We start from the raw sequence: 115,343 nt of genomic DNA on the forward strand, positions 1-115,343 counted from the left end.
GTGAGCGCGGCGAGCAGCCGGTCCCGCCCGCGGACCCGGGTGGCGGGCCGGGGCGCGTCCAGGCAGACGTCGGCGCGCGGCCCCGACCGCGCGGCGGAGTGGATGTGCACGTCGCCGTGGACGTCGCGGGCCTGCAGCAGCGAGCCGTAGAGGTCGCCGCGGACGGTGTTCCTGGAGGAGGGGGCGTCGGGCATGGGATCACGGTAGTGCCCGCCCGGCCGGGGCGGAGGGCCCGCCCTCCCGGTCCGGCGCCCCTGCCCGGACGGATCCGCCGCGACTCTGCGAATACCCGTCCGCAACCGGAAAGCGGCCTGGACAGTGGTCTCCTCACATGCGATCGAGGAGGCAGTATGTCCATCATGGGCATCGGGGAGACGGAGCCGCGGCCGCTGACCGTCGACGACCTGGAGCGGTTGCCCGAGGACGGCGACCGCTACGAGCTGGTCTGCGGGAGGCTTGACGTGTCTCCGGCCCCCAAGCCCGCGCACGGCCGCGCCGAGCACCGGCTGGCCTGGTGCCTGGAATCCGCCTGCCCGCCGGGGTTCGAGATCTTCCAGGGAACCGGGATCGACCTCAATGCGGACCGGACCCACCACCGCATCCCGGACCTTTCAGTCTTCGGAGATAAGAGCCTTCCGGCCTCCGGCTATTTCGCGGATCCACCGGCCCTGGCCGTCGAAGTGGTCTCCCCGGAGAGCCGGTTCCGCGACCACCACACTAAAAGGAACGAGTACGCCGCTTTCGGCGTCGAGTGGTACTGGATCGTCATGCCGGACCCGCTCGCCCCGAGCGTCATCGAGTTCCGCCTGGACGGCGGGGCCTACCGCGGCGCCTCCGAGTCCGTGGACTTCGACCTCTTCGAGACCGACGCCCCCTTCCCGGTGAAGCTGGTGCCGCACTGGCTCACCGCCGACGATTCCACCTGGAAGAGGCGGATCGGCGGCGGGTGAGCGCCGCCGGCCCCCTCACCGCCCTCCGGACCGCCCTCCGGGCGGGTCAGGCCTCGGAGACGAGGACGGCGGAGGTGCCGGGGTCGAGGGCGCGGAAGACGTGGGGTTCGTCGCCGGGGTAGCAGAGGTAATCGCCGGGGGAGAGTTCGGACGGGGAGTCGGCGGGGCCGACCGAGGCGCGGCCGGAGACCAGGACCACGTGCTCGACGGTGCCCTCGGGGTGCGGGGCGGATTCGCGCTGGTCGCCCGGTTCCGCCTCGATCAGGTAGATGTCGCGGCGGGCGCCGGACGCGCCGGAGGAGAGCAGGGCGGCGGTGTAGTCGGCCCGCCCGGAGGGGACGGCCGGGGCCTCCCCTCGGCGGACCAGCCGGGTGCGCGGCATCGGCGGGTCGACCAGGCGGGAGAACGGGATGCCGAGGGCGGTGCTGAGCGCCCACAGGGTCTCCACGCTCGGGTTCCCGGCGCCGGCCTCCAGCTGGGAGACGGTCGACTTGGACACCTCGGCGCGGCGGGCCAGCTCGGAGATGCTGTACCCGGTTCGGGCGCGCTCGCGTTTGAGGGCCGCCGCGATGAGGCCGCTCAGCGGCCCGGACTCCACCATGCCGTCCAGCATAGCGATCGTTCGTTCTCCTTGACGAACAACCGCGATGCGGCCAACATAATGGACATGCGTTCGCTACAGAGAACACTTTCCGGGGCCGGGCTCGGGGACGCGGCGGCCGTCGCCGGGGCGGTGGCGCTCGTCGGCGCCTCCTACGGGGCGATCGCCCAAGCCGCGGGGTTCCCCCTGTGGCAGGTGGCGGCGCTGGCCGTGGCGGTGCTCGCGGGCTCCGCCGAGCTGGTCCTCGTCGGCCTACTGGCCGCCGGCGCCGCCCCGCTGCTCGCCGCGGGGGCGGCGCTGCTGGTCAACACGCGCAACCTCGCCTACGGGATGGCCGTCGCGCCGTTCCTGCGGCGGGGCCCGTCCCGGGCGCTGGCGGCGCACTTCGTCAACGACGAGACCGTGGCGCTCTCCCTGGCCCGGCCGGACGGGGCCGGGCGGCGGGCCGCGTTCTGGGCCGGGGGCTTCGCCATCGCCGCCGCCTGGCCCGCCGGCGCCCTCGCCGGCTACGCGCTGGGGTCGCTGACCGGCGACCCCGCCGCGCTCGGCCTGGACGCCGTCTTCCCGACCATCCTGCTCGCCATGGTCGTCCCGGCGCTGCGCGACCGGCGGACCGCGGCCGCCGTCACCGCCGGCGCGCTGATCGCCGCGGCCTGCACCCCCTTGCTCCCGGCCGGCGCCGCCCCGCCCGCGGCCCTGCTCGGCCTGGCCGCGATCCCGCTGCTGCGCCCCCTGGAGCGGAGGTCCCGCCGATGAGCACCACGGCCTTCCTGACCGCCCTCGCCGTGCTGGCGGTGGGCACCTACGCCCTGCGCGCCGGAGGGCTGCTCCTCCGCGACCGGCTGCCGCTCTCCCCCGGAACCGACGAGGCGCTGAACCGCGCGGTCGCCGTGCTGCTCGCCGGGGTACTGGTCTCCACCACCCTCTTCGACGGCACCGAGCCGGCCGGAACCGCCCGCCTGGCCGGGGTCGCCGCCGGCGGCCTGTGCACGCTGGCCCGGCTCCCCCTGGCCGCCGCCCTGCTCACCGCGGCGGGCTGCACCGCGGCCCTGCGCCTGCTCGGCATCGGCTGACCGGGGGGCGGCGGAGCCGGCGGCCCGGAGGCGGGCCCCTCGCGGGGATCTTTCCGACTGGTCGGTCTAAACTCGCCGGTATGGCCCGTGTCACACCCCGCGTGAAGCGGTGGATCCTCATCCCCCTGTCCGTTCTCCTCACCCTCGGGCTGGTCGCCGCGGGGCTCGGGTATTGGACCGTTCGGCGCGCGTTTCCCCAGGTGGACGGGGAACTGGTGGTGCCGGTGCTGGACGGTGAGGCCACCGTGCACCGGGACGCGCACGGTGTTCCGCAGATCTACGCCGACACCCCCGGGGACCTGTTCCGGGCGCAGGGGTTCGTGGACGCGCAGGACCGGTTCTGGCAGATGCACTTCAACCGGATGACCACCGCCGGGCGGCTGGCCGAGCTGTTCGGCGAGGACCAGGTGGAGACCGACGTCTACCTGCGGACGCTGGGCTGGCGGCACGTCGCCGAGCAGGAGTACGAGCTGCTGGAGCCGGAGACCCGGGCCTACTTCGACGCCTACGCCGAGGGCGTCAACGCCTACCTGGAGCAGCGCGAGGCCGGGGAGCTCGGCCTGGAGTTCTCCGTGCTGGGCGCGTTGAACGGCGGCGCGGAGATCGAGGAGTGGACCGCGGTGGACAGCCTCGCCTGGCTCAAGGCGATGGCCTGGGACCTGCGCGGGAACATGGAGGACGAGATCGAGCGGGCCGGCCTGCTGGCCGCCGGGATCGACCGGGAGCGGGTGGAGGAGCTCTACCCCGCCTACCCCGAGGAGGAGCACCCGGTCATCGTCGGGGACGGCGAGGTGCGCGGCGGCGCCTTCGAGCCCGGGGAACCGGAGAAGGGCGGCGGGGACGGCGCGGACGAGGCGCAGGCCCCGGCGGTCCCGGAGGAGGCGGCGGCCGCCCTGGAGCGGGTCTCCGGCGGGCTCGGGTCGATCCCCGAGCTGCTCGGGCCGCCCTCCCCCGAGCTGGGCTCGAACTCCTGGGTGGTCTCCGGGGAGTTCACCGAGTCGGGCATGCCGCTGCTCGCCAACGACCCGCACCTGGGGGCGCAGATGCCCAGCGTGTGGCACCAGACCGGGCTGCACTGCACCGAGGTGTCCGCGGAGTGCCCGTTCGACCTGACCGGGTTCGGCTTCCCCGGCCTGCCCGGGATCATGATCGGCCACAACGCCGACATCGCCTGGGGCTTCACCAACCTCGGCCCCGACGTCGCCGACCTCTACCTGGAGCGGATCGAGGGGGACGCCGCGATCGTCGACGGCGAGGAGGAGCCGCTGGAGACCCGGGCCGAGACCGTCGCCGTGGCCGGCGGGGAGGACGTGGAGTTCACCGTGCGCTCCACCCGGCACGGGCCGCTGCTCTCCGACGCCGGGGCCGCCGCCGACCTGCGCGCGTTCGGCGAGAAGGCGCCGGTGGACGCGGACGGCGAACCGGTCGGCGAGGCCGAGGAGGCCTCCTACGGGGTGGCGCTGAGCTGGACCGCGCTGGAGCCCGGCGGCACCGCCGACGCGATCTTCGCCATCGCCGCCGCCGACGACTTCGACTCCTTCCGGGAGGCCGCCCGCGCCTTCGAGGTGCCCGCGCAGAACCTGGTCTACGCCGACACCGAGGGCAACATCGGCTACCAGGCGCCGGGGGTGATCCCGGTGCGCGGCGAGGGCGACGGCCGCTGGCCCGCGCCCGGCTGGGACTCCGACCACGACTGGGAGGGCACGGTCCCCTTCGAGGAGCTGCCCTACGCGGAGAACCCCGGGTCGGGGATGATCGTCACCGCGAACCAGGCCGCGATCGGCTCGGAGTACCCGCGGATGCTCACCGCGGACTGGGACTACGGCTATCGGGCGGCGCGCATCCGCGACCTGCTGCGGGAGGCGTCCGCCGAGGGCGGGCTGACCGTGGAGGACATGTCCGCGATCCAGATGGACGCGGAGAACGGCGCCGCCCGCGAGGTCGTCCCGCACCTGCTGGAGGCCGGCGCCGAGGGGACCGCCGCCGAGGCCCGCGACCTGCTCGCCGACTGGGACTTCCAGCAGGACGCCGGCTCCGCGCCGGCCGCGTTCTACAACGCCACCTGGAACCACCTGCTCGACCTGCTCTTCGACGAGCTCGGCGAGGAGCACCGGATCGACGGGGGCTCCCGCGCCTGGCTGGTGGTCTCCCGGCTGCTGGAGGACCCCGGCTCCGCGTGGTGGGAGGGGGCGGAGGCGAGCGGGCGCGACGCGGTGCTCTCCGCGGCGATGCAGCGGGCCGCCGACGAGCTGTCCGACCGGCTCGGCCCCGACCCCGCCGACTGGCGCTGGGGCGACCTGCACGCCTTCACCCCGGTGCACCCCTCGTTCGGCACCTCCGGCATCGCCCCGGTGGAGTGGCTGTTCAACGGCTCGCCGGTGCCGGCCTCCGGCGGTTCCAGCACGGTCAACGCCACCGGCTGGGACCGCACCGAGGGCTACGCGGTGTCCACCGTCCCGTCCATGCGGATGGCGGTCGACCTGGCCGACTTCGACACCGCCCGGTGGATCGACCTGACCGGCCCCTCCGGGCACGCCTTCCATCCCCAGCGGCAGAACATGACGGACATGTGGGCCGCCGGGGAGACCGTCCCGATGCCGTTCACCCCCGGGGCGGTGGCGGAGGCCGCGGAGGACACCCTGGTGCTGCGCCCCGAGTGACGCCCCGGGCGGCGGGCGGCCCGCCGCGCCCGCCGGCGCCGCGCGGAGGTGTCCCGCCGGCGGGACGCCTCCGCGCCCCGTCAGACCGGGGTGCCGTGCACGACCGAGTACTGGGGGAACTCGGAGAGCGGGACGACCCGGTCCAGCCGGAAGCCCGCGGAGGCCAGCAGGGCCTCGTACTCCTTGGCGCTGCGCTCCTTGCCGCCCGTGGTCACCAGCATCTCGAAGTCGCCGATGACCGCGATCGCGTCGTCGGGGGTCACCCGCTCGGGGATGATCGGGGCGACGATGAGCAGGCGCCCCTCCCGGTCCCCCAGCGCCTCGCGGCACTTGCCCAGGATCGTCGCCGTGTCCTCGTCGTTCCAGTCGTTGAGCAGGTTCTTGAGCAGGATCGCCCCCTCGAACTCCGGGACGGAGTCGAAGAAGCTCCCGGCCCGGACCTCGCAGCGGTCCGCGACGCCGGCGGCCTCCAGCACCGGCCCGGCCTCGGCCACCACGTCGGGGAGGTCGTAGAGCACGCCCCGGATCCCGGGGTCGGCGGCCAGGATCGAGGAGAGCAGCACCCCGCTGCCGCCGCCGACGTCCATGACCGCCCCGTCCCCCGAGAAGTCGCAGTCCTTGACGATGGCCGGCGAGATCAGCTCGCTGTTGCCCGCCATGACGCCGTCGAACGCGCGGCCGACCTCGGGCTCCTCCTCCAAGTGCTCGAAGAGGCCCTTGCCGTTGGCGGCCCGGAAGGCGTCGCGCCCGGTCCGCACCGCCTCCTCGGTCCCCGACCAGGCCCGCCAGATCCCCGGGGCGGCGGCCATCAGCGCGTACGGGCGCACCGACCCCTCGACGTCGGACCGGAACCACCGGCCCACCTCGGTGAGCCGGTACTCCCCGGGGGCCGCCTCCTCGGTCAGGCCGACCACCACCAGGGCGCGGAGCATCCGCCGCAGCGGCCCCTCCTCGCAGCCGAGCTCCTTGGCGACCTCCGGGGCGGGCCGGGTCTCCTCCCCGAGCGCGTCGGGGACGCCGAGGACGACCGAGGCGCTGACGATACGCGAGGTGATATAGCCGAAAACCAGCGAGGGAACAAGGGATTTGATATCGAATTCAGCGTCGGACATGACACGGCTCCCATGGGAATGAAACGGTCGGCACACATCGGGAAACCCGGGTGCTAGCATCGCGACCATCAATTCATCAGACCTGGAGCGGGAAATCAAGACGCGCTCCGCAATTGCAGAGCAGGGGTTCTTTTGAGCGACATCGACCGCACCCCCACCCTGATCATCGGCGCAGGTCCGGTCGGGCTCGTCCTGGCACTTGCCCTGTCCCGCCAAGGAATCCGCAGCACCATCGTGGAGCGCGATCCCGACGCGGTCCGCGAATCCCGCGCATTGAATTTCTGGCCGCGGACCCTGGAGACCTTCCGCAATCTCGGTTTCCTCGGCGACTTGATGGAGAGGGGGACGTTCGTCACCCGGCTGGAGCCCCTCGATCCGCGCAGCGGGCGCCCTCTCCTCCGCCTGGACTTCACCGGCCTGGAGGAGCTCTCGCCGGTTCCCGGAACGCTCATGTGCCCGCAGAACACCGCCGAGGAGGTGCTCCGGGAGCGGGTGGCCGGCGACCCGCTCATCACCGAGGTCACCGGCGAGTGCGTCCGCGTCGAGCAGGACGGCGCGGGGGTGTCGGCCACCGTGGAGCGGGACGGCGGGCGGACGACGCTCTCGGCGGACTACCTGGTGGGGACCGACGGCGCGCGGAGCACCGTGCGGCGCTGCGCGGACGTCCCGATGGAGGGCGAGACCAGCGACGACCGGATGCTCCTCTCCGACGAGCGGATCTCCCCCTCCCCGGAGGGCTGGCTCCGGTTCGCCCTGGACGAGCCCGGCTTCCTGGTCGGCATCCGCTTCGGCCCCGAGCAGTGGCGGATCATGGGGAGCACGCCCCCGGAGGGGGCCGACGAGGAGGCCGCCGCCCGGCACCGGGTCCGGGCGCTCTTCGGGGACGTCTCCTCGACCACGACCTGGGCCAGCACCTTCAACGTGCACCGGAGGGTGGCCGGCCGCTACCGGGTCGGCCGGGTCCTCCTCGCGGGCGACGCCGCCCACCTGATCAGCCCGATCGGCGGGCAGGGGCTCAACGCCGGCATCAACGAGGCGGAGAACCTGGCCTGGAAGCTCGCGGAGGCCTTCGCCGGGGGCGACGCGGACCTGCTCCTGGACAGCTACGAGGAGGAGTGCCGGGGGCTGATGACCAGCAGCATCTCCCGGCAGATCGACGCCGGCACCCGGGCCGAGATGTCCACCCCCCGCTGGGCCAAGAAGCTGATGGTCAAGGGGCTGTCCGTCGCCATGTCCTTCCCCCGGATGAACCTGAGCATGGCCCGCAGCCTCTCCATGCTCAACTCCGCCTACCCCTCGTCCGGGTCCCTGATGGTCGGCGACCACTCCCTGGTCGGGTCCCGGCTGAGCGACCCGAGGATCTCCGGGGAGCGCCGGCTCAGCGACTCGCTGGCCGGCCGCGCGGCGTTCGTGCTCTGCGGGCGGGGACCGGACCTCCCCCCCGCCGGCCTGCCGGTGGTCCGGGTGCCCGACCCGCCCGGGCAGTGGGGGCTGCGGGGCGAGAGCGTGCTGGTGGTGCGCCCGGACCGCCACGTCGGGGCGATCGCCCCCGCCGACATGGGGGCCGAGGAGCTGGACACGCTCTCCAGGATCGTCCTCGGCCACCGGCGGGCCGCCGCCTAGCGGCATGGCCATAATGGGGCATGCTCACCATTGGAGAGGCCGCCCGGCTCCTCGGAACGACACCGCGCACCCTCCGCTTCTACCATGAGCGCGGCGTCGTCCCCGAGCCCGGCCGCGACGAGCTGGGCCACCGCAGGTACGACATCGGCACCGTGCACACCCTCAAGCGCGTCCTCGCCCTCCGCGAGCTGGACCTGCCCCTCGACCGGTGCGCCGAGCTCCTCGACGCCGACGACGAGGACCTCGGCACGGCCCTCCGGGAGTGGGAGGAGGAGATCGCCCGGCAGCAGCGCGAGCTGGAGCAGCGCCGGCTGATGATCGCGCGGCTGCGGGCCGAGCACGACCAGTCCCACCAGGAGAGCGCCGGGCCGGTCTGGGCGGGCTGGGCCCACGTGCTCGCCGAGCACGGGGTCGCCCCGGACCTCATCGACCAGGAGCGGGCCGCGGCCCAGCTCCTGTCGCTGATCGTGGAGGAGGAGTCCTCCCTCCGCCCGCCGTCCCCCTCCCCCGGCGGGGGCGCCGGCCCGGACGGGGAGGGGATCGGCGGGGTCATGGCGCGCTTCGTCGACCTGGCGCACACCGATCCGGGCGGCGCCGAGGCCGACCGGCTCGTCGAGGACCTGGTCGAGCTGGCCAGGCCGCTGATGTCCGCGGTGCCGGCCCCGGAGTCGGCCGAGGCCGCGGGGAAGCTCGCCTCGGGGCTCCTCGACTCCTTCCCCCCGGCGCAGCGCCGCGTCATCCGCGAGGTGATGCTGCGCCTCGGCGGCGAGGGGGAGGAGGGGGCGGGCGAGCGCCCCGCCCCCTGACCGCGGCCGCGCCGCTCACCCCGCCTCCCCGGGATCCGGCAGGGCGGGCGGGTCCAGTCCGGGGGCGAGGTAGGGGCGGTGCGGGTCCACCCCCGCGGCCCGCAGCTCGGCGAGGACGCTCTGGAGCCGGTCGGCCGGGGTGCGGGCCCCTGAGCGCCAGGCGGCCGCCAGCCCCCGGGCGACCAGCGCGGAGCGGCCCCGGCCGAAGCTGGGGGAGCCGGGGCGGGCCCGGTCGACGGCGACCGCCCACCCCGGCCGCATCCGCAGCGCCAGGCAGGGCGGCTCACCGGAGAGCTCGCCCGCGAACCGCTCGCACACCTCGGCGACCGCGCCCCGGGCCCGGTCCCACTCGGCGACCGGGACGTAGGCGACCGCGGCGTCGGTGCGCTCGTAGCCGTCCGGGTGCGAGGCGAGCTTCAGCTGGAAGCGGGCGCCCAGCGCGTTCAGCCGGCCGGTCAGCTCGGCGGTGAGCCCCGCGGCCGCCTCCGCGGCCGGGCGGAGGTAGCAGCGGACCACGTCCTCGGGGCGGGGGCCGCCGGTGCAGGCGTCGCCCACGACGAGGAGGCGGCCGCGCTGGAGGTAGCGGCGGTAGGGCGGGAAGCGGACGGCCGCCTCCCCGCCGGCCCGCGGCCGCCCCCTCCAGCGCAGGTCGGACCGGTGCGCCCGCAGGCGCAGCCCGTGGCCGGCGAGGTCGGCGTGCTCGCCGTCCACCGCGGCCGCGGCGAACCCCTCCACCAGGTACCCCTCGCCGGCGACGGCCGCGATGACCTTCTCCGCGAAGCCGGGGTCCTCCCCCCGCCAGAGCTCCGCCGTGCGGGCGGCCCCGCCGGAGAGCGCCTCGGCGAGCCCGCGCCGGTCCCGGGCGTGGTAGTGGAGGTAGAGGACGGTGGTCAGGAAGGGCTCCAGCCGGTCCGCGGAGCCGCCCTCCCCGGGCCCGCCCGGGACCGGGAGCCGGCCGAGCCGGGTGTGCGCGATCGCGCCGGGGCCGAGGACCCGCGTCTCCTCCGCGATCCGCTCCAGCGCCCGGATGAACGCGCTCACCGGAGCAGGCCGGGGCCGAAGAGCGTGTCCGCCATGGCCTCGGGGTCGCGCAGGATCCGCTGCCCGACGCGGAGCGAGAGCCTTCCGACCTCGCCCAGCGAACCGATCCGCTCCAGCCGGAACAGGGCGCTGAGCAGCTGGATCAGCCCGCAGAACCGGACGGCGCGGACGACCTCCCCGGCCGGCAGGTCCCGGGTGAGCCGGTACCCCTGGACGACCCGGGCGGCGCGGGCGGGCCGGGAGGCCGGGGCGGACATGTCCCGCAGGTGGCCCGAGACCATGTGGCCCAGGACGTGGCCGAGGTCGTAGGCGGGGTCCCCCAGCCCGGCCATCTCCCAGTCGATCAGCGTGACCGGGTGCTCGGCCGCGCCGGCGGCGTCCAGGAGGACGTTGTCCGGGCTGGGGTCGAAGTGGACCACGGCGCAGGCGTTCCAGGTGGACCGCAGCTCCAGCAGCTCCCGCTCGACCGCCTGGAGGGAGGCCGCGTAGTGGTCGAAGTCGAGCCCGCACCCGTGGGCGTACTCGTCCGGGGTGAGGTGGAGGCCGTTCGGGATGGGGACGTGCGGGCGCCACCCGGGGTCGTCCCGGACCTCCCCGGGGACCGGGAGCCCGTGCAGCAGGCCGAGGACGGCGCCGAAGTGCAGCAGGTGGACGCCGTCGACCCCGCCCGCGCGCCGGGACGCCTCCGCCATCGTCTCGGCGCCGGGCACGGCCTCGATGACGGTCAGGCCGTCCGCGTCGCCGCCGCCCAGCAGCCGGGGCAGCGCCCCCCGCAGGGTCGGGTCCTCCGCCGCCGAGTCGAGCATCTCCAGGGTGCGGCGCTCGTTGTCGCTGTTGAGGTCGGCGTCGTAGTGCGGCCACTTCACGATCAGGGGGGCGCCGCCGGCGAACTCGGCGCGCACCACCGGGCGCCGGGCCATGTAGCGGTGGGTGCGCAGGACGGGCCCCCGGTCCACCCCCATGGCGCGCAGCCGCTCGCCCAGCAGGACGGGGTCGATCTCGTCCTCGGCGGAGCCCACCACGGCGTCGGTGCCCGGGAGGATGTCGGCCGGCGGGTAGCGCACCCCCATGATCCAGCACCGCAGGGAGCTCTCGTCCTCGGCCTTCAGCGACGCGGTCACTCTCTCTCGCCTCCACTCGCGGCGTGCGCGGACGCCTTCTCGGGTTCCTCCGGGAGCGCCCCCGGCACGCCGGGGACGATCCAGCTGTCCTTGACCAGCCCCTCCCGCACCAGGGAGTAGGGGATCCGGCCGTAGCCGCGGTCGCCCCAGCCGGCGCCCCAGCTGTTCTGGAAGCGCAGCGCGCCCTCGGCCGCCGCCCCGGCCGGGCGCAGGGCGTCGTCGTAGCCGGACAGCAGGACGGCGTGCCGGGCGACCAGGGGCTCGCCGGGGCCGGGCGGTACGACGTCCCCGGTCCCGAACGACAGCAGGATGCTCGGGTGGAGCGGGATCTCCAGTGAGACCGGCAGGCCCAGCGCGAGCGCGGTCCGTATCGCGTCCAGGTAGGCGGGGCACGGGCCGGGGCAGCGGTCCAGCCGGCCGTAGTGGGGCTGGCGCCAGGCCCGCGCCCGCTCGAAGCACCCGTCCGGGGGGTCGGTGTCCAGCCGGTCCGGGTCGAAGGGCCAGAGCCCCTCCTCGACCAGGCCGTACTCGCTCCACGCCCGCAGGGCGTGCAGCGTGGTCGACCCCCACCGGTCGGGGCTGCCGCTGTACCGGCGCGAGGTCCGGTAGTTGAACAGCAGCGACGGGGTGCGCTCCCGGCCGCGGCGGCGCTCGTCGTACCCGGCGAACCCCGCGACGACGGCGGCCGTGCACAGCGGGCGCTCGGCCTGGTCCGCGACCTCCGGGAACCAGGGGCTCAGGTCCGCGCGGGGCGGCGGGGCGCTCCCCCGCGCCCCGGGCGCTCCGGCCCAGGGCAGGTCCGCGGCCCCGTCCCGGAGGGCCCGCGCCGCCCGCGCCGTGGCGCACGCCGGGGCCGCCGCGCGCCGCGCCCCCGACGCCGCCCGGTGCCGGCGGCGCGCCGCGCCGGCCCCGTCCGCGGTCCTCACACCGGCCCCGGCGCGGCGGCCGACCCCTCCCTGGTGCGCTTCACCCGCAGCCGGGTCGCGGCCATGGCGCGGCGCACCTCGTCCTGGCCGAACCCGGCCCCGGGGGCCTGCTCGGGCTGGAACCGGCCGTGGTCGTCGCCGCTGACCAGCAGCGCGCTGTCCGGGGTCGCGGGCACCACCTTCGGGGAGACGTAGTCCACCGCGAAGTTGAGCCGGTCCTCGCCGCTGGTGTTCTCCCCGGAGCAGTGCGCCACCAGCATGCTGTGCATCGACGCCTGGCCGGCGCGGAGCTCGACGGCGACCTCGCTGTCCGGCTCGATGTCGATGCGCACCTCCTCGCCGCGCATCTTGTCGGCGAGCGTGTCGCCGCCGAAGGCGTGCTCCTGGGGGCCGAGCAGGTGGGAGCCGCGGGAGAAGCGCAGCGTCCCGTTGCCCTCGTCGGCCGGGGTGAGGGCGACCCACACCCGCACGGCGTGCTCCTCGACGCCGGCGAGCCCGTAGTAGACGGAGTCCTGGTGCCAGGCGAGCGAGGAGCCGCCGCCGGCCCGCCGCTGGAACAGCTCGCTCCCCCACACCAGCACGTCCGGGCCGATCAGGCTGCGCACCGCCGCCAGGATGCGCTCGTTCCGGGCGATCTCGTAGGCCCACATGTTGAACAGGTGGATCTTGGGGAAGTAGCGGTACACGGAGAGGAAGCCGCCGACGCGGTCGACGATGCCCAGGTACTCCTCGCAGTCGGCCCGCGCGGCCGCGGCCTCCTCCTCGGTCAGCGGTTCGATCGGGAAGTGGAAGCCGTCGCGCCGCATGGCCGCGACCTCCCCGGGGGTGAGCCCCTCGGCCTCCGCGGTCATGACGGCACCTCCTCGGCGGCCCGCGCGGCGCGGTCGGCCTCGACCGCCGCGTTGAGGGTGAGGATCAGCTCCTCGGCGTCGCGGTGCTTCTGGTCCGGGACGTCGGGGCCGGTGAGGAAGGCGAACAGGCGCTCGTGCTCCTCCTCGCCCAGCCCGCCCCGGGTGGCCAGCCTCAGGTTCGGGTAGCTGCGGTCCGGGAAGTACATCGCCTTGGCGGCGGCCAGGACCTTCTCCGCGGTGGCCGGCGAGGCGTGACCGGCGGCGACGGCCTCCGCGACGGCGACGCGGATGTTGGCCATCGGCTCCGAGATCGGCTTCAGGGTGTCCGACTCGTAGCTGATCGCGACCTCGTCGTCGGCGTGGAGCACGCCGTCCCGGTACATCCGGAAGATCTCGCCGATCCCGACCATGCCGAACGGCGCGCACTCGGTCCCGCGCAGCGCGCCCATGCTGGAGCCGCCGTAGACCGAGATGCCGCGGTAGATGCAGTTGAGCACCTCCTTGGGCGCCACCGAGAGCGCGTGCAGGAACTGGCCGTCGACGATGCCGATGTGCCGCGGCGGCTCCGGGCGGTTCATCAGCTCGGGCAGGTCGCCCCGTTTGATCGGGGGCCGGATCTCGCCGCCGAACAGCGATCGGACCTTCTCCATCGGCATGCTCGGGCCGATGAACAGTACGGCTGTCATTCACACACCCTCTCGGACGGATTCGTCTGCCTGGTCGCACGCGCGCCTGATCTGGCCGAGCGTCCCCTCCCACAGGCCCGCCGCGCGCGGTCCGAGCTTGGTCCGGTCGATGATCCACGACTCGATCCCGGGGACGATCACCCTGACCACGCTCACCGGGATCCCCGGGGGCGAGAGGTCCACCACGACCACCCGGTCCAGCCCCCGCTCGCGCAGGCGCCCCATCATCAGGTCGATGTCGGCGACGATGTCGTCGGAGGGGTGGTGCGGCAGCTCGCCGAACCGGACCAGGCTCTCGGAGGGCTTGAAGGCCCAGGCCTCCTTGTTCACCTGGCCGCTCCGGCGGACGTGGAAGAAGAACTTCTCCACCTCCTCGCCGGGGAGGGTGATGTCCTCGCGCAGCGCGTTGATGTCCACGGCGCGGCTCTGCGCGACCTCGCACAGGGCCCGGCAGACCGCGGTCTCGGCGTCGGGATGGGTCCCCATGCCCATGTGGCTCTGCGAGAAGGTGCTGGCGATGTTCTCCGCCACCAGCGCCAGCACGGTGCACACGCCCGTCTCCGAGCTCAGGTCCTTCAGCGACACCTCCAGCCCGGCGTCCCGGTACATCCGCACGTACCGCTGCGCGCTGGGCGGGAGGGTGTCCAGGTCGACGTTGCGGTGGCGCTCGTGCAGCCAGCGCAGGACGGGCCCGGTGGCGGAGCCGAAGGTGCCCCTGCCGACCAGCCGGCTCATCCGGTTGCCGATGAGGTCGGCCATGGTCCAGTCGTCCCGCTCGATCAGCTCGCACAGCGCGTGGCAGACCGCCTCCTCCACGGAGTTGCCGGAGGCGATGCCGTTGGTGGTGCCGAGGCGGTGGCTGGGCACCTCGTGGTAGCGGGAGTAGTAGCCGGCCAGGTAGAGGGGGACCAGCACCTCCTCGTCCCGGCCCAGGTCGTGCCCCTTCACCCAGGAGATCGGGGTGTCCGGGCCGCAGACGTGGAACGGCTCCAGGTTGACCTCGTCGGGGGCGACGATGGCGCGCCCGGCGGCGCGCAGCTCGGCGACGCTCGCGACCTCCTCGGGCCGCATCGGCAGCGCCGCGGCGAACCGCTCGACCGCCTCCATGATGGCGGAGGTCTTCGCGGCCAGGTCGGTGCCGCCCTTGCCGTTGTAGACCGAGATCATGTCGTGCGAGGAGGGGCAGATGGTGTTCCAGACCGGGATGCCGATCCGGTCCAGCCCGGTGATGTCGGACAGCCGGGTGATCCCGACCCTGCGCATGTGCGGGAGGATCCGCTCGTAGGTGGTCTCGACGGCCACCTCTCGGTGCGCGCCGACCCCGTCGATCTTGGGGATCCGGTTCCGGAGCTTCATCAGGAGGCCTTTCCGGTGTCGGCGGTGCCGGCGCGGGCCAGGTCGACCCGCCCCTCACCGGCGTAGTCGAATCGGACGTCGATCTGGTCCCCGGGGCGGACCCGGACGGCGTCGGGCAGCAGCCACACGCAGCTGTACCAGTGGCTGTCGGGGCCGCCCTCCCACGGGGAGGAGGTGAAGTCGACCGAGGGGGAGAGCGAGGCGCGGAAGTAGACCACCACGCCGTTGGCCCTTCCGGCGCGGGTCGCGGTCAGGGTGCGCCGCTCGGAGAGCCGGCGGGCCGGCTCCGACAGGTCGACCTCGTAGAGCGGGTCGGCTCCGCTCAGCGCGGTCCAGGTGCCGACCTTCTCCGGGCGCTCGTAGAAGGAGGAGGACCGCCCCTGCTGGGCGTCGCGGAACGGCGCGAAGTCGATGCCGTACCGCCGCTGCCACAGGCGCAGCCGGTCCTCGCCGATGCGCTGCGCGGCGACCGCCTCGTCGGGGACGTCGACGAGCGTGGCCAGGCCCTGCAGCCGGCCGGGGAGGAGGCGGGCGTCCGGGGTGAGCAGCCGCCTGCGGGCGTCGTCCACGGTCTCCCAGATGAGCATGTCCATCGCCTCGTTGCCGACGATGTCGGTGGTGAGCAGGGTGGCCTTCTCCGGGAGCCGCAGGGAGTGGGACCACTCCTGGAGGAACTCGATGCGGTCGGCGACCCCGTTGTGCACGGCCAGCTTCTCCGCCAGGTGCACCATGCCGGCGGGTTCGACGGCGTAGACCTTGCGGGCCCCGCTCTGCGCCGCGGCGATGGCGAGGATGCCGCTGCCGGTCCCCAGGTCCAGCACGACGTCGTCGGGGCGGACCAGCTCCCGCACGGCCTGGACGAAGGCGGGCTTGCGGATCGTGTCGTTCAGGATGAACTGGTGGACGTAGGAGGTGTCGTAGCCGTACACCGGCCCCTTGGAGAACCGGGCGTCGGGCTCGGTGCGCACCACGCCGCCCTCCACCAGCTGGGAGGCGGTGGCCAGGAGCAGTTCGGTGCTCCTGGCGCCGGTGAGCCGGGGCGCGCAGAACCGGAGCAGCTCGGTGACGGTGCGGGGCGAGCGCAGCGCGTCCAGGACCGACAGGGTCTCGGGGCCGAGCTTGAGGACGCGCCCCTGGTGGTGGAGGCGGACCGATCCCCCGGAATCCACCCGGAGGTCGAGCTCCCGCTCCCGGTACAGCCTCGTCTCAGGGGTGAGCATGGGCGGTGGTCTCCTTCGCTGGGGTGCCGTCGGTGGAGGGGGCGGAGGTGCGGGCGGCGACCGCCTTGGCCAGGGCGCGGACCACGATCGGGCGGAAGTCGCCCATGGATCCGGTCCCGCGCCCCTGGTCGGCGACGACGAGCCCCGGCTTGGGCTCGACCACGTCCACCCCGTCCGCCCTGAGCTGGGCGATGTTGCGCTGCACGGCGGGTTTGGCGAGCATCGCCCCGTTGGTCGAGGGGACGGCGATGACCGGGGCCTCCGCCGCCAGGACGACCGAGGTGAGCAGGTCGTCGGCGATGCCGTGCGCCGCCTTGCCCAGGAAGTTCGCGGTCGCGGAGAGCACCAGGACGACCTCCGCCCAGCGGGCGAGCTCGACGTGCGGGACCGCGAGGCCGGTGTCGTCCCAGCCGGTGAGGACCGGGTGGGGGGTGAACGGCCGGACCGCGCCCGGGCCGATGATCTCGGCGGCCCTCGGCGTCATCACGACGCGGGGGACCACACCGGTGAAGCCGCTGAGCGGGAGCCAGGCCAGGATGTGCGGGACGGCCACGGCCGACACCGACCCGCAGACCCCGATCAGCAGCCTGACCTCCCCGCCTTCGGCTGGGACCGCCTCGGTCTCGGTCATCAGGATGTACCTCCCTCGGATGGGGTGAGCAGGGCGGCGAACGGGCCGTCGCAGCGGAGCAGCAGCCCCAGCGGCCCCCTGGTTCCGCCGCCGGAGACGGCGTTCAGCGCCATGTGCTCGGTGATGCGGTGGGCGGTGGCGTACCGCAGCTCGGTGCGCTCGGCGGCGGCCGGCGGCCGGCCGGCGCCCCGCTCGTACCCCGCGAGCAGGGCGCGCCCGAGGGCGAGCAGCCGCGGCCGGCGCCCTCCCCCGGCGGCCCCGGCGAGCTCGACGAGTTCGGCGGCCATGAACGCCAGGTCGGCCATGGGGCGGCCCCAGCCCGCCTCCCGCCAGCCGAGCAGCGCCGGCGCGCCGCCCGGGACGACCAGGGCGGTGGAGAAGCGGCCGTGGACCAGGGCGGCCGGGCCCCCGGGCGGCGGGGCCGCCAGGGCGCGGGCCAGCGCGGGTCCGGCCCGGTCGGCCAGGAGGGCGCGGATGCGGTGCACGTCCGCGGCGACCCCGGGGAGGGCCGCGGTCCACGCCGCCCCCCGGGTGCGGTCCGGCAGCCCGGGCGGGACCCGGTCGGCGGGCACCCGGTGCAGTCCGGCCAGGAACCGGCCGAGCCCCTCGAAGGCCTGCTCGGCGCCGGCGGGCGGCCCCTCCGGGGCGGTCAGGGCGTCGAACAGCAGCGCGCGGGTGGGCACGGCGGGCCACACGGCCCGCTCCGGCGCCGCGGGGTCGGGGATCCGCGGCAGCAGGCAGCCGGGCCGGCCGCCCAGGGCGCGCTCCAGCGCCCGCAGCCGGTCCTCCGGGAGGTAGGCGGCGTGGTCGCCGCGGACCGCCTCCTCCCACACGTGCTCCGCGCCGGCCCCGGCGCACCTGCGGGCGGCGAGCGGGCCGTCCAGGACGCGCGGGGACCGCACCCCGGGCGCGGCCCCGGCGCTCACGCCACCTCCCGGCCGCGCGGCCGGGCGGGGCGGTAGGGCTCGCGGACGTCCAGGCCCTCGGCGGCGTAGCGGCGCGCGATCGCCGCGAAGCGCTCCTCCGGCCCGTCGGCGCCCGAGGTGTAGGCCTCGATGAGGGCGTCGGCGATCAGGGTGCTGTGGAACTGGCCGTAGCTGACCGCCCCGGGCCCCGCCGCCGTCACCGGCTCCGGGGCGTCGTGCCACCCCCTGCCCCGCCGCCTGGCCAGCGATGGGCCCTCGTCGCGCAGGTCGGCGGCGAAGTCCCCGTGCACGGCCTCCAGCAGCGGGGCGGCCCGGCGCTCGTGGCGCTCCCCCAGGTAGAAGACGAACGGGTCGAGCCGGTGGTAGCCGCTCGGGGAGTTGAGGAGCTTCAGCTGCCAGGGGAAGGCGAACCCGGGGTCGCCGATGAAGCGGCGGAGCAGGCGCACCGCCGCCTCCGCCCCGTCGGGGGTGAAGTAGTGCCGCCGGAGCGGGCCGTCGTCCCCGCCGGGCGGCCCCGCCTCCGACAGGGCGGTGAACCAGCGGGCCTCGGTGTAGTGCCGGTAGGCGGGGAGCCTCAGCCGCACGCCGTCTCCGTGCGGCTCCGGGGAGACGTCGGCGGGGTCGGCCCTGAGCCGGACGCCGCCGCGCCGGACCTCGACGCGCCCGCCGCTCTCGGCGGTGGCGTGCCAGCCCCGGCTCGGGAAGGTCCGGCCAGCGTTGATCTCCCGCAGGCGCCTGCCCAGTTCCGGGGCCTCCCAGTCGGTGACCGCGGTGACCCGCCGGACGCCCTGCATGAGGATGGCCGCGGCCTCCAGGTCCCCGCAGTAGTAGTGGAGGTAGAGGAACCTCCAGAGGTGCTGGCGCACCGGGAGGTCGCCGCGGAGGTCCATCACGCGGACGGGGGCGTTGGAACCATAGGAGGCCTGCTCGAACAGGTCCGGGGAGACCACCTTCACCTGTTCGGCGATGCTTCTGAAGACTCTCTCGTACCGGTCCACGGAACCCCATCGGTCTGTGCTGGCTGTGCGGGACGTGCTCGCGGGCCGGGCGCCCGGAGGGCCCGGGTGTGCTGCGGGGCGGTGCCGCCCCGCAGCACGGCCCGGGCCTGTTGCGCGGTGGTCACCGCGGGTTCGGGGGCGCGGAGCCGGCACGGCCGGCGCCGCAGGTCATGGTGCCCCGCCGCCCGCGGTGGTCACTCCGGTCCGGTCAGCAGTGCGCGGCCACGGAGGCCGCGGCGGCCATGACGGAGCCCTGGGCGTCCTCGTCCGCGGAGATGCCGCTCTTGGACTCCAGCAGGGTCTGCAGCTCGGCCTCGTCGAGCCCGGTGAGGCTGGACAGGTCGAGCGCCTCGCCCTGGTCGGCGACGACCTCGGCCTCGGCGGCCTTGATCTGCGCGGCGAGGTCTTCGATGTTCTGCGTGACAGCAGGCATTACTACCTCTTTCCTTTGATGGTGCTTTCATCGCCGGCACGCACTTCTCCGACGACTCCAGAACATTAGCCAGGTGGCACGAAGGCCAGTCAAGACGGTTTCCGCCTTTCCGGTCAGCACCCCCGAAAAAAGGCGCACCCGGGCTGGTGCGCACCCCGCGCCACCGCCCTGATCAGCCTGGACCGCGCACCGCCGGCGTCCCGCCGGCGGTACATCCGCTGCGGCGAAGGGCCGGGCCCGGCCGGGGTGAAGCGGGTTCGAAAAACAACGGAAAACACCGTTCAGCGCGTCCGTTCGCATTTTCGCGCCGACCCCCGAGACATTCGCCGCACCCCCTGGTAGCATCCACCGGCCTTCTAGACGTCTGGAGATGCCGCCATGCGCGTGTTGTTCACCAGTTACGCCGAGCCTTCGCATTTTCGGAATATGGTCCCGCTGGCCTGGGCCTTTCTCGCGGCCGGGCACGAGGTGCGGGCGGCGGGCCCGCCGGAGCTGATGGAGACGGCCGCCGGCGCCGGGCTGACCGGGGTTCCGGTGGGCAGGGACAGCGTCATCCGCTCCTTCCTGGGGCGCCGCCCGCACCTGTCCCGGATGACGCGCTCGGACGACCGGCCGCCGTTCGGGAGGGGGGACGCCCCGGAGGAGGAGATCGACTGGGAGTACCTGCACTCGGGGTATGCCGACTCGGTCAACTGGCTCTTCCGGATGGTGAACGACCCGATGATCAACGACCTGGTGGAGTTCGCCCGGGAGTGGCGGGCCGACCTGGTGGTCTGGGAGCCCGGCACCGTCGCGGGGGCCATCGCGGCGAAGGCCGCCGGGGCGGCCCACGCCCGCATCGTCCTCGGCCTCGACTTCTACGGCCGGATGCGCGAGCTCTTCGTCAAGCGCCGCGACGAGGAGGCCGGCCGGCCCGATCCCCTCGCGGAGTGGATCTCCGCCCGGATCGGCAGGTTCGGCGGGGAGTTCTCCGAGGACATGACGACGGGGATGGCGACCATCGAGCAGTCGCCCGAGGCGATGCGGATGCCCACCGGGCGCCCGGTCGTCCCCGTCCGCTACGTCCCCTACAACGGGAGGTCGGTGGTGCCCCGGTGGCTGTGGCGGGCCCCCGAGCGCCCCCGGGTCTGCTTCAGCCTCGGCGGTTCGGTCAAGGACCCGGTCGCCCCTTCCGCGGTGCGCATCCCGGAGATCCTGGAGGCCCTGGCCGACCTGGACGCCGACGTCGTCGCGACCTTCCCCGCCGAGGACGTGGGCACGCTGCCCGGCAACGTCCACCCGGTGGGGTTCGTCCCGCTGAACGCGCTGCTGCCGCACTGCTCGGTCTCGGTCAACCACGGCGGCTTCGGGTCGCTCAACACCGCGCTGATCAACGGGCTCCCGCAGCTCGTGATCCCCGAGTTCTTCGACGCCCCGGCGAAGGGGCGCAGGATCTCCGCGCTGGGGGCGGGGCTCACCCTCACCGCGGAGGAGGCGACGGGGGACGCCGTCCGCAAGGGCCTGGAGGAGCTGCTGAGCGCCCCCGGCTTCCGGGACAGGGCGGCGGAGCTGCGGGACGCGTCCGCGCGGATGCCCTCCCCCGCCGAGGCCGTGCCCCGCCTCCTCGGCCTGGCCGGCGAGCGGATCTGAGAGTAGGGAGGGAAGGGCCATGAGCACGACCAGCGGCGTCCGGGCCAGGGTGCGGACCCTGGCACTGGACGTGAAGGACATGACCGCCGGCCTGGAGCCGGGCGAGCGGGAGGCGCCCGGAGGGGTGGGGCTGGACGCCCTCGACGGGTTCGGCCTCGTCCACCTCGTCCTCTACATCGAGGAGGAGTTCGACCTGGCGGTCCTGGAGAGGGTGGGGTCCGCCGACTGGGCGACCTCCGACGACATCGCCGACTTCCTCGTCCGCGAGTTCCCGGAGCTGGCCGGCGCCCCGGAGGGTCCGGACTTGCCCTGACGCGGCGTGAAGCCCTCACTGTGGGGTCCGACGGACTCCGCTTCGAGACGAGGGACGCATGCTCCGCCACCCCAGGGTCGCCGCCTTCCTGCGCTGGCTGCCGTTCATCATCATCGCCGCCAACCTGTTCCTGGTGTTCGCGGGCGTGGTGAACGTGGCGCAGGCCGCGGTGCTGATCGCGGTCCTGGAGGCGTGCCTCCTCGGGGTGGTCGTCGCCGAGTTCGCCGCCATCCGCATCGCCTTCCGCAAGGCCCGGGCCCGGGGGGCGAACCGCGTCCAGGCCGCCATGGCGAGCCTGGACGCGTGCCTCCCTCCCAGCGTGGCGTTCCTGGTCAAGCAGGAGCTGCTGGTGACCCTGGCCTTCCCCCGGCTGTTCCGGCGGGGCTCCCCGGAGGCCGGGGCCACCGCCGTGCCCTCCTCCGGGCCGACGGGGGCGATCTCCGCGGGCATGCTGGCCGTCACCGTGCCCGGCTGCGTGCTGTCCCTGCTCTTCGTCGGCGGGCCCGACTGGCTCCGCTGGGTGCTGTTCGGGGTCTCGCTCTACTTCGCCTTCTACGCCGTGGGCCTGTGGGCGCTCTATGACTCCAACGGGCACCTGGTCGGCCCGCGGACGCTGCGCGTGCGGCACGGGGCCACCACCGACGTGGCCTTCCCCCTGGACGAGGCGGCCTCCGCCCGCGTCTCCCCCGAGGCGCACCGGGGCGGGCCGGTCTCGGTCGACGGCGGCACCCTCACCGTCACCATGTTCGGCAGGACCAACGTCGACGTCGAGTTCGCCTCCCCCGTTCCGGCCGTCTTCTTCGACCGGGACGAGGCCGCGGTGACCCGGGTCCGGTTCTTCGCCGACTCCCCGGAGAGGGCCGTCGCCGCCATCGAGGAGCGCCTCTCCCGCACTTCCCGGTGACGCGCCGGCGCACCGGAGTCCACCGCCCCGAACCGAGGAGGGAAAGGCGCCTGCGGCGGAGGCGCGGAGGCGGGCCGGCGCCTCCGGCCCCATTCGATTGAAAAAGGCGTTCGGTTCCATCCGAGCGCCGGCATCGACGAGATCCCGAGGGTCGCCCGCGCGCACCGCTCCACCCCGCCGGTCCGCGCCGGACAGCCAATGCGACCCTCGCGGTCCCCTGTGCGCATTTCCCTTTCCGGGTACCCCTGAACCGCTCGAATAGGGGTTCCTCGGAACCGGCGGCCCAGCCGGGATAAGGGCCCCTATATTTCACCCGGCAAGCGTAGGGGAACGCCTCGTCAAAGCCTGCATCACACTCGGTGACGGCCTTTAATTAAGAGTATTTTCGCAGGTCAAGCGGGAAGTTCTGCGTCCACCGAAGGCGATCTTCCACATCGGGGAACCGACCGGAAGCCGTATGGACAACCCACTGCCGACTCGGCCAGACTTACCTCGACCCGGACACGGACGAGCGCCCCCTGGACAGGGCTGCACTTGATTTGTATAGTTCAACAAAAATCCGGGATGTCCAGTTTGAGAAGATTGCCATTGATTGTTGTCGCGAACAGGCAACCCCCGACCCGCAACAAAGGGAATGGTGATGTCATTGTCTCGGTCGAGCTCGAGCGGAGTCCGTGCACCAAACGATGTCGACTCGGGCTTCTCCGATGTTAACGCCAATAACGTTTTCTGGGAACTACCGGAAGGCGATTCCCTGTCCTCATTCCTCGGCAGGCTGGGGGTCGATTCGACCGGCCTTCTCGCCGGCACTTCGCTGATAATTCCGCAGCGGCTCTCCATCGAGGAATGGGAGGAGCTGGGCGACCGGCTCTTCGCCTGCTGGGAGTCGATGAGCTGGTGGATCGGCGACTGGCTGGTCTACGGGCAGGACAACTACCCCGACCGCTACAAGGTGGCCGTCCAGAGGACCGGGCTGAGCTACCAGACCCTGCGGAACTACGCCTGCGTCGCGCGGAAGTTCAGCACGGACCGGCGCCGGCAGAGCCTGAGCTTCCAGCACCACGCCGAGGTCTCCGGCCTGCCCCCGGAGGAGCAGGACCGCTGGCTGGAGCGCGCGCTGAAGTTCGCCTGGTCCCGGAACGAGCTGCGCCGCCGGATCAAGGCCTACCAGCTCAACGGGGCCAAGGGCGAGTCCCGCGACATCAGGTTCCAGGTCCAGGCCAGCCCCGACATGAAGCAGCGCTGGGCGATGGCGGCGAAGGCCCACAACGAGAGCCTGGACGCGTGGATCGTCAAGGTCCTCAACCAGGCCGCGTCCGCCGTCGGCGAGCACGGCCCGTCCCCCGTCCCGGCCGACGGGCCGGCCGCCGGCTGACGCCGGCCGCCCGCGCCGGGCACCGGACCCGCCGGGCGGGGGCGCGGAGGAGCCCGGCCTCCCGGGCCGAGCGGTTCGAACAGGGCGGGGACTCTGACCACGTCCCCGGCCCGCGCCCCAGGGCCGACGTCCTTCCGCAGTGCCGAGAAACGCGGCGACCGAACCGTCGGTACGGCCACCGCGCAGGGAGAGGTCGCATGTTCACCGATCTGAACGAGTTCCACGCCTGGTTCGCCCACCGGAACCGGGAGCAGAGGCACCGGGTCACCAGGATCGACCTGGACCGGATCGAGGGGTGGTCCGCCGACCCCGTGACCGGGAACCTCTCCCACCGCACCGGCCGGTTCTTCAGCGTGGAGGGGCTGGACCTGACCCGCTCCGGGCGCGGGGCGGAGGCATGGCAGCAGCCGATCATGGTCCAGCCGGAGCGGGGCGTCCTCGGGATCCTGGTCAAGGACTTCGGCGGCGTCGCCCACTGCCTGCTCCAGGCGAAGATGGAGCCGGGCAACGTCAACGGCCTCCAGCTCTCACCGACCGTGCAGGCCACGGAGAGCAACATCTCCGGGGTGCACGGCGGCAGGGCGGTGCCCTACCTGGACTACTTCGCCGCCCCCAGGAGCGGCCGGGTGCTCTCCGACGTCCTCCAGTCCGAGCAGGGCTCGTGGTTCCTCACCAAGCGCAACAGGAACATGATCGTCCGGGTCGACGGGGACGTCCCCGTGCTGGACGACTTCTGCTGGCTGAACTTCGCGCAGATCTGCGCCCTCCTCCGCGTGCCCGACCTGGTCAACATGGACGTCCGCACCGTCCTCGCCGGCGCGGCGGCCCTGCGGCTCCGGGAGGGCGACGCGGCCGCGGACACCTTCCGCGGCGCGCTGGCCCGCTCGTGGCGGGCGGAGGACCCCCTGCACTCGATGGTGGAGGTCCTCAGCTGGTTCACCGAGGCGAAGGGGCGCTGCACCCTGGCCCGGCGCCCGGTCCCCCTCGCGAAGGTCGAGGGCTGGCGGCACCGGGACGGCGCCATCGTGCACGAGCGGGGCCTGCACTTCTCGGTCATCGGCGTGTCGGTGGAGGGCAGCGGCCGGGAGGTGGCCGGCTGGCAGCAGCCGATGTTCGAGCCCCGGGGCCAGGGCGTCATCGCCATGCTCGTGCGGCCCATCCGGGGCGTGCTGCACCTCCTGGTCCAAGCCCGGATCGAGACCGGCTCCCTGGACGGCGTGGAGATGGCGCCCACGGTCCAGTGCCGGCCGGAGAACTACGAGGGGCTCCCGGAGGAGCGCCGCCCCCTGTTCCTGGACGAGGTCCTGGGCGCGCCGGCCGAGCGGATCCGCTTCGACAGCGTCCACTCCGAGGAGGGCGGGCGCTTCTACCACGCCCGCAACCGCTACCTCATGGTCGAGGCCGGGGACGGCTTCCCGCTGGACGTCCCCGACGACTACACCTGGATCACCCTGCGGCAGATGACCGAGTTCGTGAAGTACGGCCACCACCTGAACGTCGAGGCCAGGAGCCTGCTGACGTTCTGCGGTTTCTACGAGGAGGAATGACGAGTGACCATCCAGGTCTGGGACTACCTCCCGGAGTACGGGACGGAGCGGGAGGACATCCTCGACGCGGTGCGGAAGGTCTTCGCCAGCGGCCGCCTCGTGCTCGGGGAGAGCGTGCGGGGCTTCGAGGAGGAGTTCGCCGCCTACCACTCCACCGCCCACTGCGTCGGCGTCGACAACGGCACCAACGCCGTGCGGCTGGCCCTGGAGGCGCTCGGGGTCGGGCGCGGGGACGAGGTGATCACCGTCTCCAACACCGCGGCGCCCACCGTGGTCGCCATCGACGGGACCGGGGCCGCGCCCGTCTTCGCCGACGTGCGCGCCGAGGACCACCTGATCGACCCCGGCCTGGTCGAGGCCGCGGTCACCCCGCGCACCAAGGCCATCGTCCCGGTCCACCTGTACGGGCAGTGCGCCGACATGGAGCCCCTGCTGGACACCGCGCGCCGGCACGGGCTGGCGGTGGTGGAGGACTGCGCGCAGGCGCACGGCGCGCGCCGGAACGGGGCGCTCGCCGGGACGCTGGGCGACGCCGCGGCCTTCTCCTTCTACCCGACCAAGGTCCTCGGGGCCTACGGGGACGGCGGCGCCGTGCTGACCGGCGACGCGGAGACCGCGGCGGCCCTCCGCCGGCTGCGCTACTACGGGATGGAGGAGACCTACCACGTCGAGCGCACCCCCGGCCACAACAGCAGGCTCGACGAGGTGCAGGCCGAGATCCTCCGGCGCAAGCTCACCCGGCTGGACCGCTATATCGAGCGCCGCCGGGAGGTCGCCCGCCGCTACCGGGAGGGGCTCGGCGACGTCTGCGGGCCCGGCGGCCTCGAACTGCCGTCGACCGCCCCCGGCGGCGAGCACGTCTACTACGTGTACGTCGTCCGCCACCCGGAGCGCGACGAGATCCTCCGGCGGCTGCGGGAGGAGTACGACATCGCGCTGAACATCAGCTACCCGTGGCCGGTGCACACCATGCGCGGCTTCGCCCACCTCGGGGTCGCGGAGGGGGCCCTCCCGGTGACCGAGTCGCTCGCGCGGCGGATCTTCTCGCTCCCGATGTACCCCTCCCTGCCCGAGGCGGTCCAGGACCGGGTGATCGCCTCCCTGCGCGAGGTCCTGCGGACCCTGTAAGGCCCGGCCGGATCCCGCGCGGGACCGGGGCGGGGCGCCCGCCCCTCGGAACGAGTGAAGGTGAGAGCGTGTACGGAGCGGAATTCACCGAGATCTCCGATCTCGTCTACCAGGGCCGCGGCAAGGACTACCGGGCCGAGGCGGAGTACATCGGAGGGCTGGTCCGCGGCAGGATGCCGGGGGCGGCCTCCCTGCTCGACGTCGGCTGCGGGACCGGCGCCCACCTGGAGGCGTTCGGGGAGTCGTTCGGCGACGTCGCGGGGCTCGACGCGTCCAAGGACATGATCGAGGCCGCGCGGGCGAAGGACCTGCGGGCCGCCCTGTACCAGGGGGACATGTGCGACTTCGACCTCGGCCGGTCGTTCGACGCGGTGACCTGCCTGTTCGGGTCGATCGGCCACCCCGAGTCGTTCGCGCGGCTGACCGACGCGCTGCACTGCTTCGCCCGGCACCTGGTCCCCGGCGGCGTGGCGGCGGTCGACCCCTGGTGGTTCCCGGAGACGTTCCTGGAGGGGTACGTCTCCGGCGACGTCGTCACGGAGGGGGAGCGCACCGTCGCCCGGGTCTCGCACTCCGTGCGCAGCGGTGACAGCTCGCGGATGGAGGTGCACTACACCGTCGCGGACCGGGGGTCGGGCATCCGGCACTTCACCGAGACCTACACGGCGCGGCTGTTCACCAAGGCGCAGTACGAGGCCGCGTTCGCGGACGCGGGATTCGACGCCGAGTACATCGAGGGGGTGCAGCAGGGCCGCGGCCTGTTCCTGGCGGTGCGCCGCCCGGCCCCCGCCTGCGCCTCCCCCGAGCCCATCGAAGACTGAGCGAAAGGCGGAACGACGTGTCCAAGGACCAGCGGCCGCACCGGTCGCCCTCCCCCGCCGCGGTGCAGACCCCGACGATGAGCGCACGGCCACTGGAGGTCGAAGGGGCCTTCGAGTTCACCCCGAAGGCCTTCCCGGACGAGCGCGGCGTCTTCGTCGCCCCGTTCCAGGAGCCGGCCTTCGCCGAGGCCGTGGGCGGCCCCCTGTTCCCCGTGGCCCAGTCGAACCACAGCAGGTCGAAGCGGGGCGTGGTGCGCGGGGTCCACTTCACCGCGACTCCCCCGGGGACCGCCAAGTACGTCCACTGCCCGCGCGGAAGGGCGATCGACGTCGTGGTCGACATCCGGACCGGGTCCCCGACGTTCGGCCGGTGGGACTCGGTCCTGCTCGACCAGGACGGCTTCCGGGCGATGTACCTCCCTGTGGGGGTGGGCCACGCGTTCATCGCGCTGGAGGACGACACGGTGATGTCCTACCTGCTCTCCGGCTCCTATGTGGCCGAGAACGAGCTGGCGGTCTCGCCGCTGGACCCCGAGCTCGCCCTGCCGATCCCCGAGGGCATCACCCCGGTCCTGTCCGCCCGCGACCGGGCCGCGCCCACCCTCGCCGAAGCCGGGTCCCGAGGCCTGCTCCCCTCCTACGCCCGCTGCCGGGAGATCGGGGAGGAGCAGTGGCGGTGACCGACCCCCGACCCCTGGTCGCCGTCCTCGGCGCCTCCGGCTTCATCGGCTCCTGGGTCGCCGACGAGCTCTCCCGGCGGCCGGTCCGGCTCAGGCTCGTGGCCCGGGGGCCGGTGCCCGAACCCGCGGGTGGCGCGGCCCGCGTCGAGGTGCGCAGCGCCGACCTCACCGCCGGCGGCGAACTCGCCCGCGCCGTCGAAGGCGCCGACGCGGTCGTCCACCTGGCGGCCAGGCTCGGCGGCGCGACCGGCTGGCGGGCGGCCGGCGGCGACGGCGGAGCCGAGCGCGTGAACGTCGGCCTGATGCACGACCTGATCGGCGCGGTGCGCGACCGCGGGCCGGCGGGTCCCCCGCCGGCGGTCGTGTTCGCGGGGACGACGACCCAGGTCGGCCTCGCCGACCGGACCCGGCTCGACGGCACCGAGCCGGACCGGCCCCGGAGCACCTACGACCGGCACAAGCTCGCCGCCGAGCAGGCTCTGAAGGAGGCCACCGCCGCGGGCGCGGTCCGCGGCGCCTCCCTGCGGCTGCCGACCGTGTTCGGACAGGCCCGCCACCCGGGGACGCGGGACCGGGGGGTGGTCTCCTCGATGGCCCGCCGCGCCCTGGGGGGCGACGCCCTGACGATGTGGAACGACGGCACCGTCCTCCGCGACCTGGTGCACGTCCGCGACGCCGCGCGCGCCCTCGTGGCCGCACTGGACCACGCCGACGCCCTCGCGGGCGGGCACTGGCTGGTGGGAAGCGGCAGCGGCGCCCGGCTCGGGGACGTCTTCTCCGGCATCGCCCGGCTCGTGTCCGAGCGCGTCGGCCGGCCGCCCGTCCCGGTGCTCTCGGTCGAACCGCCCGGCCAGGCCGAGGAGACCGATTTCCGCAGCGTGGAGATCGACCCGTCGAGGTTCCGGGACGCCACCGGCTGGCGCCCCGAGATCCCGCTGGAGGAGGGCCTGCGCCAGACCGTGGCCGCCCTCGCCGACCAGGCGGAGCGGGAGGAGCAGGAGAAGCGGGCGGAGCGGACAGAGCCGGGCCCCGCGCCCCGCGGCTGACCCCATTCCCCTTTCCCGTCCCCCCTTCCGCCTTCCCCTCCCCGATGATCGCGACGGCGCGGCCCGGCCAGCGAGCGCGGACAGGCCCCCAGCGCCAAGACCATCGGGGAGGGACGGGGGACGGAAGACGCCCGACCCGAGCGCGGCGCACCACGGGGCCGGGGCTCAGCCGGGCGGCGACGGCGGAGGAAGGGGCGGGGCGGAGGCCCTCGCCCGGGCGCGACACCTCGCGGAGCGAGGGTTCAGACCGGCGGCGACGGCAAGGGGAGGGGGACCGGCCGGTCGGTCGGGTGCGGCGCCTCGCGGGGCGAGGGTCCAAGCAAGCGGCGACGACGTAGGAGGGGGCGGGGCCGGGCACCCCGGCCGGGTGCGGCACCCCACGGGGCCGGGGTTCAGGCGGGCGGCGACGGCGGCGGTGGGGACCGGCCGGTCGGTCGGGTGCGGCGCCCCACGGAGCGAAGGCCCAGACCCGCAACGACGGCGCAGGCAGGGACGGGGCCGGGCGCCACACACGGGCGCGGCATCTCGCGGAGCCAGGGTTCAGACCGGCGGCGACGGCAAGGGGAGGGGCGGGTCGGAGGTCCTCGCCCGGGTGCGGCGGCTCGCGGGGCGGGGTTCAAGCGGGCGGCGAGGGCGGGGAGGGGGACCGGCTGGTCGGTCGGGTGCGGCAGAGCGGGCCGGGGCGCTCGGGGCGGCGGGGGCGCCGTGCCCGCGCCGCTTCGGCGGCGGGGCCGGCCGCCTGGAAACCACCACCCCCTATCTGACCTGGGCGAACACGAAGGGTGATGGTGGGGTGGGGGTGCCCTGCGCACCGCGAGAGCACCCCGGTGATTTCTGGGCGCCCATCCCGGGGCCGATCGGCCCTCGGAGGGCCCGAACCGCCTCGGTCGGGCCGGTGATCGCGGGTTCGAGCGGCCCGCAAGAGCACGAACCGGGGGGCCGGAACCCGGGCAGGGCGGGAGCGGGGGCGGGATGCCGCATTCGTCCTGCCGGGAGGCCCCGCTTCGGCCACTCTGCGTGACCGGCGAGGGGGTGGCGGGGCATCGGGGCCTACTACTCGCCGGTAGATGTCGTTGGGCCTGCTGCGGAGGTGCGCAGGGCGCCCCCGGTCGGCCCGATCCCCGCCGCCGCCCCGGCACAGGGGGCATGACCTCTGCCTTGGCGCGGGCGGCCCGCTCCCCATCTTTCCCGGGACGCCGCCTCCCCTGCCGGGCGCACACGCCGGGCCGGTGAGCACGGCGCCCGCCCGCTCCCGCCCCCGCCGCTGGTCTGAGCCTTCGCTCCGTGGGGCGCCGCGCCCGGGCGACCGCCTCCACCCCGCCTCCACCTGCGCCGTCGCCGCCCGCTTGAACCCCCGCCCTGCGAGGCGCCGCACCCGACCGACTGGCCGGTCCCCACCGCCGCCGTCGCCGCCGGTCTGAACCTCCGCTCCGCGAGGCGCCGCGCTCGGGCGACCGCCTTCCCCCGCCCCTACCTCCGCCGTCGCTGCCCGTTTGAACCCCTGCCCCGTGAGGTGCTGTACTCGACCGACTGGCCGGTCTCCCCTCTCCGCCCTCACTGCTGCCCTGAACCCCCGCCCCGTGGGGTGCCGCGCCCGGGCGACCGCCTCCCCCGCCTCCACCTGCGCCGTCGCTGCCCGTTTGGACCCCTGCCCCCGTGAGGTGCTGCACTCGACCGACCGGCCGGTCCCCTTCCTGTCGTCGCCGCCGGTCTGGACCCCGGCTCCGTGGGGTGCCGCGCCCGACCGACCGGTCCCCCCTCTCCGCCCTCGCTGCTGCCCTGAACCCCCGCCCTGCGAGGCGCTGCACCCGACCGACCGGCCTCTCCCCTTGCCGTCGCCGCCGGTCTGAGCCTTCGCTCCGTGGGGCGCCGCGCCCGGGCGACCGCCTCCACCTGCGCCATCGCCGCCCGTTTGAACCCTCGCCCCGTTGGGCGCCACGCCCGACCGACCGGCCGGTCCCCTCCTGCACCGTCGCTGCCCGCTTGAACCCTCGCTCCGGGGGGCGGCGGGGTCAGGGGGCCAGGGTGCCCTCCTGGTGGATCAGGTCGGCGGGGAGGTCGCGCCGGCGGGCCACCTTCAGCTTGCGGTAGACGCGGGTCAAGTGCTGCTCGACCGTGCTGACGGTGATCCACAGCCGGTTGGAGATCTGCCGGTTGGTCAGCCCCCGGGCCGCGAGGGCGGCCACTCGCAGCTCGGCCTCGGACAGCGTCTCGCTGTAGGGGGCGCCCTGGCCCGGACCGGTCCCGGGGGCGGTCTCGGGGGGCGCGCCCTTCCCTGCGTCCCGGGCCTCCGCCCCCGCTTCGACCGGGTCGGCGCCGCCGGGCCGCGCCGCGGCACCCGGCAGGATCTCCTCGCGCAGGACCCGCGCCCCGCAGGCGTCCGCCGCCTCCCAGGCCGCGCGCGCCGTCGTGTGCGCCCGGCGGGTGTCTCCGCTCCCCTGCTGGAGGCGGCTCAGGTCGTGCAGCGCCCGGGCCAGCTCCAGCCGGTCGCCGCCGACCCGCAGCGCCTCGACGGCCTCGGTGAGCAGCCGCTCGCGGTCGCCGGGGTCGGCGCACTCGGCGAGCAACCGGAGGGTGGCGCCGCGGGTGCGGTGCTGGCCGGCCCCGATCCGGCCGGACTGCGCCCCGATGAGGCGCCGCGCCTGCTCCCGGTCGCCCAGCCTCAGGTGCACCTCGGCGGCCGCGGCCCGCCACGGCACCACCGACGGCCGGTCCATGCCCCAGTCGAGCATGTACTCCCCGCACTGCATGAACTCGCCCAGCGCCGCGCGGATCCGGCCGGTCGCCGCCCAGTACCGGCCGCGCGCGTACATGTAGTGCAGGCCGGGGCGGGAGACCAGCATCTCCTCGGCCACCGGCCGCTGCAGCAGCCGCTCGGCCTCGTCGTACTCGCCGACCGCGGTGTGCGCCATGACCATGACCGCCATCGGACCGCCCACCGCCAGGCCGCTGCTCTCCGGCGTGATGTAGGTCAGCGAGAACCGGGCGTTGGCCAGCGCGCAGCGCAGGTCGCCCTGGCGCAGCGCCACCTCCGCGCGGACCGCCGCGAAGATCGCCTCCCAACCGGGCGACCGGCGCTCCGCGGCCTCATCGCGCAGCGAGTCCGACCAGTAGGCGGCCCGGTCCAGGCGGTCGGAGTAGACCATCGCCAGCAGGGCCGCCTCCACCGCGGCGTAGGTCTTCTCCGACAGCCGCGACCGCTCCAGCACCTGTTCGGCGCGGACCAGCACCGACCCGTCGGGGTCCCCGTACAGCACGTCGTGCAGCGCGGAGAAGGCGGTGAACCGGAGCCCGGCCGAGCGCACCCCGCTCCTCTCGGCGCCCAGCTGGGCGCTGACGAACGTCCCGCCGCCGCCCCCGGCGCGCGGCGGCGCGGCCGGCGGCTCCGCCCGGGGGGCGCCGGCGGACCGGGACGGCAGCCTGCGCAGCAGCAGCGGCACCCAGCAGGACAGCCACATCTCGGCGATGCGGAACTCGGGGTCGTCCTGGGCGTCGGCGTCCGCGCCGATCTCGATCAGCGCCTTGCGCGCCTCCGCGATGCGGCCGTACCAGACCAGGCAGACCACCAGCAGCAGCGCCTGCGGGGTGCCCAGCAGGCCGCGCTCCCAGAGCCGGTCCAGCAGGGCGAAGCGGCGCGCGGCCACGGCCGGGGCGCAGCGCCAGGACGCGGCGATGAGCAGGGCGCCCAGGCGGATCAGGGTGTCGTCCTCGGTCGCCGAGTGCACCGCCTGGTCCAGGCAGCTCACCGCCAGGTCGATCCGGTCCTCGGCCATGGCCTGCTCGGCGGCCCGCTCCAGCGCCGCCAGCGCCCACGGCGCGTCGCCCCACTTGGCGGCGACCAGGTGCGTGGCGACCAGCAGCGCGGGCTCGCCCTCCTCGTGCAGGAGCTCGGCGGCGCGCAGGTGCATGTCCTGCCGGTCGTCCTCGGGGATGTCGCCGAGCACGGCGTCGCGTGCGGCGGGGTGGCACAGCTCGTCCCCGTCGAGCAGCCCCATCGCCGTCAGCTCGTGCAGGTGGCGGCTGACGGAGCCGCCCTCGGCGCCTTCGAGCCGCTCGATGAGCGGTGCCCCGACCGGGCCGGCGACCGCCAGCCAGCGGGCGGTGCGCAGCGCGCCGGGCTCGCTGCGGTAGAGGCAGGTGAGGACCGCCTGCGCGTAGGCCTCGCCGGTGACCAGAGCGCCGTCGTGGTAGCCGTCCTCTCCCGGTCCGCGCAGGCCGCGCTCGGCCTCGTGGTCCTGCACCAGCGCGCGCACGAACAGCGGGCTGCCGCCGCTGGCGCCGTGGTAGGCCGGCGCCTGGCGGGCCGCCGCCTCCTCGGGGAAGGAGTCGGCCAGCACCCGGCGGACCCCGTTCAGCGACAGGCGGGGCAGCCACAGCGCGTGGCAGTTGGGCATCCGCATGAGCGCGCTGCGGAACATCTGGTACTCCGGCCACGAGCCCACCCGCTCGCTGAACAGGAACGCGAGCGGGCGGGAGAGCGCGTTCTGGGCGAAGTGCATCAGCACCTGCCGGGAGGCCGGGTCGACGTGGTGGATGTCGTCGGCGACGAGCAGGACCGGGGCCCCGGAGGGCGACCTCAGCAGCCCGGCGACCTCGCGGAGGTGGTGGGCGTGGAGCGGCTCCTCTGCGGAGCAGGGGGCCTCCTCCGCGGCCCTCGCCGCCTCCCCGACCGCCCTGGCCGCCTTCTCCGCCTCCTCGGGCGTCGCGGCCGCGCCGCTGACGAGCTGCTCGATGAAGGCGAGGGGGAGGCGGCGGTCGGCGACGGCCCCCTGGCCCGCGACGACGTGGCCCCCGAGCGACCGCGCGTACCCCCGCACCTCGCGCAGGAGCTCGGTCTTTCCGCTTCCGGCGGCACCGGAGACGAGGGCGATCTGACCGTCACCGGCGAAAGAGGCGTCGATGACAGATCTCAGCGAATCGAGTTCACGCGACCGTTCGACGAGCCTCACCAACACACGTCCTCCGTGTCCATCCGAGGCGTTCTGTGTTCACCTTGCGTGAAATGGGCTGGGCGAAACGACTCTACCCATACGCGTCCGATCGGTGACGGATATGAATTGGCGGGCGAATGCGGAGGCGGTGCCGCACGGAGCGCACCATGAGGGGGAATGCGGATCCGTGGCCGCGCGGTCACTGAGCGTGCGATCATGGCCGCTTTCGGTCGTGTGGCTTCAGTCACATCGAGTGTAAGGTCACACCGAACCCTCACCGCAGAGGCCCCGCCGCGTCAAGTTCCCTCCCCCGCACCGGGTCCCGAGTGACCGATCGGCACCGGCGGCCCCCTTCCCCGGACACCACACCGCCCCGTGTTCCACCCCGACACCCCTCACCCATCCGATCCGCACCACGGAAAAACGCCCCCTATTCCCCGGCCTCGAATAGGGGTGCCTGAGGGGTTGCCACCGAACCCGACAGGTCACACGGGAATCCGCTGGTTAGGGGTTGTCCGACCGCCCGCGACTCCGTAGCGTCCGATGGCGGCGATAACGGAATGGCGCGCCCCCGGCACCGACCCCGGAGACGCCCCTCCGAAGGCGGAGAAACAACCGGAGCGAACAATTCCTTCCGAAATGAATAAGGAATACCCCGGCCCGGAGCCACGGACCGGCCGGCGCGAATTCCGCGAATCGCCGGACTGCGTCCCGAGTGGATCGATGGGGGTCTGGAAAGCGATGGAAGACCGGCAGGAAGACCAGCGTCCCGCGACCGCTCCCGCCGGCTCCCCCGGCGGAGAGGCCGGCGGCATCGCCGTCATCGGCCTGGCCTGCCGCTTCCCCGGCGCCCCCGACCCCGCCGCCCTGTGGGAGCTGCTGCGCGGCGGGGGCGAGGCCGTGCACGACACCCCCGCCGACCGCTGGAGCGCCGAGGACCTCTACTCGCCCGACCCCGACGCCCCCGGCCGGGTGCCCACCCGCCGCGGCGCCTTCCTCGACGCGGTCGACCGGTTCGACGCCGCGTTCTTCGGGATCTCACCGCGCGAGGCCGCCGCCATGGACCCCCAGCAGCGGCTCGTCCTGGAACTGGGCTGGGAGGCCCTGGAGCACGCGGGCGTCCCGCCGGCCTCCCGCCGCGGCACCGGGGTCGGCGTGTTCATCGGCGCGATCTGGGACGACTACGCCTCCCTGCTGCGGCACGAGGGCGCCGAGGAGTTCGACCGGCACACGCTCACCGGCACGCACCGCGGCATGATCGCCAACCGGCTCTCCTACGCCCTCGGGCTGCGCGGCCCCAGCCTCGTCATCGACTCCGGCCAGTCGTCGTCACTGGTCGCGGTGGACGCGGCCTGCCAGAGCCTGATCCGCGGCGAGGCCGGCCTCGCACTCGCCGGCGGCGTGAACCTCAACATCGTCCCCGAGAGCGCCGTGGCCGAGGCCAGGTTCGGCGCCCTGTCGCCCGACGGGCGCTGCTACGCCTTCGACGCCCGCGCCAACGGCTACGTGCGCGGCGAAGGCGGCGGCCTGGTGCTGCTCAAGCCGCTCGCCCGCGCCCGGGAGGACGGCGACCGGATCCTCGCGGTCATCCGCGGCAGCGCGGTGAACAGCGGCGGTGCGGAGAAGGGCATGACCGTGCCCGACACCGACGCCCAGGCGGAGGTGCTGCGCGCCGCCTACGAGCGCGCCGGCGTCGACCCCGCGCACGTGGGCCACGTCGAGCTGCACGGCACCGGCACCCCCGTCGGCGACCCGATCGAGGCGGCCGCTCTCGGCGCGGTCCTCGGCGGGAGCCGCCGCGACGGCGGCCGACCGCTTCCCGTCGGCTCCGTCAAGACCAACATCGGGCACCTGGAGGGCGCGGCGGGCATCGCCGGCCTGATCAAGACGGTGCTGGCGCTGCACCACCGCGAGCTTCCGCCCAGCCTGAACTTCGCCACCCCCAACCCCGACATCCCCCTGGACGAGCTGCGGCTGCGCGTCGTCACCGAGCGGGAGCCGCTCGAAGCCCCGCCCGGCGGCGCGGTGCGGACTGCCGGCGTGAGCTCCTTCGGCATGGGCGGCACCAACTGCCACGTCGTCCTCTCCGAGGAGCCCGGCGGCGCCCCCGCCCGGGCCGGTGCTGCTGAGAGCGGCCCTCGGACCGCGCTCCCGGCCGTCCCCTGGCTCGTGTCCGGCAAGAGCACGGACGCCCGGGACGCCCAGGTGGAGCGGCTCGGGAACTTCCTGGCCGAGCGGCCGGGGCTGGACCCGATGGACGTGGGCTTCTCGCTGGCGACCGGCCGCTCGGTCTTCGAGCACCGCGCCATGTCGGTCCAGGGTGAGGAGTGGGTGCGCGGTTCCGTCGCGGGGACCGGCAAGACCGTGTTCGTCTTCCCCGGGCAGGGATCCCAATGGCTCGGCATGGGCGCCGAACTCCTGGACTCCTCCCCCGCCTTCGCCGAAGCCATCGCTGAATGTGAGGCGGCCTTCTCCGGGCTGATCGACTGGTCGCTGACCGACGTGCTGCGCGGCGCCGAAGGCGCCGCCTCCCTGGACCGGGTCGACGTGGTGCAGCCCGCGCTGTTCGCCACCATGATCGGACTGGCCGAGGTCTGGCGGTCGCTGGGCGTGGAACCGGATGCGGTGCTGGGCCACTCCCAAGGCGAGATCGCCGCCGCCCACGTGGCAGGGGCCTTGTCCTTGAAGGACGCCGCACGCGTCGTCATCCTCCGCTCCCAGGCCCTCAAGGCCCTGGCCGGATCGGGCGGCATGGTCTCCATCGCCGCACCGGCCGACGACGTCGAAGAACTCATCGGATCCCGGACCGGGCTGTCCATCGCGGTGGTCAACGGCCCGAGCGCGACCGTCGTCTCCGGCGACGCACACCTCCTCGACGGCCTCATCGCCGAATGCGAGGAGACAGGCCTGCGCGCCCGCCGCGTCCCGGTGGACTACGCCTCCCACTCCGCTCATGTGGAGCGGATCGAGACCGAACTACACGACGTACTCGCCGGAATCTCTCCCCAGCGGAGCGCGGTCGCGTACTACTCGGCCACCGAGAACGCCTGGATCGAGGACACGACGGTCCTGGGCCCCGACTACTGGTACCGCAACCTGCGCGAACCGGTCCTCTTCGGCCCTTCCGTGGAAACACTGAAGAACGAAGGCCACCTCTTCTTCATCGAGACCAGCCCCCACCCCGTCCTGCTCATGGCGCTCCCCGACGAGGTGATCGGCACCGGAACGCTGCGCAGAGACGAAGGCGGACTCCACCGCCTCCTCCTCTCCGCAGGAGAAGCCTGGACCAACGGCCTGAACCTCGACTGGGCCAACCTGTTCAACGCCACCGGCGCCAAGACCGTCGACCTGCCCACCTACGCCTTCCAGCGCCGCCGCCACTGGTTCACCGACGCCCTCCCCGACACCGCCGACGTTCCCGCCGACGCCGGCGGTTCCCTCCTGGCCGAGCGCCTCGCCGGGCTTTCGGGCGACGAGAAGTCCCGGCGCGTCCTCGACCTCGTCCTCTCCCAGGCCGCGACCGTACTGGGCTACGCGTCCACTGACGAGATCGACACCGACTCCACGTTCCGCGACCTCGGGTGCACCTCGCTGGCCGGAGTCGAGCTGCGCAACCGGATCGCCGCCTCGGCCGGGCTCCGGCTCCCCAGCTCCCTGGTCTTCGACCACCCGACGCCGAACGCGCTCACGGCTCACCTGCTGGAGGAGATCGAAGGCGAGGGCTCCGCCCCCCGCACCCCCCGCGCCCCCCGCGTCAACGCTCTGAAAGGCGCAGCGGCGGCCCCGCTCAGGGACGACGAACCGATCGCGATCACCGGCATGGCCTGCCGCCTGCCCGGCGGTGTGGAGTCCCCCGAGGACCTGTGGCGGCTCGTCGCATCCGGCGGTGACGCGATCGCCGAGTTCCCGGGCGACCGCGGCTGGGCGATCGAGTCCCTGTACGACCCGGACCCCGAGCGGACGGGCACGAGCAGTGTCCGCCACGGCGGCTTCCTCGACGACGCCGCCGGGTTCGACGCCGCGTTCTTCGGGATCTCGCCGCGCGAGGCGCTGGCCATGGACCCCCAGCAACGGCTGATGCTGGAGACCTCCTGGGAGGCGCTCGAACGCGCCGGGATCCCGCCGACCTCCCTGTCCGGGGCGCAGGTCGGCGTCTTCACCGGTGCCATGGCCCAGGACTACGGCCCCCGGCTCCAGGACGCCGTCGACGCGTCTGCGGGACGGCTGCTCACCGGCACCACGACGAGCGTGCTCTCCGGGCGCGTCGCCTACACCCTCGGTTTGGAGGGTCCGGCACTGACCGTGGACACGGCGTGCTCGTCGTCGCTGGTGGCACTGCACCTGGCGGTGCAGGCGCTGCGCCGGGGCGAGTGCGACATGGCACTGGCCGGGGGTGTCGCGGTCATGGCCACGCCCGGCATGTTCATCGAGTTCAGCCGGCAGCGCGGGCTCGCACCGGACGGGCGGTCCAAGGCGTTCGCCGCCGGTGCGGACGGCACGAGCTGGGCCGAGGGCGCCGGCGTCCTCCTCGTCGAGAGGCTGTCGGACGCCCGCCGCAGCGGCCGCCGAGTGCTGGCCGTGGTGCGCGGCAGCGCGATCAACCAGGACGGCGCGTCCAACGGGCTGACCGCGCCGAACGGCCCCTCCCAGCAGCGGGTGATCCGCGCCGCGCTCGCCGACGCCCGGCTGGAGCCGGCCGACGTGGACGCCGTCGAGGCGCACGGCACCGGCACCCGGCTCGGCGACCCGATCGAGGCCCAGGCGCTGCTCGCCACCTACGGGCGGAACCGCGGCGACGCCGCCCCCCTTCGGCTCGGCTCGCTGAAGTCCAACATCGGCCACGCACAGGCCGCGGCCGGGGTCGCCGGGCTCATCAAGATGGTGATGGCGCTGCGCGGCGGCGTGCTGCCGAAGACCCTGCACGTCGATGAACCGACCCCGGAGGTCGACTGGGACGCGGGCGCGGTCGAACTGCTGACGGACGACCTTCCCTGGCCCGAGGAGGCCGGCCGGGCGCGCCGGTTCGGGGTCTCCTCGTTCGGGATCAGCGGCACCAACGCCCACGTCATCGTCGAAGAGGACACCGAGGGCGCTCCGGAGGACCGCCGTCCGCTTCCGAAGGCCCTGCCCGCGGCCCCCTGGATCCTGTCCGCCAAGAGCGACGAGGCGGTCGAGGAGCAGATCGGCCGCCTCACGGACCTGCTCGATGAGCGTGCGGACCTGGACCCGGTGGACGTGGGCTTCTCGCTGGCCACCGGGCGCTCGGTCTTCGAGCACCGCGCCATGTCGGTCCAGGGCCAGGAATGGGTGCGCGGGTCGGTCGCGGGCCGGGGGCGGACGGTGTTCGTCTTCCCCGGGCAGGGCTCCCAGTGGCTCGGCATGGGCGCCGAACTGCTGGACTCCTCTCCGGTCTTCGCCCAGGCCGTCAACGAATGCGAAGCGGCCTTTGCCGGACTGGTGGACTGGTCGCTGACCGCCGTGCTGCGCGGAACGGAAGGCTCCGCCTCCCTGGACCGGGTCGACGTGGTGCAGCCCGCCCTGTTCGCCACCATGATCGGACTGGCCGAGGTCTGGCGGTCGCTGGGCGTGGAACCCGATGCAGTGCTGGGCCACTCCCAAGGCGAGATCGCCGCCGCCTGCGTCGCCGGAGCACTCTCCCTGGAAGACGCCGCACGCGTGGTCATCCTGAGATCGCAGGCGCTCAAGGCCCTGGCCGGCTCCGGCGGCATGGTCTCCATCGCCGCCCCCGAGGAGCGGGTCGCACAGATCATCGAAGGACGGGACGGACTGTCCATCGCCGTGGTCAACGGCCCGGATGCGACCGTCGTCTCCGGCGACGCCGACCTGCTGGACGGCCTCATCGCCGAGTGCGAGGAGACGGGGCTGCGCGCCCGCCGCGTCCCCGTCGACTACGCCTCCCACTCCGCTCATGTGGAGCGGATCGAGACCGAGCTGCGCGACGTCCTCGCCGGAATCCGGCCGCGCCGCGCCGATCTCCCCTTCTTCTCCTCGCTGGAGGGCGCCTGGGTCGAGGACACCTCCGCCCTGAACGCCGACTACTGGTACCGCAACCTGCGCCACCCGGTCCTCTTCGGCCCCTCCGTGGAAACGCTGAAGAACGAAGGCCACCTCTTCTTCATCGAGACCAGCCCCCACCCAGTCCTCCTCATGGCGCTCCCCGACGACACCGTCGGCACCGGCACGCTGCGCAGAGACGAAGGCGGACTCCACCGCCTCCTCCTCTCCGCAGGAGAAGCCTGGACCAACGGCCTCACCATCGACTGGGCAAGCCTGTTCAACGCCACCGGCGCCAAGACCGTCGACCTGCCCACCTACGCCTTCCAGCGCGAACGCTACTGGCTCGCTCCCCCGCCCCGCCCCTCGCTCTCCGGAGGCGGCGATGCGGCGCCGGGCGCCGAGCGGACCTCCGCCGGTTCCCCGCTCGATGACTGGGGGTACCGCGTCACCTGGACGCGCTCCTCCCCGGCCGCGCGCATCCCCCGGACGCGGCTCCAGGGCCGCTGGCTCCTGGTCGTCCCCTCCGCTCTCTCCGGGCCCGGCGGTTCCGCCGGCGGCGGCCCTGCCACCGGCGGCTCTGATGCGGGCGCCCCCGGTGCGCTGCGCGGGGCCGCCGCCGACATCGACCGCGCCGTGCGGGGCGCGGGCGGATCGACGTCCGTCGCCGCCGTCGGCCCCGGAGACGGCAGGACGGCCATCGCCGACGCCGTCCGGGCCGCCGCCCTCGCGGAGGGCCCTGACGGGGCCGGGGCGTTCTCCGGGGTGGTGTCCCTGTTCGGCGCCTCCCCGGACGGCGCCGGCTCCGCCTCCGGGGAGGCCCCTCCGGTGCCGGGCGCCGCGCTCACCTCGACCGTCCTGCTGATCCAGGCGCTCCGCGACGCCGGCGTCGCCGCGCCGCTGTGGTGCGTGACCCGGGGGGCCGTCAGCACCGGCCGGGCGGACGCCCCGCCCTCGCCCGAGCAGGCGATGCTCTGGGGGCTGGGCCGCGTCGCCGCCCTGGAGCACCCGGGGTCCTGGGGCGGCCTGCTCGACCTGCCCGCGGCGGCGGGGCCCGCGGCCGGGTCCGCCGCCTCCGAGGCCGCCGCGCCCGGCTCGGAAGGCGCGCCCGACCGCGCTTCGGAGCGCGCCTCCGACCGCGCCGTCGCCGCCGTGCTGGGCGGTGCCTACGGCGACGAGGACCAGGTCGCCGTGCGCCCCTCGGGCGTCCTCGTGCGCCGCCTGGCCCGCGCCCCCCTGGCCGACCGGTCCCCGGTCCGTTCCTGGTCGCCCGAGGGGACGGTGCTGGTCACCGGCGCGTTCGGGGCGCTCGGCGGCCACCTCGCCCGGTGGGTCGCCTCGCGCGGCGCGCGGCGCATCGTCCTCGCGGGCCGCCGCGGCGCCGAGACGCCCGGCGCCGCCGGCCTCGTCGCCGAGCTGGAGGCGTCGGGCGCGCAGGTCACCGCGGTCGCCTGCGACGTCGGCGACCGCGACCGGGTCGCGGAGCTGATCGGCGGCCTGCGGGACGGCGCGGACGGGACCCGGCTCACCGCCGTCGTGCACGCCGCCGCGCAGCTGGACGACGGCCTCGTGGAGTCCCTCCGCCCCGAGCAGGTCGCCCGCGCCCTGCGGGCCAAGGCGGCCGGGGCCCGCCACCTCGACGAGCTCACCCGCGACCTGGACCTCGACGCCTTCGTCCTGTTCTCCTCGGTCTCCGCGACCCTCGGCCTCCCCGGCCAGGGCAACTACGCGCCCGGCAACGCCTTCCTCGACGCGCTCGCCGAGGAGCGGCGCGCCGCCGGGCGGCACGCGCTGAGCATCGCCTGGGGCCCCTGGGCCGGCGGCGGGATGGCGGCCGAGGGGTCGGTCGGCGAGCGGCTGCGCCGGCACGGCCTGCCGTCGATGGACCCGCGCTCCGCGCTGGAGGTGCTCGACCGCGCCACGGCCTGCGACGAGACCGTGCTCACCGTGGCCGACATCGAGTGGGACCGGTTCTTCTACGCCTACACGGTCGACCGGGCGCGCCCCCTCGTCCAGGACCTGCCGGAGGTGCGCCGGCTGCGGGAGCGCGAGGCGCCCGCGCCGGAGGGGGCCGCGGCGGCGCCCGCCGCGCCGCTCGCCCGCCGCGCCGCCGGGGCCGGCCCGGAGGAGCGCGACCGGGCCCTGCTGGAGGCCGTCCGCGGCGAGGTCGCCGGGGTCCTCGGCTTCTCCGGGCCCAGCGAGGTCCGCCCCGACCGCCCGTTCAAGGAGATCGGGTTCGACTCCATCACCGGGGTCGAGCTGCGCAACCGCCTCAACACCGCCACCGGGCTGCGGCTCCCGGCGACGGCCGTGTTCGACCACCCGACCCCGGCGGAGCTGGCCGCCCGTATCGGCGCCGAGCTGTTCGGCGGCGGGCCGGAGGCCGGCGCCGCGTCCGCGGCGGCCGGGGCCGGAGGCGGGGCCGGCGACGACCCGATCGCCATCGTCGCGATGGCCTGCCGCTACCCGGGCGGCGTCCGCGGCCCGGAGGAGCTGTGGGAGCTGCTCGCGCGGGGCGGGGACGCCACCTCGGGGCTGCCCCGCGACCGCGGCTGGGACCTGGAGTCCCTGGTCGACCCGGACCCCGCGAGCAGCGGCACGACCTACGCCGACCGGGGCGGGTTCCTGCACGACGCGGCGGAGTTCGACCCGGCGTTCTTCGGGATCTCGCCGCGCGAGGCGCTGGCCATGGACCCCCAGCAGCGGCTCCTGCTGGAGGCGTCCTGGGAGGCGTTCGAGCGGGCCGGGATCGTCCCCGAGTCGCTGCGCGGCAGCCGCACCGGCGTCTTCGTCGGCCTCAGCTACCAGGACTACGCCGCCCGCATCCCCCGCGCCCCCGAGGAGGTCGAGGGGTACCTGCTGACCGGCAGCACGCCGAGCGTGGCCTCCGGCCGCATCGCCTACACCTTCGGGCTGGAGGGGCCCGCGGCGACGATCGACACCGCCTGCTCGTCCTCGCTGGTGGCGCTCCACCAGGCGGTGCGGGCGCTGCGCGGCGGCGAGTGCGACATGGCGCTGGCCGGCGGGGTGGCGGTGATGTCCACGCCGGCGATGCTGGTGGACTTCAGCCGCCAGCGCGCGCTGGCGCCCGACGGGCGGTGCAAGGCGTTCGCGGCCGGCGCCGACGGGTTCGGGCCGGGCGAAGGGCTGGGGCTGCTCCTGGTCGAGCGGCTGTCCGACGCCCGCCGCAACGGGCACGAGGTGCTCGCCCTCGTCCGCGGCACCGCCGTCAACCAGGACGGCGCGTCCAACGGGCTGACCGCGCCGAACGGCTCCGCCCAGCAGCGGGTGATCCGCGCCGCGCTGGACGACGCGGGGCTCGCCCCCGGGGACGTCGACGCGGTGGAGGCGCACGGCACCGGGACCGCCCTGGGCGACCCGATCGAGGCCGGGGCGCTCCAGGCCGTCTACGGCCGGGGGCGGCCGGAGGGCCGCGCCCTGGCCGTCGGGTCGGTCAAGTCCAACATCGGGCACGCGCAGGCCGCGGCGGGCGTCGCCGGGGTCATCAAGATGGTCGAGGCGATGCGGCGCGGGCCGCTGCCGCGCACCCTGCACGCCGAGGAGCCCAGCCGGCACATCGACTGGGACTCCGGCGGGCTCGCGCTGCTCTCCGAGCCGGCCCCCTGGCCGGAGACCGGGCGGCCGCGCCGGTCGGCGGTCTCCTCGTTCGGGATCAGCGGGACCAACGCGCACGTCGTCCTGGAGCAGGGCCCGGCCGGGCCCGCCGCCGGGGAGGGCGCCGGGGCGCCGGAGGACGCGGACGCCCGGCCGCTGCCGCTGGTGCTCTCCGCCCGCTCCCCCGAGGCGCTGCGCGGGCAGGCCGCTGCGCTCCGCGACCACCTCGACCGGGCCGCCGCCGGGGAGGCCGCCGGCGAGCGGGGCGGAGGCGCGCCCTCCCCGGCGCCGCGGCTGCTCGACCTCGCCCGCACCCTGGCCGCGGAGCGCACCGCCTTCCCGCACCGCGCGGCCCTGCTGCCCGGCGGCGGCGCCGACGCGCGCGGCCTGCTCGACGTGCTGGCGTCCGGCGGCACCGCCCCCGGCCTGCACCTCGGCACCGCGCAGGAGGGGGCGACCGCGTTCCTCTTCTCCGGCCAGGGCAGCCAGCGCGCCGGGATGGGGCGCGGGCTCCACCGCCGCTTCCCGGTGTTCGCGCGGGCCCTGGACGAGGTGTGCGCCCGCTTCGACGCCCACCTGGACCTCCCGCTGCGCGACGTGATGTTCGCCGAGGAGGGCACCCCGGAGGCCGCCGAGCTGCACCGCACCCGCTACACCCAGTGCGCGCTGTTCGCACTGGAGACGGCCCTGTACCGGCTCGCCGAATCCTGGGGGCTCCGCGCCGACGTGCTGATCGGCCACTCCATCGGCGAGCTGGCCGCCGCGCACGTCTCCGGCGTCCTCGGCCTGGACGACGCGTGCACGCTGGTGGCCGCCCGCGGCCGCCTGATGCAGGGGCTCCCCGAGGGCGGCGCGATGCTCGCCGTCCAGGCCTCCGAGGAGGAGGCGGCGCCCTACCTGGAGGGCCGCGAGGCCGCCCTGGGCATCGCCGCCGTCAACGGCCCCTCCGCGGTGGTGCTCTCCGGCGATGAGGAAGCCGTCGCCGAGGCGGAGCGGTACTGGTCGGGTGAGCGGGGCCGGAAGGCCCGGCGGCTGCGGGTCGGCCGCGCCTTCCACTCGCCGCGCATGGAGCCGGTGCTGGCGGAGTTCCGCGCGGTCGCCGAGCGGCTCGACTACCGGCCCCCGCGGATCCCGGTCGTCTCCAACCTCACCGGCCGCACCGCCTCCGCCGAGGAGCTGGCCGACCCCGGCTACTGGGTGCGCCACATCCGGCACGCGGTCCGGTTCCTCGACGGCGTGCGCGAGCTCGCCGCCCGCGGCGTCACCGCCTACCTGGAGCTGGGCCCCGACGGGGTGCTGACCGCGATGGCGCGGGACTGCCTGGACGGCGCCGCCGAGGGCCCCTCCGGGTCCGGCGGCGGCCCGCTGCTGCTGCCCGCGCTGCGGCGCGGCCGCGACGAGGCGGAGACCGCCTCCGCCCTGCCGGCCGCCGCGCACGTGCACGGCGCCGGGCCCGACTGGGAGGTGTTCTTCTCCGGGAGCGGCGCCCGCCGCGCGGACCTGCCCACCTACGCCTTCCAGCGGCGCCGCCTCTGGCTGGACGCGCCCGACCGGGGCGCCGCCGGGCCCGGCGCCGAAGGGCTCGGCCTGCAGGAGGTGGACCACCCGCTGCTGCGCGCCGCCCTGCCCCTGCCGGACGGGGAGGGGGCGGTGCTCACCGGGCGGCTGTCCCTGCGCGCGCAGCCGTGGCTGGCCGACCACGCCGTCGCGGGCGGCGCGCTGCTGCCCGGCACCGCCTTCGGCGAACTCGCGGTGCGCGCCGCCGAGCAGGCGGGCGGCGGGACGGTCCGCGAGCTCACCCTCGAAGCCCCGCTGCCGCTCGCCGAGGGGGAGGGCACGGCGCTGCACGTGGCGGTCTCCGCGGCCGGCGCCGACGGTTCCCGCTCGGTGAGCGTGCACGCCCGCCCCTCCGACGCCGGTCCCGGCGAGCCGTGGACCCGGCACGCGTCCGGCACGATCGCCGGCGGCCCCGTGCCCGGTTCCGCCTCCCCCGCCCCGGCGGGCCCGGACGGGTCGGCGGCCTGGCCGCCGCCCGGGGCGCGGCCGGTCCCGCTCGACGGGCTGTACGAGGGGTTCGCCGGGACCGGCCTGGAGTTCGGCCCCTCCTTCCAGGGCCTGCGCGCCGTGTGGCGGGGCGACGGCGCGGTGTTCGCCGAGGTCGCCCTGGCCGAGGAGGCGCACGCCGACGCCGCGCGGTGCGCGGTCCACCCCGCGCTGCTGGACTCCGCCCTGCACGCCATCGCGGCGGGCGGGCTCGGCCCCGGCGACGGGGGCGTCCGGCTGCCCTTCGTGTGGAGCGGCCTCACCGTGCACGCCCCCGGGGCCGTGCGCGCCCGCGTCCGGATCGAGCCGCTCGGCGACGACGCCGTGTCGGTCCTGCTCTCCGACGACCGCGGTCGGCCTGTGGCCGAGGTGGAACGGCTCACCCTGCGCCGCGCCGCCCCCGAGTCGCTGGGCCGCCCGGCCCGCGGCGGCCTGCTGTACCGGGTGTCCTGGGAACCGGTCGCCGCCCCGCCCTCCGGGGGTGCCGCTGATGCGCCGGTCACGGTGGTGGCCGGGCCGCCCGAGGACGCGGTGGCGGCGCCGCCGACCGCGGCCGCACCGGAGAGCGGCGGGCGCCCGGAGGAGGAGCGCCGGCCCGCCGAAGCGCCCGCGCAGGACGGCGGAGCGGCCGCAGGCGGCCCGGCCGGCCGGAACGGCGCCACCGGCGCGCCGCCGGAGAGCGGCCTGCGCCCGGAGGCCGGGCCCCGGGCCACCGGGGCGCCCGCGCAGGACGGTGGGGCCGACCGGGCGGGCGCCCCGGCCGGTGGGGCCGGCGTGCGCGGTGCGCTCACGGCCGGTGGCATCGCCGCCGCGCTGGAGGGCCGGCGGCCGGGTGTCCGGCTCCAGGGCGGTGCCGACGGCGGCGCGGCGCCGGAGGGCACGGCCGTCGTTCCGCTGCCCGGCGGGGACGACGTGCACGGCGCGGTGCGCGCCGCCCTCGGGCTCGTCCAGTGGTGGATCGGCGCGGACGGCGGAGGGGCGGGCAGGCTGGTGCTGGTCGCCCAGGGTGCGGTCGCCGCCGAGGGCGACCCCGCGCCCTCTCCCCCGGCCGCGGCGGCCTGGGCGCTGATCCGCTCCGCGCAGACCGAGAACCCGGGGCGGTTCGGCCTGGTCGACGTGGACGGCGACCCCGCCTCGCTCCGCGCCCTCCCCGACGCGGTCGCCTCCGATGAACCGCAGCTGGCCGTCCGCCGCGGCGGCGTCCTCGCCGCCCGGCTCGCACCGGCCGAGGCCGGCGGCGCCGACGGCAGAGCGGACACCGGCGCCGGTCCCGCGAACGACAGCGCCGACCGGCCCGAGCCCTCCGTGTTCCGGCCCGGCGGGACCGTGCTGATCACCGGCGCCGGCGGGACCCTCGCCCGGGTGCTCGCCCTGCACCTGGCCCGCGAGCACGGCGTGCGCCGGCTGCTCCTGCTCGGCCGGCGCGGGCCCGACGCCCCCGGAACCGGCGGGCTCACCGCCGAACTCGCGGCCGAAGGCGCCGAGGTCCGCGTCGCGGCCTGCGACGCCGCCGACCGCGACGCCCTCGCCCGCGCCATCGCAGAGATCCCCGCCGAGCACCCGCTGAGCGCGGTCGTGCACGCCGCGGGCGTGGTCGACGACGGCATCGCCGCCGCCCTCGACCCCGAACGCCTGGCGCCGGTGCTCCGCCCCAAGGCGGACGCCGCCCGGCACCTCGACGAGCTCACCCGCGGCCTCGGCCTCGACGCGTTCGTCCTGTTCTCCTCCGCCGCCGGCGTGTTCGGCACCGCGGGGCAGGCGTCCTACGCCGCCGCGAACGCCGCGATGGACGCCCTGGCCCGGCGGCGGGCCGAGGCGGGGCACCCCGCCCTCTCCCTCGCCTGGGGCATGTGGGCCGAGCGCAGCGCCATGACCGGCGGGCTCGGCGCCGCCGACCTGAAGCGGATGCGCCGGTCCGGCATCGGCGCGCTGGAGACCGGTGAAGGGCTCGCGCTGTTCGACGCCGCGCTGCGCGGCGGCGGGCCGGTCCTGCTGCCGATGCGGATCGACGCCGCCGGCCTCCGGCGCGAGGCCGCGTCCGGCGCCGAGGTGCCCGCTCTGCTGCGGAACCTGGTGCGGGCCGCCCCGCCGCGCCGGAGCCCGGCCCCCGCCGGTTCCGCCGTGGACGGCGACGGCGGCGGCGCCCCGAGCGCCCCCCGGCTCCTCGAACTGCTGCGCGGCGCCGACGACCGCCGGCGCGTGCTCCTGGAGGCGGTGTGCGCCGAGGCCGCCGGGGTGCTCGGCCACCCGTCGAGCGCCGCCATCGACCCGGACGAGGGGTTCGTGGACGCCGGCTTCGACTCGCTGACCGCCGTCGAGCTGCGCAACCGGCTCGGTGCCGCCGCCGGGACGAAGCTCCCCGCGACGCTGGTGTTCGACTACCCGACGCCCGCCGCGCTCGCCGGCTTCCTCGACGAGGAGCTGCCGCACGGCGACGGGGAGCCGGCCGGGGCCGCCCCGGGCTCCGGCGGGCGGCCCGCGACCCCGGGCGAGGCCATCGCCGAACTGGACCGGATGGCCTCGGCTCTCGCGGCCCCGGAGGCACCGGTCGGCCACGAGGACCGCACCGCCCTCGCCAAGCGGCTGCGGAACCTGGTCGCCCTGGTCGAGGACCCGGCGTGGGGCTCCGTCCGGCGGGACGCCGATCCGGGCGGCGGGGCCGCCACCGGGCCGGGCGGCCCGGCGGGCGGGGCCGACGCGGGCGGGACCGACATCAGCACGGCATCGGCCGACGAACTGTTCGACCTCCTCGACGGGGAGCTCAGTGAGCCTTGATCACCTCCAGGACGACAGCACAACCGCCCGTAGGACCACTCAGGGGGACGGCGTGTCAACGGTGAACGAAGAGAAGCTGCTCGAGTACCTGCGGCGGGCGACCGCCGACCTCAAGGAGGCCCGCGGGCAGGTTCGCGAGCTGCAGGACCGCGCCCACGAGCCGGTCGCGGTGGTCGGCATGGCCTGCCGCCTGCCCGGCGGCGTGGAGTCCCCCGAGGACCTGTGGCGGCTCGTCGCCTCCGGCACCGACGCCATCACCGGCTTCCCCGACGACCGGGGCTGGGACCTGGGCGCCCTCTACGACCCCGACCCCGACGCCCCGGGCACCAGCTACGTCCGGGAGGCCGGGTTCCTGCACGGCGCCGCCGACTTCGACCCCGGGGTGTTCGGGATCTCGCCGCGCGAGGCGCTGGCCATGGACCCCCAGCAGCGGCTCCTGCTGGAGGTCTCCTGGGAGGCGTTCGAGCGGGCCGGCATCCCCGTCGCCTCCGCGCGCGGCACCCGCGCGGGCGTGTTCGCCGGCGTCATGTACCACGACTACGCGGCACGGCTGAACGGGGTTCCCGAGGGCGTCGAGGGCTACCTGGGCACCGGGAACTCCGGGAGCGTGGCCTCGGGCCGCATCTCCTACACGCTGGGGCTGGAGGGCCCGGCGGTCACCGTGGACACGGCGTGCTCGTCGTCACTGGTGGCGCTCCACCTGGCGGTGCAGGCGCTGCGGAACGGCGAGTGCGACATGGCGCTGGCCGGCGGCGTCGCGGTCATGGCCACGCCGGACACCTTCATCGAGTTCAGCAGGCAGCGCGGGCTCGCACCGGACGGCCGGTGCAAGTCGTTCGCCGCCGGTGCGGACGGCACGAGCTGGTCCGAGGGCGCGTCGATGCTGCTGGTGGAGCGGCTGTCGGACGCACGCCGCAACGGGCACGAGGTGCTGGCGGTGGTGCGCGGCAGCGCGGTCAACCAGGACGGCGCCAGTAGCGGGCTGACCGCGCCGAACGGCCCCTCCCAGCAGCGGGTGATCCGGGCCGCGCTCGCGGACGCGGGGCTCTCCGCCGGTGACGTGGACGCGGTCGAGGCCCATGGGACGGGCACCCGGCTGGGCGACCCGATCGAGGCCCAGGCGCTGCTCGCCACCTACGGGCGGGAGCGGGAGGGGGCGCCGCTCCGGCTGGGGTCGCTGAAGTCGAACGTCGGCCACACCCAGGCGGCGGCGGGCGTCGCCGGACTCATCAAGATGGTGATGGCGCTGCGCGGCGGCGTGCTGCCGAAGACCCTGCACGTGGACGAGCCCACTCCCGAGGTCGACTGGGACGCGGGCGAGGTCGAGCTGCTGACGGAGGAGGTGCCCTGGCCCGCCGGGGACGACGGAGGCACCGGGCGGCCGCGCCGGTTCGGGGTGTCGTCGTTCGGCGTCAGCGGCACCAACGCCCACGTCATCGTGGAGGAGCCGTCCACCGCTCCGGAGCCCGGACCGGAAGAGCGGGGTACCGTCCCCTCCGCGGTTCCGTGGATCCTCTCCGCCCGCAGCGCGGACGCCCGGGATGCCCAGGTGGAGCGGCTCGGGAACTTCCTGGCCGAGAACCCGGGCCTGGACCCGGTCGACGTGGGCTTCTCCCTGGCCACCGGGCGCTCGGTCTTCGAGCACCGCGCCATGTCGGTCCAAGGCGAAGAGTGGGTGCGCGGCTCGGTCGCGGGCCGGGGGCGGACGGTGTTCGTCTTCCCCGGGCAGGGCTCCCAGTGGCTCGGCATGGGCGCCGAACTGCTCGACTCCTCTCCGGTCTTCGCCGAAGCCATCGCCGAATGTGAGGCGGCCTTCTCAGGGCTGGTCGACTGGTCGCTCACCGCCGTCCTGCGCGGAACCGAAGGCGCCGCCTCCCTCGACCGGGTCGACGTGGTCCAGCCCGCCCTGTTCGCCACCATGATCGGACTGGCCGAGGTCTGGCGCTCCCTGGGCGTGGAACCGGATGCGGTTCTGGGACACTCCCAAGGCGAGATCGCCGCCGCCTGCGTCGCCGGAGCCCTCTCCCTGGAAGACGCCGCACGCATCGTCATCCTGAGATCACAGGCACTGCGCGCGCTCGCCGGATCCGGCGGAATGGTCTCCATCGCCGCACCGGCCGATGACGTCGAAGAACTCATCGGATCCCGGACCGGGCTGTCGATCGCCGTGGTCAACGGCCCCGCCGCCACCGTCGTCTCCGGCGACGCCGACCTGCTGGACGGCCTCACCGCCGAATGCGAGACCGCAGGACTCCGCGCCCGCCGCGTCCCCGTCGACTACGCTTCCCACTCCCCCCACGTCGAACGCATCCAAGACGAGCTGTGCCAGGTGCTCGCGGGGATCCGGCCGCGCCGCGCCAACGTCGCCTTCTTCTCCTCGCTGGAGGGCGCCTGGATCGAGGACACGACGGCTCTGGGCCCCGACTACTGGTACCGCAACCTGCGCGAACCGGTCCTCTTCGGCCCCGCAGTGGAAACACTGAAGAACGAAGGCCACCTCTTCTTCATCGAGGCCAGCCCCCACCCCGTCCTCCTCATGGCGCTCCCCGACGACACCGTGGGAACGGGGTCGCTCCGCCGCGACGAGGGCGGACTCCACCGCCTCCTCCTCTCCGCAGGAGAAGCCTGGACCAACGGCCTGAACGTCGACTGGACCAACCTCTTCGCAAACACCGGCGCCCAGACGATCGACCTGCCCACCTACGCCTTCCAGCGCGAACGCTACTGGCTCGACGCCGGACGGGCCGCGCAGCGGTCCCCCGAGGACGACCAGCGGTACACGATCGAGTGGAAGCGCCCGCCCCGCCCGTCCTCCGGGACGGCCGGGCTCTCCGGTACCTGGCTTCTGGTCCACCCCGCCGCCGGCGACCCCGAGGGCACCGGCATCGACGCCGTCCGCGCCGCCCTCGAAGCGTCCGGCGCGCGGACGGTCCCCGTCGGCGTCCCCGCCGATGCGGATCGGGCCTCCCTCGCCGAGACGCTGGCCTCGGCGGCCGCCGGTTCCGGCGAGGCCGGAGGCGCCCCGGCCGGGGTCGTCTCGCTGCTCGCCCTCACCGGCTCCGATGACGGCGGAGACACGGCGGAGGCCGCCGGCGCCCGCCCCTCCAGCACTGCCGCGGCCCGCACCCTCGCCCTCCTCCAGACGCTCTCCGACGTCTCCGCCCCCGGGCGGCTGTGGTGTGTGACGCGCGGGGCGGTCTCGGCCGTCCGAACCGACCCCGCCCCCGACCCCGCACAGGCAGCGGTGTGGGGCCTGGGCCGCGTCGCCGCCCTGGAACACCCCGACCTCTGGGGCGGCCTCATCGACCTGCCCCGCCGGGCCGGCGGGGAAGAGCAGGGCGACGCCGCCGGCACCGAGGTCCGCGATGTCCTGGCGGCCGTGCTCTGCGGGGCCTACGGCGCCGGCGAGGACCAGGTCGCCGTGCGCCGCTCCGGAGCCCTGGTGCGCAGGCTGTCCCGGGCGCCCCTGTCCGGTCGGCGCCCGGACCGCGACCGGGACCTGGACGGCACCGTCCTGGTCTCCGGCGCCGACGACCCCTCAGGGGCCGACGTCGCCCGGAGCCTGGCCCGCGAGGGGGCGCGGCACCTGCTGCTCCCGGTTCCCCCGGGCGCCGACGTCCCTGACGGACTCACCGCCGAACTGGAGGAGGACGGCGCCCGCGTCACCGTCGTCCACCGCGACCTCGCCGACCCCGATGCGGCGGCCGCCGTCCTCGACTCCGTCCCTGCCGACTCTCCGCTGGTGTCGGTGGTCCACGCGCCGCCGCTCGTCCGCGCCGCCGCCCTCCTGGACACCGGTGCCGACCTGCTCGGCGCGGTCATGGCCGAGAAGGCGGCGGGCGCGGCGAACCTCGCGGCGCTGCTGGTGGAGCGCCGCGACCGCGGCGAGGACTCCGGCCTGCACTCGGTGGTGCTGTTCTCGTCCATCGTCGGACTCTGGGGAGGGGCCGGCCAGGGCGCCTACGCCGCCGGGGCCGCCGCCGTCGACGCGCTCGCCGAGGGGATGCGCGCCGCGGGCCTCCCCGCCGCCTCCATCGCCTGGAGCCCGTGGGAGGGCGGGCCGGCCACCACCGGCGCCGAAGGGGAGCGCCTGCGCAGGCTCGGCATCCGCCCGCTGCGCTCGGACGCCGCCGTCGAGGCGCTGCGCAGGACGGTCGAGCACGGCCTGGCCTTCACCGTCATCGCCGACGTCGACTGGGAGCGGTTCGCGCCCGGTTTCACCTCCGCCCGGCCGAGCCCGCTGCTCGCCGACGTCCCCGAGGCGCGCCGGGCCGTCGACGCCGGCGCGGGGGGCGCGGGCGGTGCCGCAGGGTCCGCCTCCCCGCTCGCGGAGCGGCTGGCCGGCAGGTCGGAGGCGGACCGCCGCCGGGAGGTGCTGGCCCTGGTCCGGGGCCAGCTCGCCGCCGTCCTCGACCACGCCTCGCCCGAGGCCGTGGACACGTCCCGGGCCTTCCGCGAGCTGGGGTTCGACTCGCTGACCGCGGTCGAGCTGCGCAACCGGCTCAAGGCCGCCACGGGTCTGACGCTCCCGGCCACGCTCGTCTTCGACTACCCGACCCCGGTCGTGCTCGCCGACCACCTGCTCACCCTCGTCTCCGGGGACGGTGAGGCCGCCGACGAGGGTGCGCGGCGCCGCTCCGCGGCCGCGGGGGCGGACGACGACCCCGTGGTGATCGTCGGCATGGCGTGCCGGTTCCCCGGCGGCGTCGGCTCTCCGGAGGCGCTGTGGCGGCTGGTGGCCGGGGGCGGGGACGCCATCACCCCGATGCCCGGCGACCGGGGATGGGACCTGGAGGGCATTTACGACCCCGATCCCGACGCGCCCGGCCGCACCTACGTTCGGGCCGGCGGGTTCCTCGACGATGCGGCCGGGTTCGACCCGGCGTTCTTCGGGATCTCGCCGCGCGAGGCGCTGGCCATGGACCCGCAGCACCGCCTGCTGCTGGAGACCTCCTGGGAGGCGCTCGAACGCGCGGGCGTGGTCCCCGAGGAGATGCGCGGCCGCCCGGTCGGCGTCTTCGCGGGCACCAACGGGCAGCACTACGCCCCGCTGCTGCAGGACCCGCCCCGGGAGCTGGAGGGCTATGTCGGCACCGGAAACGGGTCCAGCGTCATGTCCGGCCGGGTCTCCTACACGCTCGGGTTCGAGGGCCCGGCGCTGACCGTGGACACGGCGTGCTCGTCGTCGCTGGTGGCGCTCCACCTGGCGGTGCAGGCGCTGCGGAGCGGCGAGTGCGACATGGCGCTCGCCGGCGGGGTCACCGTCATGTCCACTCCCGACATCTTCATGGAGTTCAGCCGCCAGCGCGGGCTCTCCGAGGACGGGCGCTCCAAGGCGTTCGCCGCCGCGGCCGACGGGTTCGCCCTGGCCGAGGGGGTCGGGATGCTGCTGGTGGAGCGGCTGTCGGACGCACGCCGCAACGGGCACAAGGTGCTGGCGGTGGTACGCGGCAGCGCGACCAACCAGGACGGCGCGTCCAACGGGCTGACCGCGCCGAACGGACCCTCCCAGCAGCGGGTGATCCGCGCCGCGCTGGCCGACGCGGGGCTCGCCCCCGGCGACGTGGACGCGGTCGAGGCGCACGGCACCGGCACCCGGCTCGGCGACCCGATCGAGGCCCAGGCACTGCTCGCCACCTACGGGCGCGGGCGCGGGGACGCCGGTCCGCTCCGGCTGGGGTCGCTGAAGTCGAACATCGGGCACACCCAGGCCGCCGCCGGCGTCGCCGGGGTGATGAAGATGGTGATGGCGCTGCGCAACGGCGTGCTGCCGAAGACCCTGCACGTGGACGAGCCCACTCCCGAGGTCGACTGGGACGCGGGCGCGGTCGAACTGCTGACGGAGGAGATGCCCTGGCCCGCCGGGCAGGACGGAGACGCCGGCCGGGCGCGCCGGTTCGGCGTCTCCTCGTTCGGGATCAGCGGCACCAACGCCCACGTGATCATCGAGGAGGCGCCGCAAGAGGCCGCCGAAGACGGCAGCACCGACGGCGGCGCTGAGGGCGGCGCCCCGGCCTCCGCCTCGGAGGAGACGGAGGATGGAAGCGCCCCCGCCCTCCCGGCCGTTCCGCTCCTGGTGTCGGGGGCGACTTCGGGAGCGTTGGACGCCCAGCTCGCCCGGTTCGAGGGCTTCCTGGAGGAGCGCGCGGACCTGGACCCGGTGGACGTGGGGTTCTCGCTGGCCACCGGGCGCTCGGTCTTCGAGCACCGGGCCTTCGCCCTGGCCGGAGAGAGTGGGCGGCCGAGCAGCGATTGGATCCGCGGCTCGGTCGCGGGCCAGGGGCGGACGGTGTTCGTCTTCCCCGGCCAGGGATCCCAGTGGATCGGCATGGGCGCCGAACTGCTGGACTCCTCCCCGGTCTTCGCCCAGGCCATCGACGAATGCGAGACCGCGTTCTCCGGTCTGGTCGACTGGTCGCTCACCGACGTGCTGCGCGGCACCGAAGGCTCCGCCTCCCTGGACCGGGTCGATGTGGTCCAGCCGGCCCTGTTCGCCATGATGGTCGGACTGGCCGAGGTCTGGCGGTCCCTCGGGGTGAAGCCGGACGCGGTGCTGGGCCACTCCCAGGGCGAGATCGCCGCCGCATGCGTCGCCGGAGCGCTCTCGCCGGAGGACGCCGCCCGTGTGGTCATCCTCCGCTCCCAGGCGCTCAAAGCCCTGGCCGGATCGGGCGGCATGGTCTCCATCGCCGCACCCAAGGACCAGGTCGAGCAGATCATCCAGGACAACAACGGGCTGTCCATCGCGGTGGTCAACGGCCCCGGCGCCACCGTCGTCTCCGGCGACGCCCACCTCCTCGACGACCTCGTCGCCGAATGTGAGAACGCCGACCTCCGCGCCCGACGCGTCCCCGTCGACTACGCCTCCCACTCCGCCCATGTGGAGCGGATCGAGACCGAACTGCGCGAACTGCTCGCCGGGCTCAAGCCGCGCCGCTCCGACATCCCCTTCTTCTCCTCGCTGGAAGGCGACTGGATCGAGGACACCTCCGTCCTCGATGCCGACTACTGGTACCGCAACCTGCGCCACCCCGTCCTCTTCGGGCCCTCCGTGGAGGCGCTGAAGGAGCAGGGCCACCTCTTCTTCGTCGAAGCCAGCCCGCACCCCGTGCTGCTGATGGCGCTCCCCGACGACACCGCCGGCACCGGATCACTGCGCCGCGACGAAGGCGGACTCCACCGCCTCCTCCTCTCCGCCGGAGAAGCCTGGACCAACGGCCTCACCATCGACTGGGCCAACCTCTTCACAAACACCGGCGCCAAAACCGTCGACCTACCCACCTACGCCTTCCAACGCCGCCGCTACTGGCCGGACGGACTGCGCCGCGATGCCGTCGACGTCTCCTCGGCCGGGCTCGGCGCCGACGCCCACCCGCTGCTCGGCGCCGCCGTGGAGGTGGCGGAGACCGGTGCCCTCCTGCTCACCGGGCGCCTCTCCCTGCGGAGCCACCCGTGGCTCGCATCGCACGCGGTCGCCGGGACCGTCCTGCTGCCCGGAACGGCCTTCCTGGAGCTGGCCCTGCACGCCGCCGAGCGCACCGGGTGCGAGGTGGTGGAGGAGCTGACCCTGGGCGCGCCGCTCGTCCTGCCCGAGCAGGGGGCCGTGCGCCTGCAGCTCTCCGTGGAGGCGGCCGGCGAGGACGGGCTGCGCCCCTTCGAGCTGCACTCCCGCCTCCAGGACGCGCCGGAGGGCTCGCCGTGGACCCGGCACGCGAGCGGCGTCCTCGCCGCCGGTTCCGGTGCGGACGCGTCTCCTCCCCCCGCTCTGGCGGCCTGGCCTCCGGCGGACGCCGCGCCCCTCCCGCTGGACGGGGTCTACGAGCGCCTGGCCGAGCGCGGGTACTCCTACGGCCCCGAGTTCCGCGGCGTCCGAGCCGCGTGGCGGCGCGGCGGCGAGGTCTTCGCGGAGGTCGCGCTGCCGGACACCGCAGCGGACGCCGCCGGCGAGTTCGGGCTGCACCCCGCGCTCCTCGACGCGGCGGTACAGGCGGGCGGGCTGGAGGCCGAGGCCGCCCCGGCCGACACGGCCCCGGTCGGCGGCGCGGACGGGCCGGGCGCCGCTCCCCTGCTCGGCGGGGGCGACGGGGCGATCCGGCTGCCTTTCGCGTGGCGCAACGTCGCCCTGCACGCGGTCGGCGCCTCGGTGCTGCGCGTCCGCATCGCGCGGTCCGGCGCCGACGGGGTCTCGATCGAGGCCGCCGACGCCGCCGGGCAGCCGGTGCTCTCGGCGGAGTCCCTGACCGTCCGCCCGGTCGACGCCGCGTCGCTGGGCGGTCCCGGAGGCGGTGGGGCGGACGACGCGCTGTTCCGGGTGGAATGGCGGCCGCAGGCGCCGGCCGAGCCCGGTACCGGCTCCGGGGGCGGCGGGCCGTCCCGGTGGGCCGTGGTCGGCGCCGACGACTACAAGGTCGCCGCATCGCTGGAGGCGGCCGGGCACGACGTCGCCGCCCACGCCGACCTGGCCGCGCTGGCGGCCGCCGCCGGCACTGCGGGCGGGGCCGTCCCTCCGTTCGTCGTCGCGCCGCTCACCGACGCGTGCGGCGCGCCGGGGGCGCGGACCGCGGCGCCCTCGGCGGAGTCCGTGCACGGCGCCGTGCACGCCGCCCTCACCCTGGTGCAGGGCTGGCTGGCCGAGGAGCGGTTCGCCGATTCGCGGCTGGTGATCGCCACCCGCGGCGCCGTCGCCGCCGACGCGGGCGCGGGCGAGAGCGAGGGCGTCGCGGCCCCGGCGCTCGCCGCCGTGTGGGGCCTGGTCCGGTCGGCCCAGGCGGAGAACCCGGACAGGATCCTGCTGGTGGACGTGGACGACGCCGACGCCTCGCACGCGGCCGTCGCCTCCGCCGTCGCCGCGGCTTCGGCCGCCGGCGAGCCGCAGGTCGCGCTGCGCGGCGGGGTGCCGCTCGTCCCGCGTCTGGCCTCCGCCGCCGCCCCGGCGGCGGCCGCCGGGGCGCCGCTGGTCCCGCCGCCGGGGATGCGGTCCTGGCGGCTGCAGCCGGGGGCCTCCGCGAGCGGCGGGACCCTGGAGGGGCTGGCGCTGGCCGCCGACCCCGGGGCCCTCGACGCCCCGCTGCGCCCGGGGGAGGTCCGGATCGCCGTGCGGGCGGTCGGCCTGAACTTCCGCGACGTCCTCATCGCGCTGGGCATGTACCCCGATCCCGCGGTGATGGGCACCGAGGGGGCCGGGATCGTCACCGAGGTGGGGCCCGGTACCGCGGGCCTGGCCCCGGGCGACCGCGTCATGGGCGTGCTGAGCGGGGCCTACGGGCCGTACGTCGTCGCCGACGGCCGCCGGCTGGCCCGCATCCCCGACGGGTGGACGTTCGCGGAGGCCGCCTCGGTCCCGGTCGCCTTCACCACCGCCTACTACGCGCTGCGGGACCTCGCCGGTCTGAAGGCCGGCGAGCGGCTGCTGGTGCACGCGGCGGCGGGCGGCGTCGGGATGGCCGCGGTGCAGCTCGCCCGGCACTGGGGCGCGGAGGTGTTCGGCACGGCGAGCCCCGGCAAGTGGGAGGCGCTGCACGGCCTGGGGCTCGACGCGCGGCACGTGGCGTCCTCGCGGACGCTCGACTTCGCCGGCGCGTTCGGGTCCGCGGACGGCGGGCCCGCCGTGGACGTGGTCCTCAACTCCCTGGCCCGCGAGTTCGTCGACGCGTCCCTGGGGCTGCTGGGGCCCGGCGGCCGGTTCGTCGAGATGGGCAAGACCGACGTGCGGGACGCCGACCGGATCGCGGAGGACGCCCCGGGCGTCGCCTACCGGGCGTTCGACCTCGGCGAGGCGGGCCCCGAGCGGATCGGCGAGATCCTGGCCGAGGTCCTCGGGCTCTTCGAGAGCGGCGCGCTCGCCCTGCCGCCCGTCTCGACGTGGGACGTGCGCCGCGCCCGGGACGCCTTCCGGCACGTGAGCCAGGCCCGCCACGTCGGCAAGGTGGTGCTCACCGTCCCGGCCGGGATCGACCCCGAGGGGACCGTGCTGGTCACCGGGGGCACCGGGACGCTCGGCGGGCTGATCGCCCGGCACCTGGTCCGCGAGCACGGGGCGCGCCGGCTGCTGCTGGCCGGCAGGCGCGGCGAGGACGCTCCCGGCGCCCGGGAGCTCCGCGCGGAGCTGGAGGAGGCGGGGGCGTCGGTCACCGTCGCCGCCTGCGACGTCTCGGACCGGGACGCGGTCGCGGCGCTGCTGGGCTCCGTTCCGGAGCGGCACCCGCTCACGGCGGTCGTGCACGCCGCGGGCGTGCTGGACGACGGGACGGTGGCTTCGGCGACGCCGGAGCAGGCGTCGCGGGTGCTGCGACCCAAGGCCGACGCGGCCCTGCACCTGCACGAGCTGACGGCCGGCGCCGACCTGGCCGCCTTCGTCCTGTTCTCCTCGGCCGCCGCCTCCTTCGGCGGGGCCGGGCAGGGGGTCTACGCGGCGGCCAACGCCTGCCTGGACGCGCTCGCCGTGCACCGGCGGGCCCGCGGGCTGCCCGGCCTCTCCCTGGAGTGGGGGCTGTGGGCCGAGGCCAGCGGGCTGACCGGCGGCCTCGGCGAGGCCGACCGGGCGCGCCTGGCGCGCTCGGGGGCCGCTCCGATGCCCTCCGGCCAGGCGCTGGGGCTGCTCGACGCGGCCCTCGCCAGGGACGAGGCCGTGCTGGTGCCGATCGGGTTGGATCGCGCGGCCCTGCGCGACCAGGCCGCCGCCGGGATGCTCCCGCCTCTGCTCAGCGGGCTCGCGGCGGCGCCTCCGGCGCGGTCCCGCAGGAAGGCCGCCGGGGCGGGCGGCCCGGCGTCGGGCGGGCTGCGGGAGCGGCTCGCCGCGGTGCAGCCCGGTGAGCGCGCCGACGCGGTACTGGCCGCGGTGCGCGGCCACGTCGCGACGGTCCTCAGGCTGCCCCCGTCCGAGCCGCTGGACGGCGACCGGGCCTTCCGGGACCTGGGCTTCGACTCGCTGACCGCCGTTGAGCTGCGGAACCGGCTCAACGCCGAGACGGGGCTGCGGCTGCCGCCGACGCTGGTGTTCGACCACCCGACGCCCGCCGAGCTGGCCGAGCACCTGCTCGCCGAGCTGGCGCCGGAGGGCGGCGCGGAGGACGCGGGCGGCGGGGACGGCGGGCAGGCAGGCGAGCGGGCCGCCGCCGTCCTGGCCGAACTCGACCGCATCGAGGCCGATCTGGCGGCCGCCGCACCGGGCGACGGGGACCGCGCCGCGCTCGCGGCGCGGCTGCGCCGGATCGCCGACGGGTTGGGCGCGGCCGGTCCGGCCTCCGGCGGGGCGCCCGCACCGGCGAACGGGACTCCGAACGGGACCCCGGGCGGGCCGGCGGGCGAGGACGGCGGCGCACCGGAGCAGGACCTCGATTCGGCGTCCGACGACGACCTGTTCGCCCTCATCGACCGGCAGCTCGGCGGGGCGTGAGGCGGTGGCGGACGGCATGGCGGAGAAGGCGGCGGCCCCCGGCGGCGACGGAAGAGGCGGGAACCGAGTGACGGACGGTGCGAGGACCGTGGAGAACCCGAACGGCAACGAGGCGCGGCTGCGCGAATACCTCAAGCGGGTGACGGCCGAGCTGCAGCAGAGCGGCCGGCGCGTGCGGGAGCTGGAGGACCGCGCCCACGAGCCGGTCGCGATCACCGGCATGGCCTGCCGCCTGCCCGGCGGCGTGGAGTCCCCCGAAGACCTGTGGCGGCTCGTCGCCTCCGGCACCGACGCCGTCACCGGATTCCCCGACGACCGGGGCTGGGACGCCGAGTCGCTGTACGACCCCGACCCGGACAGCGCCGGGAGGACCTACTGCCGCAGCGGCGGGTTCCTGGACGGCGCGGCCGACTTCGACCCGGAGTTCTTCGGGATCTCGCCGCGCGAGGCGCTGGCCATGGACCCCCAGCAGCGGCTCTCCCTCACCCTGGCCTGGGAGGCGATCGAACGCGCCGGCATCGTCCCGCGCTCGGTGCGCGGCGGCCGGGTCGGCGTCTTCATGGGCGCCTGGCACACCGGTTACGGGGCCGGCCTGGAGGAACCCCCCGCCGGCCTCGAAGGCCACCTGGTCAGCGGGGCCGCACTCGGGTTCGTCGCCGGCCGGGTCTCCTACGCGCTGGGGTTCGACGGACCCGCGGTGACCGTGGACACCGCCTGCTCGTCGTCGCTGGTGGCACTGCACCAGGCGGTGCGGGCGCTGCGCGGCGGCGAGTGCGACATGGCGCTGGCCGGCGGCGTCACGGTCATGCCCAACCCGGACCTCTTCGTCCAGTTCAGCAGGCAGCGCGGGCTCGCACCGGACGGCCGGTGCAAGGCGTTCGCGGCGGCCGCCGACGGGTTCGGGCCGGCGGAGGGGGCGGCGACGCTGCTGGTGGAGCGGCTGTCGGACGCGCGGCGCAGCGGGCGGCGGGTGCTGGCGGTGGTGCGCGGCAGCGCGGTCAACCAGGACGGCGCGTCCAACGGGCTGACCGCGCCCAGCGGGCGCGCGCAGCGCAAGGTGATCCGCGCCGCGCTGGCCGACGCCCGGTTGGAGCCGGCCGACGTGGACGCGGTGGAGGCGCACGGGACGGGGACGCCGCTGGGCGACCCGATCGAGGTGCAGGCGCTCCAGGAGGCGTACGGGCGCGACCGGGGCGGGCGCGGCGCGCTGCGGATCGGGTCGCTGAAGTCGAACGTCGGCCACACACAGGGGGCCGCGGGCGTCGCCGGGGTGATCAAGATGGTGATGGCGCTGCGCGGCGGCGTGCTGCCGAGAACCCTGCACGTGGACGAGCCTTCACCCCGGATCGACTGGGACGCGGGCGCGGTCGAGGTGCTGGCGGAGGAGGTGCCCTGGCCCGCCGGGGAGGATGGGGACGCCGGGCGGGCACGCCGGTTCGGGGTGTCGTCGTTCGGGATCAGCGGCACCAACGCCCACGTGATCATCGAGGAGCCCCCGGCAGCCGCCGAGGCGCCGGAGGAGACCGGGGAAGCGGCTCCCGCCCCGTTCGGGTCCGCCGTTCCGTGGACGCTCTCCGCGAAGACCGAAGAGTCCGTCGGCGCCCAGGTGGAGCGGCTGGGAAACTTCCTGGCCGAGAACCCGGGGCTGGACCCGATGGACGTGGGCTTCTCGCTGGCGACCGGCCGCTCGGTCTTCGAGCACCGCGCCATGTCGGTCCAAGGCCAGGAGTGGGTGCGCGGCTCGGTCGCGGGGACCGGCAAGACCGTGTTCGTCTTCCCCGGCCAGGGATCCCAGTGGATCGGCATGGGCGCCGAACTCCTCGACTCCTCCCCCGTCTTCGCCCAGGCCATCGACGAATGCGAAGCGGCCTTCTCAGGGCTGGTCGACTGGTCGCTGACCGCCGTCCTGCGCGGAACCGAAGGCTCCGCCTCCCTGGACCGGGTCGACGTGGTCCAGCCTGCGCTGTTCGCGATGATGGTCGGCCTGGCGAAGGTCTGGCGCTCCCTCGGGGTGGAACCGGATGCGGTGCTGGGCCACTCCCAGGGCGAGATCGCCGCCGCCCACGTGGCAGGAGCCTTGTCCTTGGAGGACGCCGCACGCGTCGTCATCCTCAGGTCACAGGCCCTCAAGGTCCTGGCCGGGTCCGGCGGGATGGTCTCCATCGCCGCGCCCAAGGACCAGGTCGAACAGATCATCGCAGGGCGGGAAGGGCTGTCCATCGCGGTGGTCAACGGCCCGAGCGCGACCGTCGTCTCCGGCGACGCCGACCTGCTGGACGGCCTCATCGCCGAATGCGAGGAGACAGGCCTGCGCGCCCGCCGCGTTCCAGTGGACTACGCCTCCCACTCCCCCCACGTCGAACGCATCGAAACCGAACTGCGCGAACTGCTCGCCGGCATCGAACCGCGTTCCTCTTCGGTCCGGTTCTTCTCCTCCCTGGAGGGCGACTGGATCGAGGACACCTCTTCTCTGAACGCCGACTACTGGTACCGCAACCTGCGCGAACCGGTCCTCTTCGGCCCATCAGTGGAAACACTGAAAAACGAAGGCCACCTCTTCTTCATCGAGACCAGCCCCCACCCCGTCCTGCTCATGGCACTCCCCGACGACACCGTGGGCACCGGATCACTGCGCCGCGACGAAGGCGGACTCCACCGCCTCCTCCTCTCCGCCGGAGAAGCCTGGACCAACGGCCTCACCATCGACTGGGCCAACCTGTTCAACGCCACCGGCGCCAAGACCGTCGACCTGCCCACCTACGCCTTCCAGCGCGAACGCCACTGGCTGGACTCGGTCCCCTCCCCCCGGCGTTCCGGGTCGTCCCTGGACGACTGGCGCTACACGGTCTCCTGGACCCCGATCGCGCCCGCCCGCGCGGCCGATCCCGGCGCGGAGGCGGAGCGTCCCGCCCCGTCCGGCCGGTGGCTCGTCATCGCCCCCGGGGCTCGGGACGCCGACGCGGCGGCCGCCGCCGACCTGCTGAAGTCCTACGGCGCCATCCCGGAGGTCCTCCGGTCCGACGCCGCCGGCACCGACCGCGCCGCGCTCGCGCGGCGCCGGGGAGAGGCCGCGGCGTCCGGGCCGGTGAGCGGCGTCCTCCTCCTGGTCCCCGCCGGTGACCAGGAGGAGGGCCCCACCTCCGTCCCATCCGTCCCGGTCGGCGTGCGCACCGCGGTCGCGGCCGTCCAGGCCTCGGTCGACGCCGGGCTCGGCGCCCGGCTGTGGTGTGTGACGCGCGGGGCGGTCTCGGCCGTCCGAACCGACCCCGCCCCCGACCCCGCACAGGCAGCGGTGTGGGGACTGGGCCGCGTCGCCGCCCTGGAACACCCCGACCTCTGGGGCGGCCTCATCGACCTGCCCGTCGACCTGTCCGACGTCCCCGGCGAGGAGGCCGAGCAGGCGTTTGCGGCGGTCCTCGGCGGCGCCTGCGGCGAGGAGGACCAGATCGCGCTCCGCGGCCCGGGCGTGCTCGCCCGGCGCCTGACCCGCGCCCCCTCGGGTGCGGTCCCCGGTTCCGGGCCCCGGCTGTCGGGCGCACCGGGGGCGGCCGGGGCCGTGCTGATCACCGGCGCGTTCGGGGCGCTCGGCGGGCATGTCGCGCGTCGGCTCGCCGCCGAGGGCGTGCACCGCCTGGTGCTCGTCGGCCGGCGCGGCGCCGAGACGCCGGGCGCCGACGGGCTGATCACCGAGCTGCGGGCCGCGGGCGCTGAGGTGACCGCCGCCGCCTGCGACGTCGGCGACCGCGACCAGGTCGCCGCCCTCCTCGACCGGGTCCGGGCCGGTGATGCGCGCCTCTCCGCCGTGGTGCACGCGGCGGGCGTGCCCGGCGGTGATCCGCTGGTGGGGCTCGACGGCGACGCGCTCGACCGGGTCCTGCGCGCGAAGACCGCCGGCGCCCGGCACCTCGACGAACTCACCCGCGGCCTCGGCCTCGACGCGTTCGTGCTGTTCTCGTCCAACGCCGGTGTGTGGGGCAGCGGCGGACAGTCCGGCTATGCGGCCGCCAACGCCTACCTGGACGCGCTGGCCGAGGGGCGGCGCGCCGCAGGCGAGCACGCGCTGAGCGTGGCCTGGGGCCTGTGGGCCGGGGACGGCATGGGCGAGGCGGCCGACGAGGGGTACTGGCACCGCCGCGGGGTGCGCCCCATGCCCCCGGAGGCCGCGGCGGACGCGCTCTGGTCTGCGGTCGCGCGCGACGAGACGTTCGTCGCCGTCGCCGATGTGGACTGGGAGAGGTTCGCCGGCGCCTTCACGGTGGGCCGCCCGAGCAGGCTGATCAGAGGGGTTCCTGAGGCCGCCCGCGCCCTCGACGGCGCCGGGGCGGAGGGGGCGCGGGACGGTTCGGCGCCCTCGTCCTCCCTGGCGGAGCGGCTGGGCGCGCTGGCGGCCGGCGAGCGGGAGTCCTCCCTGGTCGAGCTCGTGCGGGCGGAGGCCGCCGCCGTACTGGGGCACGCGTCGCCGTCGCGGGTGGGCGAGGACCGGGCGTTCAAGGAGATCGGGTTCGATTCGCTCACCGCGGTCGAGCTGCGGAACCGGATGAACGCGGCCACGGGGCGGCGGCTGCCCGCCACGCTCGTCTTCGACCATCCGACGCCGCGCGCACTCGCCGCCCACCTGCACGAGCTGCTGGTGCCCGGCGGCGGGGCGGGCGGGGACTCCCCCGAGGACGCCCGGATCCGGGAGGCCCTGGCCGGCATCCCCGTCGAGCGGCTCCGCGAGGCGGGGCTGCTGGACCGGCTCCTGGAGCTGGCGGAGGGGGCGGAAGGCCCCCCGCCCTCCGCCGCTCCGCCCGGCGGGGAGCAGGGCGCGGCCGACTCCGATGGGCCCGACATCGACGCCTTGGACGCCGACTCCCTGGTGCGGATGGCGCTCGGCGGAACCGGCGGCGGAGCCGACACGTGACCGGGTCCGCGCGCCCCGGCGCGGCCCACGACCGACCCCCGCGACCCGACGATGCACGGAGGCCCCGGTGACGACGTCCCAGGAGCAGCTGGTCGAGGCGTTGCGCGCCTCGCTGAAGGAGAACGAGAAGCTGAAGGGCGAGCGGCGCGCCGAGGAGGAGCGCCGGCGCGAACCGATCGCGATCACCGGCATGAGCTGCCGCTTCGCCGGCGGGATCGACACGCCTGAGGAGCTGTGGCGCGCGCTGGCCGAGGGCCGCGACACCGTCGGGGAGATGCCGGACGACCGGGGCTGGGACGTCGAGTCCCTGTACGACCCGGATCCGGACGCCTCCGGTAAGAGCTACGGCCGCCACGGGGCGTTCCTGGACGACGCCGGCGGGTTCGACGCCGCGTTCTTCGGGATCTCGCCGCGCGAGGCGCTGGCCATGGACCCCCAGCAGCGGATCCTGCTGGAGGCGTCCTGGGAGGCGTTCGAGCGGGCCGGCCTGGACCCGGCCGCCCTGCGCGGCACCAGGACCGGCGTCTACCTGGGCGTCGGCAACCAGGCGTACGGGGCGGACCCGCGCCGGGCGCCCCGGGAGACCGAGGGGTACCTGGTCACGGGGAACGCCTCGGCGGTCGCGTCGGGCCGCATCTCCTACACGCTGGGGCTGGAGGGTCCGGCGCTGACCGTGGACACGGCGTGCTCGTCGTCGCTGGTGGCGCTCCACCTGGCGGTGCGGGCACTGCGGAGCGGCGAGTGCGACATGGCGCTGGTGGGCGGGGTCTCGGTGATGGCCACACCGGGCGCCTTCATCGAGTTCAGCCGGCAGCGGGCGATGGCGGCCGACGGGCGGTGCAAGGCGTTCGCGGCGGCGGCCGACGGGTTCGGGTGGGGCGAGGGCGTGGCCCTGCTCGCGGTGGAGCGGCTGTCCGACGCGCGGCGCAGCGGGCGGCGGGTGCTGGCGGTGGTGCGCGGGAGCGCGGTCAACCAGGACGGCGCGTCCAACGGGCTGACCGCGCCGAACGGCCCCTCCCAGCAGCGGGTGATCCGCGCCGCGCTGGCCGACGCCCAGGTCGCCGCGGCGGGCGTGGACGCGGTCGAGGCGCACGGCACCGGGACCCGGCTGGGCGATCCGATCGAGGCCCAGGCGCTGCTCGCCACCTACGGGCGCGACCGCGGCGGTTCGGATCCGCTGCGGCTGGGGTCGCTGAAGTCGAACGTCGGCCACACCCAGGCGGCGGCGGGCGTCGCCGGGGTGATCAAGATGGTGCTGGCGCTGCGCAACGGCGTGCTGCCGAAGACCCTGCACGTCGATGAACCGACCCCGGAGGTCGACTGGGACGCGGGCGCGGTCGAACTGCTGACGGACCAGGTGCCCTGGCCGCGCGGGGAGCGTCCCCGCCGCGCCGGCGTCTCGGCCTTCGGGGTGAGCGGCAGCAACGCCCACGTCATCGTGGAGGAGGCGGGCGAGGCCGACCCCGCGCACGCCGCCGACCGCGACGCTGCTCCCGGTGGAACCGGTCGCCGCGCCGACCGGGTGGACGGTCCGGTTCCGTGGCCGCTCTCCGCGAAGAGCGAGGGCGCTCTGGACGCCCAGCTCACCCGGTTCGAGGGCTTCCTGGAGGAGCGCCCCGAACTGGACCCGGTGGACGTGGGCTTCTCGCTGGCCACCGGGCGCTCGGTCTTCGAGCACCGCGCCATGTCGGTCCAGGGTGAGGAGTGGGTGCGCGGGTCGGTCGCAGGTCGGGGGCGAACGGTGTTCGTCTTCCCCGGGCAGGGCTCCCAGTGGATCGGCATGGGCGCCGAACTGCTCGACTCCTCTCCGGTCTTCGCCGAAGCCATCGCCGAATGTGAGGCGGCCTTCTCCGGGCTGGTCGACTGGTCGCTGACCGCCGTGCTGCGCGGCACCGAAGGCGCCGCCTCCCTCGACCGGGTCGACGTGGTGCAGCCCGCCCTGTTCGCGATGATGGTCGGCCTGGCCCGCGTCTGGCGCTCCCTGGGCGCGGAACCGGATGCGGTGCTGGGCCACTCCCAAGGCGAGATCGCCGCCGCATGCGTCGCCGGGGCCCTCTCCCTGGAAGACGCCGCACGCATCGTCATCCTCCGCTCCCAGGCGCTCAAGGCCCTGGCCGGATCCGGCGGAATGGTCTCCATCGCCGCACCGGCCGATGACGTCGAAGAACTCATCGGATCCCGGACCGGGCTGTCGATCGCCGTGGTCAACGGCCCCGCCGCCACCGTCGTCTCCGGCGACGCACACCTTCTCGACGGCCTCATCGCCGAATGCGAGGAGACAGGACTGCGCGCCCGCCGCGTCCCGGTGGACTACGCCTCCCACTCCCCCCACGTCGAACGCATCGAAACCGAGCTGCGCGAACTGCTCGCCGGCATCGAACCGCGTTCCTCTTCGATCAGATTCTTCTCCTCCCTCGAAGCCGCCTGGATCGAGGACACCTCTTCTCTGAACGCCGACTACTGGTACCGCAACCTGCGCGAACCGGTCCTCTTCGGCCCCGCAGTGGAAACGCTGAAGGAGCAGGGCCACCTCTTCTTCATCGAGACCAGCCCCCACCCCATCCTGCTCATGGCGCTCCCCGACGACGTGGTCACCACCGGATCACTGCGCAGAGACGAGGGCGGACTCGACCGCCTCCTCCTCTCCGCAGGAGAAGCCTGGACCAACGGCCTGAACCTCGACTGGACCAACCTCTTCACGAACACCGGCGCCAAAACCGTCGACCTGCCCACCTACGCCTTCCGGCACCACCGCTACTGGCTGAGTACGTCCACCGCCGGAGCGCCCGAGGTGCGGATCGAGGCGGCGGGCGAAGCCGCCGCCGACCGGTCCGCCGGCGGCCTGTTCCCCGGGGACCTCGGTGCGCTCCCCGAGTTGGGCGAGGCGGACCGCCGCGCCCTCGTCTCCGACCTCGTCCGGTGGCACGCCGCCGCGGTCCTGCGCCTCGGCGAGCAGGAGCGGCCGTCCGACGGCCAGAACTTCCGGGACATCGGCTACGACTCCCTCACCGCGTCGGAGCTGCGAAAGCGGCTCACCGCGGCGACCGGGATCGCCCTGGCGCCCACCGCGGCCTTCGACCATCCGTCGGTCGCCGAACTCGCCGAGCACCTCTGCGGCGAACTCGCCCGTGTCGGCTGGCAGGCCGCGCACACGCCCGGGGCCGGGGACGAGGGGCCGGATCCCGCCGCGCTCGGAGCGGCCGCCGAGCCCGGCGCCGCCGCCCTGTCCGGCGCGGCCGCCGGCGCCCCCGGTACCGGTCTGCGGCCCCTGTTCCGGGCCGCCCTGGACACCGGCCGCTACGCCGACTTCGTCGGCCTCCTCGCCGACGCGGCGTCCTTCCGCCCGCGCTTCTCCGCCCCCGACGAGTTCCCCCGGCCGCTGGGGCTCACCCCGCTGAGCGGGGGTGACGCCGAGCCCGTGATCATCGGGTGCACGGGGTCGGCGGCGATCGGCGGCCCGCAGGAGTTCGCCCGGTTCGCCAACGCGCTGCCCGGCGCCCACCCGGTGTCGGCCCTGCCGCTGCCCGGCTACCGGGTGGTGGACGGCGCCCCGGAGCCGCTGCCGAGCGCCCTGGAACCGGTCCTGGACCTGCAGGCGCAGGCCCTGCTGCGGGCGGTGGGCGACACGCCCTTCGTCCTGGTCGGCCACTCTGCGGGCGCGATGCTCGCGCACGGGCTGGCGAGCCGGGTCGAGCACGGGCACGGCCGCGCTGCGGCCGGGGTGGTGCTGGTGGACCCCTACCCGCCGGGGCACCAGGAGCCCATCGCCGCCTGGGGGCGCCTGCTGGGCGAGGGGATGTTCGCCGGCGAGCTGGACCCGATGGACGACGTGCGGCTCACCGCGATGGGCGCCTACTCCCGGCTGCTGTCCGACTGGAAGCCGGCGGAGATCGCGGCGCCCGTCCTCGTGCTCCGGGCCTCCGAACCGCTCGGCCCGTGGCCGGCGGGGCGCGGCGACTGGCGGGCGTCGTGGGAGGGGCCGCACGAGGCCGCGGACGTCCCGGGCGACCACTTCACGATGATGCAGCGGCACGCCCCCGACCTGGCTCGGGCGGTGGACGCGTGGCTGCGGTCGCGCTGACCGCGCCGCAGCACCCGCCCCCGGTCCGCCGCCGCGCGCACTCCCCCACCCCGAACGGAGCCCCATGGAAGAACTCGTCAACCGCTGCCTGATGGTGGGCCTGCCCGGCACCTCGCTCCCCGCCCACCTGGAGGAGCTGATCGCGACCGGCCTGGGCGGGCTCATCCTCTTCGGCCGCAACCTGGACGGCGCCGACCAGGTCCGCGCACTGACCGGGGCGGCGCGGGCGGTCCGGGGGGACCTGCTGGTCGGGGTCGACGAGGAGGGGGTCGAGCCCGGCCACTTCGTGGCGCTCGGCGGTCCGCCGCGCGCCGGCAACCACGCCCTGGGCGCGCTGGACGACGTGGACCTGACCCGCAGGGTCGGCGCCGACATCGGGGGCTACCTGTCCGCGCTGGGGATCAACGTCGACTTCGCGCCGTGCGCCGATGTCAACGCCCTCCCGGAGAACCCGGTGATCGGGGTGCGGTCGTTCGGTTCGGACCCGGCGCTCGTCGCCCGGCACACCGACGCGTTCACCGCCGGCGTCCAGGGGGCGGGGGTGGCCGCCTGCGCCAAGCACTTCCCGGGCCACGGGGCGACCCGGATCGACTCCCACGTCGACCTGCCCGAGGCCGAGTTGACGGAGGCCGACCTGACGCCGTTCCTGGCGTGCTCCCCGGACCGCGCCGCCATGGTCCTGGCCGCGCACGTGCGCTACCGCGGGCTCGGCGGGGAGCCGGCGTCGCTGAACCGCCGGATCCTGACCGGGCTGCTCCGCGAGGAGCTGGGCTTCCGGGGGGTCGCGGCCACCGACGCGCTGGAGATGGGGGCGGTGTCGGGCCGGATGGCGCTGGACGAGGCGGCGGTGCGGGCGCTGGCCGCGGGGGCGGACCTGCTGCTGGTGGGCTCGGCCGAGGTGGACGCCCGGAAGGTGCGCGACGCGGTGCTGGCGGCGGTCGCCGACGGGCGGCTTCCCCGGTCGCGGGTGGAGGAGGCGGCCGGGCGGGTGCGGGAGCTGGCGGAGCGGTTCGCCGTTGCGGCGGCGCCCGCTCCCTCGGGGGCGGGAGCGGGCGGCCCGGACGCGGAGGCCGGGGAGCGGCTGGCCGCGCGGCTGGCCCCCGAGCCGCTCGGCGCGGCGCCCTACGTGGTGGAGATGCGCGGCCCGGACTTCGGTTTCCCGGAGCGGTTCGCGGGCCTGCCGGAGATCGCCGCGTCCCTCGATCCGGCCGCGGGCGGCGTGGTGCTGGCCGAGGCGCCGCCGGGCGGCGCCGGGCGGGTGCTGGAGGAGGCCGGGTCCGGTGCGGGGGGCGGGCCCCGCCCGCTGGTGATCGGCGTCCAGGACGCGCACCGCACGCCCTGGATGCGGGGGCTCCTCGCGGAGCTGCTGGAACGCCGCCCCGACGCGGTGGTGATCGGCACCGGCCTGGCCGAGGACGCGGGGCCGGCGGCCGGCGCCGCCGCTTTCCTTCCGGCCTACGGCCGCAGCCCCGCGCTGCTCCGCCCGCTGCTCGCCGCCCTGCTGGGCCGGTCCCGGTGAGGGCCGGTGCGGGGCGGCCCGCCCGCACGCGCCGGGGCCGGCGGGGGGCCGGTCCGCCCGGCGCCGCCCGGAGGCCCGGGGGCCGGTCCGCCGGACCGGTCCCCGCCGGTGCCCGCCGGACCGGCCGCGGCGCTCTGCCGCGCGATGTCCCCGACCGCTCCCGGCCCGAGGGCCGGAGCCCGCTCGGCGGAGGCCCGCAGGCCGGTTCACCGGCCCCTGCCGGCCCCGATCGGAGCGGCCCCGGCAGCCCCCCCGGCACCGCCGCGCGGCCTCCCCGACCACGGCCGGCCCGGAGGCCGGCCGGCCCGGCCGGCCGGGGCATCCCGCCCCGCCGGCGCCGGCCCCGGCTCGCCCCCGGCCCCGCCGCGCGACGCCCCTGACCATGACCGGCCCGAGGGCCGGAGCCCGCTCGGAGGAGCATGATGCACGACGCCACCGGAACCGACCCCGCGCCTCCCGCCGTCCCGCCGCTGCCGCTGGGCGGGGCCGTGGAGGAGGTGCGGGACGACGTACTCGGAAACCACCTGCTCGACGCGCGCGGCCTGCAGTGGCTGCACGGGGTGAACGGCGACCCCTACGCACGGGCGCTGTGCGGGCAGGACGACGACCCGTATCCGCTCTACGAGCGGGTGCGGGCGCTCGGCCCGGTCCACCGCGGCCTCACCGGCAGCCTCGTGGTCGCCGGCCGGGCGGCCGCCGAGCGGGTGCTCGGCGACGGCGCGGTGTTCGCCCGGCCCGGGCGGGACGGGCCGGTCCCGGAGCCGCAGGTGCTGCCGTTCCTCGCCCGCGACCCGCTGGCCGGGCCCGAGGCGGACGCGGCGGAAGGGCCCGACGGGGCGGGGTCCGGCGGGGCCGCCGCCCAAGCGGCCCGCGAGGCGGTGCTGGAGCGGGTCGCGGCGCTCCGCGGGCGCGGCGGGCCGGTCCGGCTCGACGTGATGGCGGATGCGGCGTGGCCCGCCGCGGTGGCGGCGGCGGCCGCCCGGTGCGGCCTCCCCGCCGGGAGCCTCGGCGCCTTCGCCGCGGCCTGCCGCGCCCTGGACGGGCTGCCCGACTACCCGCTGTCGGCGCAGCGGCCGCAGCAGGTCCGCGCGCTGGCCGCCGCGCTGGAGGAGCTGGACGGCATCCCGGGGGCGCGGCCGGCGGAGGCGGCGCGCGCCGCGGTCGCGGCCCACCTGGCGGGCAACACGGTGCTGGCCCTGCTCGGCGGCCCCGGGGCCTGGAAGCGGGTGCACGGCGAGCCGGGGCTCGCCGCGGCCGCGGTGGGCGAGGCGCTGCGCCTGGACCCGCCGGTGCAGATGGCCGCGCGGGTGGCCCGCACCGGGACCGAGGTGGGCGGGGCGGCGGTGCCCGCGGGGTCGCACGTGGTCGTGCTGGTCGGCGCGGCCGGGCGGGACCCGGGCGCGTACCGCGCCCCCGGCGTCTTCGACCCCGGCCGGGCGGACGGCGGCGCCGGCGCGGCCGGGCTGGTGGTCCCCCCGGCGGTGCGGAGCGACGCCGAGGCGGCGGTCGCGGCGCTCGCCGGCGCGCTGCCGGAGCTCGCCCCGGCCGGCCCCGTCCTCTACCGCAGGCGCCGGCCGGTCTCCCGCGGCCCGCTGGCGCTGCCCGCCTCCGCCTGACCCGCCGCCTGAGAAGGATCACGAGCCATGCGCGTCCTGTTCACCTCCCTCGCCCACAACACGCACTACTACACGCTGGTCCCGCTGGCCTGGGCGCTGCGCGCCGCGGGGCACGAGGTGCGGGTGGCGTCCCAGCCCGCCCTCGCCGACACCATCACCGCCTCCGGGCTGACGGCCGTCCCGGTCGGCACCGACCACCTGATCCACCAGACCCGGCTCCGGATGAACGGGGAGCCGCGCCCGGACCACCCCGCCATCGACTTCGACGAGGTGCGCGGGGTGGAACCGGACTGGGAGCACGTGCTGGGCCGGGAGACGCTGCTGACCCCGTACTTCTATGCGCTGGCGAACAACGGCGAGATGGTCGACGCGCTCGTCGCGCACGCCCGGGAGTGGCGGCCGGACCTGGTGGTCTGGGAGCCGGTGACCTTCGCGGGGGCGGTGGCCGCGCGCGCCTCCGGCGCCGCGCACGCGCGCCTGATGTGGGGGTCGGACGTGCTGGGGAGCGCGCGCCGCACCTTCGTGCGGCTGCGCGACGCCCAGCCGCCCGAGCACCGCGAGGACCCGCTGCGCGACTGGCTGACCTGGACGCTGGAGCGGCACTCGTGCACCTTCGACGAGGAGGCGGTGACCGGCCAGTGGACGATCGATCCGGCCCCGGCGAGCCTGCGGCTGCCCACCGGCCTGCCGACGGTGGGGATGCGCTACGTCCCCTACAACGGCCCGTCGGTGCTGCCGGACTGGCTGTCCGAGCCGCCGGAGCGGCCGCGGATCTGCCTGACGCTGGGGGTCTCCGCGCGGGAGGTGCTGGGCGGCGACAACGTTTCGCTGGCCGACCTGATCGAGGGCCTGGCCGACCTGGACATCGAGCTGGTGGCCACGCTCGACCCCGGCCAGCGCGAGGCGCTGGGGCGGCTGCCGGACAACACCCGGCTGGTGGACTTCGTGCCCTTGGACGCGCTCCTGCCGTCCTGCGCGGGGATCGTCCACCACGGCGGCGCGGGGACGTTCTCCACCGCGCTCGCCCGCGGCGTCCCGCAGATCGTGCTCGCCGCGCTGTGGGACGCCCCGGTCAAGGCGCGGCGCCTGGCCGAGCTGGGCGCGGGCGCGATGATCGCCCCCGCCGAGCTGACCGGTGAGGCGGTGCGCGCGCAGGTGGAGCGGGTGGTGTCGGACCCGTCGGTGGCGGCGGCCGCCGGGCGGCTGCGCGAGGAGGCGCTGGCCGACCCCTCGCCCGCCGGGCTCGTTCCCGAGCTGGAGCGGCTCACCGCCCTGCACCGGTCCGCGCCCGCCCTCCGGTGACCCCGGCGGCGCGCACCGGGCGCGCCGCCCGCCCCTTTCCCCGCCTTTTCCCGCCGCACTCGGGCGGCGGGGCCCAGAAGTGAGGAGACGCCCGTGTACGAGGAAGAGCTGGCCGCCATCTACGACCTGGTCTACGAGGGCCGGGGCAAGGACTACGCCGCCGAGGCGGAGCAGGTGCTGGACCTGGTCCGGGAGCGCGCGGGGGAACCCGCGTCGCTGCTCGACGTGGCCTGCGGCACCGGCGCGCACCTGCGGCACTTCGCGGCCGCGGTGCCGCACGCCGAGGGCCTGGAGCTGTCGGAGGCCATGCTGGGCGCGGCCCGGGACCGGGTGCCCGGGGTGAAGCTGCACCAGGGCGACATGCGCGATTTCTCCCTGGGGCGGCGGTTCTCCGCCGCGGTGTGCATGTTCAGCTCCATCGGCTACATGGGCGACACCGGCGAGCTCGGTGCGGCGCTGCGCCGCTTCGCCGCCCACCTGGAGCCCGGCGGTGTCTGCGTCATCGAGCCGTGGTGGTTCCCGGAGTCCTTCATCGAGGGCTACATCGGCGCCGACACCGTCCAGGACGGCGGGCGCACCGTCACCCGGATGTCGCACTCGGTCGCGGTGCGCGGCGGCCGCGCGACGCGCCTGGAGGCGCACTTCCTGGTGGCCGACGCCGGGTCGGGGATCCGGCACTTCTCCAACGCCCACGAGATCACGCTCTTCCGGCGTGAGGAGTACGAGGCGGCGTTCACCGGCGCCGGCCTGGCCGTCGAGTACATCGGCGGCGGGCCGTCCGGGCGCGGCCTGTTCGTCGGGGTTCGCGGCTGAGCCCCGATATCTGCAACGACACGAAGAAAGTGGACGACGATGACCACCACGACCCGATCCGGTGACCCCGGCGAGACCGCGGACGCGCTGGTCGCGCGGATGACGCGCGAAGAGAAGCTGTCCTTCGTCGCCTGGGGGTTCGATCCCGTGGAGATGAAGGGCGTCGGCTACCTGCCGGGGGTGCCCCGGCTGGGGATCGCCCCGCTGCGGGTGGCCGACGGCCCGGTCGGGATCCGGCTGATCGGTGAGGCCGCGACGGCGCTGCCCGCCCCCGTCGCGCTGGCCTGCGCCTTCGACGCGGGGCTGGCGCGGGAGTACGGCGCGGTGATGGGCCGCGACGGGCGGGCGCTGGGGCAGGACATGGTGCTGGCCCCGATGGTGAACTCGGTGCGGGTGCCGCACGCGGGGCGGAACTTCGAGACGTTCGGCGAGGATCCGCTGCTGGCCTCGGAGGTGGCCGCCGCGCAGGTGGAGGGGGTGCAGTCGGAGGGCCTGATGGCCTGCGTGAAGCACTTCGCCGCCAACAACCAGGAGAAGGACCGGTTCGGCGTGGACGCCGCCGTCGGCGAGCAGGTGCTGCGGGAGATCGAGTTCCCGCCGTTCCGCGCGGCGGTGGAGGCCGGGACGGCGGGGGTGCTGGCCGCCTACAACTCGCTGAACGGGGCGTTCTGCTCGGAGAACCCGGGCCTGCTCCGCGATGTGCTGCGCGGCGACTGGGGGTTCGAGGGGTGGGTGATGTCGGACTGGCTGGGCACGCACAGCACGGCCGCCATCGGCCTCGGCCTCGACCAGGAGCTGGGCCGCGAGATCGAGCACGAGCCCGGCCCGGACGAGGAGCCGCCGCCCCCCACGTACTTCGGGGCGGCGCTGGCGGAGGCGATCGACCGCGGGGAGGCGGCCGAGGCCGACCTGGACCGGGCGGTGGCCCGGATCGTGGCGGCGATGGCCCGCTTCGGGCTGGTGGGCGGGGAGCCCCCGGAACGGCCGAAGCGGGACGTGGAGGCCGCCCGCTCGGTGGCGCGGCGCGTCGCCCAGGCCGGGGCGGTGCTGCTGCGCAACGAGCGCGGCGCGCTGCCGCTGGCCGGCGGGCGCGCCGCCGACCTGGCCGTGATCGGCGACGCGGCCGCGGTGCCCAAGGTGACCGGCCTGGGCAGCGCCTTCGTCACCCCCGACGCCGCGGCGGCCCCGCTGGACGCGATCCGCGAGCGCGCCGGGGCGGGCGCCCGCGTGCTGCACGTCCAGGGCGACGACGTGTTCGGGCGGCCCATCGGGGACGGTGCGCTGTCCCCCGCGCCGCCCGCCGGGCACGCGCTGCCGGCGGGCGGCCGGGGGGAGGTCTACAAGGGCGTGCTGACCGTCGCCGAGGCGGGGATGCACCGGTTGTCGGTCCGGGTGCGCGGCGGGTACGCCACCCTCACCCTGGACGGCGAGGTGGCCCTGGAGGCCGGCGAGGTGTTCGGGCCGCAGAGCAGCCTGACCCTGGACCTCGCCGCGGGCGAGTACCGGATCGGGCTGGCCGGGTGGGCCTGGCAGGCGTCGCCGCTGGAGGTCGAGCTGGCCTGGGTGACCCCGTCGATGGCGCGGGAGGACATCGCGGAGGCGGCCGCGGCCGCGCGCGCGGCGCGCACCGCCGTGGTGTTCGCGCACGACGACGGGGCGGAGGGCTACGACCGGTCCTCGCTGTCGCTGCCGGGCCACCAGGACGCCCTGATCGAGGCGGTGGCCCGGGCCAACCCGGACACCGTGGTGGTGCTGAACACCGGTTCGGCGGTGCTGATGCCGTGGCTGGAGGAGGCGGCCGCGGTGCTGCAGATGTGGTACCCGGGCCAGGAGGGGGCGCAGGCCGCGGCGGGGCTGCTGTTCGGCGACGCCGACCCGGGCGGCCGGCTCGCGCTGTCCTTCCCGGCGGCCGAGGACGCCCACCCGGTCGCGGGGGACCCGCTGCGCTACCCGGGCGTGGAGGGCCGCCAGGAGTACTCCGAGGGGCTGCTCACCGGCTACCGGTGGTACGACGCGACGGGGACGCGGCCGCTGTTCCCGTTCGGGCACGGGCTGTCCTACGGCCGCTTCGGCTACGCGGGGGCGTCGGTGCGGGCCGCCGGGGACGGCTTGGAGGTGGAGGTGGTGCTCAGGAACACCGGCGACCGGGCGGGCACCGAGGTGGTCCAGGTCTACCTGGGGCCCAGCCCGGACCTGCCCGCCCACGTGGAGCAGGCGCCCAAGCGGCTCGCGGGCCACGCGAAGGCGGAGCTGGCGCCGGGCGAGGAGCGGCGCGTCCCGGTGCGGGTGCCCGCGCGGGCCCTGGAGCACTGGGACGCGGCCGCGGGCGCCTGGATCCGGGGCACCGGCGAGCGCCTGGTCCAGGTGGGCGCGTCCTCCGCCGACATCAGGGCCGCCGAGCGGTTCCGCGTCGCCCCGTAGCGCCCGCCCCTCCCCCTTCCTCCCGGGGGCGCCCGCCGGGACCCGGCGGGCGCCCCCGGTGTGCGGCGCGGGAGGGCCCCCGGGGCCCACGGAAGCGACGATCTTGACGTTGCGGGGCCATCAGAGCGCTCTGATGGCCCCGCAACGTCAAGATCATCGCGGGAAGGGCGGGCGGGGCGTTCTGCGGTGCTCACCGCCCTTTTCCCATCGGCCGTGTAGGGGGCGGTTAGGGGTTACCGGCCCCGTCCCCTCCTCCGTACATTCGTCCGCGCACGGGCCCATTCCGGCCCTGTCCCCCTCTGCTCCACCTCCCACTCACCGGCGCGGCGGCTCCGCGCGGTACCCCGCACCGGGGAGCACCCCCGCCCGCGGCGCCCTGGACATTAGGACGAGCCATGATCCGATCCCGTAAGGCGGCGTTCCCCCCGGTTCCCGCGCCGCCGAGCCCGCGCCTCTCCGACGCGCAGCCGAGCGGGGCCCGCGCATGAGCACCGAGGCCCACACCCCGGCGGACGCGCCCGCGGCGCGGCGCACCCCGCTCGTGCCGCTGCTGACCCTGCTGCTGCTCGGCAACGTCTCGGTGATCGCCGTCTTCACCGGCGCGAGCACCCTCATCCCGGCCCGCCTCACCGAGATCGACCCCGCGAACAAGGAAGCCCTGTGGGGCACCATCCAGGGGATCAGCGCCGTCTTCGCGACGCTGTTCAACCCGATCGGCGGCGCGCTGTCGGACCGCACCCGGTCGCGCATGGGCCGCCGCCACCCCTGGCTGCTGGGCAGCGCGCTGGTCGGGTTCGGCGTCCTGGCGTTCCTGGGCAGCGCGACGACGGTGGTGATGATCGGGATCGCGTGGTGCCTGGCGCAGGCGGTCATGAACATCTTCATGGCGGCGCTGACCGCGATCATCCCCGACCGGGTGCTCCCCGACCGGCGCGGCACCGCGTCGGCGGTGATGGGCGTGGGCACGTCGCTGGGCGCGATCGTCGGCACGCAGATCGCCGCCCGGTACGTCGACGACGGCGCGCTGGCCTACATCATCTTCGGCGGCACGGTCCTGGTCGCGGCGCTGCTCTTCGCCACCTGCACGCGCGACCCGCGCCCGGGCGAGTACGAGGAGTCGCGGAACGTGACGCTCGCCGAGTCCTTCGTGACGTTCCTGGCGGCGCTGAAGCACCGCGACTTCATGTGGGTGTGGCTGGGCCGGGCCCTGATGGTCCTGGGCTACTTCATGGTGCTGATGTTCATGCTGTTCATCCTCACCGACTACATCGCCCTGCCGGACGGGCTCAAGCCCACCGACGCGATGGCCACCGCGGTCACCGTCTCCACGGTCGCCGGCATGGTCGCGACGGTCATCGGCGGTCCGCTGTCGGACTGGACGGGCCGGCGCAAGCCGTTCGTGGTCCTCTCCGGTGTGGCGACGGCGCTCGCGCTGCTCATCCCGCTGCTGGAGCCGACCTGGACGGCGTTCCTCGTCTACGCGGGCCTGCACGGCGCGGCGTTCGGCTGGTACAGCGCGGTGGACATCGCGCTGATGACGCTGATCCTGCCGCGCTCGGAGGACGCCGGCCGGGACATGGGCGTGCTGAACATCGCCAACGCCGGGCCGCAGATCATCGCCCCGTTCATCGCGGCCTCGGTGATCGGGGCGTTCGGCGGCTACCCCGCCCTGTTCATCACGGGCATGGTGATCTCGCTGGTGGGCGCGGTGGCGGTGCTGCCGGTGAAGTCGGTGCGCTGACCCCTCCGGTCCGCCTCCCGCCCGGCCCCGGGCCCGCCGCGCACTCGGCGGGCCCGGGGCCGCGGCTCATCCCCGGCCGTCCGCGGGCAGCACGGTGCGCAGCCAGTCGCCGGGGCGGCCGCGGCGGCGCCACTCCCGCGGGTAGCCGACCGACACCTCCTCGAACCGCACCCCGTCGTAGTGGGTGGTCCGGGGGATGTGCAGGTGCCCGTAGACGACCGCCGCGGCGTTGAACCGCAGGTGCCAGTCGGCGGTGCGGACCGTACCGCACCACTGGGCGAACTCCGGGTAGTACAGGACGTCGGTGGGGCGGCGCACCAGCGGCCAGTGGCCGACCAGCACGGTGGGGTGCCGGGCGGCGGCCTCCTCCAGCCGGGGCTCGGTGGCGGCGACCCGGGCCGCGCACCAGTCCTCCCGGGTGGGGTAGGGGTCGGGGTGGAGCATGAACTCGTCGGTGCAGACCACGCCCGTCCGGTAGGCGTAGGCGAGGCCCTCCTCCTTGGTGGAGGTCCCCGGCGGGTGGAACGAGTAGTCGTAGAGCGTGAACACGGGGGCGACCACGACCGGCCCGCCGTCGCCCTCCCACACCGGGTAGGGGTCCTCCGGGGTGAGCACGCCCAGGCGGCGGCAGATCTCCACGAGGTGGTCGTAGCGCGCGGCGCCGTTCAGCCGCACCGGGTCGTCCTTGACGGTCCACAGGTCGTGGTTGCCCGGTGTCCACACGACGGTGTCGAAGCGGGACGCCAGCAGCGCGAGGACCCGCTCGATGTCGGCGGGCGTCTCGGCGACGTCGCCGACCACCAGCAGCCAGTCGCCGGGGTGGCCGGGGCGCAGCCCCTCCGCGATCGCGCGGTTCTCGCGGTGCGAGACGTGCAGATCGCTGACCGCGAGCAGTCGGGGCCGCCGTTGCATGGGTCGCACCTGCTTCCGGGAGGGGACGGGGACGGAGCGCCGCGCCCCATTGTGCACGGTCCCGCGCCGCCGGGCGCGCCGCCCCCTGCCCCTCCCCTACCGGCCCCTAGCGGCCCCCTAATGTCGCCGAGGGCCGTCGCCCGGCGGGGGAGCGCGTTGCTAGCTTCCGGCTGTGCTGAAGGGAATCGTGCTCGCAGGAGGGCGGGGGACCAGGCTCCACCCGGTCACCTCGGCCGTATCGAAACAGCTGCTCCCCGTCTACAACAAGCCGATGATCTACTACCCGCTGTCGGTGCTGATGCTGGCCGGCGTCCGGGACATCCTCGTCATCACCCGGCCCGACCACATCGGGCAGTTCCGCGCGCTCCTCGGGGACGGGGGGCACCTGGGCCTGTCCATCGGCTACGCCCCCCAGGAGGAGCCGCGGGGCATCGCCGAGGCGCTGACCATCGGCGCCGACCACATCGGCGGCGACCCGTTCACCCTGGTCCTGGGGGACAACGTCTTCCACGGCCCCGGCCTGTACTCGCTGCTGCACACCAGCGCCGCCGAGCTCGACGGCTGCGTGCTGTTCGGCTACCCGGTCCGCGACCCCGAGCGCTACGGGGTGGGCGAGGTCGACGCCGAGGGGCGGCTGGTGTCCCTGGAGGAGAAGCCCGCCGCCCCGGCGAGCAACCTCGCCGTCACCGGCCTGTACATGTACGGGCCGGACGCGGTGGACATCGCCCGCGGCCTGGCCCCCTCCGACCGCGGCGAGCTGGAGATCACCGACGTCAACATCGCCTACATGAAGCAGGGCCGGGCGCGCATGGTCGACCTGGGGCGCGGGTTCGCCTGGCTGGACGCCGGGACCCACGACTCGCTGCTGCACGCCTCCCAGTACGTGCAGGTCCTGGAGGAGCGGCAGGGGATCCGCATCGCCTGCCTGGAGGAGATCGCCTACCGCATGGGGTTCATCGACGCCGAAGCGTGCCTGGAGCTGGGCCGCCGGTACGGGGACAGCGCCTACGGCGCCTACCTGGTGGAACTCGCCCGGAGCGGCTGAGGCCCGCGGGCCGTCCGCCGCGACCGAACGACGACCCGGCGGGAGCCGGGAAGGGAGGAACCCGTGCGTGTACTGGTGACCGGGGGAGCCGGCTTCATCGGATCGCACTTCACCCGCATGCTGCTCTCCGGCGCCCTGCCCGGACCGGCCGCCTCCTCGGTGACCGTGCTCGACCTGCTCACCTACGCCGGCGACCCCGGTGTCCCGGCCGCCCTGGAGGGCGACCCGCGGTTCCGGTTCGTCCGCGGCGACGTCTGCGACGCCGCCCTGGTCGCGTCCCTGGCCGCCGAGGCCGACGCGGTGGTGCACTTCGCCGCCGAGAGCCACGTCGACCGGTCGATCGAGGGCGGGGCCGAGTTCGTCCGCACCAACGTGCTGGGCACCCAGACCCTGCTGGAGGGGGCGCTGCGCGGCGGGGCCGACCGGTTCGTGCACGTGTCGACCGACGAGGTGTACGGCTCCATCGCGTCGGGTTCGTGGACCGAGGACCGGCCCCTGGAGCCCAACTCCCCCTACGCGGCGTCCAAGGCCGCCTCCGACCTGATGGCGCGGGCCTTCCACCGCACCCACGGGCTGGACGTGCGCACCACCCGCTGCTGCAACAACTACGGGCCGGGCCAGTTCCCGGAGAAGGTCATCCCGCTGTTCGCCACCAACCTGCTGGACGGCGGGACGGTGCCGCTCTACGGCGACGGCGGCAACGTCCGGGAGTGGGTGCACGTGGAGGACCACTGCCGCGGGATCGCGCTGGTGCTCGCCGGGGGGCGGCCGGGCGCCGTCTACAACATCGGCGGCGGCACCGAGCTGAGCAACCGGGAGCTGACCGCGCGGCTGCTGGAGGCCTGCGGCGCGGACTGGTCGGCGGTGCGCTCCGTCCCCGACCGCAAGGGCCACGACCTGCGCTACTCCCTGGACGACGGGCTGATCCGGCGGGAGCTGGGCTACCGGCCCCGGGTGGGCTTCGAGGAGGGGCTGGCCGGGGTCGTGGAGTGGTACCGGGAGAACCGCGACTGGTGGGAGCCGCTGAAGAGGGCCCGCGCCGGCGGCCCGGGGGCGCCCGCGGCGGTGCCCGGGGGCGCCCCGTGAACGTGGCCGAGACCGGGGTGGGCGCGGCCCGCACCATCGACCTGCAGACCTTCGCGGACCCGCGCGGCCGGCTGTCGGTGGTGGAGGGCGGGCGGCACGTGCCCTTCGAGATCCGCAGGGTCTACTACCTCTACGGCGTCCCCGACGACGCGCTGCGCGGCGCGCACGGGCACCGGCGGCTGCGGCAGCTCGTCGTCGCGGTGCACGGCGGCTTCACCGTCCACCTGGACGACGGGTTCCGCCGCTGCGCGGTCACCCTGGACCGCCCCGACCAGGGGCTCTACATCGCCCCGATGACCTGGCGGGAGATCATCGGCTTCACCGGCGGCGCCGTCGCCATGGTGCTGGCCTCCGACCACTACGACGCCGGCGACTACTTCCACGACTACGAGCGCTTCCTGCTGGAGGCCCGGGCGGCCGCCCCGCCGCCGGAAGGAGGACGGGTATGACCGCGGAACGCGGCGGGACCGCCGCCGATGCGCCCGGGGGCCTGCGGGGGGCCGGCTCCGGCGTGCCCTTCCTGGACCTGCGGGCGCCCTACGCCGAGCTGCGCGCCGACGTCGACCGGGCGGTGTCGCGGGTGCTGGCCTCGGGCCGCTACCTGCTGGGCCCGGAGATCGAGGCGTTCGAGTCGGAGTTCGCCGACTACTGCGGCACCGCGCACTGCGTCGCGGTGAACAGCGGGGGCGACGCCCTGGAGCTGGCGCTGCGCGCCCTGGGGGTGGGGGCCGGGGACGACGTGCTGGTCCCCTCGCACACCTTCATCGCGACCTGGATCGCGGTCTCGGCGACGGGGGCGCGCCCGGTGGCCGTGGAGCCCGCGGACGGCGGAACGCTGATCGACGCCGCCGGGGTCGAGGCGGCGGTCACGCCGCGCGCCAAGGCGGTGGTCCCGGTCCACCTCTACGGCCACCCGGTCGACCTGGACCCGCTCCGCGAGGCGGCGCGCCGGCACGGCCTGCACGTGCTGGAGGACGCCGCCCAGGCGCACGGCGCCCGCTACCGGGGGCGCAGGGTCGGGGCCGCCCCGTCGCTCGCGGCGTTCAGCTTCTACCCCGGGAAGAACCTGGGGGCGATGGGGGACGGCGGGGCGGTGGTGACCGGTGACGCGGAGCTGGCCGGGCGGCTGCGGATGCTGCGCAACTACGGTTCGCGGGTGAAGTACCGGCACGAGCTGCGGTCGGGCAACTCCCGGCTGGACGAGGTGCAGGCCGCGGTGCTGCGGGTCAAGCTCGCCCGGCTGGACGAGTGGAACGGGCGCCGCGCCCGGGCCGCCGGGCGCTACCGAGACGGGCTGGGCGGCCTGGACTGGCTGCGGCTCCCGGACGCCGCACCGTGGGCCGAGCACGCGTGGCACGTCTACCCTGTGCGCACGCGGCACCGGGACGCCCTGGCCGGGCACCTGGCCGCGGCCGGCGTGCAGACGCTCTCCCACTACCCGGTGCCGGTGCACCTCTCCCCCGCCTACGCTTCGGCCGGCCTCCCCGAGGGCTCGCTGCCGCGCGCCGAGCGGCTGGCCGCGGAGCTGCTGAGCCTGCCGATCAGCCCGCACCTCGGGGACGACCGGGTCGACGAGGTGGTGGCGGCGGTCCGGTCGTTCCGGCCGGCGGGGTGAGGCGGCCGCCCTCCCCGCGTGGCCGGAACCGGCCATTCTCTGGAAACGGTGTTCCCGAACGGATGGCGGACCCCATCCGACCTGCCGGTTCCGCCGGCCGGGGGAAATTCCTCCTTTCCCGGAGTGCATTTCCCGCACGGAATCCGGTGGTAGGTTCTGGCCTCGATGTCCGGATCTCCAGTGCGCTTCCGGCGGGCGTTCCTCCGGCCGGAACGCGGGTGAAAGAGGGGGACGTGCCCGAAGACCGACGCTCCGGCCGCCGAGGCGGCCGGGGGCGCTCCGCGGACGCGCCAGGCCCTGGCGCACAGGGGGGCCGGGACCGCAGAGGGTCCCGCCCGCGCAGCCGCGCCGACCACAACCGGCGGGTGTTCGGCCAGAACTTCCTCGTCGATTCCCGGTCCGTGCAGAGGTTCGTCGAGGTCGCCGCCCCGCGCTCGGGCGACCTGGTGCTGGAAGTGGGTCCGGGCGAGGGCCGGATCACCCGGGCGGTGTCCCGGAAATGCCGCCGGGTCGTCGCCTACGAAATCGACGGGCGAATCGCCGGCCGGCTGCGCGACTCCCTCGGCACCGATTCCGGAATCAACGTTGTGAACAGGGATTTCCTGAAATCCCAGCCGCCCCGGGAACCGTTCTCCGTGGTCGGGAACATCCCCTTCTCGTCCACGTCGAAGATCATCGACTGGTGCCTGGACGCGCGGTCGCTGCGCTCGGCCACCTTCATCACCCAGCTGGAGTACGCCCGCAAGCGCACCGGCGACTACGGCCGGTGGAGCAGGCTGACCGTCGCCACCTGGCCCGAATTCCAGTGGCGTATCGCCGACCGCATCCCCCGGCACAAGTTCCGCCCGGTGCCCAAGGTCGACGCCGGCGTGATGCGCATCGAGCGGCGCGAGGAGCCGCTGCTGCCGAGGTCGGCGCGGGGCGACTACCTCGCGATGGTCGACGCCGGGTTCACCGGCAAGGGCGGGTCGCTGCACGCGTCGCTGCGCCGGGGGCACCGGACGGCGCGGGTCAACGCCGCCTTCCGCGAGGCCCGGCTGGACCCGGACACCGTCGTGGCGTTCGTCCACCCCGACCAGTGGGTCACCCTGTTCCGGGTGCTGCACAACGCCTGACTCCCTCTTCCGCGCGGGTCCCCCGCGCCCCGGCCCGCTCCGCGGCGGAGGGGCGACGGGGACCCGCGCGAAGGGCTCCGGCCCGGCCGATGATTTCCGCGCCCCGGCGGGGTCTACCCAGGTGACGACAGCGAAGACCTCACCTCTGGGAGCCGACCATGGCCCGGCACGACGAACCCGCCACCACCGCGCAGACCCCGGGGCGCGCGCTGAACATCACGCTGTGGGTGCTGCAGGTGCTGCTGGCGCTCTTCTTCGCGGGGGCGAGCGCCTTCCCCAAGCTGACCGGGCACGAGTCGGCGCGGGCCGGCTTCGACCTGATCGGCTACGGCGACTGGTTCATGTACCTCGTCGGGGCGCTGGAGCTGGCCGGCGCGATCGGGCTGCTGATCCCGCTGCTGTGCGGGGTGACCGCGATCGCGTTCATCGGCCTGATGATCGGCGCGTTCATCTACGAGACGACGGTGATCCAGGCCGGGTTCTGGTACACCCCGCTGATCCTGCTCGTGCTGTTCGCCTTCATCGCCTGGGGGCGGCGCGACCGCACCGCGGCGCTGCTGGCCCTGGTCACCGGGCGCCGCTGAGCCGCCCCCGCCGATCCCGGCGCCGCCGCCTCGACCGGCATGGGGCGGCGGCGCCGCCGGGATCGGCGCCTCGGGGCGGTGCGCCGGGCCGCCGCTCAGCCGGTCACCACGGTGAGCCCGTGCCTGTTCAGGATGGGGACGATCGGCTGGAAGAAGGTCGTGCCCCCGGACGAGCAGTTGCCGCTGCCGCCGTAGAGGAGCCCCTGGACGTGCCCGGCCGTGTAGTAGACCCCGCCCCGGTCGCCGGGCTCGGCGCAGACGTCGGTCCTGGTCAGACCGGTCACGATGCCGTCGGGGGTGGCGACGCTCTGGTTCTTGGCCTGGATGGTCCCGCACTGCCAGCCGGTGCCCGACCCGGTGCGGCAGACCGCCGAGCCGACCGGGGCCTCGTCGGTGCCCAGGACGACCGTGGTGCCGCCGCCCCTGCGGAGCAGCGGGGTGGGGGTCCAGCCGGGGTCGGCCGTCACCAGCATCACCCCTTCGGTCCGCGACGACCAGGCGACCCGCCCGGAGCCGCCGTCGGCCCCGCGGATCCGGTCGCCGGCCTCGCCGCAGGCGGCGTCGGCGAGGAAGCCGGCGGTGACCGCGACGCCGATGGCGCACCGGGTTCCGGGGCGGTCGTCGTTGACGAACGGGTCGCCCGCGATGATCTGCGCGTCGGCGGCGTCGGCGGTGCCGTCCGCCGCCGCGGGCTGGGCGAAGGCCAGGGCCGCCGCGAGGGCGGCGCCGAGGAGCGCGAGGCGGCGGAGCGCGGGGCGGCCCGGTGCGGGGCGGGCGGCGGAGGAGCGGAGGGCGGCCCAGGAAGGACGGGGGATGTGCGGCATGGCGTTCCTCATCCGGGACGGGGGGACGGAGGACGGAGGAGCGGCGCGGGGACGGCGCGCCGCTCCGGCCGGTGCGGCCCGGGGAGTCGGCGCCGGGGCGCCGCCCCCAGGCGGCCGGGGGCGGCGGTTCTGCGATTTACCATCGACCACCGCTTTCCGCCCCCGCGCTCGTACGGGGAGCATCGGCTCGGGTGGTGCCCGAGCGGTGAGAACCGGCCCGTCCGGCCGCCCCGTCCCCGCGGCGGCAGGTGGAACGCGCTTTCTCGTCCGGGCTCGGGCCCGGCCGGGCGGTCCGCTGTGCAGCGCCCGCCCGCGGCCCGACCTTCTTCCGGCCGGGTGCGGGGCCTTCGCCCGGGAACGGGCGGATCGCCGATGCCGGCGAGGACTTCCGCGAGCGGTTCACGCCTCGGACACTAGACGCGCCCCCCGGCGCCGTACAGGCCCATCTCCCGGCGGTGCGGCGGAGGCCCCCGCCGCACCGCCTCTCCTGCGGCGGTGCGGCGGCCGCGGTGCCGGCGGGTCAGCCGGTCGCCGCCGCGACCAGGCCGTGCGGGTCGAGGACGTACTTGGCGGCCGCGCCCCGGTCGAAGTCGCGGTAGCCCTGCGGGGCGTCCTCCAGCGGGATCGGCGTGGCGTTCACCGCCTCGGCGATGGAGACCTTGCCGTGCAGGATCGCCATCATCAGCCCGCGGTGGTACTTCATCACCGGGCACTGGCCGGTGGTGAAGGCGTGCGACTTGGCCCAGCCCAGGCCGATCCGGATGGAGAGCGAGCCGACCTTGGCGGCCTCGTCCACCGCCCCGGGGTCGCCGGTCACGTACAGGCCCGGGATGCCGATGGCGCCGCCGGCCCGGGTCAGCTCCATGACCGAGTTGAGCACGGTGGCGGGCGCCTCCCGCCCCGATTCGCCGCCGTGGCCGTGCGCCTCGAAGCCGACCGCGTCGACCGCCGCGTCCACCTCGGGCACGCCGAGGATCTCCGCGATCTGCTCGCCCGGGTCCCCCTTGGAGACGTCGACCGTCTCGCAGCCGAACGCGCGGGCCTGCGCGAGCCGCTCCGGGTTGAGGTCGCCGACGATCACCACGGCCGCGCCGAGCAGCTGCGCGGAGGCGGCCGCGGCCAGCCCCACCGGCCCGGCCCCGGCGATGTAGGCGGTGGAGCCGACGCCGACGCCCGCGCTCACGCAGCCGTGGAACCCGGTCGGGAAGATGTCGGAGAGCATGGCCAGGTCGAGGATCTTGGCCATCGCCCGGTCCCGGTCCGGGAACCTCAGCGCGTTGAAGTCGGCGTAGGGCACCAGCACGTACCGGGCCTGCCCTCCCACCCAGCCGCCCATGTCGACGTAGCCGTAGGCCGAGCCGGGCCGGTCCGGGTTCACGTTGAGGCAGATGCCGGTGGCCCGCTCCTTGCAGTTGCGGCACCGGCCGCAGGCGATGTTGAACGGCACCGACACCAGGTCCCCGACGTCCAGGAACTCCACGTCCGGGCCCTTCTCCACCACCTCCCCGGTGATCTCGTGGCCCAGCACCAGGCCGGCCGGCGCGGTGGTGCGGCCGCGCACCATGTGCTGGTCGCTGCCGCAGATGTTGGTGGCGACCACTTTGAGGATCACCCCGTGGCCCGCCTTCCGGCCGACGTTGGCCGGGTTGACGCCGGGGCCGTCCTTCAGCTCGAACCCCGGCATGTCCAGGTCGACGACCTCGACCTCGCCCGGACCCTTGTAGACGACTCCCCTGTTCTCAGGCATGTCTCCACCCTTCTCGGCCGCGCGGCGGCCGCCGGGTCCCGCCCCTCCCTCCGCCCTATAACGGACGCCGCACCGTGTCGACCCCCTGGCGTCGGCCCCCTGCGCGGGAGCGGGCGGGCCGGTGCCGCGCCCCGGGCGCGTGCGGCCGCGCACCGGTCCGTAGACTTCCGCGGGTCCGCGCTGTTCAGGCGGGCGAGGCGGCCGTCCCGCGGGGCCGGCCGGAGGGACCGAACGGGAAGTAGTGACGAGATGTCGATCGTGAGACGGGCCGCCGATTTCGCCGGGCGGTGGTTCGCGGTGCTGGTGCTGCTCGGCGCGGTGGCCGGGGTGGCCGCCCCGGCGCAGACGGCGTCCATCGCGCCGTACATCTCCCTGCTGCTCGGCGTCATCATGTTCGGGATGGGGCTGACCATGCGCCCGTCCGACTTCGCGATCGTGGCCAAGCACCCCAGGGCGGTGCTGTTCGGGGTGGCCGCGCAGTACACGGTCATGCCGCTGCTCGGCTTCGGCATCGCCCACCTGCTGGGCCTGGAGCCGCTGCTGGTCGTCGGGCTGGTCCTGGTGGGCGCGGCGCCCGGCGGTACCGCCTCCAATGTCATCGTCTTCTTGGCCCGCGGCGACGTGGCGCTGTCGGTGGCGATGACCTCGATCTCCACCCTGCTGGCGCCGGTGCTCACGCCGCTGCTGGTGCTGGCGCTGGCCGGGTCGACGCTGCCGGTGGACGCCGGCGACCTGCTGGTGTCGATCCTGCAGGTGGTGCTGGTCCCGGTAGTGGCCGGGCTGGTGGTCCGGGCGGTGGCGGGCGGGCTGGTGGACCGGGTCCTGCCGCTGCTGCCGCTGGTGTCGGTGGGCGGCATCCTCGTGGTGGTCGCCGGGGTGGTCGGCGCCAACGCCGACGCGGTCGCCTCCACCGGCCTGCTGCTGGGGCTGGCCGTCGTCCTGCACAACTCGCTCGGCCTGGGCCTGGGCTACCTGGTCGGCCGGGCCACCGGCCTGCCGGAGTCGGCGCGGCGCGCGGTGAGCATCGAGGTCGGCATGCAGAACTCCGGCCTGGCCGCGGCGCTGGCCACCGCGCACTTCGCCCCGCTCGCCGCGCTGCCCGCCGCGCTCTTCTCCGTCTGGCACAACCTGTCCGGCGCCGCCCTGGCCACCTTCTGGGCCCGCCGCCCGGTCGAGGCGGGCGGGGACCCGGAGCCGGCCGGGAAGTGACCCGGGCCCGCCCGGCCCCGGCCCGGCGGGGCCGGGAAACGCCGGCGGGGCCCGGCCGCGGGCGGAGCGGCCGGGCCCCGGGGGCCGTGCGGGGCGGCGCGGGCGCTAGCCCAGCGCGCTCATCACGTGCTTGATCCGGGTGTAGTCCTCCAGGCTGTAGCCGGAGAGGTCCTTGCCGTAGCCGGAGGTCTTGAAGCCGCCGTGCGGCATCTCCGAGGCCAGCGCGCCGTGGGTGTTGAGCCAGACCGCGCCGAAGTCCAGCTCGGTGCTGAGCCGCAGCGCGCGGGCGTGGTCCCGGGTCCACACCGAGGAGGCCAGGCCCTGGTCGACGCCGTTGGCGAGCTCGACCGCCTCCTCCTCGGCGCCGAACGGCTGGACGGTGAGGACCGGGGCGAAGGTCTCGTCCTTGACCAGCTCGTCGTCCTGGCGCAGCCCGGTGACGACGGTGGGCGCGATGAAGTACCCCTGCTCGCCGACCCGGTGGCCGCCGGTCTCCACCCGGGCGTGGCCGGGCAGCCGCTCCAGCAGGCCCAGCACCCGCTCGAACTGGGCGGAGTTGTTCAGCGGGCCGAAGTCGGCCTCGGCGTCGGGGAGCAGGCCGGTGCGCAGCTCCGCGGCGCGCGCGGTGAGCTCGGCGACCAGCGCGTCGTGCACGTCGGCGTGGACCAGCACCCGGCTGGCCGCGGTGCAGTCCTGGCCGGCGTTGAGGAACCCGCCGGCGAGGATGCCCTCGGCGGCGGCCGGGATGTCGGCGTCCTCGAAGACCACGGCCGGGGCGTTGCCGCCCAGCTCCAGGTGGGGGCGCTTCAGGTCGATCGCGGCGGACTTGGCGACCTGCACGCCGGCGCGGGTCGAGCCGGTCAGCGAGACCAGCTGCGGGGTGGGGTGCTCCACCACCAGGCGGCCGGTGTCGCGGTCGCCGGGCAGCACGTTGAACGCGCCCTCGGGCAGGTGCGGGGCGGCGGCCTCGGCGAGCAGCACGGTGGTGGTCGGGGTGGACTCGGCGGGCTTGAGCACCACGGTGTTGCCCGCGGCCAGGGCCGGGCCGATCTTCCAGATCGCCATCATCAGCGGGTAGTTCCACGGCGTGACCTGGGCGCAGACCCCGACCGGCTCGCGGCGGACCCAGGAGGTGTGCCCGTCCACGTACTCGGCGGCGGAGCGGCCCTCCAGGTGGCGGGCGGCCCCGGCGAAGAACCGCAGGGTGTCCACGCACATCGGGATCTCCTCCTCCAGCATGGAGGAGCGGGGCTTGCCGGTCTCCCGGCACTCGGCGTCGGCGAACTCCCCGGCGCGGTCGCGCAGCGCGTCGGCGATGGCCAGCAGGGCGTCCTGGCGCTGCGCCGGGGAGGCCTTGCGCCAGGTGCGGAAGGCGCCGGCGGCGGCCGCCATCGCGGCGTCGACCTCGGCGGGGCCGCTGACCGCCGCGGAGCCGGTGCGCTCCCCGGTGGAGGGGTGGATCAGGTCGAGGGTGCGCCCGCCTTCGGGGGAGACGTGCCTTCCGGCGATGAACGCGGGCAGCGGCGTGTTCGGGTCGGTCATGGTCGCGGTCCTCATCTGGGTCGGAGCGTCGGTCGCGGGGGCGGGCCGGGGCCGCCCCCGCCGGGGCGGGCCGTTCGGCGGGTCGGGTCAGTCCCGGTGGGTCGGGGCGAACATGCGCAGCAGGGCCGGGAGCACGACCACGCTCGGGCCGGGGGCGGCCAGCGCGGACTTCAGGTCGTCGGCCAGGCGCTCCGCCGTGGTCTGCACGGCGGGGACGCCGAACGCGGCGGCCAGGGCGGTGAAGTCCGGGCGGGACAGCTCGGTGTGCGAGGCGCTCCCGAAGGCGTCGTTCATGTACTCGCGGAGGATGCCGTAGCCGCCGTCGTCCACGATGAGCCAGGTGACGTCGAGGTCGTGCTGGCGGGCGGTGGCCAGTTCGGCGATGCCGTACATCGCGCCGCCGTCGCCGGAGACCGCGAGCACCGGGCCGTCGTGCGCGGCGGCCGCGCCGAGCGCCGCGGGCAGGCCGTAGCCCAGCCCGCCGGTGCCCTGGGCGCTGTGCATGGCGCCGCCGCGCGGGTCCCAGGCCGACCAGGCCCAGTAGGCCAGGATGGTCATGTCCCAGTAGCTGGGGGCGCCGTCCGGCAGCGCGTCGCGCACCGCCGCGAGCACCCGCTGCTCGGTGTCCAGGTCCTGGCCGGCCAGCCGGGCCGCGACCGCGGCCTTGACCTCGGCGACCTCGGCCTCCGCCCGGGGCGAGCGCTCCCGGGCGGAGACCCGGGCGGCCAGCGCCTCCAGGGCGGCCGCCGCGTCGGCGTGCACCGCCAGCGCGGGGATGTTGGACTCCAGCTTGCCCAGGTCGGCCTCGATCTGCACGACCCGGCCGCGCGGCGCCATGGTGTGGTAGTTGCTGGACAGCTCGCCGAGCCCGGAGCCGACCACCAGCAGCACGTCGGCCGATTCCAGGTAGTCGGTGGTGTGCCGGTCCTCCAGCCAGGACTGCAGCGACAGCGGGTGCTCCCAGGGGAAGGCGTCCTTGCCGCCGAAGGTGCAGGCGACCGGGGCCTGGAGGCGCTCGGCCAGGCGGAGCAGCGCCTCCTGGGCGCCGGCGCGGGACACCCCGCCGCCGGCCAGCACCACGGGGCGGCGGGCGCCGTCGAGCAGCCGGGCGGCCTCCTCGACCAGTTCCGGGCGGGGCTCCAGCGGCGCCGGGGCGCCATCGACGCCGCCGGGGGCCACCTCCGGCACGTCGGTGGGGGCCAGCAGCACGTCCTGGGGGATCTCCACCCAGACCGGGCCGGCGGGGGCGGCCGCGGCGCTGCGCCAGGCCGCCTCGATCGCCGAGGGGATCTGCGCGGCGCGGCGCACGGTGTGCACCGACTTCACCACGCCGCGGGCCACCCCGGGCTGGTCGGGCAGCTCGTGCAGGAAGCCCTTGCGGGCGCCGCCCAGCCCCTCGGTGGGGATCTGGCTGCTGACGCAGAGCACCGGGGCGCCGGCCGCGGCGGACTCCTGCAGCGAGGCCAGGGTGAGCAGGGCGCCCGGGCCGGTGGAGACCAGCAGCGGGGTGACCTGCCCGGTCAGCCGGGCGTGGCCGTCGGCGGCGAACGCGGCGTTGTTCTCCACCCTGCTGGAGACGAACCGCACCTCGGGCCGGGCCTGCAGCGCGTCGAAGAGGCCGAGGGCGTGCTGTCCGGGGATGCCGAAGGCGGTCCGGGCGCCGAGCGCGATGAGCGTCTCGACGGCCAGGTCGCCGCCGTTGCGGGTTCGGGTCACGGTGTTCGTTCGCCTTTCGGGTGGAGAGGTGGCCGGGGCGGCCGCGCCGGGCGGCCGGGGACCGCGCGGCGCGGGGCCGCGCGGTCGCGTGCTCGTCGCCCGGGTCAGGCGCCCTTGTTCAGCGCCAGGACGCTGACCAGGTCGTAGGCGACGTGGGAGGCGGCGGTGGCGGTGATCTGCGCGTGGTCGTAGGCCGGGGCGACCTCCACCACGTCGGCGCCGACCAGGTTGCAGGTGGACAGCCCGCGCAGGATCTCCAGGAGTTCGCGGCTGGTCAGGCCGCCGGCCTCGGGGGTGCCGGTGCCGGGGGCGTGCGCCGGGTCGAGGACGTCGATGTCCACCGAGACGTACAGCGGCCGGTTCCCGATGCGCTGGCGGAGCGCGTCGGTGATCTCGTCGACGCCCTTGCGCATCACGTCGGCGGAGGTGACGATGCCGAAGCCGAAGCGGCGGTCGTCCTCCAGGTCCTTCTTGCCGTAGAGCGGGCCGCGGGTGCCGACGTGGCTGATCGCCTCGGTGTCCAGGATGCCCTCCTCCACGGCGCGGCGGAACGGGGTGCCGTGGGTGTAGGGCTCGCCGAAGTAGGTGTCCCAGGTGTCCAGGTGCGCGTCGAAGTGGAGCATCGCGATCGGGCCGTGCTGGGCGTGCAGCGCGCGGAGCAGCGGCAGCGCGATGGTGTGGTCGCCGCCGAGGGTGACCAGCCGGGTGCCGGCCCGGGCGAACCCGGTGGCGGCGTCCTGGATGGTCTCCACCGCGTCGCCGATGGAGAAGGGGTTGACCGCGATGTCGCCGCCGTCGGCCACCTGCACCTCGGCGAAGGGGGAGACGTCCAGGCCGGGGTTGTAGGGGCGGAGCAGGCGGCTGGCGTCGCGGATGGAGGAGGGGCCGAAGCGGGCGCCGGGGCGGTAGGAGACGCCGGTGTCGAACGGCACGCCGACGACCGCGATCCCGGCGTGGTCGACCTGGTCCAGCCGGGGCAGCCGGGCGAAGGTGGCCGGGCCGGCGAACCGGGGGACGCGGCTGGAGTCGGTGGGGCCGATCGGTGCGGACATCGCTGTCATCGCCTTTCTCTGTCGGGGGCCGGCCCCGGGGAGCCGGGGCGGGCGTGCGGGCGGCCCGGGGCCTGCGGCCCGGGCGGGGGTGTCAGTCTGCGGCGGGCACGGGGGCGGCGCCGTCCTCGGGCTCGGGCGCGGCCTCCTCGCCGCGGACCCGGCGCTGCCAGGCGGCGAGCACCGCGGGGTCGGTGGGCCTGGTGGCGAGGCTGACCGCGACGTAGACGGCCAGCGCCACGCCGAGGCCGTAGTAGATGGGCTCGTTGGCGGTCATGCCCTTGGCGGCCATGGTGGCGATGACCGTGGCCGAGCCGGCCAGCATCGAGGCGAGCGCGCCGGTGCGGTTGCCGCGCTTCCACACCAGCCCGCCGAGGATGGCCACCAGCAGTCCGCCGACCAGGATGTTGTAGGCCACGGTGAGGCCGGCGACCACGTCGTCGACGAGCAGCGACACCCCGATCGAGGCGACGCCCAGGACGAGGGTGAAGATCCGGTTGGAGGCGACCTCGTCGGCGGGCTCGCCGTCGCGGCCGGCCTCGGCGCCGTCGCGGGCCCGCAGCCGGCGCAGCTGCGGCCACAGGTCGGTGGAGGTCACCGCGGAGCAGGCGATCAGGGCGCCGCTGGCGGTGGACATCACCGCGGACAGCGCGGCGGCGAGCACCAGGCCGGCCAGGCCGACGGGCAGGGTGTCGGAGACCATCAGGGTGAACGCGTCGTCGGGGTTGCCCAGGTTCGGGAAGAGCACCGCGGCGGCGGTGCCGATCAGCGCGCCGGCCACCGCGTAGACCAGGCAGTAGACACCGGCGCCGAGGCCGCCCCCGGTGACGGTGCGGTCGTTGCGCCCGGTGAACACGCGCTGCCAGATGTCCTGCCCGATGAGGATGCCCAGGGCGTAGATGAGGAAGTAGGTGACGATGGTGCCGCCGCCGATGGTGAACGGCTCGAAGTGGGCGTCGCCGAGCGCCTCGTGCATGCCGGAGAACCCGCCGGCGTGCCAGACGGCGACCGGCGTGAGGATGAGCAGCAGGCCGATCGTCTTGATCACGAACTGCGCCATGTCGGTCATGGTCACCGACCACATGCCGCCGAGCGCGGAGTAGCCGACCACGATGGCGCCGCCGAGGATGATCGCGGCGGTGCGCGGCATGTCGAACAGGCCGCTGAACACGGTGGAGAAGGCCAGCGTGGAGGGGACCGTGAGCATGAAGGTGTAGCCCCACATGACCAGCCCGGACACCGCGCGGGAGTTGCCGCCGTAGCGCAGGTCCAGCATCTCGGCGACGGTGTAGACCTTCAGCCGGGAGATGCGGCGGGCGAAGAAGGCGTGCAGCAGGATGATCCCGATGCCGATCGCGCCGACCATCCAGGCGCCGGAGAGGCCGTAGGTGTAGCCGAGGCCGATGCCTCCGATGGTGGAGGCGCCGCCCAGGACGACGGCGGCCATCGTGCCGGAGTACATCAGCACGCCGAGCCGGCGCCCGGCGACCAGGTAGTCGGAGCGGTTCCGGGTGCGGCGCATGCCCCACCAGCCGAGTCCGACCATGCCGCACAGGTACAGCGCGACCACCGCGGCGTCGATCGTCATGGGTGCTCCTTGCTCGCGGGGTGGGGGGATCGAGGGTGGCCCGAATGACCCGCCCCAGAGGCGCAGATCACCCGATCCCTGCACGTTAAGACGGCATAAGCCGCCCTGTAACTGGATGTTCAGTACAGTCCGGGCGCACTCTCCGTACGGTTCGCACCGCCGGAGCGGTCCGGAGCGCCCCGCCGAAACCCGGCCGAAACGCCCCGCCGGCGGCGGAGCCGGACCGCGGAACGGCGCCGCTCCCCCTCCTCCCCCGCCCGGGACCGCCCCGGCCGGAGCCCGGTGCGGTGCTGCGGTGCGCGGCCCCGGCGGACCGGGCCCTCCGGGGCCGGCGGGGCCCCGCTCCCGTCCCCCGGTCCATCCGCTTTCCCCGCACCGGCCGGGTGCCCCGGGGGAGCCCCGTCCGGGCGCCGCCCCTGGGGGGCGTCCGGCCGCCGGGCACGGCGGCGGGAGCACCGGGTGGCGCCGCCCGGCCGCGGCCGGGCGGTTCCGCGCGGATCGGGTCGCTCCCCGCCTCCGCCTGGAGGATCATGGGTGCCGCGGCGGCCCGGCCCCGGGGAGGGCCGCCGGGCGGGTTCCCCGGCCGAGGGCCGGGGGCCGCGAGCCGAGGGGAGAGGAGGGCCGCCCGGTGCGCGAGGACGACCGCCGGAGCATTCCGCTGCAGAGCCTGCTGGACCGGCGCGACCTGGGGCTGCGGCCGATCGTGCTGCCGCCCGGCCCCGGGCCGCGGATCCGCTGGGCGGCGGTGAGCGAGCTGCGCGACCCCGCCCCGTACCTGGACGGCGGCGAGCTGGTGCTGACCGCCGGGGTGAACATGTCCCCCTCCCCCGAGGAACTGGAGCGCTTCGTGCGGGTGCTGGTCGAGGCGGGGGCCGGCGCCCTCGGGTTCGGGGTGACGCCGGTCTTCGACGAGATCCCGGCCGCCCTGGTGCAGCGGTGCGGCGAGCACGGGCTGGCGCTGGTGGAGGTCGCCCGGGAGACGCCGTTCGTCGCGGTCGGCCGCGCCGTCGGCGAACTGCTGGAGGCACGGCACGTGGAGGCGATGCGCCGGCTGAGCGAGGCGCACCGGGCCCTGGTCCGCTCGGTGACCGCGCCCGCCCCGGCCGAGCGGGTGCTCGGCACGCTCTCCGGGGCGCTGGACTGCTGGTCGGTGCTGCTCGGCGGCTCCGGCGAGGCGGTGCACTCCGGTGCGCACCCGCCGCTCCGCGGCGAGGTCTCGGAGCTGGCGGCCCGGCTGCGCGGGCCGCGCGGCCCGCGCAGCGCCAAGTCCCGGCTGGGCGCGGACGAGGTGTTCCTGCACGCGGTCGGCGAGCGGAGCCGCGGGGTGCTGGTCGTCGGCCGGCCCGACGCGCTGACCGCCACCGACCGCGCGGTGCTGGGCACCGCCGTGGCGCTGCTCGGGCTGCTCTCCCGGGACGACGACGGCCGGTCCGCGGCCGGCCCGCTGCTCTGCCGGCTGCTGCTGGACGGCGGCCCGGTGCCGGGCGCCGACCTGGCCCCGCTGCTGGCCCCGCCGCCGGGAGCGGACGCCGCCGAGGCGGAGCGGGAGGCCGGCGGGGACGGCGCGGACGGCGGGTTCCGGGTGCTGTACGCGGCCCGGTCCGGCCGGCGGCGGCCGGCCGCCGCCGCGGAGGCCGCCGCGCTGCTGGGCAGCGAGGTGGTGGAGGCGGGCCGGGACCGGCTGCGCGCGGTCGTCGGCGGGGCCGGCGGCGAGGAGGACCGCGCCGACCTGCTGGACGCGCTGCACAAGCGGGGCTGGCTCGGCGCGCTGAGCCGCGCCGTCCCCCCGGAGGAGCTGGCGCCGGCCGCCAGGGAGGCGGAGGCGCTGCTGGTCCGGGCGCGCGCCGCGGACCGCCCGCTGCTCGCCCGGGAGCGGGCCGACCCGTTCGACGCGCTCTTCCCCGAGGCCGCGGCGCGGGACGCGGCCGAGCGGGTGCTGGGCGCCCTGGCCGCCGACACCCCCGACGCGGCGGTGCTCCGCGCGACGCTGCACGCCTGGCTGGCGCGGAACGGCAACTGGGACCGGACCGCCGCCGACCTCGGCGCGCACCGCAACAGCGTGCGCTACCGGATCGGCCGGATCGAGCGCGACCTGGGCATCGACCTGTCCGACCCGGAGCAGCGGATGCGCATGTGGTTCGCCCTGACCCGGCGCTGACCCCCGGCGGGCGGCCGGCTCCGCCGCCGCCCGGACGCCCCGGAGCCGAGGGCGGAGACCGGCGGACCGGGCCGCCGGTCCGGCGGGGGGCGGGCGGACGGCGCCCGGCCCGCCGGCGCAAGCCGGCCGGCTCCCCGCCCCGCACGGCCCCGGCCCCCGCGGCGAGGGGCGGCGCTCCCCGGAGGAGTCGGCGGACCGGGGCTCCGCCGCCGCCCCCGCGGCGGTGAGGTCGAGCGGTTCCACCGCGATCCGGGCGGTGCACCGCCCGGTGGGCGCCGCCGGCGGGGACGTCACCGGGTTCTTCGATGCCGGCACGGGGGGCGGCGGAGGCGTGCACGCCCCGGGCGGCCGAACGATGCGGGCCGCCACCCCTGCCGCCGGGGGTGCGGAGCACGACGGCGCCGGGCGGAGGGCCGCTCCGGTGAGCGGCGGGGGGCGGACCGGGCCGGCCGCCCATGACCGGTCGGCCGGGCGTTCGGCGGCGGGGTCAGGCCCCGGCGGGCTCGGCCGGGGTGTGGCGGCGGGCGGCGGTGACGGCCAGGCCGATGACGCGGCGGGTGAGGGTCTCCGGGGTCTCCTCGGGGTGGGCGAGGAGCCAGTCGGTGAGGGAGTCGGCGGCGCCCGCGGCGATGTGCGCGAGGATCTCGGCGTCGGCCTCGGAGACCAGGGCGCCCTCCGCGGAGCGGGTCGAGGAGACGACCAGCGCGGTGATCTCCTCCATCACCCGGCAGCGGGTCTGGAAGACCTCGGTGGAGAACGGCTGCCCCTCGGTGCGGGCCTGCTGGTAGAGGACGATCCAGCTCTCCCTGTTGTCCGCGACGAACTGGAAGAAGGCCTGGAGCCCGGCCCACAGCCGCTGCTCGGGGGCGGCGTCCGGCTCGACGGCGGCGCGCACGGTCTCCAGCAGCCGGTCGGCCTCGCGGCGGATGCAGGCGGTGAAGACGCCCTCCTTGGAACCGAGGTAGATGTAGACCATCGGCTTGGAGATCCCGGCCGCCTCGGCGATCTCCTCGACGCTGGCAGAGTGGTATCCGCTGCGGGAGAAGACCCTGATCGCGGCGTCGATCATCTGCTGCTCGCGGATCTCCCGCGGCAGTCGCCTCTGCTTCGTGCTCACGGCTCCCGACCCTATCGACCCGGCCGCGCCGCGCCGCCCGGGGAGGCGGCGGCCGGCGGGTCCCGGAGCGCCCCGGCTCGGCCGGTCCGGGCAGGCCCGGACGGGTGTGCGCACGAATGCGCTCTGTATCGGACGGTTGGCCGCATCCGGACACTTTGCCCCTCTAGCCGGGGAATTGCGGTACAGGCCCGGCCCCCGCGCCGCCCGGCCGGGGCGGACACCCTGCGTAAGGGCCGTGTCGCGGCGCGCAGTGCCGCCCTATAGTCACCAATCGTTCACCGACCGTCGGTGAGCCGGAGGCCCGACCCACAAGACCGGGCCTTCGGACGGCGTCCGCCGTCCGTCGCACTGGACGGCGCCCCGACCGCTCGACCGTTCGCTTCTTCCACCCGCTAGGAGCAAGGCAGTGCGGAAATCCCCCTATATCTCCTTCCTCGGCGCATCGGCCCTGGCACTGGGCATGATCGCCGCGTCCCCCGCCGCGGCCTCCGCTGACGAGGCCGCCGACACCTCCCCCGCCGAGGCGCTCGCCTCCGGCATGGACATGTCCACCTCGCAGGCGGCCGACCTGCTCGACGCCGAGACCGAGGCGCGCGGCACCGAGGCCGAGGCCCGCAAGGCCGCCGGCGACTCCTTCGCCGGCGCCGTCTTCGACGCCGAGACCCAGGTCCTGACCGTCTCGGTCACCGACGCCGCGGCGGCCGAGGCCGTCGAGGCCACCGGTGCCGAGACCCGCGTCGTCGAGGCCTCCGAGGACGAGCTGGACTCGGCCGTCTCCGACCTCAACGCCGAGGAGTCCTCGCTGGGCTCCGCGATCGAGGGGGTCACCGGCTGGTACGTCGACCCCGCCGCCAACGAGCTGGTGGTGACGGTGCTCGACGGTGAGGCCGCGGCCGCCGAGACGCTGCTGGACGAGGCCGGCGTCGACGGCGTGCCGGTCCGGGTCGACGAGGGCGCCGAGCAGCCCGAGACCTTCGGCGACATCGTCGGCGGCAACGCCTACTACCCGGGCGGCAGCCGCTGCTCGATCGGGTTCTCGGTGCGGGGCGGCTTCGCGACCGCCGGGCACTGCGGCTCCCAGGGCACCAGGGTCACCGGCGGCTCCGGCGAGAGCGGCACCGTGGCCGGCTCCATCTTCCCCGGCCGCGACATGGGCTGGGTGCGGGTGAACTCCGGCTGGAACCCCAGCCCGTACGTGAACAACTACCGGGGCGGCCGGGTGCTGGTCCGGGGCAGCCAGGAGGCCTCCGTGGGCGCCTCCATCTGCCGCTCCGGCTCCACCACCGGCTGGCACTGCGGCACCATCCAGGCGAAGAACCAGACGGTGCGCTACCCGCAGGGCACGGTGAACGGCCTGACCCGCACCAACGTCTGCGCCGAGCCCGGCGACTCCGGCGGCTCCTGGATCAGCGGCAACCAGGCCCAGGGCGTGACCTCCGGCGGCAGCGGCAACTGCCGGTCCGGCGGCACCACCTTCTACCAGCCGATCAACCCGATCCTCAGCCAGTGGGGCCTCACCCTGACCACCGGCTGACCTCCTCCTGAGCTCCTCTCCGCTCACCGCTCCACCGAGGCGGGCGGCGGCCCGGCGCGGGCCGCCGCCCGTCCGCGTTTTCCCGGACGCCTCTGGTGACCGACCGGTTGGTCTTGTTAGGCTCGCGCTCACCCCGGGCCGGCGGCGGCCGCTGGGCACCGCCGGCCTCTTCGATGAACTGCGCGGGAGCCGTCCATGAGCACAACCGTCCGGGCCGCACTCTTCACCGCCGTCGGAGCGCCTCCCCGCATCGAGCGGATCGCGCTGCCCGACCCCGGTCCCGGGCAGGTGCTGGTCCGGCTCTCGGCCGCCGGGGTGTGCCACTCCGACCTGTCGCTGTCCGACGGGACGCTCCCCCAGGCGCTTCCCGCCGTCCTCGGCCACGAGGGCGCCGGCACCGTGGACGCCGTCGGCCCCGGTGTCGGGCACGTCTCCCCCGGCGACCGGGTGGTGCTCAACTGGGCGCCGCCCTGCCGCTCCTGCTGGTTCTGCGAGCAGGGCGAGCCCTACCTGTGCGAGCGCTCCGGCGAGGCCGCGCTGGCCCCCTACGCCGAGCTCGCCGACGGCACCCCGGTCTACGCCGGCCTGGGGACCGGCGCGTTCGCCGAGGCCACCGTCGTCCCGGCGCGCGCCGTGGTGCCGCTGCCGGAGGGGGTGGACCCGGGCGCCGCCGCGCTGCTCGGCTGCGCGGTGCTCACCGGCTGGGGCGCGGTGGCCAACTCCGCCCGGGTGCGCGCCGGGGAGTCGGTCGCGGTGGTAGGGCTGGGCGGCGTGGGCCTGGCGGTGCTGCAGGCCGCCCGGCTGGCCGGGGCCGGCCCGGTGGTGGCGGTGGACGCCTCGCCCGCCAAGGAGCGGCTCGCCCTGAAACTGGGCGCCTCGCACTTCGTCCCGGCCGGGGAGAAGAGCGCGAAGGAGGTGCGGGCGCTGACCGGCGGGCGCGGCGCCGACCACGCGTTCGAGGTGGTGGGCTCCTCCGCGGCGATCCGCAGCGCGTGGGGGATGACCCGCCGCGGCGGCACCACCACCGTCGTCGGCGTCGGCGCCAAGGACGACGCCGTCTCCTTCGGCGCCCTGGAGCTCTTCCACTTCGCCCGCACGCTGCGCGGCTGCGTGTACGGCTCCTGCGACCCCGAGCGCGACATCCCGGTACTGGCCGGGCACGTCCGCGACGGCGGCATCGACCTCGCCGGGATGGTCACCGACGAGACCGCCCTGGACGGCCTGCCCGACGCCTTCGCGCGGATGCGCGCCGGGCGGGGCGGCAGGTCGCTGATCCGCTTCGACTGACCCCGGCGCCCTCCCCTTCCCCGAACCGTCATCCGGCGTCCAGCACCCCCTTCGGCCCCCGCCGGCGCCTCCCCGGACGGGAGGGCCCGCGGACAGTCGGAAAGGAATTCCGATGCACGAAGCCCCGATCGCCCGCCCCGTCCGCTCCCTCACCGCCGTCACCAACCGCCTGCTCCACCGCGGCAGCCCCTACGAGATGGAGATCGCCGAGATCAACGGGGTGCCGACCCGGGTGTGGCGGAACGCCGACCCGACGCTGCGCGCCGCGCTGGAGCGGATGCGCTCCTACGGCGACGCCCCCGCCCTGGTCTACGGCGACGAGCGCCTCGGCCACGCCGACTTCTACCGGCACGCCGCCACCATGGCGCACCGGATGGCCTCGGAGTACGGGGTCGGCAAGGGCGACCGGGTGGCGCTGGCGCTGCGCAACTACCCCGAATGGGTGATCGCCTACTACGCGGCCGCCGCGCTCGGCGCGATCCTGGTGCCGCTGAACGCCTGGTGGACCGCGCCGGAACTGGAGTACGGGCTGTCCGACAGCGGGGCCTCGCTGCTGGTGGCCGACGGGGAGCGGATCGCCGCGCTCGGCGGCGTGCCGCGGCGGCTGGGGATCCCGGTGATCGCGGTGCGCGCCCCGGACCCGCTCCCGGAGGGGGCGCGCGCCTGGCGGGAGGTGCTCGGCGAGGTGGCGGAGGACGTCCGGCTGCCCGAGACGGACCTCGCCCCCGACGACCCGGCCAACATCTTCTACACCTCCGGCACCACCGGCCGGCCCAAGGGCGCGGTCGGCTCGCACCGGAACATGATCTCCAACCACCTCTCCGCCGACTACGCGCGGATGCGCGCGCTGATGCGGCTGGGGCTGGACATGGGCGACGCGCAGGCGTTCCTCGAAGCGGTCGCCTCCCCCGTCGTGCTCTGCGTCGTCCCGCTGTTCCACACCACGGGCGCGCAGTCGGTGATGCACCCGACGCTGGCCAAGGGCGGTGCTCTGGTGCTGATGTACAAGTGGGACCCGGAGGAGGCGCTCCGGCTGATCGAGCGGGAGCGGGTCGCCGCGATCACCGCGGTGCCGGCGATGATCGCGCAGATGCTCGCCTCGCCGAGGCTCGGCGAGCACGACCTGTCCAGCCTGCTGACACTGGCCAGCGGCGGCGCCCCGGCACCCCCGGCGCTGGTGTCGCGGGCCCGCGCCGGGATGCACGACCTGATGCTGGGGCAGGGCTACGGGCTCACCGAGTCCTCGGCGACCGCCACGGTCAACGGCGGCAGCGACTACCTGCTGCGCCCGGACAGCGCGGGCCTCCCGGTGGCGGTGGTGGACGTCAAGATCGTCGGCGCCGGCGGCGAGGAGCTGCCGCCCGGCGAGGTCGGCGAGGTGTGGCTCAACGGCCCGGGGATCGTGCACGGCTACTGGAACCGCCCGGAGGAGACCGCGGCGACGTTCACCGGCGGCTGGCTGCGCACCGGCGACCTGGGCCGGCTGGACGAGGACGGGTTCCTCTACATCGTGGACCGGGCCAAGGACATGATCATCCGCGGCGGGGAGAACGTGTACTGCGCCGAGGTGGAGGCGGCGGTGCACGAGCACCCCGCGGTGGCCGAGGTGGCGGTGGTGGGCGTGCCGCACGAGGTCTACGGCGAGGAGGTGGGCGCGGTGGTCCGGGCGCTGCCCGGGGCCGAGCTGGCAGAGGCGGACCTGCGCGCGTTCCTCGACGGCCGACTGGCCGCCTTCAAGATCCCGGCGCACATCCGGATCTCCGACGGCGACCTGCCCCGCAACGCCGCGGGCAAGCTGCTGAAGAACCGGGTCAAGCGGGACCACGGCTGGCTGGAGGAGGCCGGCGGCGCCCCGGCCCCGGGCTGACCGGGGCCCGTCCCCGGCGGCGCTCCTCCCGGGGGGCGCCGCCGTTCTCCCGGCCCCTGCCGGGGCGGTGCGCGTCCCCTTCCTCCGGTGGCCCGGGCGGCCGACCCCGCAGCGAGGGCGCCGAGCGGGCGGATGCGGGGACCGGTGGGAGCACCGGATCGGCCCGGAAGGGGACCGGCCGGGGCGGCGCCCCGCCGGAGCCGGGCGGCCCCGGCGGTCAGTCGGCGGTGGAGGCCTCGTAGGCGTCGACGACCTCGCCGGCCGGGCCGTCCATCACCAGTCTGCCCCGCTCCAGCCAGACGGCGCGGTCGCAGGTGTCCCGGATGGACTTGTTGCTGTGGCTGACCAGGAAGACGGTGCCGGCCTTCTCCCGCAGCTCCTTGATCCGCTTCTCCGAGCGCCTGCGGAACGCGCGGTCGCCGGTGGCCAGGGCCTCGTCGATGAGGAGCACGTCGTGGTCGCGGGCGGCGGCGATGGCGAACCGGAGCCGGGCGGCCATACCGGAGGAGTAGGTGCGCATCGGCAGCGAGATGAAGTCGCCCTTGTCGTTGATCCCGGAGAAGTCGACGATGCCGTCGTAGCGCTCGCGGACCTCGGCCGGGGACATGCCCATCGCCAGGCAGCCCAGCACCACGTTGCGCTCCCCGGACAGGTCGTTCATCAGCGCGGCGTTGACGCCGAGCAGGGAGGGCTGGCCGTCGGTGTAGACCCGGCCGCTCTCCGGCGGCAGCAGGCCGGCGATGGCGCGCAGCAGGGTGGACTTGCCCGAGCCGTTCGAGCCGATCAGCCCGATCGCCTCGCCGCGGCGCGCGGTGAAGCTCACCCCGCGCACCGCGTGCACCTCGCGGGCGCCGGCGCCCTTGCGGCGGGTCAGCGCGCGCAGCAGCGCCGCGGGGCCGCCGCCCCCGGCCCGCCCGGCCGCGCCCCGCACCCGGTAGACCACGTGCAGGTCGTCGACGATGACGGTGGGGGCGCCCGGTTCGCCGGGGCCGGCCTCGCGGTGCGCGGCGGGGGTCGCGGTGGCGGTGGTTCCCTCAGTCGCGGCCATAGCTCTCCTCGGCCTTCCAGAAGTAGACGAACCCGCCGACCAGCACCGCCACCGCCCAGGCGGACGCGGTGCCCCACGCGTACGGCGGGAGGTCGGCGGCGGTGAAGCTGTCGATCAGCGCGAACCGCATCAGGTCGATGTAGAGCGCGGCCGGGTTGAGGTCGAGCAGGACCCGGACCGCCGCGGGGGCGTGCGCCGCCATCACCGCGATGCTGTACATCACCCCGGAGGCGTACATCCACGTGCGCATGACGAACGGCATGAGCTGGGCGAGGTCGGAGACCTTGGCGCCGAGGCGGGCGAAGGCCAGCGCCAGCCCGGTGTTGAACAGCGACTGCAGGAGCAGCGCGGGCAGCGCCAGCAGCCAGTTCCACTGAGGGACCTGGCCGGTGGCCATGACGATCACCAGCAGCACGCCCATGGTGACCGCCATCTGGCGGACCTGCACCGCGGCCAGCGCGATCGGCAGCGAGGCCCGGGGGAAGTGCAGCGCCCGGATCAGGCCCAGGTTGCCGGAGACCGCGCGCACCCCGGCCAGCACCGTGGCCTGGGTGAAGGTGAACACGAAGACGCCGGTCACCAGGAACGGGACGAAGTCCTCGACGCCGCGGTCGGTCTGCAGCAGCAGGCCGAAGATGAGGTAGTAGACGGCGGCGTTGAGCAGCGGGGTGCCGACCTCCCACAGCCGGCCCAGGTTGGCCCTGCTGTACTTGGCGCTGCCCCGGGCGCGGGCGAAGGCGTCGATGAAGTGGCGGTGGCGCCACACGTCCGCCAGGTAGCGCCCCAGGCGCGGGCGCGCGCCGCTGGCCTTCAGTCCGTAGCGGGCGGCCAGCTCCGCGGCCGACGGCTCCGGGCGCGGCGGCGCGGCCGCCGCGGCGGAGGGCTCGGGTGTGCTCACGCTCGGCTCGCTTTCCGGGGAGTGCGCGGGGTTCGGGGCGGAGCGGTGGCGGACCCGCGTCGGAACGGCACCGTATCGCCGCGAGGAGAGACTAGGCGACTCCAGGACGGAACGCAACCGTTTCGTCGCTACGCCGCCGCACGCTAGGATCTCGGACATGTCCGACGCCGAGAAGACCCCGCGACGCGCCCCCGCCGGTGCCGCCGTCCTGCAGGAGGACGTCACCCGCGCCATCCGCGCGGCCGTCTTCGCCGAACTCGCGTCGGCCGGCTACGGGCGGCTGTCGATCGAGGCGGTCGCCAAGCGCGCGGGCGTCGGCAAGACCGCGGTCTACCGGCGCTGGAAGTCCAAGCTGGAGATGGTGATCGACGTCGTCTCGGCCGCGGCCGAGCAGGTCACCCCGGTACCCGACACCGGTTCGCTCCCCGGCGACGTGCGCGAGCTGATCGGCGCGGCGGTGCACGCCCTGCGCCACCCGCTCGCCCTGCAGATCGTCCCCGACCTGCTCGCCGAGGCGGCGCGCAGCCCGGAGATCGCGGCGACCCTGGAGGGCGCGCTCCGCCGGACCCAGCGCGAGATCGGGCGGGTGGTCATCCGCAGCGCGGTCGAGCGCGGCGAGCTGCCGGCCGGCACCGACCCGGAGTTCGCCCTGGACGTGATCCTCGGCCCGGTGTACTGGCGGCTCGCGGTCATCCGCGGCGAGCTCCGCCCGGACCACCTCGACCGGCTCGCCCGCGGCGCGGTGGCCGCCCTGGTCCGGTCCGGGGAGGACTGACCCCGCCGTCCCCCGGTGCCGGGATCATCCCGGATTCCCCTGCCCCGCAGGGGCCGCCCGTTCTAGGGTGGGCGGCGACGCCGGATAGAGAGGACTGCGCATGCTCCGCCGTGAGCGCGGCCGGGCCCGCCGCGCGATCATCGAAGCCGCCACCGACTACCGCCGCGCCCTGGGCGCCTTCGGCACCGGCTCGCCCCCTCGGGGGACCTGGCGGCAGACCCCCTTCGACACCGACCCCGGCCGGCGCGACCCCGTCACCGAGGGGCAGGTGGAGAAGGCGCTGGCCGAGGTCTCCGCGACGCTGGGCAACATCCCCGGGATACTGGACGGGATCGACTCGGTGGTGGTCACCGAGGAGATGGCCGAAGAGCTGCTCAAGTTCAGCGAGGGCGACCCGGAGGAGTTCGCCGGGGAGCTGGAGAACGCGGTCAGCGAGGCGCGGCTGCGCATCACCGAGGAGGCCGGCTACACCGACGACGTCGCCGCCTTCCTCCGGATGGGCGCCCTGGTCGTCGACTCCCGGCCCGGCGACCGCTTCGGCTGCCTGGTGGTCGACCTCAGGGAGTACATGCCGCAGCCGGAGCTGGCCTACACCGTCTACGACGCGCTGCGCGCCTACATCAACCACAGCAGCTCGCGGTTCTACAACGTGGAGATGATCTTCCGCGGGACCGGCCGGGGCTACTGAGCGCCCCGCCGGGCGGCGGGTCCGGCCGGCGGGGCCGGGGCGCGCCCCGGCCCCGCCGGTGCGGGAGTCCGAACGGGGAGGACTGCCGCGGGCGCCGGATCAGCCGGTGGCCGCGTTGGGGTCGCGCCGCCCCAGTGCGGGGCCGTGCCGGAACTCCCGGATCCGGCCGGGGGCGGGGACCCGCGGGCGGGGCGGCCGCTCCGAGGCGGGCAGCGGGCGCCGGTGGTCCGCGCCCAGCAGCGCGCCGGCGTCCTCCCGCAGCTGCGGCAGCATCCCGTAGAGCACGTCTCCGGGGCAGGCCGTGGCGTTGAGGTCGCGGTGGCCGATGATGGCCGAGACGGGCCGGCCGTAGGCGGCGCACAGCCACGCGCAGGTCTCCACCAGCGCGTCGTAGAGGGCCCCGGTCGGCCGGGCGGAGGTGTAGGTGCCCTCGTTCTCGATGCCGACGGCGACGCCGTTGTAGTTCGCCACGTGCGCGCCGACCACGTGGTCCCCGGCCCGGATGGCCGGGAGCGAGGAGTTGCGGCCCTCCATGACGTGGCCGCCCCGGCTGATGGTGAGCTGCTGCCCGGTGTCGGCCCACCCGTTGGTGTCCATGTGGAAGTTCTGGATGGAGCGGGAGAGGGCGAAGGCGTGCGCCAGGGAGTGGTCGGTGCTGTTCGCGGTCGCGGTGTGGTGGACGACGATGTAGGTGGGGGACTGGGCGAGCACCTGGGCCGGGGCGGCCGGAGGGCGGGCGGACCATGCGGCGCGGGTGTGCACCGGCGGTTCGGCCGCCGCCGCGGCCCGGGGGGCGGCGGCGGTCTGGGCGGCCCCGCCCAGCAGCACTCCTCCGGCGGCGACCAGGCCGCCGCGGAGCACGGCCCGCCGGCCGATCCCCCCGGGCCCGCCTTCTCTGGCATGCGATGACATCGGAACACCGTCCTCACGTCGTGTTACCGGTGCGTACAGAGGTGCCCACGATCGAAGCACGCGCCCCACCCGCCGGGAAGAGCCCTTGACCGCCCGGACCGCACGCCGCCCCGGCCGCTTCCGGCCCGGCAGCCCCCCTTGACCCGCGCCCGCGCACCGCCGCTCCCCCGCCTCCTGCGGCCCGGCCCCGGCGCTCCTCCGCCCGGCGCCGCCCGGGGCCGGCTCCGGGGGCCCCGGCTCACCGGGTCTTGTGGGCGCCCCCGTTGACGTTGAGCACCTGGCCGGTGATGTGCCGGGCCCCGGGGGAGGCGAGGAAGTCCACGGTGGCGGCGATGTCCTCGGGCGCGCCGGGACGGCCGAGCGAGGTGGCCTCGACCAGCCGCCGGCGACGGTCCCCGGCGAGCCGGTCGCGGAAGAACTCGGTCCCGGTGGTGTAGCCGGGGGCGACGACGTTGGCGGTGATGTCCCGGGGCCCCAGGGCGTCCGCGGCGTCGAGGTTCCAGGCGGCCAGCGCGGCCTTGGCGGCGCCGTAGGAGCCGGAGGGGTGGGCGGCCGCGATGGAGCCGATGTGCACGACGGCGCCGCCGGGGGCCAGCAGGCCGTCGAGCGCCCGGGTGGTGAGCACCGCGGTGAGCAGGTTGGCGTCCAGGTTCGCCCGGAAGGCGGCGGCGTAGGAGGAGAGGTCCTCCCCCGCCCCGCCGTCCAGGTCGGTGTTGCCCCCGGCGTTGTTGACCAGCACGTCGATCCGCTCGGGCAGCGCGCCGGCCAGCCGGGCGAGCGCCTCGGGGTCGGTGTGGTCGCAGGTCAGGGCGCGAGCGCCGGTCAGGGCCGCGGCGCGCTCCAGGGGTTCGGGGCGCCGGCCGGTGATCACGACGTCGTCCCCCTGCTCGGCGAAGCGGTGCGCGATGGCGCGGCCGATACCGGTGCCACCGCCGGTGACCAGGACGGAACGCGGCATAGGATGTCTCCAGGATTCATTTAGGTGTAAATTTAGCTCTAAACGTAAGGGGTGGAGCGGACCGTGGCAAACGAAGGCGGAGACCGGCCGGGCGCGGCGGGCGGAGCGGGGCCGCACGCGCGGGGCAGCGCGGAGCGGGGCCCGGAGGCCGGGGAACCGGCGGAGGAGCGGGCCCCGGAGGCCGCCGGAGCCGGGGACCCGGTCGGCGGGATCGCCGAGGCCTGGCGGCGGGAGCGCCCGGGGGTCCCGGTCGCCTCGATCGGCATCGTCACGCCGATCTGGCGGCTCGCCAAGCTGTTCGGGGACGACCGGCGCCGGGCGCTGGCCCTCGACGGGGTGGACGCGGCCACCCTCGACCTGCTCAGCGTGCTGCGGCGCAGCGGCCCGCCCTACACGCTGACCACCCGCGAGCTGGGGCGCCGGTCGCTGGTGACCGCGGGCGCGGTATCCCAGCGGGTCGCCCGCGCCGAGCGCGCGGGCCTGGTCGAGCGCCGTCCGGGCGAAGGGCGCCCGCGCTCCGTCCTGGTCTCACTGACCGAGGAGGGGCACCGCCTGGTGGAGGAGACCGTCGACCGGCTGCTGCTCCGCGAGGACGAGCTGCTCGGCGGCCTCACCGCCGAGCAGCGGGAGCGGCTGGCCGACCTGCTCGGCCTGCTCCTCCGCGACGTCCAGGGCCGCCTCGGCGACGACGGCCTCGGCCACGTCGGCGCCCCCTGAGAGCTCGCCGCAGGAGAGGGGCGCGGCGCCGGGGCCGCCCCCGGCGAGCGGCCGCGGGACGCCCCGGCCGCCGGCCGGGAAGCACACCTCCCCGCAGCGGCCCGGGGCGCGGGGGCGCAGGGCGGCCGGCCCACCGGGCGGCGGCGCGGCGGACGCCCTGGCGGCCGCTTCACCGGAGAGGATCCGGCGGGACGGGTCCGGGCGGGTCCGCCTGCGGACGCCGTGCTCCCGCCGCTTCCGCGCCGGGTCCGGCGCCGAGCACGGCCGCGACCACGGCGACCCGATCGGCCGGGTCGGCCGGGTCGGCCGGGTCGAATACGGGCCGGTGCCGGGCCGGCCGCCGGGGTCAGTCGCCGCCGGGGAGGCTGCGGTCGTCGACCCCGCCCGGGAAGTGGGCCAGGGCCATCTCCACGATCGGGTAGACGTCGATGAGGTCGTGGATGCGGAGCGCGTCGAGGGTGCGGCGGGCCGGGGCCGAGGGCTCGGCCAGGACCATGTGCCTGCCCTGCGCGGTGAGCACGCGGTAGGCGGTGAGGAGCGCGCGGACGCCGCTGGCGTCGAAGAAGCCCACCCGGGAGAGGTCCACGACGACGCAGCCCCGCAGGCTCCGCTCGGCGGCGAGCAGGATCAGCTCGCGCATCGCGTCGGCCGTGGCGATGTCGATCTCGCCCTCGACCGGTACCAGGGTCGGACCGCCGCATGGGAAGCGTTCCATTGGTCCTCCGTGCACGCTGCTCGGCCTCTCTTCGCAACCCCGTGTAACGCCTCGATCACCCCCATGTCCATGATCGTATCGTCCCGATCCCGTCTCGGGGGCGTTTTCCGGAAATCCGTCGGCTTGCCCCTTCGGAACCGGTCCCCGGGGGCCGTTCCGCCACGCGTTCCGCACCGTCCGCCACCACCGCCCGCTCACAGCGGCACCGCCTCCAGCAGAGAGACCTCCATCGGGAGCTCGGCCGCGCGGTCCGGGCGCAGGCCGGCCGAGCGCAGCAGCACGCCGTACTCCGCGGACGTCCGCTCGGCCCCTCCCGTCATCACCATCATGTGCAGGTCGAACGCGACGGACAGCCAGGGGTGGCGCCCGTCGGGCAGGATCCGCTCGGCGACCAGCACCCGGCCGCCGCCGGCCGGCATGGCCGCGCGGCAGTTCCCCAGGATCCGGCGGGCCCGCGCGTCGTCCCAGTTGTGCAGGACCCGGCTGAGGATGTGCACCTCGCCCTCGGGCACCCCGTCCAGGAAGTCGCCCTCGACCACCGTGCACCGGCCCTCCGCGACGAAGTGCAGCAGCCGCTCCCGGGCCGGCTCCAGCGTGCCGCGCCGGTCCAGCAGCACCCCGATGACGTGCTGGTGGCGGGCGAGCACGGCCTCCAGCACGGCGCCGTCTCCCCCGCCCACGTCGACCACCCGGGACACCGCGGAGAAGTCGTGCGCCGCCGCCAGGTTCTCGGCGAACCCGGCGCCGGCCGCCGTTCCCGCGACGAACCGCCGCGCCTCCTGCGGGCGCCGGGAGAGGTAGGAGTGCACGTCCTCGCCGCAGGCGGCCTCGAAGGACTGCCGCCCGGTGCGCACCTGCTGCGCCAGGCCGTCCCAGGCCACCCGGTAGAGCGGGCTGTCGTAGAGCAGCGCCAGGTCGCGCATGGCCCCGGGGTGGTCCGAGGCGAGCAGCCCGCCGGTCCGGGTGAGCGAGTAGCGGCCCTGGTCCTCTTCGACCAGGCCGACCGAGACCAGCATCCTGAGCAGCCGGACCAGGCCGCCGCGCCGCACGTTCAGCTCCTCGGCGAGCTCGGCGGCGCTCCGCGGCCCGTCGGCGAGCCCGTCGGCCACGCCGAGCTCGGCCGCCGCGGCGATGGCCTTGCCCACCCAGGGGCCGACCAGCAGGCGCAGCAGCTCCCGATGTTCGCCGTCTCCTCCTGACACGGCGCTCCTCTCCGCGGACCGGCGATCCGATCACTCACCGTATCCACTTCCTCTCCCGATGCAACGGAACGCGGTGGTGACATCCGTCCCTCCATCGCATCCCGGCCGCTCACCGCGGTCGCGGCGGCCCGATGGGAATGTCGTACCCCGCCCGTAGATTCAGGGGCGTGAGCAAGCGGTGGAGTACCGAAGAGATCCGGGCCCTCGCTCCCGAACCCCCCGTCCGCAAGGCCGCCGAAGCGGCCGCGCGCGCCGGTTCCTGGCCGGTCCTCGGCTCCCTGGAGGACGGCTCCGGGACCGCCCTGCTGTGGGGCGTCCACACCGGGCCGCCGCGGCGCCGCGCGTCCGTCCGGCTCGCCCCGGGCGCCGCCCCCGAGCACCGGTGCGGCTGCCGGCGCCGCGCTCCCTCCCCCTGCCCGCACGTGCTCGCGCTGCTGCTGCTCTGGTCCTCCGGCGCCGTGCCGGAGTCCGGCGCCCCGCCCGGGTGGGCCTCCCGTCCGGCCGACCCGGACGCCGCGGCGCGGCGGGCCGCCCGGCGGGAGGAGCGCGCCGCCGAGGGCCTGGCCGAGCTGGAGCTGTGGCTGCGCGACCGGGTCGACGCCGGCCTGGCCTCGGCCCGGGGCGCCGGGTACGCGCCCTGGGACGCCATGGCGGCCCGGCTGGTCGACGCCCAGGCCGGGCGGGTGGCGGAGCGCCTGCGCGACCTGGGCGGCGCGGTCGCGGCCGGCGGCCCGGAGTGGCCCGGCCGGCTCCTCGCCGAACTGGCCCTGCTCCGTCTGCTGGCCTCGGCCCGGCTGCGGGGCGGCGCGCTCCCCGAGGGGCTGCGCGCCACCGCCCGCTCCCGGGCCGGGCTGCCGGTCGCCCCGGACCGCTCGGCACCGGTCCGCGACACCTGGGATGTGCTGGGCGGGCGGTCCTTCCGGACCGGCCGCCTGGACGGCCTCCGGTTCTGGCTGCGCGGCCGGGACTCCGGCCGGGTCGCCGCCCTGGTCTCCTTCGCCCCCGAGGGCGGCGCCCCGGAGGCCCCGGTGCGGCCCGGCACCGCGGTCGACGCCGAGCTGGCCTTCTACCCGGCCGAGCAGAGGGCGTCGCTGCTCGCAGCGGGCGCGGAGCGCCCGGCCGGGCCGCCGGCCGGGGGCACCGCCGCCGGGGCGCTGGACTCCTGGGCCGCGGCGCTGGCCGAGGACCCGTGGCTGGAGGCGTGGCCGGTCGTGCTGGAGGGCGCGCGCCCGGCCCGCCCCCGCGAGCAGGGCCGGTGGTGGCTGACCGACGCCGAGGGCGGCTCCCTGCCGCTGCCCGCGGAGGCCGAACCGCCCTGGCGGCTCGCCGCGCTCAGCGGGGGCGCCCCGGTGACCGTCGCCGGCGAGTGGACCCCGTGGGGCCTGTGCCCGCTGACCGCCTGGCCGCCGGACGGCTCGGCGGCCCCGGTGCCCCTGCGCCCCGCGCCCGCCGCCGGAGCCGAACGGGCGGTGCGCACGAAGGAGCCTCCGCCGCCCGCGCCGCCGGGGCCGTGAGGAGGCGGCGGTCTCAGCGGCCGCCGGAGGTACGGGGGCCGCCCGGCCCGGCCCGCGGAATGCCGCACCGGCGGGGCGCGGGCGCCGGCTCCCCGCCTGTCCCGTGCGATCCGGCCGCCACCGCGCACGATCGGCCCGGCGGCCTCGGCGGGCGCCCCGCCCGCCCCGCTCAGCCCGCCCTTGCGAAAGGAGCCCGTTGACCGAGCAGAGCCGACCGGCCGGGCGTTCACCGCGCCGCGCCGCCCAGGCCGCGCCGCCGTTGCCCGCCCCGGAAACCGCCCATCGGCCGGGGCCCCGAAACGGCCCCGGGCACGGCGGCGGCTCCGCGAGCACCGCACCGGAGCCCCCGGGCCGGGCCTCCGCGCCGCGCCCCCGTCCGGGCGGGCGCCGACCGCTCTCCCCCCACCGCCCTGCGGGGGCCGCCCTTCCGGCGGGGTCCGAGCGGTGCCCCCTTCCCCTCCCCTCGTCGCCGGTGAAGCCGCCCCGGAGGGGAGGGGGCGCCCCGCAGCAGAACGGCCGACCGCCCGCGACCCCGAGGAGCCTTGTGGACGACCCGCCCCCCGTCGACGCACCCTGGCCGGAGCTGCTCTCCGCGGCGCTGGTCGGGACGGCCCGCACCGCGGTCCCCGGCCCTCCGGTACCCGAGGGCCGGGCCGCGCTGGAGCTGCTGGACCGCGCCGCCGCGGCGGTGGTGCGGGAGCGCGCGGGGGTGCGGCCCGGCGCGGCGGAGCCGCTCCCGCCGGCCCGCGCCGAGGCGCTGCCGGCCGCGCCGCCCGCGGCCGGGGCCCGGTTGGAGGCGCTGCTGGCCGAGGAGCGGTACGAGCAGGCCGGGGAGTGGCTGCGGGCCGCCGCCGGGAAGGGGCTGCTGGCCCCGCCGCAGGTGCTGCCCGCCCTGCTGGACGCGGCGGCGCGGAGGGGGGACGGGCTGCACCTCCCGGACGTGCTGCGGGTGTGCGGTGAGCGCGGGCGCTGGCTGGCCCGGTTGGAGCCGCGCTGGTCGTTCGCGGACCCGCCGCGGGACGCCGCGGCCGCGCTCCCCGGGGAGGACCGGTGGGGGGCGGCCTCCGCCGGGGAGCGGCGCCGGATACTGGCGGCCCTGGAGCCGCACCTGTCCCCCGGGCACGAGGCGTTCCTCCGCGCGGCGCTGGCCGACCCGGGCCCCGGGGTGCGGGCGCTGGCGCTCTCCCTGCTCGCCCGGCTGCCCGGTTCCGGGCACGGGCGCACCCTGGCCGCGCTCGCCCGCCGGCACGTCCGCCCGGGCGGGCGGGCCCCGGTGGTGCGGCCGCCCGACCTTCGGGACGCCGGGCTCGCCGCGGCGCTGGGCCTGCGGCCGGGGGCCCGGCCCGGCGTCCGCTCCGAGGAGGTCGGCCGCGAGTGGCTGTGGACGCTGGTCGGGCACGCCCCGCTGGACGCCTGGCTCGGCCACCTGGGCGCCGACCGGGCCGAGGTGGTCCGCGCCGCCGGGCGGCTGCGCGGGTGGGACCTGCTCGAGGCGCTCGCCAACGCGGCGGTGGTGCAGCGGGACCCCGGCTGGGCCGCGGCCCTGCTCGGCCCGATCATGGACCGGCTGCTGCTCGGCCACTCCGTGCACGGCAGCCGGGGCCCGGCGCTGATGCGGCTGGCCCCTCCGGAGGACCGCGCCGGGTGGGCGCTGCGCCGGCTGGGCGGCCGCGGCGCCGCCGACCCCGGATCCGCGCCGGCGGTGCTGGAGCGGGTGCCGGGCCCCTGGGCCGGACCGCTCGCCGCGCGCGCGGCCCGGATCGTCGAGCGGGCCGACCGGAGCCGCCCCGGCGGGCGGCTGGACGGGCTGTGCCGGACGGCCGCCCTGCGGCTGCCGCCGGAGATGCACGGCCGGCCGGGCTTCGCGCCCCGGCCCGGCGACCCCCCGGAGGCCGCCGCGGCCCTCCGCGGCCTCACCTCGACCCTGCGGTCCCGCCACGAGATGCACGAGGAGCTCGATTGACCGGCCCCGACGACGTCCTCCGCCCGCACGCCGAGCAGCGGTTCGCCGATGAGCTCGCCGCCCTGGCCGCGGAGGACGACCGGCCCCGCCCGCCGGGCTGGCGGCTGTCCCCCTGGGCGGTCTCCCGGTACCTGCTCGGCGGCGCCCTGGCCGGCGGCGCCGTCGTCACCCCCAAGTACATCGGGGCGCGCCGGATCGTCGAGGTCGCGGTGGCGACCCTGGCCACCGACCGGGCGCTGCTGCTGCTCGGGGTGCCGGGCACCGCGAAGACCTGGCTGTCGGAGCACCTGGCCGCCGCGGTCTCCGGCGACTCGACGCTGCTGGTGCAGGGCACCGCGGGCACCACCGAGGAGGCCGTCCGGTACGGCTGGAACTACGCCCGGCTGCTCTCCGACGGCCCGTCCCGGGAGGCGCTGGTGCCGAGCCCGGTCATGACCGCGATGGCCGAGGGCCGCCCGGCCCGGGTGGAGGAACTGACCCGGCTCCCCTCCGAGGTGCAGGACGCCCTGATCACCGTGCTCTCGGAGAAGGCCATGCCCGTCCCCGAGCTGGGCACCGAGGTGCAGGCGCGGCCGGGCTTCACCGTCATCGCCACCGCCAACGACCGGGACCGCGGCGTCAACGAGCCGTCCGGCGCGCTGCGCCGCCGGTTCAACACGGTGGTGCTGCCGGTGCCGGCGACCGCCGAGGAGGAGGTGGACATCGTCACCCGGCGCGTCGCCGACCTGGGGCGCTCCCTGGGGCTGCCGGAGGTCCCGGCCGGGATGGAGGAGATCCGGCGCGTCGTCACGGTCTTCCGCGAGCTGCGCCAGGGCGCGACCGAGGACGGCAGGGCCGCGGTCGCCTCGCCGAGCGGCACGCTGAGCACCGCCGAGGCGGTCTCGGTGCTGACCCACGGGCTGGCGATGGCCGCGCACTTCGGCGACGGGGTGCTGCGCCCGTCCGACGTCGCGTCCGGGGTGCACGGCGCGGTCGTGCAGGACCCGGTCGCCGACGGGGTGGTCTGGCGCGAGTACCTGGAGACCGTGGCCCGGACCCGGCCGGGCTGGCGGGACTTCTACACCGCCTGCCGCGAGGCCGCCGCCTGATGCTTTCGTCGAGCCGCGAGACGCATGGGTGGCCGGGCCTGGAAGGGGCGGCGGCCGCGGAGCATGGCGTAGAGGACGTTGGTCTTGCGGCGGGCCAGAGCGATCAGGGCTTGGTGGTGCCGCTTGCCCGCGGACCGTTTGCGGTCGTAGTAGGCCCGCGAGGTCGGATCTCGCTGGATCGAGCAGAACGCGGCCCGGTAGAAGACCCGCTTGAGGGCCTTGTCGCCCCCGGTCGCCGAACGCGGGCAGCGCACCTTCCCGGACCGGGTCGGCACGGGCGCGGGGCCGGAGGCCGCTGCGGAGGCATCGGCGCCGGTGAAGCGGCGGATGCCGCCTACCGGTGCGATGAATTCGGCGGTGAGGGCGGCCCCGTCCCCGGCAGGCTGCGGATGAGGGCTCCATCAGGATGCGAGGCGGCCGGCTCCTCGATCCACCTGCGCCCCGGCCTCCGGGGAGGCCTCTCCGGAGGGGCGGGCCCGCCTCCGGCGATCCGGCCGCGCGGCGGCCGCCGGCCGGCGCGCCGCCGCCGCACTGCGGGAAAAGGCGCGCGGGCCCGGGGCCGACGGGCGGAAGCGCCCGTACCGGCCGCGGCGGGCTCCCCGGAGGCCCTGGTGCGGGGCGGGCCGCCCGCTTCCGGAGGCAACGGGGCCGGCCGGCGCGCTCCCGCCCGCGGAGGGCGGACCCCGGAGCCCGCCGGCGGAGCGGCCCGCGGCCGCTGCGCCGGGTTCCGGCGGACCTGCCCGGTCCCGCCCGAGCCGGCCGACCGGCCTGCGGAGATACCGGGCCGAGCGGGGCACCGCCGCGATTCCGTCCCGCTCGGAGCGGGCGGCGGCCGAAGTCGCCCCGGCCGTCTCGGCCGGGCGCTGAGCGGCGAATCCGCGGCGCCCTTCGCGGACGCGGCGCCCGGGACCGCCCGGATCGGCCGAGGCACCGGGCTGAACCGCGCGGGCCCGGCCCCTCTGCAGACCCGACCCCCTCGATGAGGAGTGCGATGACCGCGATCGACACCGACCGGGTGCACGTGCTGGGCGTGCGCCACCACGGCCCCGGGTCGGCCCGCGCCGTGCGCGCGGCCCTGCGGGAGATCGGACCGGACGCCGTTCTGATCGAGGGGCCGCCGGAGGCCGACGCCCTGGCCGGGATGGTCGGGGAGGCCGAACCGCCGGTGGCTCTGCTGGCGCACGCCCCGGGCGCCGGCGGCGGGCCGGGCCGGGCGGCGTTCTGGCCGTTCGCCGTCTTCTCC

General features: G+C 75.9%; 72 protein-coding genes and 1 pseudogene (2 of these 73 cut by a window edge). 43 read left to right on the plus strand and 30 right to left on the minus strand.

Annotated elements, in window-relative coordinates; genetic code table 11:
- A protein-coding gene (locus J0910_RS20150; RefSeq protein ID WP_420160103.1) for a tetratricopeptide repeat protein crosses the window boundary here: on the minus strand, positions 1-194 show its 5' end (the start). It extends 1,825 nt beyond the left edge of the window; only the first 194 of its 2,019 coding nucleotides appear in the window; the start codon lies at positions 192-194; its stop codon lies beyond the left edge, outside the window.
- Positions 195-350: 156 nt separating this feature from the next.
- Here J0910_RS20150 and J0910_RS20155 point away from each other — a divergent pair, with 156 nt between their 5' ends.
- Complete coding sequence (locus J0910_RS20155) at positions 351-950, plus strand: Uma2 family endonuclease (protein WP_420160104.1); 600 nt, start codon at positions 351-353, stop codon at positions 948-950.
- 46 nt (positions 951-996) lie between these two features.
- On the opposite strand, the gene J0910_RS20160 is transcribed toward J0910_RS20155, so the two are convergent.
- A complete protein-coding gene (locus tag J0910_RS20160) occupies positions 997-1,563 on the minus strand; it encodes a helix-turn-helix domain-containing protein (RefSeq protein ID WP_420160105.1) in 567 nt (188 codons plus the stop codon).
- 54 nt (positions 1,564-1,617) lie between these two features.
- Here J0910_RS20160 and J0910_RS20165 point away from each other — a divergent pair, with 54 nt between their 5' ends.
- From J0910_RS20165 to J0910_RS20175, 3 genes are all read left to right on the plus strand, one after another.
- Positions 1,618-2,307 carry an AzlC family ABC transporter permease gene (locus J0910_RS20165; protein WP_420160106.1) on the plus strand — a complete coding sequence of 230 codons (690 nt, stop codon included), beginning with the start codon at positions 1,618-1,620 and terminating at the stop codon, positions 2,305-2,307.
- Positions 2,304-2,624 (plus strand): AzlD domain-containing protein, encoded by a 321-nt coding sequence (locus J0910_RS20170; protein WP_420160107.1) that lies wholly within the window; start codon positions 2,304-2,306, stop codon positions 2,622-2,624. The genes J0910_RS20165 and J0910_RS20170 overlap by 4 nt, the downstream gene beginning before the upstream one ends.
- Before the next feature lie 80 nt (positions 2,625-2,704).
- Positions 2,705-5,284 carry a penicillin acylase family protein gene (locus tag J0910_RS20175; protein WP_420160108.1) on the plus strand — a complete coding sequence of 860 codons (2,580 nt, stop codon included), beginning with the start codon at positions 2,705-2,707 and terminating at the stop codon, positions 5,282-5,284.
- Positions 5,285-5,364: 80 nt separating this feature from the next.
- Here J0910_RS20175 and J0910_RS20180 read toward each other — a convergent pair whose 3' ends face one another.
- Complete coding sequence (locus J0910_RS20180; RefSeq protein WP_420160109.1) at positions 5,365-6,396, minus strand: methyltransferase; 1,032 nt, start codon at positions 6,394-6,396, stop codon at positions 5,365-5,367.
- A 132-nt stretch (positions 6,397-6,528) separates the two neighbouring features.
- On the opposite strand from J0910_RS20180, the gene J0910_RS20185 reads away from it, so the two are divergent.
- Entirely contained in the window at positions 6,529-8,019 is a 1,491-nt protein-coding gene (locus J0910_RS20185; protein WP_420160110.1) for an FAD-dependent monooxygenase, read from the plus strand.
- A gap of 20 nt (positions 8,020-8,039) precedes the next feature.
- Entirely contained in the window at positions 8,040-8,825 is a 786-nt protein-coding gene (locus J0910_RS20190; RefSeq protein ID WP_420160111.1) for a MerR family transcriptional regulator, read from the plus strand.
- Positions 8,826-8,840: 15 nt separating this feature from the next.
- Here J0910_RS20190 and J0910_RS20195 read toward each other — a convergent pair whose 3' ends face one another.
- The 11 genes from J0910_RS20195 to tvaA form a co-directional block, all read right to left on the minus strand.
- Positions 8,841-9,866: a T3SS effector HopA1 family protein gene (locus J0910_RS20195; protein ID WP_420160112.1), complete on the minus strand. Its 1,026-nt coding sequence runs from the start codon at positions 9,864-9,866 to the stop codon at positions 8,841-8,843.
- Positions 9,863-10,987, minus strand: a complete 1,125-nt coding sequence (locus J0910_RS20200; protein WP_420160113.1) for a phosphotransferase family protein — start codon at positions 10,985-10,987, stop codon at positions 9,863-9,865. Before J0910_RS20200 ends, J0910_RS20195 begins: the two co-directional genes overlap by 4 nt.
- Positions 10,984-11,913 carry a C1 family peptidase gene (locus tag J0910_RS20205; RefSeq protein WP_420160114.1) on the minus strand — a complete coding sequence of 310 codons (930 nt, stop codon included), beginning with the start codon at positions 11,911-11,913 and terminating at the stop codon, positions 10,984-10,986. Before J0910_RS20205 ends, J0910_RS20200 begins: the two co-directional genes overlap by 4 nt.
- The gene (locus tag J0910_RS20210) at positions 11,910-12,764 is read right to left on the minus strand and encodes a phytanoyl-CoA dioxygenase family protein (protein WP_420160115.1); all 855 of its coding nucleotides are present in this window, start codon (positions 12,762-12,764) and stop codon (positions 11,910-11,912) included. The genes J0910_RS20205 and J0910_RS20210 overlap by 4 nt, the downstream gene beginning before the upstream one ends.
- The gene (locus J0910_RS20215; protein WP_420160116.1) at positions 12,761-13,450 is read right to left on the minus strand and encodes a TfuA-like protein; all 690 of its coding nucleotides are present in this window, start codon (positions 13,448-13,450) and stop codon (positions 12,761-12,763) included. Before J0910_RS20215 ends, J0910_RS20210 begins: the two co-directional genes overlap by 4 nt.
- Positions 13,451-14,806 carry a YcaO-like family protein gene (locus J0910_RS20220; RefSeq protein ID WP_420160117.1) on the minus strand — a complete coding sequence of 452 codons (1,356 nt, stop codon included), beginning with the start codon at positions 14,804-14,806 and terminating at the stop codon, positions 13,451-13,453.
- Positions 14,806-16,026 (minus strand): 50S ribosomal protein L11 methyltransferase, encoded by a 1,221-nt coding sequence (locus J0910_RS20225; protein ID WP_420160118.1) that lies wholly within the window; start codon positions 16,024-16,026, stop codon positions 14,806-14,808. The genes J0910_RS20220 and J0910_RS20225 overlap by 1 nt, the downstream gene beginning before the upstream one ends.
- Entirely contained in the window at positions 16,013-16,657 is a 645-nt protein-coding gene (locus J0910_RS20230) for a flavoprotein (protein ID WP_420160119.1), read from the minus strand. The genes J0910_RS20225 and J0910_RS20230 overlap by 14 nt, the downstream gene beginning before the upstream one ends.
- A complete protein-coding gene (locus tag J0910_RS20235; RefSeq protein WP_420160120.1) occupies positions 16,657-17,583 on the minus strand; it encodes a phosphotransferase in 927 nt (308 codons plus the stop codon). Before J0910_RS20235 ends, J0910_RS20230 begins: the two co-directional genes overlap by 1 nt.
- Positions 17,580-18,581: a T3SS effector HopA1 family protein gene (locus tag J0910_RS20240; protein ID WP_420160121.1), complete on the minus strand. Its 1,002-nt coding sequence runs from the start codon at positions 18,579-18,581 to the stop codon at positions 17,580-17,582. Before J0910_RS20240 ends, J0910_RS20235 begins: the two co-directional genes overlap by 4 nt.
- A gap of 208 nt (positions 18,582-18,789) precedes the next feature.
- Positions 18,790-19,014 (minus strand): thioviridamide family RiPP peptide, encoded by a 225-nt coding sequence (gene tvaA / locus J0910_RS20245; protein WP_420160122.1) that lies wholly within the window; start codon positions 19,012-19,014, stop codon positions 18,790-18,792.
- A gap of 378 nt (positions 19,015-19,392) precedes the next feature.
- Here tvaA and J0910_RS20250 point away from each other — a divergent pair, with 378 nt between their 5' ends.
- The 9 genes from J0910_RS20250 (at position 19,393) to J0910_RS20290 (ending at position 28,457) form a co-directional block, all read left to right on the plus strand.
- Entirely contained in the window at positions 19,393-20,643 is a 1,251-nt protein-coding gene (locus tag J0910_RS20250; RefSeq protein WP_420160123.1) for an activator-dependent family glycosyltransferase, read from the plus strand.
- 19 nt (positions 20,644-20,662) lie between these two features.
- Positions 20,663-20,956, plus strand: coding sequence for a hypothetical protein (locus tag J0910_RS20255; RefSeq protein WP_420160124.1), 294 nt, complete (start codon positions 20,663-20,665; stop codon positions 20,954-20,956).
- Positions 20,957-21,014: 58 nt separating this feature from the next.
- Positions 21,015-21,860 carry a hypothetical protein gene (locus tag J0910_RS20260; protein WP_420160125.1) on the plus strand — a complete coding sequence of 282 codons (846 nt, stop codon included), beginning with the start codon at positions 21,015-21,017 and terminating at the stop codon, positions 21,858-21,860.
- Positions 21,861-22,506: 646 nt separating this feature from the next.
- The gene (locus J0910_RS20265; RefSeq protein WP_420160126.1) at positions 22,507-23,235 is read left to right on the plus strand and encodes an LmbU family transcriptional regulator; all 729 of its coding nucleotides are present in this window, start codon (positions 22,507-22,509) and stop codon (positions 23,233-23,235) included.
- A 197-nt stretch (positions 23,236-23,432) separates the two neighbouring features.
- A complete protein-coding gene (locus J0910_RS20270; RefSeq protein WP_420160127.1) occupies positions 23,433-24,782 on the plus strand; it encodes an NDP-hexose 2,3-dehydratase family protein in 1,350 nt (449 codons plus the stop codon).
- Positions 24,783-24,785: 3 nt separating this feature from the next.
- Positions 24,786-25,910 (plus strand): DegT/DnrJ/EryC1/StrS family aminotransferase, encoded by a 1,125-nt coding sequence (locus tag J0910_RS20275; RefSeq protein ID WP_420160128.1) that lies wholly within the window; start codon positions 24,786-24,788, stop codon positions 25,908-25,910.
- Between the two features lie 68 nt (positions 25,911-25,978).
- Positions 25,979-26,731: a class I SAM-dependent DNA methyltransferase gene (locus tag J0910_RS20280; protein ID WP_420160129.1), complete on the plus strand. Its 753-nt coding sequence runs from the start codon at positions 25,979-25,981 to the stop codon at positions 26,729-26,731.
- 77 nt (positions 26,732-26,808) lie between these two features.
- A complete protein-coding gene (locus J0910_RS20285) occupies positions 26,809-27,411 on the plus strand; it encodes a dTDP-4-dehydrorhamnose 3,5-epimerase family protein (RefSeq protein ID WP_420162028.1) in 603 nt (200 codons plus the stop codon).
- Entirely contained in the window at positions 27,408-28,457 is a 1,050-nt protein-coding gene (locus J0910_RS20290; protein WP_420160130.1) for an NAD-dependent epimerase/dehydratase family protein, read from the plus strand. The genes J0910_RS20285 and J0910_RS20290 overlap by 4 nt, the downstream gene beginning before the upstream one ends.
- Positions 28,458-30,469: 2,012 nt before the next feature.
- Here J0910_RS20290 and J0910_RS20295 read toward each other — a convergent pair.
- Entirely contained in the window at positions 30,470-33,406 is a 2,937-nt protein-coding gene (locus J0910_RS20295) for a helix-turn-helix transcriptional regulator (RefSeq protein WP_420160131.1), read from the minus strand.
- A 723-nt stretch (positions 33,407-34,129) separates the two neighbouring features.
- Between J0910_RS20295 and J0910_RS20300 the strand changes: the two genes are divergently transcribed.
- The 10 genes from J0910_RS20300 to J0910_RS20345 all read left to right on the plus strand — a co-directional run bounded on the left by J0910_RS20300 (position 34,130) and on the right by J0910_RS20345 (position 77,627).
- Positions 34,130-47,836, plus strand: coding sequence for an SDR family NAD(P)-dependent oxidoreductase (locus tag J0910_RS20300; protein ID WP_420160132.1), 13,707 nt, complete (start codon positions 34,130-34,132; stop codon positions 47,834-47,836).
- A gap of 52 nt (positions 47,837-47,888) precedes the next feature.
- Complete coding sequence (locus J0910_RS20305) at positions 47,889-59,231, plus strand: SDR family NAD(P)-dependent oxidoreductase (RefSeq protein ID WP_420160133.1); 11,343 nt, start codon at positions 47,889-47,891, stop codon at positions 59,229-59,231.
- Positions 59,232-59,298: 67 nt separating this feature from the next.
- Complete coding sequence (locus J0910_RS20310; RefSeq protein ID WP_420160134.1) at positions 59,299-64,134, plus strand: type I polyketide synthase; 4,836 nt, start codon at positions 59,299-59,301, stop codon at positions 64,132-64,134.
- Between the two features lie 67 nt (positions 64,135-64,201).
- Entirely contained in the window at positions 64,202-68,215 is a 4,014-nt protein-coding gene (locus J0910_RS20315; protein ID WP_474646601.1) for a type I polyketide synthase, read from the plus strand.
- Positions 68,216-68,279: 64 nt separating this feature from the next.
- Positions 68,280-69,734 (plus strand): glycoside hydrolase family 3 N-terminal domain-containing protein, encoded by a 1,455-nt coding sequence (locus tag J0910_RS20320; RefSeq protein WP_420160135.1) that lies wholly within the window; start codon positions 68,280-68,282, stop codon positions 69,732-69,734.
- Between the two features lie 422 nt (positions 69,735-70,156).
- A complete protein-coding gene (locus tag J0910_RS20325; RefSeq protein ID WP_420160136.1) occupies positions 70,157-71,350 on the plus strand; it encodes a cytochrome P450 family protein in 1,194 nt (397 codons plus the stop codon).
- Positions 71,351-71,377: 27 nt separating this feature from the next.
- Entirely contained in the window at positions 71,378-72,652 is a 1,275-nt protein-coding gene (locus J0910_RS20330; protein WP_420160137.1) for an activator-dependent family glycosyltransferase, read from the plus strand.
- A 93-nt stretch (positions 72,653-72,745) separates the two neighbouring features.
- Positions 72,746-73,465 carry a class I SAM-dependent methyltransferase gene (locus J0910_RS20335; protein ID WP_420160138.1) on the plus strand — a complete coding sequence of 240 codons (720 nt, stop codon included), beginning with the start codon at positions 72,746-72,748 and terminating at the stop codon, positions 73,463-73,465.
- A gap of 39 nt (positions 73,466-73,504) precedes the next feature.
- The gene (locus J0910_RS20340) at positions 73,505-75,886 is read left to right on the plus strand and encodes a beta-glucosidase family protein (RefSeq protein WP_420160139.1); all 2,382 of its coding nucleotides are present in this window, start codon (positions 73,505-73,507) and stop codon (positions 75,884-75,886) included.
- A gap of 484 nt (positions 75,887-76,370) precedes the next feature.
- A complete protein-coding gene (locus J0910_RS20345) occupies positions 76,371-77,627 on the plus strand; it encodes an MFS transporter (protein ID WP_420160140.1) in 1,257 nt (418 codons plus the stop codon).
- Positions 77,628-77,693: 66 nt separating this feature from the next.
- Here J0910_RS20345 and J0910_RS20350 read toward each other — a convergent pair whose 3' ends face one another.
- A complete protein-coding gene (locus J0910_RS20350; protein WP_420160141.1) occupies positions 77,694-78,539 on the minus strand; it encodes a metallophosphoesterase family protein in 846 nt (281 codons plus the stop codon).
- 175 nt (positions 78,540-78,714) lie between these two features.
- Between J0910_RS20350 and rfbA the strand changes: the two genes are divergently transcribed.
- The 6 genes from rfbA (at position 78,715) to J0910_RS20380 (ending at position 83,984) form a co-directional block, all read left to right on the plus strand.
- Positions 78,715-79,584 carry a glucose-1-phosphate thymidylyltransferase RfbA gene (rfbA, locus tag J0910_RS20355; RefSeq protein WP_420162029.1) on the plus strand — a complete coding sequence of 290 codons (870 nt, stop codon included), beginning with the start codon at positions 78,715-78,717 and terminating at the stop codon, positions 79,582-79,584.
- A gap of 63 nt (positions 79,585-79,647) precedes the next feature.
- Positions 79,648-80,670, plus strand: coding sequence for a dTDP-glucose 4,6-dehydratase (rfbB, locus tag J0910_RS20360; protein WP_420160142.1), 1,023 nt, complete (start codon positions 79,648-79,650; stop codon positions 80,668-80,670).
- The gene (locus tag J0910_RS20365) at positions 80,667-81,119 is read left to right on the plus strand and encodes a sugar 3,4-ketoisomerase (RefSeq protein ID WP_420160143.1); all 453 of its coding nucleotides are present in this window, start codon (positions 80,667-80,669) and stop codon (positions 81,117-81,119) included. The genes rfbB and J0910_RS20365 overlap by 4 nt, the downstream gene beginning before the upstream one ends.
- Positions 81,116-82,285, plus strand: coding sequence for a DegT/DnrJ/EryC1/StrS family aminotransferase (locus J0910_RS20370; protein WP_420160144.1), 1,170 nt, complete (start codon positions 81,116-81,118; stop codon positions 82,283-82,285). Before J0910_RS20365 ends, J0910_RS20370 begins: the two co-directional genes overlap by 4 nt.
- A gap of 365 nt (positions 82,286-82,650) precedes the next feature.
- Positions 82,651-83,400: an ErmE/ErmH/ErmO/ErmR family 23S rRNA (adenine(2058)-N(6))-methyltransferase gene (gene erm / locus J0910_RS20375; RefSeq protein WP_420160145.1), complete on the plus strand. Its 750-nt coding sequence runs from the start codon at positions 82,651-82,653 to the stop codon at positions 83,398-83,400.
- A gap of 158 nt (positions 83,401-83,558) precedes the next feature.
- A complete protein-coding gene (locus tag J0910_RS20380; RefSeq protein ID WP_420160146.1) occupies positions 83,559-83,984 on the plus strand; it encodes a DoxX family protein in 426 nt (141 codons plus the stop codon).
- Positions 83,985-84,079: 95 nt separating this feature from the next.
- Here the strand turns inward: J0910_RS20380 and J0910_RS20385 are convergent, their stop codons facing one another.
- Positions 84,080-84,808 (minus strand): S1 family peptidase, encoded by a 729-nt coding sequence (locus J0910_RS20385; protein ID WP_420160147.1) that lies wholly within the window; start codon positions 84,806-84,808, stop codon positions 84,080-84,082.
- A gap of 520 nt (positions 84,809-85,328) precedes the next feature.
- Positions 85,329-86,555 carry a formaldehyde dehydrogenase, glutathione-independent gene (gene fdhA / locus J0910_RS20390; protein ID WP_420160148.1) on the minus strand — a complete coding sequence of 409 codons (1,227 nt, stop codon included), beginning with the start codon at positions 86,553-86,555 and terminating at the stop codon, positions 85,329-85,331.
- Between the two features lie 249 nt (positions 86,556-86,804).
- Between fdhA and J0910_RS20395 the strand changes: the two genes are divergently transcribed.
- Positions 86,805-87,764, plus strand: coding sequence for a bile acid:sodium symporter family protein (locus tag J0910_RS20395; RefSeq protein ID WP_420160149.1), 960 nt, complete (start codon positions 86,805-86,807; stop codon positions 87,762-87,764).
- A gap of 105 nt (positions 87,765-87,869) precedes the next feature.
- Here J0910_RS20395 and J0910_RS20400 read toward each other — a convergent pair whose 3' ends face one another.
- The 4 genes from J0910_RS20400 to J0910_RS20415 all read right to left on the minus strand — a co-directional run bounded on the left by J0910_RS20400 (position 87,870) and on the right by J0910_RS20415 (position 93,659).
- Positions 87,870-89,306, minus strand: coding sequence for an aminobutyraldehyde dehydrogenase (locus J0910_RS20400; RefSeq protein WP_420160150.1), 1,437 nt, complete (start codon positions 89,304-89,306; stop codon positions 87,870-87,872).
- Between the two features lie 87 nt (positions 89,307-89,393).
- Complete coding sequence (locus J0910_RS20405) at positions 89,394-91,022, minus strand: thiamine pyrophosphate-binding protein (protein WP_420160151.1); 1,629 nt, start codon at positions 91,020-91,022, stop codon at positions 89,394-89,396.
- Positions 91,023-91,126: 104 nt separating this feature from the next.
- Positions 91,127-92,074, minus strand: coding sequence for an agmatinase (speB, locus tag J0910_RS20410; RefSeq protein WP_420160152.1), 948 nt, complete (start codon positions 92,072-92,074; stop codon positions 91,127-91,129).
- Positions 92,075-92,165: 91 nt separating this feature from the next.
- Positions 92,166-93,659 carry a sodium:solute symporter family protein gene (locus J0910_RS20415; RefSeq protein WP_420160153.1) on the minus strand — a complete coding sequence of 498 codons (1,494 nt, stop codon included), beginning with the start codon at positions 93,657-93,659 and terminating at the stop codon, positions 92,166-92,168.
- 628 nt (positions 93,660-94,287) lie between these two features.
- Between J0910_RS20415 and J0910_RS20420 the strand changes: the two genes are divergently transcribed.
- Positions 94,288-95,817: a PucR family transcriptional regulator gene (locus J0910_RS20420; RefSeq protein ID WP_420160154.1), complete on the plus strand. Its 1,530-nt coding sequence runs from the start codon at positions 94,288-94,290 to the stop codon at positions 95,815-95,817.
- Between the two features lie 487 nt (positions 95,818-96,304).
- Here J0910_RS20420 and J0910_RS20425 read toward each other — a convergent pair whose 3' ends face one another.
- Complete coding sequence (locus J0910_RS20425; protein WP_420160155.1) at positions 96,305-96,934, minus strand: TetR/AcrR family transcriptional regulator; 630 nt, start codon at positions 96,932-96,934, stop codon at positions 96,305-96,307.
- Positions 96,935-97,340: 406 nt separating this feature from the next.
- Here J0910_RS20425 and J0910_RS20430 point away from each other — a divergent pair, with 406 nt between their 5' ends.
- From J0910_RS20430 to J0910_RS20440, 3 genes are all read left to right on the plus strand, one after another.
- Positions 97,341-98,468: a S1 family peptidase gene (locus J0910_RS20430; RefSeq protein WP_420160156.1), complete on the plus strand. Its 1,128-nt coding sequence runs from the start codon at positions 97,341-97,343 to the stop codon at positions 98,466-98,468.
- 195 nt (positions 98,469-98,663) lie between these two features.
- The gene (locus J0910_RS20435) at positions 98,664-99,755 is read left to right on the plus strand and encodes an alcohol dehydrogenase catalytic domain-containing protein (RefSeq protein WP_420160157.1); all 1,092 of its coding nucleotides are present in this window, start codon (positions 98,664-98,666) and stop codon (positions 99,753-99,755) included.
- A gap of 112 nt (positions 99,756-99,867) precedes the next feature.
- Complete coding sequence (locus tag J0910_RS20440; protein ID WP_420160158.1) at positions 99,868-101,622, plus strand: class I adenylate-forming enzyme family protein; 1,755 nt, start codon at positions 99,868-99,870, stop codon at positions 101,620-101,622.
- A gap of 217 nt (positions 101,623-101,839) precedes the next feature.
- Here J0910_RS20440 and J0910_RS20445 read toward each other — a convergent pair whose 3' ends face one another.
- Together J0910_RS20445 and J0910_RS20450 are read right to left on the minus strand one after the other, a co-directional pair.
- Positions 101,840-102,670, minus strand: coding sequence for an ABC transporter ATP-binding protein (locus J0910_RS20445; RefSeq protein ID WP_420160159.1), 831 nt, complete (start codon positions 102,668-102,670; stop codon positions 101,840-101,842).
- On the minus strand, positions 102,657-103,568 hold the full coding sequence (locus J0910_RS20450) for an ABC transporter permease (RefSeq protein WP_420160160.1): 912 nt from the start codon (positions 103,566-103,568) through the stop codon (positions 102,657-102,659). Before J0910_RS20450 ends, J0910_RS20445 begins: the two co-directional genes overlap by 14 nt.
- Before the next feature lie 157 nt (positions 103,569-103,725).
- On the opposite strand from J0910_RS20450, the gene J0910_RS20455 reads away from it, so the two are divergent.
- Both J0910_RS20455 and J0910_RS20460 read left to right on the plus strand, forming a co-directional pair.
- Positions 103,726-104,343, plus strand: a complete 618-nt coding sequence (locus J0910_RS20455; RefSeq protein WP_420160161.1) for a TetR/AcrR family transcriptional regulator — start codon at positions 103,726-103,728, stop codon at positions 104,341-104,343.
- A 100-nt stretch (positions 104,344-104,443) separates the two neighbouring features.
- Positions 104,444-105,031: a hypothetical protein gene (locus tag J0910_RS20460; RefSeq protein ID WP_420160162.1), complete on the plus strand. Its 588-nt coding sequence runs from the start codon at positions 104,444-104,446 to the stop codon at positions 105,029-105,031.
- Positions 105,032-105,130: 99 nt separating this feature from the next.
- Here the strand turns inward: J0910_RS20460 and J0910_RS20465 are convergent, their stop codons facing one another.
- Both J0910_RS20465 and J0910_RS20470 read right to left on the minus strand, forming a co-directional pair.
- A complete protein-coding gene (locus J0910_RS20465) occupies positions 105,131-105,943 on the minus strand; it encodes a peptidoglycan recognition protein family protein (RefSeq protein ID WP_420160163.1) in 813 nt (270 codons plus the stop codon).
- 238 nt (positions 105,944-106,181) lie between these two features.
- Complete coding sequence (locus J0910_RS20470) at positions 106,182-106,901, minus strand: SDR family NAD(P)-dependent oxidoreductase (RefSeq protein ID WP_420160164.1); 720 nt, start codon at positions 106,899-106,901, stop codon at positions 106,182-106,184.
- A gap of 63 nt (positions 106,902-106,964) precedes the next feature.
- Here J0910_RS20470 and J0910_RS20475 point away from each other — a divergent pair, with 63 nt between their 5' ends.
- A complete protein-coding gene (locus J0910_RS20475) occupies positions 106,965-107,618 on the plus strand; it encodes a MarR family winged helix-turn-helix transcriptional regulator (protein ID WP_420160165.1) in 654 nt (217 codons plus the stop codon).
- Positions 107,619-107,964: 346 nt separating this feature from the next.
- Here J0910_RS20475 and J0910_RS20480 read toward each other — a convergent pair whose 3' ends face one another.
- Together J0910_RS20480 and J0910_RS20485 are read right to left on the minus strand one after the other, a co-directional pair.
- Positions 107,965-108,333 (minus strand): STAS domain-containing protein, encoded by a 369-nt coding sequence (locus J0910_RS20480; protein ID WP_420160166.1) that lies wholly within the window; start codon positions 108,331-108,333, stop codon positions 107,965-107,967.
- 194 nt (positions 108,334-108,527) lie between these two features.
- A complete protein-coding gene (locus J0910_RS20485) occupies positions 108,528-109,535 on the minus strand; it encodes a methyltransferase (protein WP_420160167.1) in 1,008 nt (335 codons plus the stop codon).
- A gap of 167 nt (positions 109,536-109,702) precedes the next feature.
- Between J0910_RS20485 and J0910_RS20490 the strand changes: the two genes are divergently transcribed.
- The 3 genes from J0910_RS20490 to J0910_RS20500 all read left to right on the plus strand — a co-directional run bounded on the left by J0910_RS20490 (position 109,703) and on the right by J0910_RS20500 (position 114,100).
- Entirely contained in the window at positions 109,703-111,049 is a 1,347-nt protein-coding gene (locus J0910_RS20490; RefSeq protein ID WP_420160168.1) for a serine/threonine-protein kinase, read from the plus strand.
- A 544-nt stretch (positions 111,050-111,593) separates the two neighbouring features.
- On the plus strand, positions 111,594-113,012 hold the full coding sequence (locus J0910_RS20495) for a DUF5691 domain-containing protein (RefSeq protein WP_420160169.1): 1,419 nt from the start codon (positions 111,594-111,596) through the stop codon (positions 113,010-113,012).
- Positions 113,009-114,100 (plus strand): ATP-binding protein, encoded by a 1,092-nt coding sequence (locus J0910_RS20500; RefSeq protein WP_420160170.1) that lies wholly within the window; start codon positions 113,009-113,011, stop codon positions 114,098-114,100. The genes J0910_RS20495 and J0910_RS20500 overlap by 4 nt, the downstream gene beginning before the upstream one ends.
- On the opposite strand, the pseudogene J0910_RS20505 reads toward J0910_RS20500, so the two are convergent.
- Positions 114,070-114,462 (minus strand): annotated as a pseudogene (locus tag J0910_RS20505) (transposase); the annotation flags it as partial. The gene J0910_RS20500 and the pseudogene J0910_RS20505 sit on opposite strands and share 31 nt — an antisense overlap.
- Positions 114,463-115,091: 629 nt before the next feature.
- On the opposite strand from J0910_RS20505, the gene J0910_RS20510 reads away from it, so the two are divergent.
- Positions 115,092-115,343, plus strand: partial view of a DUF5682 family protein gene (locus J0910_RS20510; RefSeq protein ID WP_420160171.1) — the beginning only. It continues 1,989 nt past the right edge of the window; the window shows 252 of its 2,241 coding nt (coding positions 1-252); it begins with the start codon at positions 115,092-115,094; its stop codon lies beyond the right edge, outside the window.

The organism is Nocardiopsis oceanisediminis (assembly GCF_048595525.1).
GTDB classification, from domain to species: domain Bacteria; phylum Actinomycetota; class Actinomycetes; order Streptosporangiales; family Streptosporangiaceae; genus Nocardiopsis_A; species Nocardiopsis_A oceanisediminis.

Coding starts and splice junctions, on each gene's coding strand:
- J0910_RS20340 (WP_420160139.1), top strand. CDS start 73,505: ATGACCACCACGACCCGATCCGGTGACCCCGGCGAGACCGCGGACGCG.
- J0910_RS20175 (WP_420160108.1), top strand. CDS start 2,705: ATGGCCCGTGTCACACCCCGCGTGAAGCGGTGGATCCTCATCCCCCTG.
- J0910_RS20230 (WP_420160119.1), bottom strand. CDS start 16,657: ATGACCGAGACCGAGGCGGTCCCAGCCGAAGGCGGGGAGGTCAGGCTG.
- J0910_RS20215 (WP_420160116.1), bottom strand. CDS start 13,450: ATGACAGCCGTACTGTTCATCGGCCCGAGCATGCCGATGGAGAAGGTC.
- J0910_RS20320 (WP_420160135.1), top strand. CDS start 68,280: ATGGAAGAACTCGTCAACCGCTGCCTGATGGTGGGCCTGCCCGGCACC.
- J0910_RS20455 (WP_420160161.1), top strand. CDS start 103,726: ATGTCCGACGCCGAGAAGACCCCGCGACGCGCCCCCGCCGGTGCCGCC.
- J0910_RS20370 (WP_420160144.1), top strand. CDS start 81,116: ATGACCGCGGAACGCGGCGGGACCGCCGCCGATGCGCCCGGGGGCCTG.
- J0910_RS20395 (WP_420160149.1), top strand. CDS start 86,805: ATGTCGATCGTGAGACGGGCCGCCGATTTCGCCGGGCGGTGGTTCGCG.
- J0910_RS20260 (WP_420160125.1), top strand. CDS start 21,015: ATGCTCCGCCACCCCAGGGTCGCCGCCTTCCTGCGCTGGCTGCCGTTC.
- J0910_RS20285 (WP_420162028.1), top strand. CDS start 26,809: ATGAGCGCACGGCCACTGGAGGTCGAAGGGGCCTTCGAGTTCACCCCG.
- J0910_RS20350 (WP_420160141.1), bottom strand. CDS start 78,539: ATGCAACGGCGGCCCCGACTGCTCGCGGTCAGCGATCTGCACGTCTCG.
- J0910_RS20225 (WP_420160118.1), bottom strand. CDS start 16,026: ATGCTCACCCCTGAGACGAGGCTGTACCGGGAGCGGGAGCTCGACCTC.
- J0910_RS20480 (WP_420160166.1), bottom strand. CDS start 108,333: ATGGAACGCTTCCCATGCGGCGGTCCGACCCTGGTACCGGTCGAGGGC.
- J0910_RS20400 (WP_420160150.1), bottom strand. CDS start 89,306: ATGACCGACCCGAACACGCCGCTGCCCGCGTTCATCGCCGGAAGGCAC.
- J0910_RS20385 (WP_420160147.1), bottom strand. CDS start 84,808: ATGCCGCACATCCCCCGTCCTTCCTGGGCCGCCCTCCGCTCCTCCGCC.
- J0910_RS20345 (WP_420160140.1), top strand. CDS start 76,371: ATGAGCACCGAGGCCCACACCCCGGCGGACGCGCCCGCGGCGCGGCGC.
- J0910_RS20325 (WP_420160136.1), top strand. CDS start 70,157: ATGCACGACGCCACCGGAACCGACCCCGCGCCTCCCGCCGTCCCGCCG.
- J0910_RS20330 (WP_420160137.1), top strand. CDS start 71,378: ATGCGCGTCCTGTTCACCTCCCTCGCCCACAACACGCACTACTACACG.
- J0910_RS20380 (WP_420160146.1), top strand. CDS start 83,559: ATGGCCCGGCACGACGAACCCGCCACCACCGCGCAGACCCCGGGGCGC.
- J0910_RS20180 (WP_420160109.1), bottom strand. CDS start 6,396: ATGTCCGACGCTGAATTCGATATCAAATCCCTTGTTCCCTCGCTGGTT.
- J0910_RS20470 (WP_420160164.1), bottom strand. CDS start 106,901: ATGCCGCGTTCCGTCCTGGTCACCGGCGGTGGCACCGGTATCGGCCGC.
- J0910_RS20155 (WP_420160104.1), top strand. CDS start 351: ATGTCCATCATGGGCATCGGGGAGACGGAGCCGCGGCCGCTGACCGTC.
- J0910_RS20300 (WP_420160132.1), top strand. CDS start 34,130: ATGGAAGACCGGCAGGAAGACCAGCGTCCCGCGACCGCTCCCGCCGGC.
- J0910_RS20270 (WP_420160127.1), top strand. CDS start 23,433: ATGTTCACCGATCTGAACGAGTTCCACGCCTGGTTCGCCCACCGGAAC.
- fdhA (WP_420160148.1), bottom strand. CDS start 86,555: ATGCCTGAGAACAGGGGAGTCGTCTACAAGGGTCCGGGCGAGGTCGAG.
- J0910_RS20445 (WP_420160159.1), bottom strand. CDS start 102,670: ATGGCCGCGACTGAGGGAACCACCGCCACCGCGACCCCCGCCGCGCAC.
- J0910_RS20220 (WP_420160117.1), bottom strand. CDS start 14,806: ATGAAGCTCCGGAACCGGATCCCCAAGATCGACGGGGTCGGCGCGCAC.
- J0910_RS20170 (WP_420160107.1), top strand. CDS start 2,304: ATGAGCACCACGGCCTTCCTGACCGCCCTCGCCGTGCTGGCGGTGGGC.
- J0910_RS20435 (WP_420160157.1), top strand. CDS start 98,664: ATGAGCACAACCGTCCGGGCCGCACTCTTCACCGCCGTCGGAGCGCCT.
- J0910_RS20465 (WP_420160163.1), bottom strand. CDS start 105,943: ATGTCATCGCATGCCAGAGAAGGCGGGCCCGGGGGGATCGGCCGGCGG.
- J0910_RS20250 (WP_420160123.1), top strand. CDS start 19,393: ATGCGCGTGTTGTTCACCAGTTACGCCGAGCCTTCGCATTTTCGGAAT.
- J0910_RS20160 (WP_420160105.1), bottom strand. CDS start 1,563: ATGCTGGACGGCATGGTGGAGTCCGGGCCGCTGAGCGGCCTCATCGCG.
- J0910_RS20190 (WP_420160111.1), top strand. CDS start 8,040: ATGCTCACCATTGGAGAGGCCGCCCGGCTCCTCGGAACGACACCGCGC.
- J0910_RS20440 (WP_420160158.1), top strand. CDS start 99,868: ATGCACGAAGCCCCGATCGCCCGCCCCGTCCGCTCCCTCACCGCCGTC.
- J0910_RS20255 (WP_420160124.1), top strand. CDS start 20,663: ATGAGCACGACCAGCGGCGTCCGGGCCAGGGTGCGGACCCTGGCACTG.
- J0910_RS20415 (WP_420160153.1), bottom strand. CDS start 93,659: ATGACGATCGACGCCGCGGTGGTCGCGCTGTACCTGTGCGGCATGGTC.
- speB (WP_420160152.1), bottom strand. CDS start 92,074: ATGTCCGCACCGATCGGCCCCACCGACTCCAGCCGCGTCCCCCGGTTC.
- tvaA (WP_420160122.1), bottom strand. CDS start 19,014: ATGCCTGCTGTCACGCAGAACATCGAAGACCTCGCCGCGCAGATCAAG.
- J0910_RS20210 (WP_420160115.1), bottom strand. CDS start 12,764: ATGACCGCGGAGGCCGAGGGGCTCACCCCCGGGGAGGTCGCGGCCATG.
- J0910_RS20460 (WP_420160162.1), top strand. CDS start 104,444: ATGCTCCGCCGTGAGCGCGGCCGGGCCCGCCGCGCGATCATCGAAGCC.
- J0910_RS20165 (WP_420160106.1), top strand. CDS start 1,618: ATGCGTTCGCTACAGAGAACACTTTCCGGGGCCGGGCTCGGGGACGCG.